The organism is Pseudomonas sp. PDM20 (assembly GCF_014852575.3).
GTDB lineage: Bacteria > Pseudomonadota > Gammaproteobacteria > Pseudomonadales > Pseudomonadaceae > Pseudomonas.
In genome coordinates this window covers 3,099,291-3,213,986 of record NZ_CM181224.1, presented here as the reverse complement: position 1 = coordinate 3,213,986, position 114,696 = coordinate 3,099,291, and the positions used below count along the sequence as shown (strand labels likewise).

Sequence of the window (114,696 nt, the reverse complement as noted above, 5' to 3'; positions counted from 1 at the left end):
CGCTTCACCCAGGAAGATTTTCTCAAAGGCTGGAACGGCATCATCTTCGCCGTCATCGGTCCGGGCTACGAACAGGCCAACGCCCTGATGAACCCGCCCGACCCACTGACGGCCAGGGACCGAATCAATGCGTTCAGCCCGGTCAAGGATGCAGAGCTCATGGAATTCGGTTTCATCCAGAGCGACTTCCTCTGAGACCGCACAAGAATGGAAGGCAGGAATCCTTCCGGGGAGAACCCTAATGAAAGTGATCCCGCTGCTTGCCGCCACCTGCATAGTGGCCTGCCTGCCGGTCCAGGCGGAAAGTGTCTTCAAGCCGATCGAACTGAAGGATCATGAACTGGCCCAGCTGCGCGGCAAATACGTGATGCCGGGCCGGGTCATCAGTTTCGGCATCGTCATGAGCAGTACCTGGAAGAACGCCGTGGGCGACAACATCGGCGCCAAGGTCAGCATGCAGATCCAGGAGTCCACCATCAAGCCGCAGTTCTACGTCACCACCATCGACGAGAAAGGCAGCGGCGCGGCACCGGCCGCAGGCACCGGTACCGTCACCGGTGGCGCCGGACTCAACCAGACCCAGGGCGTCACCCAGAGCGTTCGCGCCGCGGGTGATTACAACACCGCTTCCAATAACGTCAGCATCGACGTGAAGGAAGCCAACCAGGCCCCGCCGGTAGCAGCCCCACAGGGCACGCCACTGGACGCCACCCCTGTCACCGCCAGCAATGCGGCCGGCACCGTCAGCGTGTCACCGAGCAACGGCGGCGTGCAGATGGCGATCAATGCCAACGGCCAGGGCGCCGCCATGCAGCAACTCGCCGCCGGCGGCCTGCTCCAGGCCGCGCAGATGGTGGGTGGGAATAATGCCGTCAACAACCTGGCACAGCTCAGTGTGGTACTCAAAAACAACCTTCCGTCGTCTGGAGCGCTGGACTGCAATCTCGACCAACTCAAAGGGCTTCGCACCATGGGTATGTGATCTACGCTCCAGTGCGACTGTGAGGTCCAACCTATAAGAAGGACAGCGCGCCATGCACCGATCGCTAACGCTAGGAACTGCAATCTGTGTATCCGCATTACTCCCCTCGACCTTCGCCGCCGCCGCGACGGAAGCCGAGGTGGAGACGTTGAAGCAGGAGCTCCTCGAACTCAAGCAGCGCTACGAGGCCCAGCAGAAGGCCCTGATGGTGCTGGAGCAGCGGGTCAGGCAGGTCGAGGAGGCTCCGGCCACGCCCGCCCAGCCCAAGCGCCTGGTCACCTCCACCGGCAAGCCGACACCGCCCGGAACCGGCAACACCGTTGCCTCCAGCGGCAGTTCCTACGGCGAGTCGCTCAAGGACGACGCCAGTCCGCCCAAGAGCGTGGAGAACCTCTACGACGAAGCCAGCGGCTTCTTCGGCAACGGCGCGTTCAGCTTCGAGACGGGCATCACCTACACCCACTACGACGCCAAGCAGCTGATCCTCAACGGTTTCCTGGCGCTGGATACGATCTTCCTGGGCAACATCGGCGTGGACAACATCAACGCCGACAACTGGACCCTGGACCTCACCGGCCGCTACAACTGGAACAACCGCTGGCAGTTCGACATAAACGCCCCCGTGGTTTACCGCGAGAGCACCTTCGAATCGTCCGGCGCCGGCAACTCCACGGCGCAGTCCACTGACGAGAAGGTCACCCGCGACCCGACCCTGGGTGACGTCAACGTCGGCATCGCCTACAAGTTCATGGACGAAACCGAATCGCGCCCCGACGCGGTGGTCAGCCTGAGGATCAAGGCCCCCACCGGCAAGGAACCCTACGGCATCAAGCTCAAGCGCGCCTCGGACAACGACAACCTCAACGTGCCCGAGTCCCTGCCTACCGGCAACGGTGTCTGGTCGGTCACCCCCGGCATTTCGCTGGTCAAGACCGTCGACCCGGCCGTGCTGTTCGGCAGCTTCTCCTACACCTACAACTTCGAAGAGTCCTTCGATGACATCAGCCCCACCCAGGGCGTGAAGCAGAAGGGCAAGGTCGACCTCGGCGACTGGTTCCAGATCGGTGCGGGCGTTGCCTTCGCCCTCAACGAGAAGACCAGCATGTCGTTCTCCTTCTCCGACCTGATCGCCCAGAAGAGCAAGATCAAGGCCGACGGCGGCGACTGGACCACCGTCACCGGTAGCGACGCCAACGCGGCGTACTTCAACTGGGGCCTGACCTACGCGTGGAGCCCCAACCTGACCATCGTGCCGAACCTGTCCATCGGCATCTCGCCGGATGCGCCGGATTTCAGCTTCAGCGTGAAATTCCCGTATTACTTCTGACGGCTCGGCTGTCCAACCGCAAAGGCCCCTGTTCGGGGCCTTTGTCATTCCTGCCACCGCAGGCGTTGACCGCGCCTGCCTTCTGATGCCCGCGATCCGCCTGCGGGGCCGGCGCTTCTTTTGCTCCGCCGTTGCAGACCCCGTGGCTTGGGCTTGATCGATGGGTATCGCTGCGCTCCACGCCATCCTACGTTGATGCGCCATTGTGATATCGGTGTGAGCGGAAATGCCTACAGATGCCGGCACGAAGCCAACCTGAAGGAGCGCCCCTCGGAGCTCCTTCAGTACTACGGCCACCCCGCCCTAGCGCAACTGATGCTTGTGCAACAAGCGATAGAAAGTCGGCCGCGAGATGCCCAGCATCCGCGCCGCCACGCTGAGGTTGTCACCGTGCCGGGCCAGCGCATCGCACATGGCCTGACGCTCGGCGCCAAGCTTGTACTCCTCCAGGGTCACCAGCGGCAGATGCGCCGAGCGCCCCTTCTCCCGCTCCAGGCCCAGGTCGCGGGCCTCGATCTGTCGCCCTTCGGCCAGCACCAGGCCGCGCCGCACCCGGTTGGCCAGCTCGCGCACGTTGCCCGGCCAGCTGTGCTCGGCCATCGCCGCCAGCGCATCGTCCGAGAAGCGCCGCGGACGGCGACCAGTCTCGACGCTGTAAAGGTGGGCGAAGTGATTGGCCAGCAGCGCCAGGTCGCCATTGCGCTCGCGCAGCGGCGAAGTGGACACCTGCAGGACATTGAGCCGGTAGTAGAGATCCTCGCGGAACAACCCGGCGCGGATCGCCTGTTCCAGGTCGACGTGGGTCGCCGCCAGCACCCGCACATCGACATCGATCGGCTGGCTGCCGCCGACACGCTCGATCTGCTTCTCCTGCAGCACCCGCAGCAGGTTGGCCTGCAACTCCAGCGGCAGGTCGCCCACCTCGTCGAGGAACAGCGTGCCGCCGTTGGCCTGTTCGAAGCGCCCGATCTTGCGCTGGTGCGCCCCGGTGAACGCGCCCTTCTCGTGGCCGAACAGCTCGGACTGGATCAGCGCCTCGGGCATCGCCCCGCAGTTGATCGCCACGAACGGCCGGACTGCCCGCCGCGACTGGCGGTGCAACGTGCGCGCCACCAGCTCCTTGCCGGTGCCGCTCTCGCCGCGGATCAACACGGGAGACTCGGTCGGCGCGAACTTCGCCAGCAGCTTGCGCAACTCGCGCACATCGCGACTCTCACCCAGCAGCTCGTGCTCGTGCTCGTCGCTGTGTACGCTGCCGCGCCCGCGCAGACGGGCCATGCCGAAGGCGCGGCCGAGGGTGACCTGCACCCGCGCCACATCGAAGGGCAAGGTATGGAAATCGAAGAACCACTCACTGACGAAATCGCCGACTTCATTGAGCGGCAAAGTGTCCGGGCTGAGCACGGCTATCCACTCCGTGCCGCTGCGGCTGATGAGTTCCTTGACGGACTCCCGGCGTTCGAGATGCCGGGGTTGAAGGCGCAGCAGGCCGACGTCACAACCGCGATTGCCGGCATTATCCAGCTCGCAGCTGTCGACTTCCCACCCTGCTGCCCGGAGTCCGGGTAAAAGCCTGCGGCAGTCGTCGCACGGATCGACCACCAGCAGGCGACGAAGATTCGTGGCTGCCTCGAGCATGCTCCCTTCCTTGGCGCCATTATTTTGAAAAACTTTAAAAAACAGTCGGTTGGCGCTCCAATTTGTAACGCTAGCAATATCTTGACGCAGCCCATTGACCGTTTTCCTATAAGGTCAATGCCGAATCGATCTCACCACCCGCGACCGCGCCGCTTGACTTCCAGCCGCCGCACGAACTCCTCGAGCACCAGCTTGTAGAGATCGTCCCCCAGGTAGACGTCCTCTACCCCACAGTCGATGTTCGGGTTGTCGTTCACCTCGATGACCACCACCCGGTCCCCCGCCTGCTTCAAATCCACGCCGTAGAGCCCGTCGCCGATCAGGTTGGCGGTTTTCACCGCCAGTTCCACGACCTTGCGCGGCGCCTCATGGACCGCCATCGTGCGGAAATCACCGCTCACTTCCTGGGCGTCCGGGCTGTGGTCGTAGATCTGCCAGTGCCCCTTGGACATGAAGTACTGGCAGGCGAATATGGGTTTCTGGTTCAAGACGCCGATCCGCCAGTCATATTCGGTATAGAAAAACTCCTGGGCGAGCAGCAGCACCGAGCGCTCGAACAGTTCCGCACTGGCCTTGAGCAGCTCCTCCTGGTTGGCCACCTTGATCACGCCGCGGGAGAAGCTGCCGTCGGGAATCTTCAGCACCAGCGGGAAGCCCAGGCGTTCGCCGACCTTCTCCAGTTCCTGCGGGTTGTCCTTGTAGAGGATTTCGGTGGCCGGCATGCCCAGCTTGTGGCTGCGCAACAGGTCGGCGAGGTAAACCTTGTTGGTGCAGCGCAGGATCGACACCGGATCGTCCATCACCACCATGCCCTCGCTCTCGGCCTTCTTGGCGAAGCGGTAGGTGTGGTCGCTGACGCTGGTGGTCTCGCGGATCAGCAGGGCGTCGTACTCCGCCAGGCGCGAGTAGTCCTTCTTTTCGATCAGTTCGACGTCGATGCCCAGGCTGCGGCCGATGCGGATGAAGTTCTTCAGCGCCTTGCGGTCAGACGGGGGGAAGGCTTCTACCGGATCATGCAGGATCGCCAGGTCGTAGCGGTACTGCTTGCGCGAACGCGGCTTGCGCCAGATCTGCCGGCTGAAGCCGTCCAGCGCGTTGGCGAACTGTTCCTCCTGGTCCTCGCGCAGCTTGTGGATGTTCCCCGGCTTCACGCCCTCGATATGCCAGCCCCGGTTCTTGCGGAACTCCACCAGCAGCATCGGGCACGGCAGCGCCTCGAACAGCTGGCGCGCCAGGTCCTGCAGCGGCTCGATGTCGGTGCGACCGAAGTACAGCGTCAGGGTGAAGCCATCGGTGCTGCCGTAGGGGTGGTCGGCCAGCGCCTTGTCGAGGGTCTTCTCCAGGTCTTCCAGCGCCAGGCTGTAGAGCGATTTCTTCGCCAGCTCGCTGATGCTGCGCACCGACGGGATCACCTTGTGCCCGCGCGCTTCGGCCAGCAGCGAGCAGTAATAGCCGTGGCCCAGGTACTTGTAGTTGCGGCACAGGTTGATTACCTGCACGCGCTTGCCGTTGTCGTCGTCGATGGGCATCTCCAGGTACTCCTGGGCGCTGACCACGTCTTCGCTGGGATAGTAGGAGGCCCAGTCTTCCTTGCGTTCCACGATGATGAACAGCTTGCTCACGACACCTCCGAAGCTGGCTGGCGCGCTTGCCGCGCCCTGCCCCTGGGACAATACTGGTTGAGCTTCGACCGCACGACGCAACGCCCGTTCGCAGCCAGCACCGAACAAGGTGCGCCCTCACCGATTAACGAATGCTTACCCTATGAAACTCCAGTTCCGCGCCGCTTCAGCCGACGACCTGCAAGCCCTGGTCGAGATGGAAAACCGCTGTTTCGAACACGACCGCCTGTCCCGCCGCAACTTCCAGTGGATGATCACCCGCGCCCACGCCAGCCTGACCGTCGCCGAATCCGAAGGCCAGTTGCTGGGATACGCTCTGGTGCTGTTCCACCAGGGCACCTCGCTGGCGCGCCTGTATTCCATTGCCGTGGACGAACGCGCCCGCGGCATCGGCCTGGGCCAGAAGCTGCTGGACCGCGCCGAGGCCGAGGCGCTGGAGAACGACTGCGCCTACCTGCGCCTGGAAGTGCGCCCCGACAACCGTGGCGCCATCGCCCTCTACGAGCGCAACGGCTACCGCCCGTTCGCCACGGTGCGCGACTACTACGAAGACCATAGCGAAGCCCTGCGCTTCGAGAAGCGCATCCGCCACATCAACGAGCGCACCCACCGCCACGTGCCTTACTACCGGCAGACCACCGAGTTCACCTGCGGCCCCTCGGCGCTGCTGATGGCCATGGGCGCACTGGAGCCCAAGCGCCGCCTGGAGCGCCGCGAGGAGCTGCGCCTGTGGCGCGAGGCGACCACCATCTACATGACCGCCGGCCACGGCGGCTGCAGCCCGCAAGGGCTGGCGCTGGCGGCGCTGCGCCGGGGCTTCCGCGTGCGCCTGTTGCTGTCGGAAGACGGCCCGCTGTTCCTCGATGGCGTGCGCAGCGAAGAAAAGCGCGAGGTAATGCGCCTGGTCCATGAGGACTTCAGCGCCGAGCTGGCGCAAAGCGACGTCGAGCAACTGCTGGTCAGCCAGCTGGATATAGAGGGCGCGCTGGAGGCCGGCGGCCAGCCGCTGGTGCTGATCAGCAGCTACCGGCTGACCCGCTCCAAGGCGCCGCACTGGGTGGTGGTCACCGACTGTGACGAGGACTTCATCTACCTGCACGACCCCGATGTCGACCACAGCCAGCACCGCGAACCGCTGGACTGCCAGCACATCCCGGTGAGCCACGCGGAGTTCGAGCAGATGAGCCGCTTCGGCCGCAGCAAGCTACGCGCGGCGGTGATCCTCTACAAGCGCTGAAGGCGGAGACCTAGGGCGCGCCGCGACAGGTCGTGACGCAACCCACCGGGGCCATGGGCGCACGCAGTTCCGCCGCCGGCAGGTAGCCGTTGCGGGTGTAGAGGAAGTCGAAGCCGAACAGGCTGAGCATCAGCAGGATCGGCAGGACGAGAGTGACGGCGATACGCATGGCGACGCTCCTCTTCTGGTTCTTGTAGCGCCATCCTAGGACGCGGGCGCGGCGCGCAACCTACTACCTTGGTACTGCCCCAACCGGTACTTTCTGCATATTTTCTGCACCCCTGACGCTTCCTATGCTGGCCGCACAAGAACCAGAAAGGAGTCGTCCCATGCGCCAGTTCGTCCTGCACGGCGTGGCCTATCTGCTGGCTGTTGCGTGCGCCGCTGCCTTCGGTCTCGACGCCCGCGCCGAAGAAGCTCCCGCGCTGGAAGTCCGCATCGGCTACCTGGGCTACACACCCGACCCCGGCCCGCTGCTGTCCAACGTCATCCCGGAACCTACCGACGCAGGCCTGCGCGGCGCGGAGCTGGCAATCACCGACAGCAACAGCACCGGGCGCTTCCTCAAGCACCGCTACAGCCTGCAAGCCGCCAGCACCGACACCCCGGAAAAACTGCTCACCGAGGCCAAGCGTCTGCACGATGCCGGCTTGCGCCTGTTCGTGGTCAACGCTCCCGCCGACACCCTGCGCCAACTGGCCGCCGCGCTGCCGGACAGCCTGCTGTTCAACGCCGGCGCCGCCGATGACGAGCTGCGCGCCAGCCAGTGCGCGGTGAACGTGCTGCACACCCTGCCCAGCCGGTTGATGCTGACCGATGCCCTCACCCAGTTCCTGGTGCTGCGCAAGTGGACGCGCTGGCTGCTGATCGTCGGCCAACGTCCGGAAGACGCCTTGTACGCCACCGCCCTGCGCCGTTCGGCCAAGCGCTTCGGCGCGAAGATCGTCGAGGAAAAGCCCTTCACCTTCGACAACGACCAGCGTCGCAGCGCCCAGGCCGACATGGCCCTGTTCACTCAGTCCAGCGAGGACTACGACGCCGTGCTGGTGGCCGACGAGCACGGCGACTTCGGCGAATACGTGCCCTACAACACCTGGCTGCCGCGCCCGGTGGCAGGTACCCAGGGGCTGGTCGCCACCGGCTGGCACAAGACCGTGGAAACCTACGGCGCCGCGCAGTTGCAGAAGCGGTTCGAGGAACATGCCGGACGCTGGATGAACGATCGCGACTTCGCCGCCTGGATCGCCGTGCGCAGCATCGCCAGCGCCGTGACACGGCTGCGGGACGCCGACCCGATGGCGATCCGCAAGCTGTCGCTGTCCCCCGACCTGCCGCTGGACGGCTTCAAGGGCTACAAGCTCGGCTTCCGCCCCTGGGACGGCCAGCTGCGCCAGCCCATCCCGCTGGTGCAGCCGCGCGCGCTGGTCAGCACCTCGCCGCAGGAAGGCTTCCTGCACCCCGCCAGCGAACTCGACAGCCTCGGCCTCGATGCACCGGAAAGCCAGTGCCGCCTCGCCGAAGTCAATCCATAAGAAGAACTCCCATGAGGACCCTGCCCATGCCCCGCCTGCTTGCCCTCTCCTGCCTGAGCTTCGCCCTCGGACTGGTGCCGCCGGCCTTCGCCGTCACCGCCTACGTGTCCAACGAGAAGGACAACAACCTGAGCGTCATCGACCTGGACAGCATGAGCGTCACCGGCACCATCGACACCGGCAAGCGCCCACGCGGGTTGGCGCTGTCCCACGACAACAAGCTGCTGTACATCTGCGCGAGCGACTCGGACACCGTGCAGGTGCTCGATCTCGCCACCCGCAAGATCATCAGGCAGCTGCCCTCGGGCGCCGACCCCGAGCAGTTCGCCCTGCACCCCAATGACCGCTGGCTGTACGTCTCCAACGAGGACGATGCACTGGTCACGGTGGTCGACACCCAGACCGCCCAGGTGCTCGGGCAGATCGACGTCGGCGTCGAGCCCGAGGGCATGGCGGTGAGCCCGGACGGCCAGTGGGCGGTCAACACCAGCGAAACCACCAACATGCTGCACTGGATCGACACTTCGACCCAGAAGCTGGTGGACAGCACCCTGGTGGACCAGCGCCCGCGCCACGCCGAGTTCACCCACGACGGCTCGCAGGTCTGGGTCTCGGCGGAAATCGGTGGCACCGTCAGCGTGGTCGACACCGCCAGCCGCAAGATTCTCAAGACCCTGCGCTTCGCCATCCAGGGAGTACACCCCGACAAGGTGCAGCCGGTAGGCGTGCAACTGACCAGCGACGGCAAGCTGGCCTTCGTCGCCCTCGGCCCGGCCAACCATGTGGCGGTAGTGGATGCGAAGACTTTCGAGGTACTCGACTACCTGCTGGTGGGCCGCCGTGTCTGGCACCTCGCGTTCACCCCGGACGAGAAGACCCTGCTCGCCACCAATGGTGTCAGCGGCGACGTGTCGGTGATCGATGTCGCCTCGCGCAAGGTCACCAAATCGATCAAGGTCGGCCGCTACCCGTGGGGCGTGGTGGTGACGCCATGAACGCAGCCAGTATGAGTGCACCTGCCACGAATGCGCTGGCGGTCCGCGATCTCGGCTTCTCCTACGGTCCACGCCGTGCCCTCGACGGCCTGGAGTTCGAGCTGCCCGCAGGGCGCTTCACCGCCCTGCTCGGCCCCAACGGCGCCGGCAAGTCCACTCTGGTCGCCCTGCTCACCCGCCTCTACGACCTGCAGCAGGGCGAGATCGACGTGCTCGGCTGCAGCCTGCGCCGCCAGCCGCGCCTGGCCCTGCGGAAGCTGGGCGTGGTGTTCCAGCAGAGCACCCTGGACCTGGACCTGAGCGTGGAGCAGAACCTGCGCTACCACGCAGCCCTGCACGGCCTGCCACGCAGCGTGGCGAACGAGCGGATCGACGCCGAACTGGCCCGCCAGCAGTTGCTCGAGCGCCGCCGCGACAAGGTCCGTGCGCTCAATGGCGGGCACCGCCGCCGGGTGGAGATCGCCCGCGCCCTGCTGCATCGCCCGCGCCTGCTGCTGCTCGACGAAGCCAGCGTCGGCCTCGACCCGGCAGCACGCCAGGCGCTCAACAACCATGTGCGCCGGCTGTGCCGCGAGGACGGTCTGGCGGTGCTCTGGACCACCCACCTGCTGGATGAAGTGCGTGACGAGGATGCGCTGTTGGTGCTCGACCGCGGGCGCCTGGTCGCCCGTGGCGAGGCGCGGGACATCTGCGCACCGGACGCCGGCAACCTGGAGCGCACCTTCGACCGCCTGACCCGCCTGGAGGCCTGCGCATGAGCGCCCTGGAAAACCCGCGCTTCGGCCCCGCCGCCTACTGGCAGTGCCTGTGCGGCATCGTCATGCGCGAATGGCTGCGCTTCGTCCTGCAGCGCTCGCGCTTCCTCAGCGCGCTGGTGCGGCCGCTGCTCTGGCTGCTGGTGTTCGCCGCCGGTTTCCGCGCCGCGCTGGGCATCTCGATCATCGAGCCGTACGACACCTACGTCACCTACGAGACCTACATAGTGCCGGGGCTGTGCTGCATGATCCTGCTGTTCAACGGCATGCAGGGCTCGCTGTCGATGGTCTACGACCGCGAGATGGGCAGCATGCGCGTGCTGCTGACCAGCCCGCTGCCGCGCGCCTTCCTGCTCGCAAGCAAGCTGCTGGCCACCGCGCTGGTGTCATTGCTGCAGGTCTATGCCTTCCTGCTGATTGCCTGGCTGTATGGCGTACAGCCGCCGCCCATGGGGCTGGTGGCGGCGCTACCGTCGCTGCTGCTGGCAGCCCTGCTGCTGGGCGCGCTGGGCTTGCTGCTGTCCAACGGCATCCGCCAGCTGGAGAACTTCGCCGGGGTGATGAATTTCGTCATCTTCCCGCTGTTCTTCCTCTCTTCCGCGCTCTACCCGCTGTGGAAGATGCGCGAGGCCAGCCAGTGGCTGTACTGGCTGTGCGCGCTGAACCCGTTCAGCCACGCGGTGGAGCTGGTGCGCTTTGCCCTCTACGAGCGCTTCAACCTGCTGGCGGCGGGCGTCTGCCTGGGGCTGACGCTGCTCTTCGCCGGGCTTGCTGTGCTGACCTTCAACCCGCAGCACGCTGCCCTGCGCAAGGGGTGAAACCTACTACTTTGGTACCGGTTCGCCCCTCCGGACGTCGAATTTCCAAAGCTGCAGCGCCGGCATCTAATGGCCAGTACAAGAAGAACGAACAGAGATACCGCCATGCCTCGCCTTGCTCCTGCCCTGCCCGGCCACATGAGCGGCGGCCTCGCCGCGTGCCTGCTCAGCCTGACCCTCGCGCTGCCGACCGCGCAGGCCGAGGACGCGCCGCTGTTTTCCGCCGACGGCTACCGACAGGCCCAGTACCGCAGCCCGACTCCGCCCTCCGCCGACCACGCCACCACCCTCGACACCCCTGCCCTGCAGACGCTGCTCAAGCGCGAGCCGCAGACCCGGCTGGTGGACGTCTACCGCCGTACCTTCCTCAACGGCCAGTTCGTCGATGACGAAAAGCACCGCAACCTGCCCGGCAGCCTGTGGCTGGCCAACGTCGGCACCGGCACCCTGGAACCGCAGTGGCAAGCCTACCTGGAGCAGAATCTCGCCCGCCTCACCGACGGCGATGCCAGGCGCCCGCTGGTGTTCTACTGCCGTTCCGACTGCTGGATGAGCTGGAATGCCATCCGCCGCGCACATGCGCTGGGCTATGCCAGCCTCTACTGGTACCGTGATGGAATCGATGCCTGGGAACAGGCAGGACTGCCCCTGCAGGATGCGCAACCGCAACCCCTGAAGTAACTTGCGATCACCGCCCATAACGACAACAACGAGGTGCAGGCCATGTACAAGATCCTGATCGCCGACGATCACCCGCTGTTCCGCGAAGCCATCCACAACGTCATCGCCGACGGCTTCCCCGGCAGCGAAGTAATGGAAACCGCCGACCTCGACAGCGCCCTGGGCCTGACCCAGGAACACGACGATCTCGACCTGATCCTGCTCGACCTGAACATGCCCGGCATGCATGGCCTCAACGGCCTCATGAGCCTGCGCAACGAGGCGCCGACCATCCCGGTGGTGATCGTCTCCGCCGAGCAGGACAAGCAGGTCGTGCTGCAGGCCATCACCTACGGCGCCGTGGGCTTCATCACCAAGTCGTCGCCGCGCGTACAGATGACCGAGGCCATCGAGCAGATTCTCAACGGCAACGTCTACCTGCCGTCGGACATCATCCGCACGCAGAAATCCTCGCCGCGCCGCAGTGGCCAGGAAGACCACAGCATCCCGCCGGAACTGCTGCAGGCGCTGACCCGCAAGCAGCTGCTGGTGCTGGAGCGGATGACCAAGGGCGAATCCAACAAGCAGATCGCCTACAACCTGGAGATCGCCGAAACCACGGTGAAGGCCCACGTCTCCGCCATCCTGCGCAAGCTGAAGGTACACAACCGCGTGCAGGCCATCCTCTGCGCGGGCGATATCGACTTCGCCGCCTACCTGCGTCGCTGAAACGAGGCGCCGCTGATTCATAACGTGCCGTTGCGACCGCTACCGGGAACCACTCGATGCCCTCCACCCGCACCCTGAGCCTCACCGGCCTGGCGATGATCGCCTTCGCCGGCAACTCCATCCTCTGCCGACTGGCCCTCAAGGCCACCAGCATCGACGCGGTGAGCTTCACCGGCATCCGCATCTTCTCGGGCGCGCTGATGCTTGCTCTGCTGCTGAAACTGCGCCATCGCGCCGCCAGCGACGGCGGCAACTGGCGCGCGGCGGCGGCGCTGTTCGTCTACGCCGCGGCTTTCTCCTACGCCTATGTGCAACTGGATGCCGGCACCGGCGCGCTGCTGCTGTTCGGCGCGGTGCAGGTGACCATGATCCTGGTCGGCCTGTTGCGTGGTGAAAGCCTGCGCGGGCAGGCGCTGGCGGGTTTCCTGCTGGCCCTCGGCGGCCTGCTGGCCCAGTTTCTGCCCAGCGCCAGCGCGCCGCCGCTGGCGGGTGCGCTGCTGATGTTGCTGTCCGGCGTGGCCTGGGGGCTGTACTCGCTGCTCGGGCGCAAGGGCAGCGATCCGCTGGCGATCACGACGGGCAACTTCGTGCGCGCCATTAGCTTTGCGGCGGTGCTGGCGGTGTTCTTCCACGCCGATCTGCGGGTGGATACGCTGGGCGTCGTTTACGCCGTGCTGTCCGGCGCGGTGGCCTCGGGGATCGGCTATGCCATCTGGTACAGCGCGCTGCCGGGCCTGTCGGCCATCCAGGGCGCTTCGGTGCAACTGAGCGTGCCGATTCTCGCGGCACTCTCCGGCGCCGCGCTGCTGGGCGAGGCGATCAGCCTGCGGCTGGCGCTGGTGTCGCTGGCGGTGCTGGGCGGGATCGCCCTGATCCTGCTGGCCAAGGTACGAGCCCCCGTCGCCCAGCGCGCCTGATCCGCAGGGCGTACAACCGTTCGCGGTTGTACGCTGCTTCATCTCTGCTCGCCGCGCGCCCAGCTTGATACCGGAACACGATGAAACCACGGCCAAACGGCGGATAACGTCGAACGTTTTCCACCCTACGGAGGCATCCGGGAGCGCACCAGTAGGATGGTGTGGGGCGCAGCGATACCCATCCTGCGCAGAGTTCATCCTGAACGCGGGGTGATGGGCTCGATGCGAAACAACACGCGAGGCCTGTTCAGCGAGCGCTATCGATCAAATGGCACAGCGCCGTCTTCAGCTTCATCGGCCGCACCGGCTTGTGCATCAGCGTGTGCCCCAGCTCGCGGACCTGCTGTTTCAGCTCGTTGCTGTAGTTGGCGGTGATCATCAGCGCCGGTAGCGGCGTGCCGCGGCGTGCGTTGATCGAGGCCACCGCGTCGACCCCGTTCAACCCATCGTCGAGGTGGTAATCGACGATCAGCAGGTCCGACTCGGCGTGGAAGTTGTCCACCTGCCGCGCCAGGTCCTCCTCTGACAGCGCCGTCACCACCCGGCAGCCCCAGGTTTCCAGCAGCGTGCGCATGCCGGCGCAGATCGAGGCGTCGTTATCCAGCACCCACACGCGGGAGCCGCGCAAGCGCTCTACCAGGTCGTCAGCGGTGCGCTCCGGTTCCGGCGCGCTGCGGGCCACGCGGCGCGCCAGCGGGATTTCGATGGCGAAGCGCGAGCCCTTGCCGGGCACCGATTCCACGTAGATGCGATGGCCAAGCATGCGCGCGATCTTCTCGACGATGGCCAGGCCCAGACCCAGCCCGCGGTCCTGGTGGAAACGCTGCACATCGCCGCGCTTGAACTCCTGGAATATCTCGCCGAGCTTGTCGGCAGCGATGCCCACGCCGGTGTCCCAGACCTCGATCCACAGGCTGTGCCGGCGCCGCCGGCAGCCCAGCAGCACGCGACCCGAAGGCGTGTAGCGGATGGCATTGGTCAGCAGGTTGCGCAGGATTCGCGCCAGCAGCTGGATATCGCTGCGCACCTGCGCGCCACAGGGTACGAAGTCCAGCGCCAGGCCTTCGCTGGCGGCCACCTGGCGGTACTCGGCGGCGAGGTTGCCGAGCAGCTCGCTGACATCGAATGAGGCGATATCCGGCTTGATCACCCCGGCATCCAGCTTGGAGATGTCCACCAGGGTGCCGAGCAGCGTCTCCACGTCCTCCAGCGACTGGCTGATGTTGCGCACCAGCACTTCGCCGCTGCGCTCCTGCAGCGCACTGGTGAACAGCCGCGCGGCGTTCAGCGGTTGCAGCAGGTCGTGGCTGACGGCGGCGAGGAACTTGGTCTTCGACAGGTTCGCTTGCTCCGCCTCACGCTTGGCTTCTCGCAGGCGTCCTTCGACCTGGCTGCGCTCGTCGATCTCGCGCTTGAGCTGGTCATTCAGGCTGGTCAGCTCAGCCGTGCGTTCGCGTACCCGCTGCTCCAGGTTCTGGTAGGCCTGGTGCAGCGCCTCCGCGGTGCGGCGGCGCTCGGTGATGTCGCGGATCAGCACGAACAGGCCAGTCACGGTGCCGTCGGCCTGGCGGTTGGGCACGTAGGAGCGCTGCATGTAGCGTTCCTGCCCGGCGAGGTTGGTTTCGGCGATCTCGAAGGTGACGCTCTCGCCCGACAGCGCGCGCTCGAAGTACGGTTCCAGGCGCTGGCAGTGCTCGGCGCTGTGTACCTCGCGCAGGTTGCGCCCGAGCATCGAGCCGCTGGGCCAGCGGTACCATTCCTCGTAGACCTTGTTGGTGAAGTCGTAATCCAGATCGGCGGTGAGGTAGGCGATCAGCGCCGGGACCTGGTCGGTGATCAGGCGAATCCAGCGTTCGCTTTCACGCAGCGCCTCGGCGTGGCGGTAGCGCTCGGTGATGTCGGTGAAGGTGTTGACGAACCCCCCGGTGGGCAGCGCGTGGGTGCGGATTTCCAGCATGCGTCCGTCGAACAGGCGCTGCTCGATCACCCCTTCCACCTCGCCCTTGCGCGGCCGGCTGCGCGGCGTCAGCAGCGGCAGCTCGCTGTCGGCCATGACCTCGGCGAAGGGCCGGTGCGCCTCGATCGGCGCCAGCCCGCAAAGCTCCAGGAAGCGCCGGTTCCACAACTCCAGTGCGCCATCGGCGCCGACCATGGCCACGCCCTGGGACAGGTTGTCGACGGCGCGTTGCAGCAAATGCGACTTCTGCGCCACCGCCTGTTCGCGGCGGGCCATCTCGTTCTGCTTGATCTCGGTGATATCGCTGTAGAGCACCACCAGCCCGCCGTCGCGGGTCGGTCGCTCGGTGACCCGCACCCAGCGGTCGTTGCGCAGGCGATAAAGGGTGTGCTCGTCATCGCTGCTGCGTTGCTCCTCGACGATCAGCCCGCTGCTCTGCGCCAGCCGGCGCACCTCGGCGAGCCGCGTTCCCGCGCCAACGCGGGCGCGGGTCTGCGCCCAGAAGGCCCGGAACCTTTCGTTATAGAGGACGATGCGCTGCTGCGGGTCGAACAGCACGAAGGCATCGGAGATGCTCTCGATGGCATCGAGCAGGTACTGGTGCGCAGTCTCGGCGCGCAGGCGGGCGTCGCTGAGCAGCTGGTTGCTGGACTTCAGCTCGACCATCGCCTCGCTCAGCGCATCGGTGCGCTCGCGAACCTGCTCGGCCAGCACGACCGAGTGCTGGAAGGCGCCATAGGCGTTGTCGCCGCGCGAGGTGGCCGATTCGACGCGCTCGATCAGTGCCGCATTGATCCGCTGCAGCTTGTGGTTGTCGCGCTCCAGCTCGGCGATGCGCGCGCGCAGCTCAGCGTCCGGCGTTGCCCCGAGGACGGCCAATGGCGACACCGGTGAAGGTCTGGTTGATATGCATGCCATTGAATTGTTCCCCGTAGGTGTTGAAGCCGATCACCTGCTGGCTGCGCAGAAACTCGGCGGTGGGCTCGGTATCGCCAGCCACCTCCAGCTCGAGCCGGCGCAGGAAACAGTCGCAGCCGATGGTCAGCAGCGGCGGGCCGAGGCGCTCATGCAGACGCTGGAACTGCGCCTGCAGCCCGGGCAGCAGCGGGCCGGTGCTCATGGCGGTGAGGACGATGCCGTTCTCCACCGCGCAGTAGAAGGTCAGGCTGAGGTCGTCGTTGACCTGCTGGATCGAGCGCACGTAGTACTGCTCGCGTACCCGCACCGCCAGCGGATGCGCGGGGAACAGCGAGAAATCCAGCTGCTCCAGCGGCACCCCGACCAGCCGGGCGAATTCCAGCGCGGCCGGCTCGGCGTTGAGCTCCAGCACGCGGCGGCTGTCGCTGTCGGCGCGGGTGACCACCAGTTTCTCCTCGCTAGGCAGCACGTGGTGGGTGGTGAACACCTCGAAGTCCAGCCAGGTGTTGAACAGCACCACCACCGCCGCGCCGGTGTGGAACTGGCCCTGGTAATAGACGTGGGTGTGGGTCAGGTGGTTGTCGTCGCCGGCCGAGCCGCCGAAATGCGGAATGGCGCCCAGCGCAGCACTGAGCGCGGCCAGCACCACTTCCTCACGGCTGGACAGGCCGTCGAGCAGGGTCAGGGCGAAGCTGTGGTCCTTGATCGGCGCCAGCCCGGCGCTGCGGCAGTCCGCCACCAGCGACTCGACCATCTGCTGCGCGTCGATCAGGCTGAAGCGCTCCATCTCGTCCACCAGCGCGCAGGAGATGGCGAAGCTGCGCAAATCGAAGCCCACGGCGGTGACGCAGCCACGGCCATAGCCCTGCGGGGTGATCTCCCCGGCGGTGGTGCAGCCGGCCAGGTCGATGCCGCCGAAGTACTGCTCCAGCGCGGCGGCCAGCGCCGGCAGGTCGTATTCGGCGGAACAGAAGAACAGCACGAAGCCGAGGTTGGGGTGGATCAGTTGGCGCGCCAGGTCCTGGGCAACCGCCTCGACGTCGCGGGCGCTGGACATGCCGCGAACGACTCCTTGTGTTTCGTGCATGGCGTACGCCCAGTCAGGATATCGACGTTGGCATTCTACGAAGCAGCCGGAGCGCGCCCCATGCTACTTGGGTCGTGGCGGGGCTATCCGAAAGTAGCGGGATATTTGTAGGAGCGGGCCATGCCCGCGACCGCGCCCGTGGGGCGCCCCTACAGGTCGATGCCGTCAGTTCGTAGGGCGTCAGGCAGTCGGCCAGAACAGCAACGTCAACAACAGCATTCCGGCATAGAAGCCCGTCTCCAGCGTCTCCGTCCACGGCTGAATCCTGCGCAGCGCGCCATAGACGTGCACCACCAGCATTAACCCCGCCACCGCCGCCAGAACCTCGAAGGTAGTCACCAGCGCCTCCCCGGTCAGCGCGGCACGCAGCATCAGCCCTTCGACGATAAGAATGAACGCCCCCAGGCAACGCCCGAAATACACCGCCAGATCGGTGTGCTCCGGTAACTGCCACTGCATCACCCGCGCCCACAACAGCGGCACCAGGAAGATGGGCAAGGCGAACACCAGGGTCGTGGCGACGGACAGAACCAGCAAGTAACTCTGCGCGTGCGCGCTCCACATTCCGATCATCACGAACCTTCCTTGAGAGCAAGAAAAAAGGCGGGCGACACGCAGTGCCGACCCGCCGAAATGGAGCCAAAGGAGTTGGGGGATTACCAGTTGAGGACGGCGCCCACCGCGAAGGTGTCGGTGTCTTCGCTGACGGTGGAGCCCTTGCGGCCGTCGATCTCGTAGACGTTGTACTCGGCCACCAGCTTCAGGTTGTCATTGATGGTGCGGAAGTAGGCGATGCCCTGGGTGGAGTAATCCGCCGCGCTGCCCAGGCCGTTGCCGTCGTCGCGGGTCTCGCCGGTGGACAGCGCCACACGGTTCTTGCCCCAGCTGTAGGAGCCCTGCAACAGCACGCCGCGGCTGTCCACTTCACGCAGCGCGGCTTCACCCGCGTTGTTGGTGAAGAACGGGTTGATGCCCTTGGCGGTAAAGCCCGACCCCGTGAGCGAGAAGCCGCCCATCTTCGCCTGGATGCCATAGCCCAGGCCCTTCGAGGTCACGCTGTCGACTTCGTCATTGGTGTTCTTCGAGGTCTGGTAGGCGCCGTTGACCCAGCTGTAGATCTTCGCCCCGCCGACGTCGAACTGATAGCTGATCTCGCTCTCGTAGCGCGGATTGTCCTGGTAGGCCTTGTCGTCGAGGCCGTCGCTGGCGTCCTTGTCGATCTGGTTGGTGTCGATCGGGTCCATGATGCCCACCGCGATGTGCAGGCCTTCCACCAGGTTGTTGTTGCGGTAGGTGATCTGCGAGGTCGGGAACGGGTACGGGTAGCCGGTGCCGATGTTGCCGAAGGACACGCCCTTGCCATCCACCAGGCCGAGGGTATCGCTGGCGTTGCCGAAGCCGGCGAGCAGTTCGTCGAGGAAGATGTTGGAACGCGAGAACAGGCCGAAGTCCTTGCCGATCAGCACCTCGCCCCAGTCGCCGGCGACATTGCCGTAGAACTGGCGGACATCGATGGCAGTGTCGGTGCCGTCCTGCTCGCTGTCGTTGATGGTCACCCAGAACGAGGAGCGCCCGGTGAGGGTCAGGCCGTCGATCTTCTTGCCGAAGTTGAAGCCGATGTAGTTGGGCAGGAAGCCCATCTTCACCCGCGACTGGCGGCGGTCGTAGGTTTCGCCGTTGCGGTCGACGTCGCTGTTCACATAGAAGGCGTTGAAGTAGCCGTCGGTGGAAAAGGTCGTGTCGTCCTTGTCGTACAGCATGATGTCGGCGCTGGCCCCGCTCGACACTGAAGACAGGGCCAGGGTGGACAATGCCAGCGGCAGCAGCTGGCGGCGGACGGCGATCTTGTTCTTGTTCATGGCGCTCTCCGGGTGGGGGATCGACTGCGGCTCAGTCGTGTCGGAGGCGATTATCGAAACGCTCTCGGCCTTGCCATACGCTGCTTTGGCGCCGGTTCCACGGGCCTTGCAGGCGTCCTGCGGGAGCACTGCGCAAGGCTCTGCGACCACCGCTACCTCGGGCGCGCGGCGATGGTCGCGGGTAGTCGCGACCGCCGGCCAGCTACCTTGGACCAGCCCACCGGACGTAAGGCAAAAGTCGGGCGCGGCACCGCCTTGCGGACGGCACCCCGGATCGAAAGCAGGAGGATCAGGCGTGGCTGAGCAGCAGCCAGTGACCGCCCTGGGCGGAGCTGAGCGCTGAATGCGCGGCGCGCAGCTCGGTGGCGCAGAGGTTGCCGAGCGCCTGGACCATGGCCTCGCGGTGCGACGGCCCGACACCGGCCAACTGGTCGCTCCAGTCCTGCTGCAGGCGCTCGCTGAAGTCGCCCGGCGCGCGCGCCAGTTCGGCGGCCAGCGGAGCACGCAGGCTGTCGACACGCTGCGGATCGATCCGCAGCAGGGCTTCGCCCTGGCGGTAGAGGAAGCTGTCGACCTCGGCCTGCAGCTCAACTGCCGACAGCAGCGGCGACTGCACGGCAAAGAGGATGCCGCGGCGCATGCCCACCTGGCGGAAACCGCAGTACAGCGCATACGCCAGTTGCCGCTCACCGCGCAGCCAGTGGAAGAAGGCTGGCTCCAGCACCCGGGCCAGCAAGCGCCACGCGGCTTCGTCCGCCGCCGAGCGCGACGCCAACGGGCAGAACAGCAACAGCGCCGCCTCGCCCGGCAGCCCCAGCACCTGGCGATGCCGACCGGCCGGGCCGCTGCGCGGCGGCAGCGCGCTGGTGGTCGAGTAGCCGGCCAGGGTGTCCGGCAGCTCGATGCCGCGGGTCAGGTCATCCCAATGGGCGGCGGACCAGTCCGGCGAAGCTTCGCTGTCTCCGGCCAGGGTCTGTGGCAGCAGATCGAGCAACTGGCGGATCGGCATTTCCCCTTCGCGGCGACGGCGTTCGGCAGCGTGCAGGCGCGCACCCTGCCCCAGCACAGCCGCAGCGGGATGCTGAAGCGCGTGGATCGCGCACTCTGCCAGCTCGGCAAGGTGGTTCTTCGCCCCCGACAGCATCAGTGTCCAGTCACTTTCCATGGCCTCCAGGCGCAGGCTGGCGCCCTCGTGCCGCGCTGCGCCAGCCAGCGGACGCAGTGCCTGGCGGGCGCAAAGGAATGCCGGCCGGCTTGGCGGCTGCGGGAAGCGCCAGCGCAGGTAAAGGGCAGCGGGCTCGGCCTGCTTGGCCGCTTGCGTCGGCGTGAAGGACCACGGCTCGCCCCGCAGCGGTTCGACACTGCGCTGCGGACTGCGGGCGATATCGAGGGTGAAGCCGGCCGAGGTCAGCGATCCGCCGATCACCGACTCGCAGGTCAGCAGGCGGATCATCCGCGGTGTTACCAGTTGGCCGAGCCATGCCGAGGGATTGGCGCTCCCCGCGCGGCGCTGGAGCTGTTCCAGGGCGCCGGCGGGCTCATCGACAGGAGCGGCGGCGAGGATATCCGCCGGCAATTTGCGCAGCGCCTCCAGCCAGGAGAGGAAGGCCGATTCGACGAGATCGGCGGTGGCGGCGTCGGCGAGTTCGAAATCGAAACGCAACAACGCCTGGCCGCCGGCGAAACGACTCAGGCGCGCACGGGCGCTATCGGCCAGTCCGTTCTGCCCCAGGCAGGCCAGCAGCGATCCGGGCGCCTCGTCGGCCAGCCAGCCCTGCAACTGCTCCAGCAACGCACCATCCTCACCCGCCACGCTCTCCAGGGCAAACGTCAGCACCAGTCGTGGCGCACCGGGCAGGCGCAGCTTCAGCTCCTGACCGGCCAGTGGCAGGAGGGACTCGGCACTGGCGGATTCGACCAGCGCGCCGGACGGGAATACGGCGGCTTCGCGCTCGACCAATGCCGCCAGCTCCTCCAGCGATTGCGGGCCCTGCAGCCAGAGTTCCAGCGCCCCGCCCACCTGACAGGAGCGGATGAAGTCACGCAGCGCCTTCTGGAACTCGGCGTTTTCCACCTTGAGGCTGTCGCGGCGACCGGCCACGAAGCGCTCCAACGGGTGCTGCGGCGCCACCGCCAACGCCAGGGCGGCGTCGATCAGGGTATCGGGATCGCGGCCGCGGGCGAGAAATTCAGCTTCCAGCACTTCGCGTTCGGCGACCTGCACGGATTCGTCCAGCAGCGGCCGCGCCAGCATGTCCACCAGCCGCGCCAACCCGTCCCCCAGATCGGCGGCCGGTACCTCGAAGAAGTAGTCCGTCTGCCGGGCCCGGGTGCTGGCATTGAGCCGCCCGCCACGGGCCTGCACCCAGGGCATCAGGCGCTCGCCCTCGACGAAGCGCTCGCCACAGAGAAACAGCAGGTGCTCGATGAAGTGCGCGAGGCCGGGGAAGGCTTCCGGCTCGTCGTGGCTGCCACGGGCGATCCGCAACAGCGCGGCGGCGCGGCTGGCGCCGGGAGCCTGGATGACGGTGGCGCGCAGGCCGTTGGTGAGGGTCAGGGTCTTGGCGGGAAGGCTGTTCATCGGCATCCGGTCCGGTTGATGGCCGTCACCATCGCCGAAGGCGCGGCAAAGGGAAATACGGCTTTGGCAGCAAACGCTTGCCGGCATTGGCCCACGCCATCAGGCGGGCTACCATTCCCGACTCCACTCGACCTTCGCCATTCTCTTGAAAGGAATACGCTCGCCATGAGCACCGCCCTGCTGATCATCGACGTCCAGTCCGACCTGTGTACCGGCGACTGCGCCTGTTTCGACATCGACAATGTGCTGCAGCGCATCAATGGTCTGAGTCGAGCGGCGCGTGGGGCCGGCGTGCCGGTGGTGCTGGTGCAGCACGAGGACGATGACCTGCAGTATGGCAGCGCCGGCTGGCAGCTGGAATCGCGACTGCTCACCGCCCCTGCGGACCTCCAGGTGCGCAAGACCACCCCGGACTCCTTCCTGCGCACCGAGCTCGCCGACCTGCTGCAAGCGCGCGGCATCGATCACCTGGTGGTCTGCGGCCTGCAGAGCGACTACTGCGTCGACACCACCACCCGCCGCGCCCTGGCGCAGGGCTACGCCGTGACGCTGGTGGGCGATGCCCACTCCACCGTCGACAATGCCGTGCTCAGCGCCGCGCAGATCACTGCACACCACAACGCAGTGCTGGGCAGCATCAGCAGCTTCGGCAAGCGCGCACGGGTCCTCCCTGCCGCCGACGTGCAGTTCTGAGGCACATGAGGAGATCGCCATGAACTTCGACTGGAACGACATCCCGATCCTCCTCGCCCTCGCCCGCCACGGCAGCATGAGCGCCGCCGGCCGCGCGCTGGGCGTCGACCCCTCGACCATGAGCCGGCGCCTGGTGGCGGCGGAAAGCGCGCTGCAGACCCGCCTGTTCATCCGCGACAACGCGGGCTACAAGGCCACTGATGCCGGCACGGCCTTTCTCGGCTATGCCGAACGCATCCTCGGTGACGTGCAGAGCATGCTGCTGGAGACGCGCAACGAGGCCAGCGCCATCAGCGGTTCGGTGCGCATCACCGCGGTGGACTTCCTCTTCAGCCACTGGCTGGTGCAGCACATGCCGCAACTGGCGCGCACCTACCCCAACCTGCAACTGCAGCTGATCCCGGCGAACCGCGCACTCTCCTTCACCCGCCGCGAGGCCGACTTCGCCCTGCGCCTGGCGCGCCCGGCCGAGGACGCCGCGCTGGTGATGCGCAAGGTCGCCGACATCGGTTTCGCCATCTACGCCGCCACGCCCTTCGCCCAGGTGCCGCCTGAACAATGGCCGCAGCAGCCCTGGCTGGGCTACGGCGAAGACCTCGATGACACCCCGGAGATGTGCTGGCTGCGGCGCTTCGTCCCGGATGCCAACTTCGCCCTGCGCGCGAGCAGTGTGACCACGCTGATCCACGCCTGCGAAAGCGGCCTGGGCATGGCGTTGCTGCCGTGCTTCCTCGGCGAGCGCGAAGGCCTGGTACGCCTCTCCGGCGCGGTGGTCGTGCGGGAAATCTGGCTGCTCGCTCACCGCGACGCCGGCCGCATCGGTCGCTTCCAGGCGGTCAGCGACTGGCTGCGCGAAGTGTTCGACCAGGACGCCGCGCAGCTCAGCGGCGAGCACCTGGACGTGCGTGCGCTCGGCGCCGTGGAAGTCAGCCGGGGCTGATCGCTTCCCGAAGAAAAAAGCCCGGATGTCTCGCGACATCCGGGCTTTTTGCCATCGGGGCCGAATGCGTGGTTACGGCTGGACCGGCGGCAGGTACTGCAGGGTGGTGCCCAGTGCCCAGAGCAGGAACAGCACCAGGGGCACGTGGACGAGCAACTGGACGAAGCTGAAGCCGATCAGGTCGCGGGCTTTCAGGCCCAGCACGCCGAGCAGCGGCAGCATGTAGAACGGGTTGATCAGGTTCGGCAGCGCTTCGGCGGCGTTGTAGATCTGCACCGCCCAGCCCAGGTGGTACTGCAGCTCGTTGGCTACCTGCATCACATAAGGCGCCTCGATGATCCACTTGCCACCGCCGGACGGGATGAAGAAGCCCAGCACCGCCGAGTACACACCCATCAGCAGCGCATAGGTGTCGTGGGAAGCGATCTGCACGAAGAAGGTGGAGATGTGGTGGGCGATGGTGGAGCCGTCGCCGCCCTTCACAGTGGTCAGGATCGCCGCGATGGAACCGTACAGCGGGAACTGGATCAGTACCCCGGTAGTGGTCGGCACCGCGCGGGCCACGGCATCGAGGAAGTTGCGCGGACGCCAGTGCAGCAGCGCGCCAACCATGAGGAACAGCAGGTTGTAGGTGTTCAGCCCGGAGATCGCGGTGATCGCCGGCTTCGTGCTGAATTCATGGACCAGCCAGCCGGCGGCCAGGGTTACCAGCATCAGGATCAGCAGCGGGCTGTGCTCCAGCCATTCGCCCGGCCGGGTCGCCTTCGGCGCACTCGGCGGAGTGAAACTGACGTCCACGCCGCAGGCCTTGGCGTCACGGGCGCTGGCCGCGCCGGGTGCGGTCATGTAGGCGATGACCAGCGACACCAGCACCAGGGCCAGCAGCATCACGCCGGACTGCCAGAGGAAGATGGTCTCGGTGAACGGAATGACGCCGGTGATCGCCAGGATCGACGGCGGCAGGCTCGCCGGGTTGGCCTGCAGCTGCGCGGCGGAGGACGACAGACCCAGCGCCCACACGGCGCCCAGGCCCAGGTAGGCGGCAGCGCCGGCGGCGCGGTAGTCCATCTTCAAGTCTTCGCGACGCGCCAGGGCGCGCACCAGCAGGCCGCCGAACACCAGGGACAGGCCCCAGTTGAGCAGCGAAGCGACCATGGAAATGACCGCGACCCAGGCGACTGCCGAGCGGCCGTTCTTCGGCACGCGGGCGAACAGGTCGATGAGTTTGGACGCCGGGCCGGAGCTGGCGACCACGTAGCCGCCGATCACCACGAAGGCCATCTGCATGGTGAAGGGGATCAGGCTCCAGAAGCCGTCACCGAAGGCCTTGGCGGTTTCGGTGGCCGGTGCGCCGATGGCCAGTGCGGCCACGCTGACGATCAGCACCGCGAGCGCGGCGAAGACCCAGGAGTCGGGGAACCAGCGCTCGGCCCAGTTGGAACAGGCCATGGCGAAGCGCGCCGAGCGGCTGTCCTGAACGGCTGTGCCGGGGGTTTGGGCGTGGGAATTCATAATGGTCTACCTCGTTGTTCTTGTAATGGCTCATCGTCGAACGGGGCTTGTGGCAATACCCGTCCTGGAATGAAAAACCGCCCGGCCTGCGTGGGGCCGAGCGGTGACGCAAGGGTTTGCCGGCGCCGGGGGACGCCGAAAACCGCGGCAGGATGTTCGTCTGTCGGTGTGCCCACCCACCATCCTGCCTACCGGTACGACATGGATACATGCCGCCCGGCGCTCGCCAATCAATCGTTGGTCGGATGACCTCAGTCGCGCACGAGTGCCATGGCGACGCCCTGACCACCGCCGATGCACAGGGTCGCCAGACCCTTCTTCGCGTCGCGGCGGAGCATTTCGTGGAGCAGCGTCACCAGCACACGGGCGCCCGAGGCGCCGATGGGGTGGCCAAGGGCGACGGCGCCGCCATTGACGTTGACCTTCTCGGCGTTCCAACCCAGCTCCTTGCCGACCGACAGGGCCTGCGCGGCGAAGGCTTCGTTGGCCTCGATCAGCTCGACGTCATCGAGGCTCCAGCCGGCTTTTTCCAGGCAACTGCGGGTCGCGGTCACCGGGGCGATGCCCATGATCGACGGGTCGACGCCGCTGCTCGCATAGGCTTGGATGCGCGCCAGAACCGGGAGGTTCAGACTGCGTGCGCGCTCGGCGCTCATCAGCAGCACGGCGGCGGCGCCATCGTTGAGGGTGGAGGCGTTGCCGGCGGTGACGGTGCCGTCCTTCTTGAAGGCAGGCTTGAGCTTGCCCAGGGATTCGGCGGTAGTGCCCGCGCGCGGCTGCTCATCGGTGTCGAAGGACAGCGGCTCGCCCTTGCGCTGGGGAATCAGCACCGGGGTGATCTCGTCCTTGAAGCGGCCGGCCTCGATGGCCGAGGCGGCTTTGAGCTGGGACTGCGCGGCAAAGGCGTCCTGCGCCTCGCGGCTGATACCGAACTTTTCGGCCAGGTTCTCGGCGGTGATGCCCATGTGGTAGTCGTTGAAGGCGTCGATCAGGCCGTCGCGCAGCAGGGTGTCCTGCAGCTCGGCGTGGCCCATGCGCAGGCCGGTACGGGCCTTGGGCAGCACGTAGGGCGCGAGGCTCATGCTCTCCTGGCCGCCGGCAATGATGGCGTCGGCGTCGCCGCAACGGATCGCCTGGACGCCGAGGAACAGCGCCTTCAGGCCCGAGCCACAAAGTTTGTTGATGGTCATCGAGGGCACTTCAACCGGCAGGCCGGCGCCTATGGCGGCCTGCCGCGCGGGGTTCTGCCCGGCGCCGGCGGTGAGCACCTGGCCGAGGATGACTTCGTCGATCTGGTCAGGCTTCACGCCGCTGCGTTCGAGCAGCGAGCGGATGACCAGGCTGCCCAGTTCATGGGCGGGAATGTTCGCCAGGCTGCCCTGGAAGGCGCCGATGGCGGTGCGGGTGGCGGCGACAATAACTACGTCTTGCATCTGGGAACTCCGAAGCTGGCTTTACCTGTAGGAGCGCGCCATGCGCGCGAATCGCGGGCATGGCCCGCTCCTACACAGGGGATCAGAAGGTCATTTCCTTCACATCGTCCGGCACGATGAGGCGGCCGGCGGTCCTCTCGGCGATCTCTTCGACAGTCACTCCCGGCGCGGTCTCGCGCAGGATGAAGGCACCGTTCTCGATTTCCAGGTAGGCCAGGTCGGTCAGTACCTTGCGGATGCAGCCCGCGCCGGTCAGCGGCAGCGAGCAGCGCTCCAGCAGCTTGGACTCGCCGTCCTTGGAGGCGTGGGTCATGGTCACGATGATGTTGTCCGCGCCGGCCACCAGGTCCATGGCGCCGCCCATGCCCTTCACCAGCTTGCCGGGGATCATCCAGGAGGCGATGTTGCCCTGCACGTCCACCTCGAAGGCACCGAGCACGGTGAGGTCGACGTGACCGCCACGGATCATCGCGAAGGATTCGGCAGAGGAGAAAATCGACGCGCCCTTCACGGCGGTCACGGTCTGCTTGCCGGCGTTGATCATGTCGGCGTCGACCGTGTCTTCGGTGGGGAACGCGCCCATGCCGAGCAGGCCGTTCTCCGATTGCAGCATCACTTCCATGCCCTCGGGCACGTAGTTGGCGACCAGGGTGGGGATGCCGATGCCCAGGTTCACGTAGAAGCCGTCCTGCAGCTCGCGCGCCACGCGCTGAGCCATCTGTTCGCGGGTCAATGCCATCTTCTTGTCTCTCTTGTCCGGTGGGCTCAGGAACGAACGGTGCGCTTCTCGATGCGCTTCTCGAAGGTGCCTTGGATGATGCGGTCGACGTAGATGCCGGGGGTGTGTATCTGGGTCGGGTCCAGTTCACCCGGCTCGACGATCTCCTCCACCTCGACGACCGTGATGCGGCCTGCTGTGGCGACTACCGGATTGAAGTTCTGCGCGGTGTGGCGGTAGATGACGTTGCCATAGTGGTCGGCCTTCCAGCCCTTGACGATGGCGAAGTCGCCGGTAATGGCGCGCTCCATCACGTAGTGGCGGCCGTCGAACTCGCGCACTTCCTTGCCGTCGGCGACCGGGGTGCCGTAGCCGGTGGCGGTGAAGAAGGCCGGGATGCCGGCGCCGCCAGCACGAAGTTTTTCCGCCAGGGTGCCCTGCGGGGTCAGTTCGACCTCCAGTTCACCGGACAGCAGCTGCTGCTCGAACAGCGCGTTCTCGCCAACGTAGGACGCGATCATCTTGCGGATCTGGCGGTCCTCCAGCAGCACGCCGAGGCCGAAGCCGTCGATGCCGCAGTTGTTGGAGACCACGGTCAGGCCCTTCACGCCCAGCTTGCGGATGTGCGCGATGAGGTTTTCCGGGATGCCGCAGATGCCGAATCCGCCCGCCAGTACCGTCATGTCGTCGGTGAGCCCGGCGAGGGCTTCCTCGTAACTGCCTACACGCTTGTCGAGTCCTGCCATGTTGCTGCTGCCTCTTGTATTTGGAATGTCCGACTCAGTGGTCAGAGAGCGTCTGCAGCTTCACCGGCGGCGACTGATTTGTTAAGTTTGTTTTTCCAATCAATTAATCCGATTTGCTTATCAATATGACCGTCAAGCAACTGCGCGCCTTCCTCGCCGTCGCCCAGAGCCTGAGCTTCGCCCAGGCCTGTGAGCGCCTGCACCTGTCGCAGCCGGCACTGAGCCTGGCGATCAAGAGCCTGGAAGAGTCCCTGGGCGGCCAGTTGCTGGTGCGCACCACCCGCAGCGTGGCGCTGACGCCGGAGGGCGAAACACTGCTGCCCCTGGCACGCCGCCTGCTGGCGGACTGGGACAACGCCGAGGAAGTGATGCACCAGCACTTCACCCTGCAGCTGGGCAGGGTCTCCATCGCCGCCATGCCCTCCTTTGCCGGCAACCTGCTGCCCGCCGTGCTGCGCACCTTCCGCGACCGCCACCCGAAGGTGAACGTGGCGGTACACGACGTGATCAACGAGCAGGTGCTGGAGATGGTGCGCAACCACCGGGTGGAACTGGGCATCGCCCTGGAGCCGGACAGCCTCGACGGGCTGACCTTCACGCCTTTCTACACCGACCGTTTCGTCGCGGTGCTGCCAGCGGATTCAGCGCTGGCGAACGAATCCCGGATCACCTGGGAGCAGTTGCTGGAAGACCATTTCATTACCCTGCAACGCCCGTCAGCCGTGCGTCTGCTACTGGAAGACCGGTTGCAGGGGCGACTGCCGGTGGCGTTCGAAAGCCATCAGTTGGTGACCGTGGGCCGGATGGTGGCCGAAGGGCTGGGTGTGAGCGCCGTGCCGCGCCTGTGCCGGCAGCAGATGGAGGAGCTGGGCGCGCGTTGCGTGGCGCTCGACGAACCGCGCATCGAGCGCCGGGTGGGGCTGTTCTGCCTGACGGAGCACAAGCTCTCCAGTGCCGCGCAGGCGCTGGGCGATGTGCTGGTGAACGGGACGGATTGGGCGGGGATGGAGCGGGAGTGAGCGAACTCCGCGCGCACCTTGCAGGAGCGCGCCATGCGCGCGATCGCGGGCATGGCCCGCTCCTACAGTTCGACTCCCTGGCTGATCGACTTCAAACCTCCCCCCCCATCCGCAAACTCACCTCCCGCGCCAACTCCAGCAGGGTCCGCGCCGCGTCGCCGTGAGCTTCGGCGGCAAAGCTCGCCTGCGAACCGACCACGGTAATCACCCCGGCCAGTTCCCGGCCGGTCTTGAACAGCGGCACCGACAGCGCATTCACCCCCGGCATCAGCAGGCCGTGGATGGCATGCAGGCCTTCGCTGCGAATGCCTTCCAGCACCGCCAAATCAGCGCCCTCCTCCAGCCCATCCTTGAAGGCCGCGAACACCAGCCCGGTGGACGATCCGTGCAGCGGCAGCACCGAGCCGACCTGGGTCACCAGCGTGACCATGCCCTGGGCCGGCTCCACCTGCACCACGGTGGGCCCGTGGCTGCCCCAGATGGCGAGGAAGCAGGTCTGCCCCAGCACATCGCGCAACTCGGCCAGCACCGGGCTCGCAACCTTCACCACGTCCAGCCGGCGGATCGCCGCCAGCCCGACGTACAACGCCTCGCGTCCCAGGCCGTAATGGTTGGTCAGCGGGTCCTGCTCGGCGAAGCCGCTGGCGATCAACGCCTGCAGGTAGCGATGGACCTTGGCTGCCGGCATGTCCAGGTACTCGCCCAGGTGCTTGAGCGAGGTGCTCGGCGCAAGGTCCGCCAGGGCCTTGAGAATCTGCGTGCCCACCTCGGCGGATTGCACCTTGGCGCCCTTCGTCGGGACGGAGTCTTCTGCGTCGTTCATGGTCTTCAACTTAAAGGAACCCCCAGACGGACTTGACGGCCCGCCGTCACGAAATTACGTTAATCGTAATCCAATTACGATAACAAGAGTGAAACCACCATGACCGCCTCTCCTGCCTACCAATCCGGGTTCGGCAACGAATTCGCCAGCGAGGCCCTGCCGGGCGCCCTGCCCGTGGGCATGAATTCGCCGCAGCAGGTGCCGCTGGGGCTCTACGCCGAGCAGTTCTCCGGCACCGCCTTCACCGTCCCGCGCAGCGAGGCCCGGCGTACCTGGATGTACCGCATCCGGCCGTCCGCCGCGCACCCGCGCTTCGAGCGCTTGGAGCGGCAGATCACCGGCACCGCCCTCGGCCCGGTCACTCCCAACCGCCTGCGCTGGAACAGCTTCGCGACGCCCGAGGAGCCTACCGACTTCGTCGACGGCCTGCTATGCATGGCCGCCAACGCCGAAGCCGAGGCCTGCAGCGGCGTCAGCCTGTACGCCTATCGCGCCAACATCTCGATGCGCCGGGTGTTCTTCAACGCCGATGGCGAGCTGCTGATCGTGCCCCAGGCCGGCCGCCTGCGCCTGCTCACCGAGCTGGGCGTGCTGGAACTGGAGCCGCTGGAGATCGCCGTGATCCCCCGCGGCATGCGTCTGCGCGTCGAGCTGCTGGAAGCCGGGGCCGCCGGCTATGTAGCGGAAAACCACGGCGCCGCGCTGCGCCTGCCCGACCTCGGCCCCATCGGCAGCAATGGCCTGGCCAACGCCCGCGACTTCCTTGCCCCGGTGGCGCACTACGAGGACGTGGAAGGCCCGGTGCAACTGGTGCAGAAGTTCCTCGGCGAACTCTGGGCCACCCAGCTCGACCACTCGCCGCTGGACGTGGTCGCCTGGCACGGCAACAACGTGCCGTACAAGTTTGACCTGCGCCGCTTCAACACCATCGGCTCGATCAGTTACGACCACCCGGACCCGTCCATCTTCACCGTGCTGACCTCGCCCAGCGACACCCACGGCATGGCCAACATGGACTTCGTGATCTTCCCGCCGCGCTGGATGGTGGCCGAAAGCACCTTCCGTCCGCCGTGGTTCCACCGCAACCTGATGAACGAATTCATGGGCCTGATCCAGGGCGTGTACGACGCCAAGGCCGACGGTTTCGTCCCCGGCGGCGCCTCGCTGCACAACTGCATGAGCGCCCACGGCCCGGACAACGCCACCACCGTGCAGGCGATTGCCGCCGACCTCAAACCCCACAAGATCGACAAGACCATGGCCTTCATGTTCGAGACCGGCCGTGTGCTGCGCCCCAGCCGCTTCGCCCTCGACTGCCCGCAGCTGCAGCGTGACTACGACAGCTGCTGGAGCGGCATGCAGAAGACCTTCGACCCTTCCCAGGAGCAGTAACATGAGCGCCGCCCACAACGCACAAAGCTGGATCGAATCGGCCAACGGCCACCCGGACTTCCCCCTGCAGAACCTGCCGCTGGGCGTGTTCAGCCCGCCGGGCGACTCGCCCCGTGGCGGTGTCGCCATTGGCGACTACATCTTCGACCTGAAGACCGCCTGCGAGGCCGGCCTGTTCCATGGCGCCGCACACCAGGCCGCGCTAGTGGCCAGCGGCGACAGCCTGAACGCCTTCTTCGCCGCAGGCCCCACGGCGCGCCGCACCCTGCGCGACGCGCTGATCCACCTGCTCAGCGAAGGCAGCGGCGAACAGAAGCGCATGGAGCACCTGGGCGCCGCGCTGCTCAAGCCGCAGGCTGCGTGCCGCATGCACCTGCCGGCCAAGGTGGGCGACTACACCGACTTCTACGTCGGCATCCATCACGCGCAGAACGTCGGCAAGCTGTTCCGCCCGGACAACCCGCTGCTGCCCAACTACAAGTACGTGCCCATCGGCTACCACGGCCGTGCCTCGACCATCGTGCCGTCAGGCACCGAGGTGCGTCGCCCCAACGGCCAGACCCTGCCCGCCGGCCTCGACGTGCCGGTGTTCGGCCCCTGCGCGCGGATGGACCTGGAACTGGAGCTGGGCATCTGGATCGGCCAGGGCAATGACCAGGGCAAGGCCATCCCGATCAACGCCGCGTCCGGCCACATCGCCGGCTTCTGCCTGCTCAACGACTGGTCCGCGCGTGACGTGCAGGCCTGGGAATACCAGCCGCTGGGGCCGTTCCTGTCGAAAAGCTTCGCCACCACGGTGTCACCCTGGGTGGTCACCGCCGAGGCGCTGGAACCGTTCCGCGTCGCCCAGCCGGCCCGCCCGGAAGGCGACCCGCAGCCGCTGCCGTACCTTTACGACGAAGGCGACCAGCAGCGCGGCGCACTGGATATAGAGCTGGAAGTCCTGCTGCACACTGCGCGCATGCGCCGCGAACACCAGGCCCCGGAGCGCATCGCCCTGAGCAGCACGCTGAACATGTACTGGACCGTCGCGCAGATGGTGGCGCACCACAGCGTCAACGGCTGCCGTCTGCAGGCCGGCGACCTGTTCGGCTCCGGCACCCTCTCCGGGGAAACCCCGGACAGCTTCGGCAGCCTGCTGGAAATGACCTTTGGTGGAAAGCAGCCGGTAATGCTGGCCAACGGTGAGGAACGGCGTTTCCTCGAGGACGGCGACGAGATCATCCTGCGCGCCCGCTGCCGCCGCGAGGGCCATGCCTCCATCGGCTTCGGCGAATGCCGTGGGCGGATCCTGCCGGCCCACTAAGGCCGTCGCTCACTCCGTAGGGCGCATAACGCCCCAGCGTTATCCGCCGTGCAGCTGGCGGATAACCTGTTACAGGTTATGCGCCCTACCCTCCATGTCACTCCGAGTAGGATGGCGTGGAGCGCAGCGATACCCATCAATGCCCTGCGCCATCAGCATGGGTATCGCTGCGTTCCACCCATCCTACCGATCAACACGCCGCTCTCCGCTGCGGCTGGGCGGTTCGCGAGCAAGCTCGCTCCTACAGGTGTTCTCCTACCAAGTTCTGCGCAAAAAAAACGGGCCCGAAGGCCCGCTGCTAAACGAGGGTGTTGCTCTCACTATCAATCAGTGCGCGATGCACACCGACTTGATCTCGGTATAGGCCTCGACCACGGCGCGGCCGAACTCGCGGCCCATGCCCGACTGCTTGACGCCGCCGAAGGGCATGCTCGGGTCGAGCAGCACATGGGCGTTGACCCACACGGTGCCGGACTCGATGCGCGGGACCATGTTCATCGCCTTCGAAAGGTCGTTGGTCCACAGGCTCGCGCCCAGGCCGTATTCGCTGTCGTTGGCCATCGCGATGGCCTGTTCGTCCTCGTCGAACGGCAGGACCGCCAGCACCGGGCCGAACACTTCGTCGCGGGCCACGGCCATCTGCATGGTCACGTCGGCCAGCACGGTGGGCTGCACGTAGAAACCACTTCCACCAACCTGCTCGCCACCACAGACGATGCGCGCGCCCTGCTCGCCGGCACGGGCGATGTGGTCGAGCACGCTGCGCTGCTGCTTGGCGGAAACCAGCGGGTTGATCTGCGCAGTCGGGTCCATGCCCTCGCCCAGGCTCATGCCGGCGACCGCGGCGGCCAGCTTCTCGACGAACTCGTCGTAACGCGAGCGGTGCACGTAGAAACGCGACGCCGCGGCGCAGACCTGGCCGTTGTTCAGCAGGCCGCCCAGCAGCGCGCCTTGCACGGCGTTGTCGATGTTGGCGTCGGCGAGGACGATCATCGGGTTCTTGCCGCCCAGCTCCAGGGCGAAGCGGGTCATGTTCTGCACGGCGGCCAGGCCGACGCTGCGACCCACTGCGGTGGAACCGGTGAAGGAGACCTTGTTGACCAGCTTGTGGCTGGCCAGGCCGCCACCGATGCGCGGGCCGTCGCCGGTCACCAGGTTGAACACGCCAGCCGGCACACCGGCCTCGAAGGCCAGTTCGGCCAGGCGCAGAGCGGTCAGCGGAGTTTCCGAGGCGGGCTTGATCACCACGCTGTTGCCGGTGGCCAGCGCCGGGATCAGCTTCCACACGGCGATCATCAGCGGGAAGTTCCACGGCACGATGCCGGCGACCACGCCCAGCGGCTCGCGGCGGGTGTAGGCGGTGAACTTGGCGCCGGGCGGCAGCGGGATGGAGACGTTCAGCGACTGCCCTTCGATCTTGGTCGCCCAGCCGGCCATGTAGCGCATGAATTCGACGGTGGCGCCGACATCCAGCATGCGCGAGATGTTGATCGACTTGCCCTGGCTGAGGGTTTCCAGCTGGGCCAGTTCCTCGCCATTGGCTTCCACCAGGTCGGCGAAGCGCAGCAGGATGCGCTCGCGGTCGGCCGGGCGCAGGTCGGCCCAGACGCGGGATTTGTAGGCCGCCTGGGCAGATTTCACGGCGCGGTCAAGCAGGTCGGTATCGATGTCGGCGACGCTGGAGATCGCCTCGCCGGTGGCCGGGTTCAGCACGTCGGTGCGGGCGCCCTCGGGCACCACCCAGGCGCCGTCGATGAAGCAGCCATGCTTGCGTGCCAGGAAGGCAGTGACCTGAGGCAGGGTCTGTGTGACGTTCATGGTCTCTCCTGATTGATCAGTGCTGCTGGCTCAGCCAGCAGGTGAGCGCCCGCCGCTCGGCCGCGTCGGCCAGGCCTGCGAAGGGCATGTAGGTTCCGGGCACAGCGGCCTGGGGCTGGCTGACGAAGGCATCGAGGTTGTCGCGCGACCAGGCCGCACCCTTGCCTTTCATCGCCTGGGAATAGCTGAAGCCGGCGAGCGAACCGGCCATGCGGCCGACCACGCCATGCAGGTTGGGACCCATCATGCCGGGGCCGTCGGCCTTGGCGGTGTGGCAGATCGAGCAGTCGCGGGCGAAGACCGTTTCGCCCTGCTGGGCGTCGCTGGCCGGGCATTCACCGGCGAACGCCAGGACCGGTTGCAGCAGCGCGCCGGCCAGCAGCAGGCCGAGGGCGCGGAATCGGAGCTTGTTGCGGGACATCGGGAAATCACCTTCGAGTACAGCTTGCGGCCGGATGGCGCGCGTCATCGAAGGTGATTGTTGCCAGCGGCGTCGGGGAGGGTCTTTTCCTCTGTGCCAGACGTGTTGGCGGGAGTGCCAAGGTGGCGCTCAGGTGACGAGGGTCATGGGGCGAAACCGGCTAGCGTATGAGCCGGCGGCAGGCAGCATGGGTATCGCTGCGCTCCACCCATCCGACAAGGGGCAGTCGGGGGACGGTGGTGCAAGCGGGCGTTTACGTAGGATGGCGTGGAGCGCAGCGATACCCATCAATAGGCAGCACAAGGCCGCCGGGTATCGCCGTCCACCACCCGAGTCAATTCGCGTAACGCTTGCGGTACTCGCCCGGCGACACCCCGAAGCGGCCCTTGAAGGCCGTGGAGAAGTAGCTCGAATCGGAGAAGCCCCACGCGTAACCGAGCGCCGACAGCTTCTGCTCGAACTGGGCGTTGCGCAGAGTCTCGGCACAGAAGTCCAGGCGGCGGTTCTTGATGTACTGCGCCACCACCAGGCCCTTCTTGGCGAACATGCGGTACAGGCCGCGCACCGAGATGCCCACTTCACGGGCGATCAGCTCGGGGCAGAGCTCTTCGGCGCCGATGTGCTGGTCGATGAAGGCCGTGGCCTTGCGGAACATGCGTTCGTGGTTGTCCTGCTCGGCGTCCTGGCTGGCCAGCGCAGGGCGCAGCAGCGTCACCAGGGCGTCCAGGGTCGCCTCGCTTTCCAGCATGCCGAGGCTTTCCTGCTGGCTGGTCTCGACGATCAGGCGGTTGGCGAGCACGGCGATCGGCGAGCTGGCCGGGATCTTCGACGCGCAGGTCACTTCGGACATGCGCAGCCCGCGCTCGATCACCTGGCGCGGCAGGATCAGCGAGAGCTGCCGGGATTCCTCCAGGTAGGTCATGTCGCTGGGCCGGCTGGCGTCGATCAGGCTGATGTCGCCGCGCGACAGTTCCACGCGGTTGTCGCCCTGTTCCAGGCGCGAGCGCCCTTCGAGCTGGAACACCGCGTAATAGTGCCCGCCGGCGCTGGTGCCGACTTCCTTGCTGGTCCGGTACAGGTGCACCTGGGCCATGTCGACCACGGAAAGCTTGATCGCACCGCCCTGGTATTCGCGCAACCGTCCATGGAACTGGGGGCCGAGGGTGCGCGCATCGAAACGACCGCACGCCCGGTTGACCTGTCCCAGCCACGCCTCGAAAGCGTCATCCCTCAATGTCGATGAAGAATTCATGACCTGCAAAGCCTCACACGCATTGTTTGTTGTTATTCAGCGACGGCCTCCAGGGCCTGTCGTCATCGTTCGCGGCCGCCTTCTATAAGGAAGGTCGCACCGCGCTGTCCCCGCCCTGCAACCGCAGCGTTGCAAAGCGAGAGGCATTTTTCACGCCAACTCCTGTCAGTTCAATCCGCCGAAGCGCTTGTAGAAGCTCTCGCCGACGTCCGGTAGCGGGCCGTCGGCGGTCTCCAGGTTGCGGTTCAGCCAGTCCTCGGCCTTGGCGTGGATCAGTCGGTAGATGTTGCGGCACAGCTGCCGCGCCGCGCGCCCTTCCCAATCCCCCGGCAGCAGTTCGTCGGGCAGTTGTGGGTCACGCAGGAGCAGCCGGCGGTATTCGTGGATCAACAGGGTGCGCGCCAGGAAGCAGTCTTCCGGACGCAGCTGGTCCTGCTCGCGCAGCGCTTGCCAGAGCGGGCGGAACAGCTGGATGAATTCGCTGTAGTGCTCACCGAGTTCGTCGATCTTCCAGCTCTCGCGCACCTGCATGCGCATGGCGCGGGACGCCAGCACGTCCTGGGCACGGGTCTCGAAGACGATGCAGTCATCGGCCACGTCGAGGTCCTGCAGGGTCGCCATGACGTCGCTGCGGTCGGCCCGCGGACAGGCCATGACGGTCGGCGAGAGCGCGCCGAAGCCTTGCCATTCCAGCTCCTCGCGGACCTGCTTGCGCTTGTCGGCGGCGATCTGCGAGAGCATCACCAGGGTCCAGGAACCGTCCCAGGCCGGCAGGCTGGAGCTGTAGACGCGCTTGAAGGCCTTCTCGAAGCGCCGCCGGCCGGTGCCGGTCAGGCTGTAGTAGCTGCGCCGGCCGACCTTCTCGGCGGTCAGCCAGTCTTCCTTGGTCAGGCGGAAGATCGAGGTGCGGATCAGCCGCTCGTTGATGCCGAACGGCTCCAGCAGATTGATCAGGCTGCCCAGCCAGACGGTGCCGCCATGGGGTTCGATGGCATCGCCATAGAGGGTGATGATCAGCGAGCTGGCGCGGATCGGCGTCTGCTCCTGGAAGCGATTGATCAGCTGATTCAGCGGTGCTAGAGCGGTCATGGCATGTTGCGCAGTCGAAGGAGCGGCGACTATACCTGCCCGCCGCACCGCCTGGCCATTGGAGCGAACCCCAGTACTCATGCGCCCTTCCCTGCCCCTGCCCCTGTCTCGGCCTTGGGCCGGAAACCGGAATCACCCAGGCGCGGACGCGCTTCTTCTATTTCCGCCAGCGGCTGGCATTCCACCAGGCTTTCGATGCAGCGCCTGGCCAGCGCCTGGTATTCCTCGGTGCCGCGGCGCTTCCAGGCGATCTCTTCGTCGCTCAGGCTGCGCTTGACGCTGGCCGGCGCGCCCATCACCAGGCTTTGCGGCGGGCAATCGAACTTGGCCTTGACGAAGGCGGCGGCTGAAACGATGGAGCGTGAACCGATCTGCGCATAATCCATCACCACGGCATTCATCCCCACCAGGGCATCCTCGCCGATACGGCAGCCGTGCAACACCGCGCCATGACCGATGTGGCCGTTGCGCTCAACGACGGTGTCGCTGTCCGGGAACCCGTGCATGACGCAGGTGTCCTGAAGGTTCGCGCCTTCTTCGAGGACGATCCGTCCGAAGTCGCCGCGCAGCGCCGCCAATGGGCCGACATAACAGCCGGGGCCGACGATGACGTCGCCGATCAGCACGGCGGTGGGATGGACATAAGCGGTCGGATGAACGACCGGGCGCACGCCTTCGAGGCTGTAGCAGGGCATCGGGTTCTCCTGCGGCGCTGCCAGCGTTCGGCATCACCGCACAAAGCGATCTGTTCTTTTGAAAATCTTGTATCACATCAACGCAAGTACCTCCAATCTAAATCTGACGTATCACTTCCCATCGATATCGCAAGGACGGCAAAAATGCCCACAAAACCAGCAATTACGCTGCACTGAAGAGCGTTTTCAGCTTCTTCAACTACCTATCCGGTGGCATCGACAGAAATACTTTAGACACGCGATTCAACTTTTGTAGTTGTTTTTCCGTATCGCTTTAGGCCTATACTGCGGAAAGGCCGGAGACGGGCAACGCCTGCCTCCCATAATTCCAATACAGCCGGCCACGAAGCCGTGCGTGCAGCCTGAGGACGATGTCATGCCTCGCACCCTTGACGTTCAGATGCCTGAAGCGGGCGTTCGCCTGATCACCCTGCAGCGCCCCGAAGCGCTCAATGCCCTGAACACCGAACTGCTCGGCGAACTGGCCGCCGAACTCGACGCCGCCGAGCAGGACAGCGAAACCCGCGCCGTAGTCCTGACCGGCAGCCGCAAGGCCTTCGCCGCCGGCGCCGATATCAAGGAAATGGCCGAGCGCGACCTGGTCGGCATCCTCAATGACCCGCGCGTCGGCTACTGGCAGCGCATCGCCACCTTCTCCAAACCGCTGATCGCCGCCGTCAACGGCTTCGCCCTGGGCGGCGGCTGCGAGCTGGCGATGCACGCCGACATACTCGTGGCCGGCGAAGACGCGCGCTTCGGCCAGCCGGAAATCAACCTCGGCATCATGCCCGGCGCCGGCGGCACCCAACGCCTGCTGCGCGCCGTGGGCAAGCCTCTGGCGATGCAGATGGTGCTCACCGGTGAAGCCATCGACGCCCGCCACGCCCAGCGTGCCGGCCTGGTCAGCGAAGTCACCCAACCCGAATTCACCGTCGAGCGCGCCCTGCAGATCGCCCGCAGCATCGCCGCCAAGGCTCCGCTGGCCGTGCGCCTGGCCAGGGAAGCGCTGCTCAAGGCGCAGGACACTGACCTCGCCAGCGGCCTGCGCTTCGAACGCCACGCCTTCACCCTGCTGGCCGGCACTGCCGACCGCGACGAAGGCATCCGTGCCTTCCAGGAAAAGCGCAAGCCCACCTACCAGGGCTGCTGAATCCCCCCTTTTACCGGCCATAGCCTGCCCATTGCTGGAGCGAGTCCGCCCATGAACTTCGAGCACATCCTGTTTTCCATCGAGGACGGCGTCGCCCTCCTCAGCCTGAACCGCCCGGAGCAACTCAACAGCTTCAACGCCGCCATGCATGGCGAAGTGCGCGAGGCGCTCAAGCAGGTCCGGCAGAACCCGGAAGCCCGCGTCCTGCTGCTGACCGGCGAAGGCCGCGGCTTCTGCGCAGGGCAGGACCTGTCCGACCGCAACGTCGCTCCCGGCGCGGAAGCGCCTGACCTCGGCCAGTCCATCGAACAGTTCTACAACCCGCTGATCCGCACCCTGCGCGACCTGCCGCTGCCAGTCATCTGCGCGGTCAACGGCGTGGCCGCCGGTGCCGGCGCGAACATCCCGCTGGCCTGCGACCTGGTGCTGGCGGCGCGCTCGGCCAGCTTCATCCAGGCCTTCTGCAAGATCGGTCTGATTCCCGATTCCGGCGGCACCTGGACGTTGCCGCGCCTGGTCGGCATGGCCCGCGCCAAGGCGCTCGCGCTGCTGGGCAATCGCCTCTCCGCCGAGCAGGCCGAGCAATGGGGCCTGATCTACCAGGTGGTGGATGACGCCAGCCTGCGCGAGGAGGCCCTCAAGCTCGCCCGCCACCTGGCGACCCAGCCGACCTACGGCCTGGCGCTGATCAAGCGCAGCCTCAACGCCAGCCTGAACAACAGTTTCGACGAGCAACTGGAACTGGAGCGCGACCTGCAGCGCCTGGCCGGCCGCAGCGAAGACTACCGCGAGGGCGTTTCCGCCTTCATGGAAAAACGCACCCCCAGCTTCAAGGGTCGCTGATCGATGAGCGCACTTTCGAAAGACGCAAAAGTCGCAGTGATCGGTGCCGGCGCCATGGGCGCGGGCATCGCCCAGGTCGCCGCGCAGGCCGGGCACCCGGTGAAGCTCTACGACAACCGCCCAGGCGCCGCCGCCCAGGCCATCGACGGCATCGACCGCCAGCTCGGCCGCCTGGTGGAGAAAGGCAAAGTGACCGCCGAGGAACGCGCCGCCATCGTCGCCCGCCTGCAACCGGCGGAAGCCATCGAGGCGCTGGCCGACTCGAAGCTGGTGATCGAGGCCATCGTCGAGAACCTGGAGGTCAAGCGCGGCCTGTTCCAGCAGCTCGAAGCGCTGTGCGCCGAAGACTGCATCCTCGCCAGCAACACCTCGTCGCTGTCCATCACCAGCCTTGCCGCCGGCCTCAAGCGCCCGCAGCAGGTCGTCGGCATGCACTTCTTCAACCCGGCGCCGCTGATGGCGCTGGTGGAAGTCGTCTCCGGCCTCGCCACCGACCCGACGCTGGCCGACAGCCTGTATGCCACCTCGCTGGCCTGGGGCAAGAAGCCGGTCCACACCAAATCCACACCGGGCTTCATCGTCAATCGCGTGGCGCGCCCCTTCTATGCCGAAAGCCTGCGCCTGCTGCAGGAGGGCGCCGCCGACTGCGCCACGCTGGATGCGCTGATGCGTGACGCCGGCGGCTTCCGCATGGGCGCCTTCGAGCTGACCGACCTGATCGGCCATGACGTCAACTACGCCGTCACCTGCTCGGTGTTCGCTGCCTACTACGGCGACTTCCGCTTCCAGCCCTCGCTGATCCAGAAGGAACTGGTGGACGCCGGCCGCCTCGGCCGCAAGAGCGGCCGGGGCTTCTACGACTACGCCGAAGGCGCCGAGCGCCCGCAGCCGACGAGCCTGAGCAGCTGCGCCAGCGTCACCGCTTGTGCACTGGAAGGTGATCTGGGCGTCGCCCAACCGCTGGTGCAGCGCCTGAAAGACGCCGGTATCGAGATCACCCAACGCGCCGGTAGCGGCCTGCTTCGGGTCGGTGACGCGGTAATAGCCCTGTCCGACGGCCGCCTCGCCAGCCAGCGCGCCAGGGAAGACGGCCTGCGCAACCTGGTACTGATCGACCTCGCCCTGGACTACAGCAAGGCTTCGCGCCTGGGCCTTTCCGCCTCGACGGACACCACGCCCGCAGCGCTGGATCAGGTCGTCGCCCTGCTCGCCAAGGCCGGCATCGCCGCCAGCCGCCTGAGCGACACGCCCGGCCTCGCCGTGCTGCGCACCGTCGCCATGCTCGCCAACGAAGGCGCCGACGCGGTGCTGCAAGGCGTGGGCAGCGCTGGCGACATCGATCTCGCCATGCGTGCCGGGGTGAACTACCCGCAGGGCCCGCTGGCCTGGGCCGGGCAGATCGGCATTGGCAACGTGCTGCGCGTGCTGAACAACCTGCAGGCCGCCTACGGCGAGGACCGCTATCGCCCGTCCCTGCTGCTACGCCGCCTGCATGCCGAAGGAAGGAATTTCCATGACTGACGCCACCCAACTGGCCCGCGACTGCGCCGAGGCCATGTACGAGCGCGACCAGGCCACCCGCCGCATGGGCATCCAGCTGCTGGATGCCGGCCCGGGCAGCGCGAAGCTGTCGATGCGGGTGCGCGAGGACATGATCCAGGGCCATGGCACCTGCCACGGCGGCTACCTGTTCGCCCTCGCCGACTCGGCCTTCGCCTTCGCCTGCAACAGCTACAACGACGCCACCGTCGCCATCGGCTGCAGCATCGATTACGTGGCGCCGGCCCGCGAAGGCGACGAGCTGATCGCCAGCGCCTTCGAGCAGAGCCGCAGCGGCCGCACCGGCAACTACGACGTGCGCATCGAGAATTCCCAGGGCCAGCTGATCGCCCTGTTCCACGGCAAATCCTACAAAGTGCGCGGCACTGTGCTGGCGCAGGAGACCTCCGAATGAGCGATATGACCGACGCCCTGATCATCGACGCCGTGCGCACGCCCATCGGCCGCTACGCCGGCGCCCTGTCCGGCGTGCGCGCCGACGACCTCGCGGCGATCCCGATGAAGGCCCTGATGCAGCGCCACCCGGAGCTGGACTGGAGCGCCATCGACGACGTGATCTTCGGCTGCGCCAACCAGGCCGGCGAAGACAACCGCAACGTCGCCCACATGGCCTCGCTGCTGGCCGGCCTGCCGATGAGCGTGCCCGGCACCACACTGAACCGCCTGTGCGGCTCGGGCCTGGATGCCGTCGGCAGTGCCGCGCGCGCCCTGCGCTGCAACGAAGCCGGCCTGATGCTGGCCGGCGGCGTGGAATCCATGTCCCGCGCGCCGTTCGTGATGGGCAAGTCCGAGCAGGCCTTCGGCCGCAGCGCGGAAATCTTCGACACCACCATCGGCTGGCGCTTCGTCAACAAATTGATGAAGCAGCAATTCGGCATCGACTCCATGCCGGAAACGGCAGAGAACGTCGCCGAGCAGTTCAACATCAGCCGCGCCGACCAGGATGCCTTCGCCCTGCGCAGCCAGCACAAGGCCGCCGCCGCCCAGGTCAACGGTCGCCTGGCGAAGGAAATCGTCCCGGTGGAAATCCCCCAGCGCAAGGGGCCGGCCAAGATCGTCGAGCAGGATGAACACCCGCGTGGCGACACCACCCTGGAGCAACTGGCCAAGCTCGGCACGCCGTTCCGCGAAGGCGGTAGCATCACTGCAGGCAACGCCTCGGGCGTCAACGACGGCGCCTGCGCCCTGCTGATGGCAACCCCGGCCGCCGCCGCACGGCACGGCCTGAAGGCCCGCGCCCGCGTGGTGGCCATGGCCACCGCCGGCGTCGAGCCGCGGATCATGGGTATCGGCCCCGTACCGGCGACCCGCAAGGTGCTGGAGCTGGCCGGGCTGTCGCTGAACGACATGGACGTGATCGAGCTGAACGAAGCCTTCGCCGCCCAGGGCCTCGCCGTGCTGCGCGAGCTGGGCCTGGCGGACGACGACGCACGGGTGAACCCCAACGGCGGCGCCATCGCCCTCGGACATCCGCTGGGCATGAGCGGCGCGCGCCTGGTCACCACCGCCCTGCATGAGCTGGAGGAACGTGGTGGCCGCTACGCGCTGTGCACCATGTGCATCGGCGTCGGCCAGGGCATCGCCCTGATCATCGAACGAATCTGATCCATCGGCAGGATCGAACCCCGCACCGTCAGTCGCCTCCGTGCAGCGACTGGCAGGCAGAGCAAAGCCTCTGGCAGGGGTTCGAATCCTTCCGCGAACGGGGGCGCTATGCTGCTCCCATGACACTCGCAGCCCCCACCGGGGCTGGCGTACAAGAACAAATCGAGTGAACCCATGAACATGTACCATGATGCCGAACGTGCCCTGCTTGATCCGATGGAAACCGCCAGTGTCGACGAGCTGCGCGAGCACCAGCTGGAGCGCCTGCGCTGGAGCCTCAAGCATGCCCACGACAACGTCCCGCTGTACCAGAAGCGCTTCGCCGAAGCCGGTGTACACCCGGACGATCTGACCTCCCTCGACGATCTCGCCAGGTTCCCCTTCACCGGCAAGAACGACCTGCGCGACAACTACCCCTACGGCATGTTCGCCGTGCCGCAGAACGAGATCGTGCGCCTGCACGCCTCCAGCGGCACCACCGGCAAACCCACCGTGGTCGGCTATACGCAGAACGACATCGACACCTGGGCCAACGTGGTCGCCCGCTCCATCCGCGCTGCCGGCGGCCGCAAGGGGGACAAGGTGCATGTGTCCTACGGCTACGGCCTGTTCACCGGCGGCCTGGGCGCGCACTACGGCGCCGAGCGCCTGGGTTGCACCGTGATCCCGATGTCCGGCGGCCAGACCGAAAAGCAGGTCCAACTGATCCGCGACTTCCAGCCGGACATCATCATGGTCACCCCGTCCTACATGCTCAATATCGCCGACGAGATCGAGCGCCAGGGCGTCGACCCGCACAGCCTCAAGCTGCGCCTGGGCATCTTCGGTGCCGAACCCTGGACCGCCGAACTGCGCCGCGCCGTCGAGGAACGCATGGGCATCACCGCCCTGGACATCTACGGCCTCTCGGAAATCATGGGCCCGGGCGTGGCCATGGAGTGCGCCGAGACCAAGGACGGCCCGACCGTCTGGGAAGACCACTTCTACCCCGAGATCATCGACCCGGCGACCGGTGCCGTGCTGCCCGACGGCGAATACGGCGAGCTGGTGTTCACCTCGCTGTCCAAGGAAGCGCTGCCGATGATCCGCTATCGCACCCGCGACCTGACCCGCCTGCTGCCGGGCACCGCGCGGCCGATGCGGCGGATCGACAAGATCACCGGGCGCAGCGACGACATGCTGATCATCCGCGGCGTCAACGTCTTCCCGACCCAGGTCGAGGAACAGGTCCTGAAGATCAAGCAGCTCGCCGAGTGCTACGAGATCCACCTGCACCGCAACGGCAACCTCGACTGCATCGACATCCACGTCGAGCTGCGCCACGACCTGCAAGGCCTCTCGGCGGACGAGCAGAAAGCCATCGGCAGCGAGCTGGGCAAGCAGATCAAGACCCACATCGGCGTCAGCGCCCGCGTACTGGTGCAGCCTTCGCATAGCCTCAAGCGCTCGGAAGGCAAGGCCTGCCACGTGTATGACAATCGGCCCAAGGGCTGAGTCTTCGCGTGAACGAAAGCCCCGCCTCGGCGGGGCTTTTTCTTTTGCGCTCCTCGCAGGAGCGAAGGGACGCTCACTAGCGCGCCTGGCGCCGGCCTTGCCGGCGGATCGCGGGCATGGCCCGCTCCTACAGGTAAAGCGCGGGGCCGGCCTGTAGGAGCTGGCCATGCCTGCGACAGCCTGAGCGCTGGAGTATTCGGGTTGACGCCCGCTCGCGGGCAAGCTCGCCCCTTGCCCCTTCACGCCCAGCCGACCGCCCGTCGCCCCATCCCCCATCCCTGTCGATCCTCCACGCCGCCCTTCGACTATTCCTCAAAAGCAGGCGGCATCCGGCCGTCTGCACACCCGCAGGAGATGAACGATGAACTATGTCGATGGCTTCCTCGTACCGGTGCCCACCGCCAAGCGCGAGCGCTATATAGAGGTGGCGCGCAAGGCGGCGGCGATGTTCCGGGAGTACGGCGCGCTTGGCGTCGTGGAGTGCTGGGGCAACGACGTGCCCGAGGGCAAGGTGACCTCCTTCCCCATGGCGGTGAAGCTCAAGGAGGACGAAACCGTGGTGTTCTCCTGGATCACCTGGCCGAGCAAGGAGGTGCGCGATGCAGGCATGAAGCAGTTCATGGAAGACCCGCGCATGAAGACCGAATTCAGCGACATGCCCTTCGACGGGCAACGCATGATCTTCGGCGGCTTCGACGTCATCGTCCAGGCCTGACCCGCCGCGCCCCGCTCCTGCAGACGCCCCCTGTAGGAGCGGGCCACGCCCGCGATCCGCCGGCAAGGCCGGCGCCAGACCGTAACGCAGCCCCTAATTCCCACCCTAACACCGCACTTATTCACGCATTAAACAAAATTTACGTATCATTTCGTCGCCTTAAAACCCCATCACCGGCGTATCCTCGCACCGCGATGGAACACCGCAATCTCCCGAATCTTACCCGCACAATCATCACATTTATCAGATTTAACCCTGGTAGATGCGTCTTTTCACGCCTGCAGAAACCCCTCAGAACCGGCCAAAGCGATACTCAAACCAATTACGACACATCATTTAGTGTTAGACATTCATTTCTGTATCATTTAAAAATACAGCCATGGCCAAGGCCACCCTACGAACAAGACAAAAGGCTGGAGACACAGCATGTACGCACAACTGGTTGAGACCGGCGTGAAGCGCATCAAGGCGCTGGAGGAGATGTCCCCCGAGGAACGCGCCTTCCAGGAAAAGATCGATGCCGAGGTGAAGATCGAGGCAAAGAACTGGATGCCCGACGCCTACCGCCAGACGCTGATCCGGCAGATTTCCCAGCACGCCCACTCCGAGATCGTCGGCATGCTGCCCGAGGGCAACTGGGTGACCCGCGCGCCAACCTTGAAGCGCAAGCTGCAGCTGATGGCGAAGATCCAGGACGAAGCCGGCCACGGCCTCTACCTCTACAGCGCCATGGAAACCCTGGGCGCCGACCGTGATACCGAGATCGCCAAGCTGCACAGCGGCAAGGCGAAGTACTCCAGCATTTTCAATTACCCGACACTGAACTGGGCCGACATGGGCGCAGTGGGCTGGCTGGTGGACGGCGCCGCCATCGTCAACCAGGTGGTGCTACAGCGCACCTCCTACGGCCCCTACTCCCGCGCCATGATCCGCATCTGCAAGGAAGAGAGCTTCCACCAGCGCCAGGGCTACGAAATCCTCCTGACCATGATGCGCCACGGCAACCAGGCGCAGAAGGACATGGTCCAGGACGCCATAAACCGCCTCTGGTGGCCGGCCCTGATGATGTTCGGCCCGAGCGACGCCGACTCCCCCAACAGCGCCCAGTCCATGGCCTGGAAGATCAAGCGGCAGAGCAACGACGAGCTGCGCCAGCGCTTCGTCGACCAGACCGTGCCGCAGCTGGAACTGCTCGGCTGCACCGCCCCGGACCCGGACCTGAAATGGAACGAGGAACGCGGCCACTACGACTTCGGCGACATCCAGTGGGAAGAATTCTACGAAGTGCTCAAGGGCAACGGCCCGTGCAACACCGAGCGCGTCGCCACCCGCCGCAAGGCCATCGAAGACGGCGCCTGGGTCCGCGAAGCCGCGGTCGCCTACGCCCGCAAACAACAACAGAAGAAAGACGCAGCCTAATTCCGCCTCTGAGCTAGCGAGCTAGAGCAGAACTAGGCGGAAACAGGCGCGGGCGCGGAGTTTACGTTTGTAAATGAGCAAGCCCGGGACTGTTTCCAACGACGTTATGCCGACGCGCAGCAGCTCATGCCTGATGAGCAGGAGAACGCCATGAGTGAGTGGACCCTTTTTGAAGTTTTTGTACGCAGCAAGCACGGCCTGAACCACAAGCACGTTGGCAGCGTCCACGCCGCCGACGCCGCCATGGCCATCGAGAACGCCCGCGAGCTCTACACCCGCCGCAACGAAGGCGTCAGCCTGTGGGTCGTGCCCTCCGCGCTGATCACTGCCTCCTCCCCCGACGAGAAGGACCCACTGTTCGACCCGTCGCAGGACAAGGTGTACCGCCACGCCAGCTTCTACGAGCTGCCGCCCGAAGTCGGCCACATGTGAGACGCGTGCGATGAATCCGAATTCCGACAAGATCGAATACCTGCTGCGCCTCGCCGACAGCGCCCTGATCCAGGGCCAGCGCCTGTGCGAATGGTGCGGCCACGCCCCGGCGCTGGAAGAAGAACTGGCGCTGATGAACGTCGGCCTCGACCTCGTGGGCCAGGCGCGCAACTGGTACGAGTACGCCGTGGAGCTACTGGACGACGGCCGCGACGCCGACGCCCTGGCCTTCCGCCGCGACGAGCGCGCCTTCCGCAACCTGCTGCTGGTGGAGCAGCCCAACGGCGACTTCGCCGTGACCATCACCAAGCAGTTCCTCTATGACGCCTGGCACTTCCACGTGCTGCACGCCCTGAGCGCCTCCAGCGACGAGCGCATCGCCGCCATCGCCGCCAAGGGTCTGAAGGAAGTCACCTACCACCTGCGCCGCTCCGGCGAGTGGATGCAGCGTCTGGGCGACGGCACCGAGCAGAGCCATACGCGCATGCTCGCGGCGATCCCGCAGGTGTGGCGCTTCACCGTCGAACTCTGCAATGCCGACGAAATCGAGCAGCGCCTGTTCGCCGAAGGCGTAGCGCCGAACCCGGAAGAACTCGCCGCCGCCTGGAAAGCCAAGGTCGCCGACATCTTCGCCGCCGCGACCCTGCCGCTACCCCAGCCGGCGGTGAACTTCTACCTCAGCGGTCGTCGCGGTGTGCACACCGAGCACCTGGGCATCCTCCTGGCCGAGATGCAGTTCCTCCAGCGGGCCTACCCCGATGCGACCTGGTGAGCTGATTACCAGCGACCGCGGCGCGCGCGCAGGCTCCGCTGACGACCTCAGCCATGCCTGGAACGTGCTCGGCGCGGTGATGGACCCGGAAGTGCCGGTGGTCAGCGTGGTCGAGCTGGGCATCGTGCGCGGGCTCGACTGGCAGGACGGGCATCTGCACGTAGTGGTCACCCCGACCTACTCCGGCTGCCCGGCCACCGAGGTGATCGAGCAGGACATACAGCACGCCCTGGAACACGCCGGCTTCGCCGCGCCTCAACTGGAGCGCCGGCTGAACCCGGCCTGGACCACCGACTGGATCAGCGACAGCGGCCGCGAAGCGCTGCGCGCCTACGGCATCGCCCCGCCGGCCGGCAGCACCAGCAAGCGCAGCCTGCTCGGCGAAAGCCCGGAAGTCTGCTGCCCGCAGTGCGGTAGCGCGCACACCGAGCTGCTCAGCGAGTTCGGCTCGACCGCCTGCAAGGCGCTGTACCGCTGCGTCGACTGCCGCGAGCCATTCGATTACTTCAAGTGCATCTGAGCGGCGGCGCCGCCGGAGAAGAACAATGAGCAAGTTCCACAGCCTGAAAATCAAGGAAGTGCGCGCGGAAACCCGCGACGCCGTGTCCATCGCCTTCGACGTCCCGGCGGACCTGGCCGACAGCTTCCGCTTCGAGCACGGCCAGCACCTGGTCATGCGCACCCAGCTCGACGGCGAGGAAGTGCGCCGCTCCTATTCCATCTGCAGCGGCGTCAATGACGGCGAACTGCGCGTGGCGATCAAGCGCGTGCCGGGCGGGCGTTTCTCCGCCTACGCCAACGAAGCATTGAAGGTCGGCGCCAGCCTGGAAGTCATGCCGCCAGCCGGCCATTTCAACATCCAGCTCGACCCGGCGCGCCATGGCAACTACCTGGCGGTCGCCGCCGGCAGCGGCATCACGCCGATCCTGTCGATCGTCAAGACCACCCTGGAGACCGAGCCGAACAGCCGCGTCACCCTGCTCTACGGCAACCGTTCCAGCAACGCCGCGATGTTCCGCGAGCAGCTCGAAGACCTGAAGAACCGCCACCTGCAGCGCCTCAACCTGATCTTCGTGTTCAGCCGCGAACAACAGGACGTGGACCTCTACAACGGCCGCATCGACGCCGACAAGTGCGGCCAGCTGTTCAGCCGCTGGCTCGACGTGAAGAGCCTGGACGCCGCCTTCATCTGCGGCCCGCAGGCGATGACCGAGACCGTGCGCGACCAGCTCAAAGGCAACGGCATGCCGGCCGAGCGCATTCACTTCGAGCTGTTCGCCGCCGCCGGCAGCGAGAGCAAGCGCGAGGCCCGCCAGGCCGCCGCCGCGATCGACAGCGCGAAGAGCCAGATCACCGTGATCAGCGATGGCCGCGAGCTGTCCTTCGAGCTGGCCCGCAACACCGTCAGCGTGCTCGACGCCGGCAACGAACACGGCGCCGAGCTGCCCTACTCCTGCAAGGCCGGCGTGTGCTCGACCTGCAAGTGCAAGGTGGTATCCGGCGAGGTGGAGATGGACAGCAACTTTGCCCTGGAGGACTACGAAGTGGCGGCCGGCTACGTACTGAGCTGCCAGGCGTACCCGATCAGCGACAGCGTGGTGCTGGATTTCGACCAGCTCTGAGTCGTAGCTGCGGACTCAACCAGTAGGAGCGCCCCATGGGCGCGATCGCGGGCATAGCCCGCTCCTACAGGGAGCGCCGTGCTCCAAATGTTCCAGCGCCAGCGGCCCACAAGGCTCCTGGCGAACCTTATCCGGCGGCCCAGTCCCGCCACCTCACAAGCACCGCCGTCGCCCACCCGGCGCGGCGGTCACCGGCAGCAGCCGGCACCCTTGCGTAGCGATCCGGAGGAAGACAACCATGGCCCAAGAGCCAATCCTGCAAAGTTTCATCGGCGGCCGCTGGGTCGGCCAGCATGGCGCCCAGGCGCTGCGTAGCGCGCTCAACGGCCAGACCGTCGCGCGCACCCACGAAGAGGCGCTGGACTTCGGGCAAGCCGTCGCCCACGCCCGCGAGCAGGGCCTGAAAGAACTGATGTCCATGGACTTCCAGCAGCGCGCCCAGCGCCTGAAGGCCCTGGCGCTGTACCTGACCGAGCGCAAGGAACAGCTCTACGAGATTTCCCGCCACAGCGGCGCCACCCGCGCCGACAGCTGGATCGACATCGAAGGCGGCGCCGGCACCCTGTTCGCCTACGCGGGCGTCGGCGGTCGCGAGCTGCCCTCGGGCAACGTCGTCCACGAAGGCCCGGCGATCCCGCTGGGCAAGACCGGCAAGTTCGCCGGCAGCCACATCCTGGTGCCGCGCGGCGGCATCGCCGTGCACATCAACGCCTTCAACTTCCCCATCTGGGGGATGCTGGAAAAGTTCGCGCCGAGCTTCCTCGCCGGCATGCCGTGCATCGTCAAGCCGGCCACCGCCACCAGCTACATCACCGAGGCCGCCGTGCGCGTGATGCATGAGTCCGGCCTGCTGCCGGCCGGCAGCCTGCAGCTGATCATCGGCGGCACCGGCGACCTGCTGGACCGTCTGCAGGGCCAGGATGTGGTGACCTTCACCGGCTCCGCTGACACCGCCGCCAAGCTGCGCGTGAACCCCAACCTGATCCGCAATTCGGTGCCGTTCAATGCAGAGGCCGACTCGCTGAACTGCGCCATCCTCGCCCCGGACGTCACCCCGGACGACGAAGAGTTCGACCTCTTCGTCAAGGAAGTGGCCCGCGAGATGACCGCCAAGGCCGGGCAGAAATGCACCGCCATCCGCCGCGCAATCGTTCCCGCCAGGCACATCGACGCCGTGGCCGAGCGCCTGCGTGAGCGCCTGGCCAAGGTCGTGGTCGGTGACCCGTCGGTGGAAGGCGTGAAGATGGGCGCCCTGGCCTCCCACGCCCAGCAGTCCGACGTTGCCGAGCGCGTCGAAGCAATGCTGAAGTCCAGCGAGCTGGTCTTCGGCGCAAAAGATGGCTTCGCCCCGCGCGGCGACGGCGTCAGCGAAGGCGCGTTCTTCGCCCCGACCCTGCTGCGCAGCCGCGATCCGCATGCTGAAGGCGGCGCCCACGACATCGAGGCCTTCGGCCCGGTGAGCACCCTGATGGCCTACGACGACATCGACGAAGCCATCGCCCTTGCCGCCCGCGGCAAGGGCAGCCTGGTGGCGAGCCTGATCACCCGTGATCCGCAGGTAGCGGCGAAAGTCGTTCCGGCCATGGGCGCACTGCACGGCCGCCTGCACATCCTCGACCGCGAGTCCGCCGCCGAATCCACCGGGCACGGCTCCCCGCTGCCGGTGCTCAAGCACGGCGGCCCGGGTCGCGCCGGTGGCGGTGAAGAACTGGGCGGCCTGCGCGCGGTGAAGCACTACTTGCAGCGCACTGCCGTTCAGGGCTCGCCGACCATGCTGATGGCCGTCACCGGCGAATACGTGCGTGGCGCCAAGGTCTACGAGACCGAAGTGCACCCGTTCCGCCGCTACTTCGACGATCTGAAGATCGGCGAGTCGCTGCTGACCCACCGCCGCACCGTCACCGAGGCCGACCTGGTCAACTTCGGCTGCCTGTCCGGCGACCACTTCTACATGCACTTCGACGAACTGGCAGCGAAGGATTCGCAGTTCGGCAAGCGCATCGCCCACGGCTACTTCGTGCTCTCGGCGGCGGCCGGCCTGTTCGTCTCCCCCGGCGTCGGTCCGGTGCTGGCCAACTACGGCCTGGACACCCTGCGCTTCATCAACCCGGTGGGCATCGGCGACACCATCCAGGCCCGCCTGACCTGCAAGCGCAAGATCGACCAGGGCAAGAAGAGCCCCAAGGGCGAACCGCAGGGCGTGGTGGCCTGGGACGTGGAAGTCACCAACCAGCTCGGCGAACTGGTGGCCAGCTACGACATCCTTACCCTGGTGCTCAAGCGCGCGTGATGCGCTGAGCGTAGAGACTCCGGTGTCATCTTCGACCGGCCTTCTGGCCGGTTTTTTCATGCCTGTGAAAAATGAAATCCGGAAGCGGCCTGCGTGCAGTGCGAATCGCGAGCAAGGGCGCAGGGCGGATACCGCTGGCGCGTCATGGGCCCGACAGACCAACGATCCGCGCGGACGTCTTTGCGCATTTCTGATATCGCCCAACCCCGCGCCCTTCGTACCTTCTCCCTGCCCGCCGCACCTGACGGCGGGCGCGTGCAACCCACAAAACAACAAGAAGGGCCGCCCCATGACTCCACGCATCCAGCCGTCGGCAACCGCCGACGCCCTCCCTTGCCCGCTGCGCTCCGGCGCGCGCGGCTGACTGCCGTTCACTCCTCATCACTTACAGGCAAGGGACAACCACCATGCTCAAACAAGGCGTACTCCGCTGGCCCCAGATCGCCGGGCTCGGCATTTCACTGGTCATCGCCGGGCAGTTCTCCGGCTGGAACTACGGCCTGGCCAGCAGCGGCTGGGCCAACATGCTCGTCGCCACCCTGCTGATGGCCGTGCTCTGCGGCGGCCTGGCGCTGTGCGTGTGCGAACTGTCCACCGCGCGGCCCCATGCCGGCGGCGTGTTCGCCTACGCGCAGCTGGCCTTCGGGCCTTTCGTCGGCTACCTGGTTGGCGCGGCCTGTGCGCTGGCGCTGACCATCGGCACCGGCGCGGCCGCCAACTTCCTCGCCGCCTACATGGAGTCGGTGTTCGGCTTCGGCGGCTGGCCGGTGCGCATCGGCCTGTTCGCGGTAATCATCGGCATTCACATCGTCGGCGTCGGCGAGGCCCTCGGGCTGACCCTGCTGGCCGGCGCCGTGGCGGCCATCGCGCTGCTGGCCTTCGGCGGCGCCATGCTGCCCCACGTGCACTGGGAAAACCTGCTGGCCACTACCGGCAGCCCGCTGCCCAACGCCAGCAGCGCACTGCCGGGCGTGAGCGTCGCTGGCGTTTTCGCCTGCGTGCCCTTCGCCATCTGGATGTTCATCTGCCTGGAGCAGGTCGCCTCCGCCGCCGAGGAAGCCGCCGAGCCGGGCCGCAGCATGCCGCGCGGGATCATCGCCGCCGTCGCTACCCTGCTGCTGACCGCCCTGACCGTGGTGATCAGCGCGCCGGGCGCAGCCGGTGTGGAAGTGGTCGGCAATGCGGGCGACCCGCTGTACGCCGCCATGACCCACGGCGGGCTCTACGGCGAGCGTGACTGGCTGCCGCTGCTGGTCGGCTCCGGTGCCGTGTGCGGCCTGCTGGCGACCTTCTTCTCGGTGGTGTTCTCCGCCTCCCGCCAGCTGTTCGCCCTGGCCCGTGACGGTTTCTTCCCCGCCGCCCTGGCCCGCACCAACCGCCGTGGCGCGCCCTACGTCGCCCTGCTGGTGCTGACCGTGATCGGCCTGCCGCTCACCCTGGTGCCGCCGGAAAAACTCCTGCTGTGCATCGTCCTGCTGCTGGGCAGCTGCCACCTGGTGCTGTTCGCCGCCTACCTGCGCCTGCACCGCACCCAGCCCGGCCTGGTGCGCCCGTTCCGCCTGCGCGGCGGCCCGCTCGTAGCCAGCGTCGGCATGCTGCTGACGCTGGTGGTGATCGCCGCCTGCTTCCAGCTCGAAGTGGCGATGCTCAGCGCCCTGGCCCTGGTGGTCGCCGCCCTCATCCTCAACTACCTGCTGCGCGCCGCATCCCGCGCCGGCAAGCCCCTGGAGAATGCCGAGAATGTCTGAACCCACCCTGCTGCAACGCCGCCACCAGGTCATGGGCGATGCCTCGCCGCTGTTCTACGACGAGCCGCTGGAGCTGGTGAAAGGCGACGGCGTCTGGCTCATCGACGCCGCCGGCAAGCGCTACCTGGACTGTTACAACAACGTGCCCTGCGTCGGCCATTGCCACCCCAGGGTGGTGGCGGCCATGGCCGAACAGGCGGCGATGCTGAACATCCACACCCGTTACCTCAACGAGCGCGTGGTGCGCTACGCCGAGAGCCTCACCGCGACCTTCGCAGAGCCCCTCGACAGCCTGATGTTCACCTGCACCGGCAGCGAGGCCAACGAGCTGGCCCTGCGCATCGCGCGCTTCGCCACCGGCAACAAGGGCGTGATCGTCAGCGACTACAACTACCACGGCAACACCACCAGCCTGGCGGCAGTGACCACCGCGCTGCCCAGCTCCGAGCCGTTCTCCGCCCACGCGCGGGCGGTGCCGATCCCCTGCCTCTACCATGCCGACGGCACGCCCGAGCAAATCGCCGAGCGTTACGTGGCCAAGGTCGCCGAAGCCATCACCGAGCTGCAGGCAGCCGGCGTAGGCCTGGCGGCCATGCTGATCGACACCCTGTTCGCCAACGAAGGCATCCCCCGTCTCCCGGCCGGCTACCTGGAGCGCGTGGCGAAGCTGGTGCGCGATGCCGGCGGCCTGCTGATCACCGACGAGGTGCAATCGGGCTTCGCCCGCACTGGCGACCACATGTGGGGCCACCAGTCACACCCGCTGGTGCCAGACATCGTCACCCTCGGCAAACCCATGGGCAACGGCTTCCCCCTGGCGGGCGTGGTAACCACCCGCGAGCGCGTCGAGACCTTCGGCCGCAGCAATATGTACTTCAACACCTTCGGCGGCTCGCCGGTGGCGGCGGCCGTCGGCCAGGCGGTGCTGGACGTGATCGCCGAGCAGGACCTGCAAGGCAACGCCCGGCGCCAGGGTGCCAAGCTCAGCGCCGAACTGCACCGCCTCGCCGAGCGCCACTCGATCATCGGTGACGTTCGCGGCCAGGGCCTGTTCTTCGCCGTGGAACTGGTGCGCGACCGTGCCAGCCGCGAGCCGGCCGGCCTCGAAGCGCGGCGCATCGTCAACAGCATGCGCCAGCGCGGCGTGCTGATCAGCAAGATCGGCGGCGACGACAACATCCTCAAGATCCGCCCGCCACTGGTGTTCGAGGCCGAGCACGGCGAGCTGTTCATCGACACCCTGGACCAGGTCCTGAGCGAACTCTGAGGAGCCACCATGAACGACTTTTCCAAGGCTGGTTTCGCAGAGCTTGATCACGACCAGCAGATCGCCTGCCTGCGCGACCTGGCGCTGGACGCGCTGCGCCACTGGGACGGCGATTTCGTCGGCCTGGAGTTGCTCAAGTACCGCGAGAACGCAGTGTTCTGCGCCACCCGCAGCGACGGCACCCGCAGTGCCCTGCGCGTGCACCGCGGCGGCTACCACAGCGAAGCGGCGCTGCGCTCGGAGCTGACCTGGATGGAGCAACTGGCCGCCGGCGGCATCGGCGTGCCGAGCATCATCCGCACCCGCAGCGGCGAGCACCTGGCCGAGGTGCGCAGCACCGCGCTGGAAGAATCGCGCTTCGTCGACATGCTCGGCTGGCTGTCCGGCAGCACCCTGGGCTCCGCCGAGCAGGGCCTGAGCGCCGATGGCGATATCGAGGCGCTGTTCCACCAGGCCGGCGCCGTGGCCGCGCGTATCCACCTGAATTCGGCCCAGTGGCGCCAGCCCAACGAATTCACCCGGCACGCCTGGGACGAGGAAGGCCTTGTCGGTGCCAACCCGTTCTGGGGGCGTTTCTGGGATCTGGACCTGCTCAGCACCGAGCAGCGCGAACTGCTCCAGCGGGCACGCCAGGAAGCCCGCCTGGACCTGCGCCGCTACGGCCGCAGCCTGGGCAACTTCGGCATGATCCACGCGGACCTGGTGCCGGAGAACCTGCTGCTCGAAGGTGGCGAGCTGCAGCTGATCGACTTCGACGATGCCGGCTTCGGCTGGCACATGTTCGAGCTGGCCACCGCGCTGTACTTCTGCCTGGACGACCCGCGCCTGGCGCAGATCCAGGCGGCGCTGCTGGCCGGCTACGACTCGGTCAAGCCACTGTCCGAAGACGACCGCGCCGCGCTGCCGCTGTTCCTCGCCCTGCGCGGCACCACCTACCTGGGCTGGGTGCACACCCGACGCAACAGCGAAACCGCGCGGGAACTGGCGCCCATGCTGATCGAGCGCGCCTGTACACTGGCCGCCGCCTACCTCGCCGGCCGCTGAAACTGGCAGAGCGCCGCAACACCCTGGCGCGCAGGCACAAGCCTGCCCGCCAGCACTGACCGATACTCGGCGCACAACCGAGGTGACCCGCAATGACCGGCATCGCCCGCCACCAGGCAACCGACTCCGATGAACTGGCCTGCGCCCTCGCCGGCTGGAGCCAGGACTACACCCAGCTCGGCCACGGCCGCCTGCAGGCGGAGCTGCTGCATGTGCAGTTGCCCGACGCCTCGCTGATCTACGAACACTCCAACCTGCACCTGCACGAGAACATGGCGCCGCCCGCCGGCCACCTGGTGATCGGCATCCCGCTGCGCGCCAGTGCCGATTCGCGCTTCAACGGCCAGGCCCTGCACGACGATACCCTGCTGGTGCTCGAAGGCGGCCGCGAGCTGGAAATCTGCGCCGCCGGGGAAATCCACATGCTCGGCCTGACCTTCAGCCAGCCACAGCTGGAACGTCTGCTCGGCGCCGAGGAACGTGAGCTGTTCGAGCGCGCGCTGCAGCAGCGGCGCCTGGAGCTTTCCCCTACCGGCGCCGGCGACCTGCGCCGCAGCCTGTGCGACGCCCTCGCCGCCTTCGAAGGCGAGCCGTGGCGGGTGGACGACCCGCAACAGGCCGGGCACGCAGTCGCCCTGGTGCTCAGCCATGTGCTGCAGGCGCTGGAAGAAATCCTCCCCGGCAATGACCGCGAAGGCGCGCCGCGCTCACTGCAGCAGCATCGCCGCCTGGTGCTGGCGGCCATCGAACGTATGCAGGCCGACCTCTCCGAACCGCTGTCGCTGCTGGAACTGAGCCAGAGCCTGAACACCAGCCAGCGCACCCTGCAGTACTGCTTCCGGCAGATCTGCCAGAGCACACCGCAGCAGTTCTTCCTCAGCCTGCGCCTGGCCGAGGCGCGCCGCCGGCTCAAGCAGGAGCCGCAGCAGAGCATCACCCACCTGGCGCTGGACCTGGGGTTTGCCAGTTCCAGCCATTTCTCGGCTCTCTACAAACGCCTTTACGCCGAGCAACCGTCGGTAATTTCCCGCGCACGCTGAAGTCCGAGCCGCGTGTGGGAGCGGGCCATGCCCGCGATCGCGCGCATGGCGCGCTCCTACAGGGGACCGCGCGAGCCAAAAAAGCCCAGCGTCCATCTGGCAACCACACCCAATCACTTGGCAGACAGGAGCAACGGCACAGGGCCAGCCCTTACTTAGCATCGGCAGAAGTCACATCCCCTCAATCGACAATAACGAAACGGATGCCTTCACCATGACCCACGCCGCCGTGCTGCGCCCCACCCTGCTCGCCCTGCTCATCGCCGGGGCCAGTTCCGCCAGCGCCTACGAGCTGTACGCGACCGACGACACGCACCTGAACGCCGACCTCTCGGCGACCTTCGGGCTGTTCCACAGCCAGGAGCGCTACAACATGACCGGCACCCTGGACGAGGGCTCGTCGTCCTGGCAGGAAGGCTTCATCAAGTACGGCCTGAGCGGCGACCAGAAGCTGGGGGGCGCGGGCACCGCCTACGGCGCCTTCAACCTGCTCAGCTCCGGCACCTGGGGCGACGGCGACGCCGCCGGCTTCAGCGATGGCTCCGAGCGCACCACCAAGATCGAGGACGCCTACGCCGGCTGGCGCTCGGCCGGGCTGTTCCCGGTGCTGGGCGAGGATGGCATCGACCTGTCCTTCGGTCGCCAGAACATCGTGGTCGGCGATGGCTTCCTGATCGACGGCGACGCCCTGAACATGGGCAAGGGCCTGGCCGACGGCGAATACAACCGTGGCGGCGGCTACTACCTGGCGGCGCGCCGCGACTTCGACGAAACCGCCGTGCTGCGCATAGGCGGCAAGGAAGGCTGGCGCGGCGACCTGATGCGCCTGAAGTCGGACAACCGCGCCCAGGCCAACTCCGAGCTGTATGTCGCCACCCTCGAACACGTCGCCCCGGAAGCCACCTTCGGCCTGACCTACATCGACGTCACCGACGTGGACGAGCGCTACGCCTCGCCCATCCAGCTCGACCGCAAGGACATGAAGACCTACAGCCTGCGCGGCACCGGCAATGCCGGCGTGGAGAACCTGTTCCTCTCCGGTGAATACGCCTGGCAGGACAAGCGCGACGCCCAGTACACCGACGACACTGCGAACGCCTGGTACCTGGAGGCCGGCTGGACCTTCTCCGATGTCACCTGGAAGCCCTATGTCAGCTACCGCTTCAGCCGCTTCTCCGAAGGCTACGACACCCTCTTCTACGGCTTCAGCCGTGGCTTCGGCACCTGGTTCCAGGGCGAGGTGGCGGGCAACTACTCCGGCCCGTTCAACAACAACACGCGCGTACACAACGTCGGCGCCAGGGTCACCCCGCTGGAGAATCTCTCCATCGGCGCGCAGTACTTCGACTTCCACACCCTGGACACCGACCTGGGCAACACCGACGGTCGCGAACTGGACCTCTACGCCGAGTGGGCGATCAACGAGCACCTGGTGATCATCCCGCTGGTGGGCCTGTACCAGCCGAAGAAGAGCGCAGCCGAAGGCGGCACCCAGATCGGCAACGACAACAGCAACCTCTACAGCCAGTTGCTGTTCTCCACCACGTTCTGATCCAGGGATTCGAAGCATAAGGAAAGCCCGCCATGCCCAGCCTCCTGACGTCCATCCAGGGCCGCATCACCTGGCTGGCGGGCCTCTGCCTGATCCTCGTCGCCAGCGTCCTGATCGGCCTCTCGCTGTACCAGGCGCGGCAGGACAGCCGCACCATCCAGCACGACAGCGGCGAGCTGTTCGCCGTTGCCGCGCGGCACAACCTGGAAACCCAGGGCCAGGTGCAAGCCCTGCTGATCCGCGAGCGCCTGCAGAACAACCTGCTGCTCGGTGAAGGCCTGTTGCGCACCGTGCAGAGCCTGCGTGCGCAACAGCACCAGGGCGTCCTCGACCCCGCCGCGCTGCGCACCGCCCTCAATCATTCGATGGCCGATACCCTCGGCGCACACCCGGAGCTGCTCGGCCTGTTCCTGGTGTTCCAGCCCGATGCGCTGGACGCCGCCGACAGCCAGTTCGCCGCCCGCGAAGACCTGGGCAGCAACGAGACCGGCCGCTTCGCCCTCTACCTGCTGCAGAACGGCGGGCAAACCCAGCGGGTGATCGGCACCGAGCAGGTTCTTGGCGATACCACGCCCGGCCCCAGCGGCCAGCCCTACAACGCCTTCTTCACCTGCTCCACCGGGCACGCCCGCCCCTGCGTGCTCGACCCGTATTTCGACGATGCCTCCGGCCAGCGCCGGCTGGTCACCAGCGTCACCCTGCCACTGCTGGAGAACGGCAAGGCCATCGCTGCCGTGGGCTTCGACATCGACCTGGCGGCGCTGCAGCAAAGCAGCGCGGAAGGCAGCCGCAGCCTGTTCGACGGCCAGGGCCGCATTCGCATCCTCAGCCCCAACGGCCTGATCGCTGGCGACAGCGGCGACGCCTCGAAGCTGGGGCAGAAGTTCGCAGACAAAACCGTGCTCGCCGAAATCGTCGCCGGGCGCTCGCAGTCCTTTGATGACGGTGCATCCATCAGCGTGCTGCACAGCCTCGCGCCGGTGTCGGACGCCGCGCCCTGGGGCATCCTGCTCAGCGTGCCGCGCGCGGTGATGCTCGCCCCGGCGGAACGCCTCAAGGGCACGCTGGATGACCTGCGCTGGAAAAGCACCGCGCTGGAAACCGGCGTAGGCATCGCCGCCGGGCTGCTCGGCATGCTGCTGGTGGCGCTCACCGCGCTCGGCATCAGCCGGCCGATCCTGCGCCTGGCACGGATGCTGGAAGATATCGCCGACGGCGAAGGCGACCTCACCCGCCGCCTCGATTACCCGCGCCGCGACGAACTGGGCCGGCTGGCCACCGCCTTCAACCGCTTCCTCGACAAGTTGCAGCCGAGCATCGCCGCCGTGCAGTCGGCGACCCGCGAGGCGCACTCCACCGCCGACCGCTCGGCGCAGATCGCCCGGCAGACCAGCGACGGCATGCAGCAACAGTTCCGCGAGATCGACATGGTCGCCACGGCGCTCCAGGAAATGTCCGCCACCGCCCAGGATTCCGCCCGCAGCGCCGCCCGCGCCGCCGAAGCCGCGCGCACCGCGGAGCAGGCCTGCGACGATGGCTTCCGCACCCTGGACGCCACCAACTGCGGTATCGACCTGCTGGCCGCGGGGATGAACCAGGCGATGGCCGAGTTGCAGCAGCTGGCGGCGAGCAACGAGCAGATCGGCTCGATCCTCGAAGTCATCTGCGGCATCGCCGCGCAGACCAACCTGCTCGCCCTCAACGCCGCCATCGAAGCGGCGCGCGCGGGCGACGCCGGGCGCGGTTTTGCCGTGGTCGCGGACGAAGTACGCGGGCTGGCCCGGCGCACCCAGGAATCGGTGGAAGAGATTCGCGAAGTGATCGAGAACCTGCAGGCGCGCGGCCAGTCAGTGACCAGCGCCATGCAGGGCAGCTTTGCCCAGGCGCAGGGCAACGTCGATCAGGCGCGCCAGGCCATCGACGCCCTGCGCCGGATCGGCGAGGCGGTGAATCTGATCAGCGAAATGAACCTGCAGATCGCCAGCGCGGCGGAGGAACAGAGCAGCGTCGCCGAGGAGATCAACCGCAACATCGCCGGCATCCGGGACGTCACCCAGACCATTTCCGATCACGCGCAGCAGGCCGCCAGCGCCAGTCGCTCACTGAACGACCTGGCCAGCCGGCAGCAGGGACTGGTGGAGCAGTTCCGCGCCTGAGTCAGACCTTGCTGCACATCGGGGTCTGGCGCAGGTACTTGACGGTGTGCTGCTCGCCCTTGGAGTCCAGGTAGACCATGGTGGCCTGGCTGACTTCGCAGCGTTCGTTGGGTTGCGAGATGCTCAGTACCTTGGCCACGTCGAGCGGCATGCCGTAGTGGTACACGGCAGCATCGTCGGCGAAAGCGCTGAAGCACAGCAGCAAGGCGGGGATGGCGAAGAGTGCGCTAAGGGTGGATTTCATGGCAGGAACCTCAGGGATCACGCGGGTCGCGTCGATCGTGGCCCACAGCCATAAATCTAGCCGAGCGGGCGCTCGGGACACAGCGCGACTTCGACAATGAATTTCTGCAGATTGCGCAACAATGACGACTCCCGAGCCGGCCTGCCGTGTGATTGTCACGCTTGCTGTTGGCTGATTGGCAGCATTCGAACCCTCGAAGCGTTTGCGGCCAGCGCGTTCTCCCGCAAGAATGAACGCCATTGATCGGATCGGGAGGCGCCATGAGGCGCGTGGCCATGCTGCTGTTCCCCGGCGTGCAGGCGCTGGATGTTTCCGGCCCGCTGGACGTGTTCGCCGAGGCCAATGCCTTCGTCCCTGCCGGCCAGGGCTACCAGGTGCTGACCCTCGCCGCTCCGCCCTTCCCTTTGCGCGCTTCCAACGGCCAACTGCTGGGTGCCGACTTCAGTCTCGATCAAGGTCACGGCGCCGCCGACATCCTGCTGGTGCCAGGCGGGCCGCAATTGCCGGAAGAATCGCCTGCACCCGAGTTGCTCGACTGGCTGCGTGCCGCTTGCGCGCTGGCGCCGCGCTACGGTTCGATCTGCACCGGCGCATTTCTGCTCGGCCATGCCGGGCTGCTCGACGGCAAGCACGTGACGACCCACTGGAGCGATGCGCGGCGGCTGGCCGAGCTGTTCCCGCTGGCGTTGGTCGAGCCCGATCGGATTCACGTGCGCGATGGCGCACTGGTGACCTCGGCAGGCGTGACTGCCGGCATCGACCTGGCGCTGGCCCTGGTCGCCGAGGACCATGGCGCGGCGGTGGCGCTGTCGGTGGCCAAGCGGCTGCTGGTGGTGGCGCAGCGTCAGGGCGGGCAGTCGCAATTCAGCCCCTTCCTGCAGGCGCCGGCCGATGAAGGCTCGCCGGTGGCGCGCATCCAGCGCTACGTGCAGGAAAACCTCGACCAGCCGCTGGGTGTGCCGCAACTGGCCGCCGAGGTGACGATGAGCCCGCGCAGCTTCGCCCGCGTATTCGTCCGCGAGGCGGGCGTGACACCGGCCGAGTTCGTCCAGCGCGCCCGCATCGACGCCGCTCGCGGGTTGCTGGAAGGCAGCGATCTGGCGCTGAAAGTGATCGCCTGGCGCTGCGGCTTCGGCAGCGCGGCGCGCATGCGCCTGGTGTTCGCCCAGCGCCTGGGCGTCACGCCGACGCAGTATCGCGAGCAGTTCCGCCGCGAGGGTTGATCCTCCACGCCAAAGTGTCCGGCGTGCCTCGTCGTAGGATGGCGTGGAGCGCAGCGATACCCATCAATTCGACGCACGATCAGCATGGGTATCGCTGCGCTCCACCCATCCTACCCATGCGCTCACTGATCGCTCCTGCGCGGGCTCAGATCGGCGGCGCCGAGCGCAGCATCACCGACTTCAGCGCGAAGGCCGACTTGATCCCCGCCACGCCGGGAATCTGCGTCAGCGTATTGGTGAGGAACAGCTGATAGGCCGACAGGTCTTTCACTACTACCCGCAGCATGTAGTCGGCGTCGCCGGTCATCTGGAAGCAGCTCATCACCTGCGGCGCCTGGACGATGCGTTCTTCGAACCGGGCGAGGTAGTCGCCGGTCTGTTTTTCCAGGGACACCGAGACGAACACGCTCATGCCGCCGGACAGGCGCTCTTCGTCGAGGCGCGCGAAGTAGCCCTGGATGTAGTGCTCCTCCTCCAGGCGGCGCACCCGGCGCAGGGTCGGGGTCAGCGACAGGCCGATGTTCTGCGCCAGATCGCGCCAGGACAGGCGGCCATCGTCGGCCAGGGCGCGGAGGATTTTCAGGTCGGTGCGGTCCAGATCAGCCATTTTTCCTCAGTACTACAGAAGGTTGTTTTTATAGTTCAAACACACTAATACCGAAGCTTATAGCTAGTCAATTTGGAGCAAAAAACCAACCGGTCACACCTATACTGAAACCACAACTACAACAACCGAGGACCTCACCATGAGTGATGTCACCCCCCGCCACGCGACCCCGCGCGGCACCCGCACCGTAGCCCTACCCGGCCGGGTGCGCCCGCCAGGCATGGCCTCTTCCGTCTGCTGATCCACACCCACGATCACAACTGGAGACCGACCATGACCGACTACGCTCCGCTCCGCCTGCACGTCCCCGAGCCCACCGGACGCCCGGGCTGCAAGACCGACTTCTCCTACCTGCACCTGTCGCCCGCCGGCGAGGTGCGCAAGCCCGACATCGACGTGGAACCCGCGCAGACCACCGACCTGGCCTTCAGCCTGGTGCGCGTGCTCGACGAGAGCGGCAACGCCGTCGGCCCCTGGGCTCCGGACCTGAGCCACGAGCAACTGCTGCGCGGCATGCGCCTGATGCTCAAGACGCGCATCTTCGACGCGCGCATGCTCACCGCCCAGCGCCAGAAGAAGATGTCCTTCTACATGCAGTGCCTGGGTGAAGAGGCTATCGCCACCGCCCACACCATGGCCCTGCGCGACGGTGACATGACCTTCCCGACCTACCGTCAGCAAGGCATCCTGATCACCCGCGACTACCCGCTCAAGGACATGATCTGCCAGCTGCTCTCCAACGAGCAGGACCCGCTCAAGGGCCGCCAGCTGCCGATCATGTACTCCAGCCGCGAGAAGGGTTTCTTCTCCATCTCCGGCAACCTCGCCACCCAGTTCATCCAGGCCGTCGGCTGGGGCATGGCCTCGGCGATCAAGGGCGACACCAAGATCTCGTCCGCCTGGATCGGCGACGGCGCCACCGCCGAATCCGACTTCCACACCGCCCTCACCTTCGCCCACGTCTACCGCGCGCCGGTGATCCTCAACGTGGTCAACAACCAGTGGGCGATCTCCACCTTCCAGGCCATCGCCGGCGGTGAAGGCACCACCTTCGCCAACCGTGGCGTGGGCTGCGGCATCGCCTCGCTGCGGGTGGACGGCAACGACTTCCTCGCCGTCTACGCCGCCTCGCAATGGGCCGCCGAGCGCGCCCGCCGTGGCCATGGCCCGAGCCTGATCGAGTGGGTCACTTATCGCGCGGGCCCGCACTCCACGTCGGACGATCCATCCAAGTACCGCCCCGCCGACGACTGGACCAACTTCCCGCTGGGCGATCCCATCGCCCGCCTCAAGCAGCACCTGATCGGCCTCGGCATCTGGTCCGAGGAGCAGCAGGAAGCGCTGAAGAAGGAACTGGAAGCCGAAGTGATCGCCGCGCAGAAGGAAGCCGAACGCCACGGCTCGCTGGTGGACGGCCATGTGTTCAGCGCCGCCAACCTGTTCGACGACGTCTACAAGGACCTGCCGGAACACCTGCGCCGGCAGCGCCAGGAGCTCGGGGTATGAATGCCATGAACCAGCAACACGAGAACGCCCAGGCGGTCACCAGCATGACCATGATCCAGGCGCTGCGCTCGGCCATGGACGTGATGCTCGAACGCGACGACAACGTCGTGGTGTTCGGCCAGGACGTCGGCTACTTCGGCGGCGTGTTCCGTTGCACCGAAGGCCTGCAGAAGAAGTACGGCACCTCGCGGGTGTTCGACGCGCCGATCTCCGAGAGCGGCATCATCGGCGCCGCGGTCGGCATGGGCGCCTACGGCCTGCGCCCGGTGGTGGAAATCCAGTTCGCCGACTATGTCTACCCGGCCACCGACCAGTTGGTCTCGGAAGCCGCGCGCATCCGCTACCGCTCGGTCAACGACTTCACCGTCCCCATGGTGGTGCGCATGCCCTGCGGTGGCGGCATCTACGGCGGGCAGACCCACAGCCAGAGCCCGGAGGCGATGTTCACCCAGGTCTGCGGCCTGCGCACCGTCATGCCGTCCAACCCGTACGACGCCAAGGGCCTGCTGATCGCCTGCATCGAGAACGACGACCCGGTGATCTTCCTCGAACCCAAGCGCCTGTATAACGGCCCGTTCGACGGCCACCACGACCGCCCGGTGACGCCCTGGTCCAAGCACCCGGCCAGCCAGGTGCCGGAGGGTTACTACAGCGTGCCGCTGGACAAGGCGGCCATCGCCCGCCCCGGCTCCGAACTGACCGTGCTGACCTACGGCACCACCGTCTACGTGGCCCAGACCGCCGCCGAGGAAACCGGCATCGATGCCGAGATCATCGACCTGCGCAGCCTCTGGCCACTGGACCTGGACACCATCGTCGAGTCGGTGAAGAAGACCGGCCGCTGCGTCATCGTCCACGAGGCCACCCGCACCTGTGGCTACGGCGCCGAGTTGATGTCGCTGGTCCAGGAAAACTGCTTCCACCACCTCGAAGCCCCCATTGCGCGCGTGACCGGCTGGGACACTCCCTACCCGCACGCCCAGGAATGGGACTACTTCCCGGGGCCCGCGCGCGTCGGCGCGGCCTTCAAGCGCGCCATGGAGGTCTGAATGGGCACTCACGTCATCAAGATGCCGGACATCGGCGAAGGTATCGCCGAGGTCGAGCTGGTGGAGTGGCATGTCCAGGTCGGCGACGAGGTCCATGAGGACCAGCTGCTGGCGGAAGTCATGACCGACAAGGCCACCGTGGAAATCCCCTCGCCGGTGGCCGGCAAGATCATCGCCCTGGGCGGCGTGCCCGGCCAGGTGATGGCCGTGGGCGGCGAGCTGATCCGCCTGGAAGTGGAAGGCCACGGCAACCACCGTGAAGCCGCACAACCCAAGGCCCACGAAGAAGCGCCGGCCAAGCCGGAAGCCAAGCCGGCTCCCGCGGCCGAGGCACCCAAGCCGGCACCGCGCGTCGAGAGCAAGCCTGTCGCCCCGGCTGCGCGCCCTGCTCCATCGCCGGCCCCGCGCCGCGCACCGGGCGAGAAGCCGCTGGCCTCGCCGGCAGTGCGCCAGCGTGCCCGCGATCTGGGCGTGGAGCTGCAGTTCGTCCAGGGCAGCGGCCCGGCCGGGCGCATCCTGCGCGAAGACCTGGAGCACTTCCTGGAGCACGGCGGCGCGACCATCGCCTCCGGCTATGCCGCGCGCCACGACGAACACCAGATCCCGGTGATCGGCCTGCGCCGCAAGATCGCGCAGAAGATGGCCGAGGCCAAACGGCGCATCCCGCACTTCAGCTATGTCGAGGAAATCGACGTCACTGACCTCGAAGCGCTGCGCGTGCACCTCAATGCCAAGCACGCGGCGGCACGCGGCAAACTGACCCTGCTGCCGTTCATTGCCCGCGCCATGGTCGTCGCTCTGCGCGACTTCCCGCAACTCAACGCGCGCTATGACGACGAAGCCGACGTGATCACCCGCTACGGCGCGGTGCATCTGGGCGTCGCGACCCAGAGCGACAACGGGCTGATGGTGCCGGTGCTGCGCAACTCCGAATCCCGCGACCTGTGGGGCAATGCCGCGGAAGTGGCACGCCTGGCCGAAGCCGCGCGCCATGGCAAGGCCAGCCGCGAGGAGCTCTCCGGCTCGACCATCACCCTGAGCAGCCTCGGCGCACTGGGCGGCATCGTCAGCACGCCGGTGATCAACTACCCGGAAGTGGCCATCGTCGGCGTCAACCGCATGGTCGAGCGGCCCATGGTGGTCAACGGTCAGGTGGTCGTGCGCAAGATGATGAACCTGTCCTCGTCCTTCGATCACCGGGTGGTCGACGGCATGGACGCGGCGGCCTTCATCCAGGCCGTACGCGCCCTGCTCGAACATCCCGCCACCCTGTTCATCGATTGACGGAAGCCGCTGACATGAAACAGAACCAGACTCTCGAAACCACCCTGCTGGTGATCGGTGGCGGCCCCGGCGGCTACGTCGCGGCGATCCGCGCCGGCCAGCTGGGCATCCGCACCGTGCTGGTGGAAGGCGCCGCCCTGGGCGGCACTTGCCTGAACATCGGCTGCATCCCGTCCAAGGCGCTGATCCACGCCGCCGAGGAGTACCTCAAGGCCCGCGAGTTCGCCGGCAAGTCGCCGCTGGGCATCAGCGTGCAGGCGCCGAGCATCGATATCCAGCGCACCGTGGAATGGAAGGACGGCATCGTCGACCGCCTGACCACCGGCGTCGCCGCGCTGCTGAAGAAGCACGGCGTCACCGTGGTCAGCGGCTGGGCGAAGATCGTCGACGGCAAGACCGTCGAGGTCGACCTTGCCGAAGGCGGCACCCAGCACATCCACACCGAGCACCTGCTGCTGGCGGCCGGTTCGAAATCCGTGGAACTGCCCTTCCTGCCGGTGGGTGGCAATGTCATCTCCTCCACCGAAGCACTGGCGCCGAAGACACTGCCCAAGCGCCTGGCGGTGGTGGGCGGCGGCTACATCGGCCTGGAACTGGGCATCGCGTACCGCAAGCTCGGCGTGGAAGTCACGGTGGTGGAAGCGCAGCCGCGCATCCTGCCAACCTATGACGAGGAACTGACCAGGCCGGTGACCCATTCCCTGCGCAAGCTGGGCATCGAGCTGTACCTGGGCCACAGCGTGATGGGCCTGGAGCCGGACGGCAAAGGCCTGCGCGTGCAGGACGGCGCCGGTTCCCAGCGGGTGATCGAGACCGACCAGGTGCTGGTCGCCGTCGGCCGCCACCCCAACACCGCCGGCTGGAACCTCGACACCCTGCGCCTGGACATGAACGGCCGCGCCGTGCAGATCGACGAGCAGTGCCGCACCTCCATGCGCGATGTCTGGGCCATCGGCGACATCGCCGGCGAGCCCATGCTGGCGCACCGCGCCATGGCCCAGGGCGAAATGGTCGCGGAAATCATCGCCGGCAAGCGCCGCGCCTTCACCCCCACGGCGATCCCGGCGGTGTGCTTCACCGACCCGGAAGTGGTGGTGGTCGGGCTGTCGCCGGAACAGGCCCAGGCCGCCGGCTATGAGGTGTTGACCGCGAGCTTCCCGTTCGCCGCCAACGGCCGCGCCATGACCCTGGAATCCAGCGACGGCTTCGTCCGCGTCGTGGCCCGCAAAGACAACCACCTGATCCTCGGCTGGCAGGCCGTGGGCAAGGCGGTCTCGGAGCTGTCCACGGCCTTCGTGCAGTCGCTGGAAATGGCCGCCTGCCTGGAAGACATCGCCGGCACCATCCACGCCCACCCGACCCTCGGTGAAGCGGTGCAGGAAGCTGCGCTGCGCGCGCTGGGGCATGCCTTGCACGTCTGAAGCCGCCGCTCTCCAATTCTCCAGGCTTCCCCCTCCGACCCGCCGATTGGCGGGTCTTTTTTTGCCGGGAGGGCTTTTCTTTCGTAGGGCGCATAACCCGGAACGGCATATCCGCCGTTGACCAGGCGGCGGATAACGCTGCGCGTTATGCGCCCTACGTCGAACGCTCATGCAGGAACGGGCCATGCCCGCGAACGGCGGACAACTTCCGCCCCTACGCTCCGTGGTCGATCACCGCACAGATTGTCGTTCTGCTTCCGCCGCCACTCATGCGCATCTCACGAGAGATCGACGCCATTGAGGCCAATTAAACGGCTTCAACCCGTCAGATCGCTACAAAACCCCCCACTCTATCGCCACATTGACCAAATTAACTATTTGGTACATTTTGCTCCTACAGGCCATTCCCCACTCGGCCATACAAAAACAACGGAGCCACCCCTCATGCCCCATACCCTGCTCGTGCTCAACGGGCCGAACCTGAACCTGCTCGGCACTCGCGAGCCCGCCACCTACGGCCACAAGACCCTCGACGACATCGCTGCCCTCTGCCAGCGCACCGGCGCCGAGCACGGCCTGGAAATCGAGTTCCGCCAGACCAACCACGAAGGCCAGCTGATCGACTGGATCCACCAGGCGCGCGGCCGCTGCTCCGGGATCCTGATCAACCCCGCCGCCTGGACACACACCTCGGTAGCCATCCGCGATGCGCTCGCCGCCGTGGAGCTGCCGGTGGTCGAAGTGCACCTGTCCAACGTGCACAAGCGCGAGGAGTTCCGCCATCACTCGTTCGTCTCCGCCATCGCCGTGGGCGTCATCGCTGGCCTGGGCAGCGACGGCTACCGCGCCGGCATCCAGCACTTCGCCAAGTTGCTGAAGGGGTGAGCGCCATGACCGAATACCGCACCGTGCTGGCCGGCCTGATCGGCGCCGGCATCCAGGCGTCGCGCACACCCGCCCTGCACGAGCGCGAGGGCGACGCGCAGGGATTGCGCTACCTCTACCGGCTGATCGACCTGGACGCCCTCGGCGTCGATGCCGGCGCCCTGCCCGACCTGCTCGCCGCCGCCGAGCGCATGGGCTACACCGGGCTGAACATCACCTTCCCCTGCAAGCAGGCAGTGATCCCGCTGCTGCACGAGCTGTCCGACGAGGCGCGCGGCATCGGCGCGGTGAATACCGTGGTGCTCCGCGATGGCAGGCGCATCGGTCACAACACCGATTGCCTGGGCTTTGCCGAGGGATTCCGGCGCAACCTCAGCGACGCACCGCGCGAACGCGTGGTGCAACTGGGCGCTGGCGGCGCAGGCGCTGCAGTGGCCCATGCACTGCTCAGCGAAGGCGTGCAGCAACTGACGATCTTCGAAGTGGATTCGGCCCGCGCCCAGGCGCTGGTGGACAATCTCAACGCACATTTCGGCGGCCAGCGCGCGCGGGTCGGTCACGACCTGGCCGGCGCCGTCAGCGAGGCGGACGGGCTGGTCAACACCACGCCGGTGGGCATGGCCAAGCTGCCCGGCGCGCCGCTGCCGCTGGAGCTGCTGCACGCGGGCCTGTGGGTGGCGGAGATCATCTACTTCCCGCTGGAGACCGAGCTGCTCCGGCATGCCCGCAGCCTCGGCTGCCGCACGCTGGATGGCGGCAACATGGCGGTGTTCCAGGCAGTGAAGGCGTTCGAGCTGTTCAGTGGCGTCGAAGCGGACAGCGAGCGGATGCTGGCGCATTTCAGCGCGATGTAATCGGGCCATGGCGCGGTACCCGCGATGGGTATCGCTTCGCTCCACGCCATCCTACGCAGGTGTACGCCGGCAATAATGGGCAGTGCCCCAACCTGTAGGAGCGGGCCATGCCCGCGATCCGCCGGCAGGGCCGGCGCTGGATTGGCACAAAGTTACCGGGTGAATCGCCACGCGCCGGATGCAGTCGCGGGCATGGCCCGCTCTTACAGTTTCAGCCCTGCCTAGGGCCGCACGTAGCGCAACACCGCCTCGATGATCATGTCCTTGTGCCGCGCCTTGATCGCCGGGTCTTCCAGCTCGACCTGGAACAGCGACCCCACCGTATGACGGTTGGACACCCGATAGAAACAGAACCCACTGATCAGCATGTGCACGTCGATGGCCTGCAGGCCGGCGCGGAATGCACCACTGGCCGCGCCGCGCTGGAGGATGTCCTCGATGGTGCGCAGGATGTTGCTGTTCATCGAGCGGATCGCCTCGGAGCCGGAGGCGAACTGGCCGTAGTGGATGTTCTCGATGCTGACGATACGCACGAAATCGACGTTGCGGTCATGGTGGTCGAAGGTGAAATCCACCAGCCGGCGCATGGCCTCCAGCGGTTCCAGCTCGGCCAGGTGCAGCGACTGCTCGGTACCGCGGATGTCACCGTAGAGCTTCTCCAGCACCGCCTGGTAGAGCTGCTCCTTGCTGCCGAAGTAGTAATAGATCATCCGCTTCGAGGTGTTCATGCGCTCGGCGATGGCATCCACCCGCGCGCCGGAGAGCCCCTGCTGGACGAACTCGACGATGGCCGCCTGGAGGATGTCCTCGCGGGTCTTCTCCGGGTTGTTCTTGCGACCCCGGCGGGCGGTTTCGGCGGGAATCGGCTGGGTGGCGCTGTCGGTCATGGCTCTGCATCGTCAGGCAGGCGCCAGGGGCGCCTGCTGTGGTGAAGGGGTGCGCGGATTATGCGCGCCCCCGCACCCTTCAGGCAAAGCGCGGCGGCTCAGACCTTGGAGCGGCGCGTGGTGCCGTTGCGCGCCTGGGCCATGGCCGCCAGGCGCACGGCGACGTTGGCCGCGCCATAGCCGGCATAGCCGCCGCGACGCTGGATGATCTCGAAGAAGAAGCGCTCCTCGAAGGGTTCGGTGTACACGTGGAACAGCTCGCCGCCGCTGGCGTCGCGGTCGTAGAGGACGTTGAAGTAGGCCAGCTCGCTGAGGAACTCGTCGTCGAAGTCGAAGCGCGCGGCAAGATCGTCGTAGTAGTTGAGCGGGATTTCCAGCAGAGGTACTCCGGCGTCCTTCGCCCGAGCCACCTCGGCGAAGATGTCTTCGCAGGCGAAGGCGATGTGATGGACGCCGGAGCCGCGATAACTGGACAGCGCATGGGAGATCGCCGTGTTGCGGTTCTCCGAGATGTTCAGCGGCAACCGCACACTGCCGTTGGCGCTGCGCAGGGCGCGGCTCTTGACCAGGCCGTAGGGGTCGGGCAGCACCACTTCGTCGTCGGCCTCGAAGTCGAACAGGCCCTTGTAGAACAACACCCAGCTGTCCAGCCCGTCCGCCGGCAACGCCATGGCCATATGATCGATGCGCTGCAGCTTGCCGCTGGGCTGGGCGTCAGGATCGAGGCGGAAGTCGATGTCATAGATGGTCTGTCCGGCTGCGCGTTCTTCGACCAGATAGATCAGGCTGCCGTCCGGTGCCCGCACAGCGGGAATCTCGCGCTCATTGGGCCCGACCAGCCCGCGATACGGCTGGCCCTTGTAGTCTTGCGCACGCTCCAGTGCACTGGCGGCGTCACGCACGCGCAAGGCGGTGGCACACAGCGACGGGCCGTGGGCCTCGAAGAAGCTGTGCCCGAAGGAATAGGGCTCGGCATTGAGCACGATATGGATATCGCCCTGGCGCAGCAGGCTCACCGCCTTGGAACGGTGCTCGCCGGCGCGGGCGAAACCCAGACGCTCAAGCCAGTTGCCCAGGCGCGCACCGAGGGCTTCGTCGACGGCGAACTCGAGGAACTCCACGCCATCCAGTTGGCTGGCCGGCGGCGGCGCGAACAGGCAGTCGAGCTGCTCCTTCGGCGTACCCTCGGTCTCCAGTCGCGCGCGGGTCTTCTCTTCGAGATAGAGCAGCGAGCGCAGTCCGTCCGCGGCATTGGCGCGCGGCGGCGCGGCGCGGAAGCCGTCGTTGAAGATTTCCAGCGACAGCGGGCCGCGATAGCCACTCTTGAGGATCGGCGCGAGGAAGCCCGCCAGGTCGAACTCGCCCTGGCCGGGGAAGTTGCGGAAGTGCCGGCTCCACTCCAGCACGTCCATGGCCAGGACCGGCGCATCAGCCATCTGCACGAAGAAGATCTTCTCCCCCGGAATCTGCGCGATGCCCGCCGGGTCACCCTTCAGCGAGAGGGTGTGGAAGCTGTCGAGGATCACGCCCAGCGCTGGGTGATCGACCTCGCGCACCAGGTCCCAGACCTGCTGCCAGGTGTTCACATGGCGGCCCCAGGCCAGGGCTTCGTAGCCCACGCGCAGGCCACGGGCGCCGGCCCGCTCGGCGGCCAGGCCGAGGTCTTCGAGGAGGAATTCGCGCTCGCCCAAGGAGTCGGCGGCAACGTTGCTGCACATCAGCACCAGGTCGGTGCCCAGTTCCTGCATCAGGTCGAACTTGCGCTCCAGGCGGTCGAGGTTGCGCGGCAGCCTGTCGCGGCGGCAGCCCTCGAAGTCGCGGAACGGCTGGAACAGGGTGATCGCCAGCCCCAGATCGGCGCAGACCCGGCGCACGTCGCGCGGGCTGCCGCCGTAATACAGGAGATCGTTCTCGAAGATCTCCACGCCATCAAAACCGGCGGCGGCGATGGCTTCGAGTTTGTCCGGCAGGGTTCCGCTCAAGGAAACGGTGGCGATCGAACGTTGCATTTCTTTGACTCCTGCCGGATGTGCTGAGGGGCTTGTTGGAATCGGTCTCCGGCTGAGTCTGATTATTCTGGCGGTCCGGGTTGCCGGCAATTTAAAGTGTACTAACTGGTTAGTTTTGTGTTCGATTACCGAACCAAAGGCCGTTTATCGAATTGACGCTGTTCCGGCCGCTGCTCAAGATTTAGCCACGTCGACGCAATCCGGCTGCTCCCCGGCACTGCCTTAACCCGGGAACGCATTCCAGCCGCTGCGAGATGGCCTGCGTGTCATCCATAACAATTTCAAGAACGGGTAAATGCTCATGTACATCCCCCACCCTCGCCTCGCCGCCTCCATCCCCCATCCGCAAACCGTCCTGGCCCGCCTGATGCCAGGCCTGTGCTGTCTGCTCGGGCGCCACCGCGCGCATTGATTTTCGCCAGCCACCGCACGTCTTTCCTGATGCCCACGCCGATCAACGGTGGAGCACGCGGGACGCCTGCGGCACGACAATGATTCCCGAGGCTGCGCGTCAGCCCGATTACGGATGGCCCCGATCATGATCCATACGCAATCCGCTCCCCTTGCTGCGGTCGCCCCGCACGGTTCCTCCTTCTTCGGCAAGGTGCGTGGCGCCATGGCCGTCGGCAAGGTGCGCTGGGGCATGCTCGCCCTGGTGTTCTTCGCCACCACCCTGAACTACATCGACCGCGCCGCGCTGGGCGTGATGCAGCCGGTGCTCGCCGAGAAAATGGCCTGGACGGCCATGGACTACGCCAACATCAACTTCTGGTTCCAGGTCGGCTACGCCATCGGCTTCGTGCTGCAGGGCCGGCTGATCGACCGCATCGGCGTGAAACGCGCGTTCTTCTTCGCCGTGCTGCTGTGGAGCTTCGCCACCGGCGCCCACGGCCTGGCCAGCTCGGCGGCAGGCTTCATGGTCTGCCGCTTCATCCTCGGCCTGACCGAGGCGGCCAATTACCCCGCCTGCGTGAAGACCACGCGCCTGTGGTTCCCCGCTGGCGAGCGGGCCATGGCCACCGGCATCTTCAACGCCGGCACCAATGTCGGCGCCATGGTCACCCCCGCGCTGCTGCCGCTGATCCTCGCGGCCTGGGGCTGGCAGGCGGCGTTCCTGTGCATGAGCGCACTGGGCTTCGTCTGGGTGGTGCTGTGGAGCCTGAAGTACTTCAACCCCGAAGAACACCCGACGGTGAAGCAGAGCGAGCTGGACTACATCCAGGAAGCCGACGAGCCGCCAGCCGAGCGCGTGCCCTTCTCCGCCATCCTGCGCATGCGTGGCACCTGGGCCTTTGCCCTGGCCTACTCGCTGACTGCGCCGGTGTTCTGGTTCTACCTCTACTGGCTGCCGCCGTTCCTCAACCAGCAGTACGGCCTGGGCATCAGCGTCACCCAGATGGGCATCCCGCTGATGCTGATCTGGCTGACCGCGGATTTCGGCAGCATCGGTGGCGGCATCCTCTCGTCCTGGCTGATCGGTCGTGGCATGAACTCCATCCATGCGCGCCTGCTGTCGATGTTCATCTGCGCCTGCGCCATCATCGGCGTGATCTTCGCCGCCAAGGCCAGCGGCCTGTGGGTCGCGGTGGCCGCCATCGCCCTGGGCGTCGGCGCGCACCAGGCCTGGACGGCGAACATCTGGAGCCTGGTGATGGACTACACGCCCAAGCACCTGATGAGCACGGTATTCGGCTTTGGCGGCATGTTCGCGGCGATTGGCGGCATGTTCATGACCCAGATCGTCGGCTACATCCTCACCGCGACCCACAACAACTACGCGATCCTCTTCACCATCATCCCGACCATGTACTTCCTGGCCCTGGCCTGGATGTTCTTCATGGCCCCGCGCAAGGTGCCCGGCGCTGCGACCTGACCCTACGGGTCGAGGCTGCGACGAAGAACCCCGCCAATCGGCGGGGTTCTTCGTTATCGGCTCACTGCTTCAGCGGTGTCAGCACCGGGGCCTTCTCGTCCAGCAGCATCCACACCAGCAGCTTGGCCGGCTTCTCGTTGCTGGCGTTGCGCGAGACCAGGTGCGGCGCGTTCGGCGCCTCGTACCAGGACTGGCCAGCCTGGTAGGTCACCGGTTTCTGCCCCTCCAGCTGGGAGATCACCGCGCCTTCGAGCACGTAGGCGAACACCGAGCCGCTGTGCACATGGGCCCCGGAAGACTGCCCGGGCGCATAGGAGACCGTAATCATCAGCCCCTTCTTGCCCGCCGCGTCGGGGAGCTTGTGCTCCTGCTGGACTTCGATCTTTTCCTGGGTGGCGTCGTGGGCGAAGAGCGGCAGGCCCAGGGCCAGGCCGAGGCCGGCAAGGAGGCATTTCAGGGAAGTGGTGGCAGGCATGGCGGCATTCTCGGCAGCGGGAAGATGAGTCCACGCTACGCCCGCCGCTGGCGAGGGCCAACAGCCAATTTGGGAGAAGATCGGGGTGCCATTGGTGGTTCAGTACCACAACGGGTTCGCGGGCATGGCCCGCTCCTGCAACAGCACGCGCGCCCTGCAGGATCGGGCCATGCCCGCGATCTGACCGCGCACCGGCCACAAAAAAGCCCCGCACGCAGGCAGGGCTTTCGCGGCGCAGCAGCAGAGTCAGCCCAGCAGCGCACTCAGGTCGAGCAGCCCATCCTTGCGCGGCGGGCACCAGTAATAGCCGCCGGTGAGCGGCCGGCTGAAGCGGTACAGCGCGTCGGTGATACCGTCTTCCAGCCCGCTCATGCGCCGCAGTTGCACCTCGAAGGCATCCAGGGTGCAGCCGAAGGCCAGGAACATCAGCCCGGCGTCCTGACCCTGGGTCCAGGGCATGGAGCGGCGCACGATGAAGGCTTCCGGCTCGAAGCTCTCCTGGGCGGTGCGCTTGACGTGGGCGGACTCCGGCGCGTCGTCCAGTTCCTCGTTGTCGCTCAGGCGGCGACCCATGATGTCGTCGCGCTCGTGCTGCGGCAGCGCGGCGAAGTCCTGAAGCTGGTGGCGCCATTGCTGGATCGCGGCGAAGCTGCCGCCGGCGAGGCCCGCAGCGCCTTCAACGATGGCGGCGGCGATGGCATCGTCGTCCTGCGGATTTTCGGTGCCGTCCTCGTAGCCGGTCAGGTCGTGGCCGCTGCCATGGCGGAAGGCCTCGGTCAGGCTGCCCAGCTCCAGCGCCGGCGCCAGCAGGGACTGGACTTCCTGGGTGCGCAGAAGCAGTTCGCCACGCTCTTCACCGCGCAGCCAGACCCACAGGGCATGCGGGGTTGACGGGTTGTCGACGCCCACGCCGGAGATCGCCGGGAACTCCCGCAGCCCGTCGATGCGGCGGCCCAGCGCACGCACCAGCGACTCGCCGAAGCCGACCACCGCGCGCTCGCCATCGGCAAACTGCATCAAGCGATCCAGCGCGGCGGGCAGATCCTGCAGCGACTTCAGATCGAAGAACAGGTGGCGGGCGTGGGCGGGAACCGGGGTGGCGAGAATGCCGGGCTGGTAAAGGCTCATGACAGCGTCCTTGAACGAAAGAGCGGCGATTCTAATCGCGCCGCGCGCGAATCCAAACCGCTCTGTATCAAGGACTTGGCGATCAGTTCGCGGATGTGCCCTGCTTGCGCTTGTGCCGATGCCGCCCGTAGCGCCACAACGCCAGGCCGCCGAACACCAGCAGCACCGCGACGAACACCGGCAGGCGATAAGGCCGCAGGTTGCCCAGCCATTGCTCCAGCAGTTCCCCGGCCCAATACCCGGCGCTGGCGAACAGCAGCGCCCAGCACAAGGCGCCGAGCAGGTTGATCAGCAGGAAACGCAGCCACCCTACCCGGCTGGCGCCGATCAACAGCGGCCCGGCAAGGCGCATGCCGTAGAGAAAGCGCACCGCGAAGATCGACAGGTGCGGATAACGCTCGATCAACCCGGTGACCCGTTCGACGGCCAGCCCGCGCCGTTGCAGCCAGGGCACGGCACGGTCGCCCGCGCGGCGACCGCCCCAGAACAGCAACTGATCGCCCAGGGTGCCGGCCAGCGTCGCCCAGACCACTACCGGAGTGAAGCCGAGCAGCCCCTGGTGCGCCGCGATGCCCGCCAACAGCAGCATCGATTCGCCCTCCAGCAGGCAACCGAGGAAAAGCACCGGATAGCCGTAGCTGGAAAGCAGTTGGGCGAGGTCGAGATGCTCGAACATGAAGGTCCTTTGAATACGTGCCGTGCCAAGAGCCTAGCGGCTTGGCGAATGTTCTGCTTATCGAACATCGGATGTAAAAAATAAACGACTAACTGGTCAGTCAGGATCGTTAGCACCCAATCAAATCAATCCTTTAACTACGCCATTCGTCTTGAGATGTAATTTTTTTCGCTCATGAGCAATTCAAGTGTTTGACATATTTGACGGATTTGGCAGACTGCGGCCCGTTGTCGCAACTGGTTACGTTTTTCCGGCTCCCACTGCCTGGTGCACCGGATGACCTCGGCCGCGCAACCCAACAAAAACAACTTTGTCAGTCGTGGCCCACCTGCCCGAGCTTCGTCTCGGCAGTACGGTTCCCGGCGAGCCAACGGAACGAACAAATGCTGATCTGGTTTGTAGCGGTGTATCTGGTGATCACCGTAGCTGTCGGTTTCTACGCCACCACCCGCGTGCACAACTCCTCGGACTATGCCGCCGCTGGCCGGAGCATGTCCTTCCCCCTCGTCGTGACCATGGTGTTCGCCACCTGGTTCGGCTCCGAAGCCGTGCTGGGCATTCCCGCCACCTTCCTCGAAGAAGGCTTCGCCGGGATCATCGAAGACCCCTTCGGCTCCTTCGGCTGCCTGATGCTGGTCGGCGTCGTCTTCGCCCGCCCGCTGTACCGCCTGAACCTGCTCACCATCGGTGACTTCTTCCGCAAGCGCTTCGGCCAGCACGTGGAAATCTTCACCAGCCTGGTAATCATCATTTCCTACATGGGCTGGGTCGCCGCGCAGATCACCGCGCTGGGCGTGGTCTTCAGCGTGCTCTCCGACGGTGGCCTGACCACCACCCAGGGCATGATCATCGGCACCATCATCGTCCTGCTGCACACCCTGTTCGGCGGCATGTGGTCGGTGGCGCTGACCGACTTCCTGCAGATGATCATCATCGTCTGCGGCCTGTTCTACCTGGTGTGGCTCATCGGTGACATGGCCGGCGGCCCGGTCAACGTGATCAGCCACGCCGCCAGCGAAGGCAAGTTCACCTTCCTGCACGGCACCTCGGCCAAGGACATCGTCGCCTTCCTCGGCGCCGCGGTAACCATGATGTTCGGCTCCATCCCGCAGCAGGACGTGTATGCCCGCGTGATGTCGGCCAAGACCGAGAAGATCGCCCAGCGCGCCACCATGACCGGCGCCTGCTGCTACCTGGTCTTCTGCATGCTGCCGATCTTCCTGATCTATGCCGCCTCGATGATCGAGCCGGAGATGGTCAAGCACTGGCTGGCCGAAGACTCCCAGCAGATTCTGCCGCACCTGATCCTCGAGCGTACCCCGCTGTTCGCCCAGATCATGTTCTTCGGCGCCCTGCTCTCGGCCATCATGTCCTCCGCCTCGGGCGCCCTGCTGGCCCCGTCGGTGACCCTGACCGAGAACATCGTCAAGCACTTCCTGCCCAACATGAACGACCGCCAGGCCCTGCTGGCCATGCGTTGCAGCGTACTGGCGATGACCGTCGCCACCTGCCTGTTCGCCCTGCTGTCCAACGCCAGCATCTACGAGATGGTCGGCAACGCCTACAAGGTGACCCTGGTCGCCGCCGTGGTGCCGCTGTTCTTCGGCCTGTTCTGGAAGCGCGCCACCACCCAGGGCGCCCTGACCGCCATCGCCTGCGGCCTGATCGGCTGGGTGTCGCTGGAACTGGGTTACCAGGAAGGCGACTTCTGGCCGCCGCAACTGGTGGGCCTGATCTGCAGCGCCATCGGCATGATCGTCGGCTCCCTGGCTCCGCAGTTCAGCCAGCACCGTGGCGAGAGCGTGTCGGACATGGCCGCCGCTGCTGCCGCCAACTGATCGCGCTATAGACAAAGAAGAAGCCCCGCCCTGTGCGGGGCTTTTTTGTGGGCGCGACAGACACACTCCACGAGCAGGCCATCGCGCGCTGGTCGGCGAACTCCCGCCGCCGGCGATGTGACGGACGCCCCAAGCCTGCCTATCCTGAACCTCGCCCGTCGAGGATCGTCGGGTAGGCTGCACGTCCCTCACCCGCACCGGCGCTTACATGGATCAGACTTCGACATCGCAATCACGCAGTACCCGGCGGGCCAGCCCATGAAGCGCTGGAGCCGCAAACCGCTGACGTTGCGGATGCTGATACTGGTCTTCGTGCTGCTCGCCGCGCTGGCCACCCTCGGCAACAGCCTGGTGGTCGCCTACAACGTGCAGCGCAGCGCGCTGATCCACTCGACGCTGGAGGCCAATCGCGCCTACGCAGCCAAGGTGGCGTCGAGCATTCACGAGTTCCTCGGCTCCGCGCGGCGCAACCTGGCCTACAGCTCCGGGATACTCGCCAACCACTTCGACGAACCGCCGGTACTGCACGCCGAGGCGATGCGCCTGCAGGCCCAGGACGCCTTCTTCAACTCCATCATCATCGTCGACGCCAGTGGCAAGGTCCTGCAGGCCTATCCCGACTCGCTGCAGATCGTCGGCACCACGCTGCGCTCGGAGGCCGTAAAGGAAGCGCTGCGCCTGAAGCAGCCGAAGATCAGCCAGGCCTACGAGTCCATCGCCGGCAACCTCGTGGTACTGATCTCGCAGCCGATCACCAGCCCGAGCGGCGAGTACCTGGGCCTGGTCGGTGGCTCGGTGTACATCCTCAAGCCCAGCGTGCTGCATAGCATCATCGGCAGCCACTTCCAGCAGGAAGGCACCTTCGCCTTCGTTGCCGACGCCAACCACCGGCTGCTGCACCACCCGGTCCGCGAGCGCGTCGGCGAGGTGGTGAATCACAGCAGCACCATCGAGGCCGCCCTGCGCGGCGAGAGTGGCTCCATGGAGGTACTCAACTACCAGGGCGTGCCCATGCTCGCCGGTTACGCCCAGGTGCCGGAAGCCAACTGGGCAGTGGTAGCCCAGCAGCCGCGCGACCTCAGCCTGTCGCCGCTGAACCTGCTGATGAAGGACATGCTGCTGGGACTGATCCCGGCAAGCCTGCTCGGCGTGCTGGCGATCTGGGTCGGCACCCTGCTGATCACCCGACCGCTGCGCCAGCTGGCGCTGAGCGCCGAGCAGTTGTCGAACCCGGAAACGCCCCGCGAACTACAGGGCATCAAGACCTGGTACCGCGAAGCGGCGGCGATCCGCAAGGCGCTGCTCACCGGTGTCGGTCTGATGCAGCAGAAGCTCGGCCAGCTGAGCCAGGAGGCGCAAAGCGACGCCCTCACCGGCCTGGCCAACCGCCGCGCGCTGGGTGTAGCGCTGGATGCGCTGGAGCAATCCAGGGTGGCCTACTCGGTACTCGCGGTGGATATCGACCACTTCAAGCGGGTCAACGACACCTGGGGCCACGATGCCGGCGACGAAGCCCTGCGGCGGATCGCGGCGGTGCTGCGCGACTCGTCCCGCGCCGGCGACCTGGCCTGCCGCGCCGGTGGCGAGGAATTCGTCCTGCTGCTGCCGCAGACGTCCCTGGAAACCGCCACCGGCATTGCCGAACGCATCCGCGAGACCGTGGCACTCACGCAGATACCGCAGGTGGGGCTGGTCACGCTGTCCATCGGCGTCGCCGACCTGGGCGCACTGGCCGTGACCCCGGAAGCGGTGCTCAAGCTCGCCGACCAGCGCTTGTACAGCGCCAAGCAGAGCGGCCGCAACCGCGTCGTCAGCAGCGACGACACCTAGGCCAGTGTCGACAGGCGTGATGCCAGTGCGCGCGCCAGTCCGGCAATCCGCCCGCCATCGCCCAGGCCGGGGCGATATAGATGGACGCCCGGGCGCCCTGCTCCAGCCCCAGCGCCAGCAGCCCTGAGGCCAGGCGGCTGGTGCGGCGTTCGAGGTCGGCGAAGGTGATACGTTGGCGGGAGTCGACCATGGCTTCGCGGTCAGGCCAGTAAAGCGCGCTGCGGCGCAGGATTTTACCCAGGTCCACTTGCTGTTCTCGTTGTCAGGGGAAACGCACGAGAGGCCAAGATCCGCGTGCCGCGCCCGGCCAATACCTCAGGTCGATGCCGGCCATGCCGGAATGCGATGGCTGCCCGCTGCACGCGCCGTACCTGCAGCGGCTCAGCCGGCGGACCGTTCGTCCCTGGCACCGAACACCGGGCGCCCGGTACAGGTCATCCGCATAGGCGACGCGAAAGACGCCGCCCACTGCCAGTGCTCATGCCGAGCCACACACGCTTGACCACTCACGCTCACCCGATCCGGGAGGTGCAAACGATGGGCTGGAATGATCATCAGGATGTCGAACGCTCGGAAGGCCTTCGCCGGCTGCTCGAAGATGGCGCGCTGGAAGCCGACAGCCGCCAGGAAATCCTCGCCCGCTACATCCTCAACCACGGGTTTGCCGCACTGTCGGAAACCCAGCAGCAGGAGTTCCAGGAGCAGTTACTGCCACTGCTCGACCGCCGTGATCGCAGCGAGGGGCTGATGCCCCAGGGCGACCTCGATCCGGCCATCGACGATCAGGAGCTGGCCAGTTCGCAGATCAACGATCCGGGTAATGAAGACCCCGGTTCGCTGATCGAAATCGAGGTTGCCGAGGGCCTGCACTCCGCCAACCGCTCCAGGCGGCACTGAAAACCCTTTCAAGGCTTAGGAGAACGCCATGACCTTTCCCCTGACCCATTTCTTCGTGCACCCCGAGAAGGCCTGGCACGAACTGCGCGACAGCACCGACCAGCACCCGGCGGCCTACCTGCCGTTCTGGCTGCTGCTGCCGCTGATCCCGGCGGCGTGCCTGTTCATCGGCACCACCCAGGTGGGCTGGCGCCTGCCGGGCAACAGCGAAACCCAGTTCCTCAGCGCCGCCAGTGGCGCGCTGCTCGGCTTCTGGTGCTACGTCGGCCTGGTGGCCGGGATAGTGATCATCGCCTACCTCACGCGCTGGGTGCTGTTCCGCACCGAGGTGCGGCCCAATATCAACCACAGCATGGGCTTCTCCACCGCCGTCGCCTTGCCGCTGATGCTCGCCGGTATCGCCGCGCTGCTGCCCTCTCGCTGGCTGCTGATCCTCGCCGCCGGGGCCGCCACGGCCTATTCCGGCTGGCTGCTGTTCATCGGCCTGCCGATCTACATGCGTCTGACCCAGCGCAGCGCCGCGTTCTATGCGGGTTGCATCCTCGGCCTTGGCTTCCTGGCGCTGCTGACCACGGCGTTCGGCTTCCTGGAAATGTGGGGCCAGACAATGACGGGGGCTGGGGAATATCTGCAGGAGTAAGCGCCGAGATCCGTGGCCTGCAGCAGCCTTCCCGTCGCGCGATCGCGGCAATGGAAGACTGCTGCGCAGCGGGAAAGTCTGCGTAGCCGTTCATTGTTCCGGCTGCGGCACCGGTTCCTCCGGGGGCTGCTGCATTGGCAGCTCCTCGGGAAAGTCCTCGGGAATCTGGCTCTCGCGGTCCGGCGGGGCTTCCTGTGGGTCCGGTCGCTGTGCCTGGGGATGAGCGTACATGGCGAGTCCTCCGGGACATGGGCAGTCTCCATTGGGCGCGCCCTGTCCGCTGAGGTTCGGTTTATCTACCCGACGTGCTTCACCTGCAGCAGCAAGGCCAGCAACTGGTCGCGGTCGAAGGGTTTGGGCAGACGCACCACCGAGTCGGCCAGAGTATCCAGCCGTCCCGCGTAACCGGTGGTCAGCACACAGGTCAATGCGGGGTAGGACTGGCGCACCTGCTGGATCAGCAGCATGCCGTCCATGTCCGGCATGGCGAAATCGGTGATCATCAGGTCGAAGTCGGACTGCTCCAGCCATTGCAGCGCCGCCCGCGCCGAATCGGTTCGCGCGACCTGGCAACCCAGGTCCGCCAGCAGCGCGCTGGTGCCGGCCAGCACCAGCGCGTCATCGTCCACCACCAGCACCCGCAGGCCCAGCGGCTCCAGGGGTTCGCCCATCGCATCGGGCGGCAGTTCGGCGCTTTCTGCTACCAGCTCTGCCTTTGTCTTCACCGCCGGCAACCAGATTTCCGCGATGGTGCCCTGCCCTGGCGTACTGCGCAACAGCAGCGCGCCGCCCTGCTGCTGGGCCAGTCCATGGACGATGGACAATCCCAGCCCCGTGCCCTTGCCGGTCGGCTTGGTGGTGAAGAACGGCTCGGCGGCGCGGCGCAGGGTGTCCTCGTCCATGCCCAGCCCCGAGTCGGTCATGGCCAGGCACACGTAGTCCCCCGGCGCCAGCTTGCCGCTCTGGCGCGGTCCGACCTGGGCATTGCGTGCCGAGAAGGTGATGCTGCCGCCGCCAGGCATGGCGTCGCGGGCGTTGGTGGCGAGGTTGATGATCGCCAGCTCCAGCTGGTTCTGGTCGCTCATCACGCAGTCCAGCTGAAGCGGAAAGCGCATCTCCAGGCTGATGGTCGGGCCCAGGGAGCTGACCAGCAGCTCGCTCATGTCCTGCAGCAGTGCCGGCAGCTGGATCGGTTGCGGGAACAGCCGCTGCTTGCGGGCGAAGGCCAGCATCCGCTGGGTCAGCTGGGCGCCGCGGCGGGTCGCCTCCAGCGCGTTGCGCCAGATGCTCTGGACCTTCTCGTTGTCCCTGGGCAGTTGTCGTTCGAGCAACTGCAGCCCCCCAAGGATCACTGTCAGCAGGTTATTGAAGTCGTGGGCGACGCCGCCGGTCAGCTGGCCGAGGGACTCCATCTTCTGCGACTGGATCAGTTCGTCGCGGGCGCGCTCCAGCTCTTCCTGGACGCGGCGCTTGTCGGTGATGTCGCGGGTGATCTTGGCGAAACCCAGCAGCTTGCCGGTGTCGTCGAATACCGGATCAATGACGATATTGGCCCAGAACCGCGAGCCGTCCTTGCGCATCTGCAGGCGTTCTTCCTCGTAGCGCCCCTCGGCCAGCGCGGTGCTCAGGCTGGTCTCGGGAACGCCTCCCTGGCGATCCTCGTCGCAGTAGAAACACTCGAAACGACGACCGATGATTTCTTCAGGATGGTAGCCCTTGATCCGCTCCGCGCCGGAGTTCCAGCTGGTGACATTGCCCTCGGGGTCAAGCATGTACAGCGCGTAGTCGGTGACGCCATTGACCAGCAGGCGGAAATGCTGCTCGCTGCGGCGCAGGGCCTGTTCGGTCTCGTGCTGCTCGGTGCGGTCGCGGGTGATCTTGGCGAAGCCCAGCAGCTCCCCGGAAACATCGCGGATGGCGTCGATCACCACGTGGGCCCAGAACGAACTGCCATCGCGGTGCAGGCGCCAGCCCTCACTCTCGAAGCGCCCGACCCGCGCCGCCTCGCCCAGTGCCAGCTCCGGCAGCCCGGCTTCGCGGTCGGCGGGGGTATAGAATCGCGAGAAGTGCTCGCCGAGTATCTCATCGGCGGCGTAGCCCTTCAGGCGTTGCGCCCCGGAGCTCCAGCTGCTGACGCGGCCATCGGGGTCGAGCATGTAGATGGCGTAGTCGGTCACCGCCTCGACCAGCAGGCGGTAGCGCGCATCTTCGACGAGCTGGGCGGTGCTGGCGGTCGTATCGGGCATCAAGTCTGCTCTCTTGGCTCATTGGAGCAAAGCATAGGCGCAGCCACCTCACTTCGGGCGCCGCCAGACGGCACTCAGTCCAGCGGCAGGAAGACGCTGAACTCCGCACCGAACCCCGGCTCGCTGCGCAACTCGATGCGGCCGCCGTGGGCCTGGACGATCTGCTCGGAGATGAACAGCCCCAGACCCAGGCCGGCGACACGGGCCGCGCCGGTGCCACGTTCGAATTGCTGGAAGATGCGCCGCTGCTCGTCGGCGCTGATGCCATCGCCATGGTCGCGCACGCAGAGTTGCGCGCGGCCATCCGCCACCGCGACGGTCACTTCCACCGGCTGGCCGGGCCCATAGCGCAGGGCGTTGCTGACCAGGTTGCTGATCACCTGCTCCAGGCGGTAGGCGTCCCACACGCCTTCCACCACTTCAGGCGTCTCCAGGCTCAGTTCGCAACCGGCCGCCTGCGCTTGCACCGCGAAATTGCCCAGCACGCGGCGGGCGATATCGGCGAGGTTCGCCGGCTCCGGGCGGATCGACAGCTTGCCGGTGCGGATACGCGAGACGTCGAGCATGTCTTCGATCAGCCGGTTCAAGCCGGTGAGCTGGCGCTCGTCGCGCTCGAAGAGCACGCCCAGGCGGTCCTGCGCGAAGTGCTCCAGCTTGCCCTTGGACAGGTAAAGACGGCGCAACTGGGTATCCAGCATCAGGCCGTTGAGCGGCGTGCGCAGCTCGTGGGAGACGATGGACATGAAGTCGTCGCGCATTTTCACCGCCCGCTGCAGCTCCACCTGGGTCTCGCGCAGCTCGGCGAGCAGCGCGTCCTGCTCGCTGCGCGCCTGCTCCAGCGCTTCCAGCTGCCGTGCCAGCACCTTGCGCTGGCGATACAGATCGACGAAGACGTTCACCTTGCTGCGCACCGCGTGGTTGTCCAGCGGCTTGTAGAGGAAGTCCACCGCGCCGCTCTCGTAGCCCTTGAACGCGTAGTTCTGCTCGCGCCCGGCGGCGGTGACGAAGACGATGGGGATGCTCTTGGTGCGTTCGGTGCCGCGCATCAGCTCGGCCAGGGCGAAACCGTCCATGCCGGGCATCTGCACATCGAGCAGCGCCAGGGCGAATTCGTGCTCCAGCAGCAGCGACAGCGCCTCATCCGCCGAGGAGGCCTTGAACACCTCGCGCCCCTCGCCCTTGATCAACGCCTCCAGCGCCAGCAGGTTCTCCGGCAGGTCGTCGACGATCAGCAGTTTGCTTCCCTGGTTACGCAGCATGTCGGGTGCCCATTCGGGTCAGTAGCGCGTGAATTTCACGCAGCCGAAGTATGTGGTCCGGGGCGTGCAGTGCAATAGCCGCCTCCGGCATGGTGGACACGGCGGCTTCGGCCGGGTCCTGGACAATGCTCAGCCCGCCTTCGCGGCGGATACGCGCCAGCCCTTCGGCGCCGTCCTGGTTGGCTCCGGTCAACAGGATGCCGACGAGAGTCTCCCGGTAAGCGTCCGCCGCCGAGTCGAAAAGGATGTCGATGGACGGCCGGGAGAAATTCCGCGGTGCCTCGCGACTCAGCGCAAAACTGCGCTCCCGCTCGATGGACAGGTGATACCCGGCAGCGGCGAAGTACAGCGTGCCCGCCTCCACCGGCGCCTTGTCGCGAGCCTCCTCCACGGGGATCGCCAGGCGTCGGGCGAACAGGTCGACCAACTGGCTCTCGTGGTTTTCCGGCAGGTGCAGCACTGCCACCATGGGCAGCGCGAAGTCCGCCGGCAACCCGTCGAACAGCTGGAACAGCGCGTCCACGCCGCCCGCCGAGGCGCCGATAACAACGGCTTCGACCTTTCGCTGCGCGTTCATCGCTTGCGGAACACCCGTTCACGGCGATTCACCACCTCGAATTCCCCGGCGAAGTCGGTGAAGTCCAGGCTTTCCTTGCTGCCCAGGCCGAGGAAGCCCCGGTGGCACAGCGACTCATGGAACAGGCCGATGGCGCGGTTCTGCAACTGGCGGTTGAAGTAGATGAGCACGTTGCGGCAGGAGACCAGGTGCGTCTCGGAGAACACGCTGTCAGTAGCCAGGCTGTGATCGGCGAAGGTCACGTTGGCGCGCAGCATCTTGTCGAACAGCGCCCCGTCGTAGGCCGCCGTGTAGTAGTCCGAGAGCGAGCCCTTGCCGCCAGCGGCGCGGTAGTTCTCGCTGGCCTGGGCCAGGTCGTCCACCGCGTAGATGCCGCGCCGCGCCTGCTCCAGCGAGCGAGGGTTGATGTCGGTGGCGTAGATCAGCGTGCGCTCGAGCAGGCCTTCCTCGTGCAGCAGGATGGCCAGCGAATGCACCTCTTCGCCGGTGCTGCAGCCGGCCACCCACAGGCGCAGCGACGGATAGGTGCGCAGCACCGGCACCACTTCCTGGCGCAGCGCGAGGAAGTAACTGGGGTCGCGAAAGAGCTCGCTCACCGAGATGGTCAGGTACTGCAGCAGCTCATGGAAGGCATGCGGGTCGTGCAGGATGCGCTCCTGCAGGGCCGAGATGCTGCGGCACTCGAACAGCTTGGTAGCGTGCAGCACACGGCGCTTGAGCGAGGTGCCGGAGTAGTCGCGGAAGTCGTAGCTGTACTTCAGGTAGATCGCCTCGATCAGGAGGCGCAGCTCGATGTCCTGGCTGCGATCAGGCATGTCAGATGCGCTCCAGCTTGGGTAGCCATACCCGGATCAGGGAGAACAGTCGGTCGAGGTCGATGGGCTTGGCCAGGTAGTCGTTGGCGCCAGCGCGCAGGCACAGCTCGTGGTCGTCCTTCATCGCCTTGGCGGTCACCGCGAGGATCGGCAGCTTCTTGAAGCGCGCGTCCTGGCGGATCAGGCGGGTCGCCTCGTAGCCGTCCATCTCCGGCATCATCACGTCCATCAGCACCAGGTCGATGTCGCCGACCTCGGCGAGCTTCTCGATGGCCTCGCGGCCGTTGCGCGCCACTTCCACGCGGGCGCCCTTGTGCTCCAGGGCGCTGGTGAGGGCGAAGATGTTGCGCACGTCGTCGTCCACCAGCAGGATGCGCCGCTCCTCGAAGGCCCGGTCGCGGTTGCGCGAGGTGCGCAGCATGCGCTGGCGTTCACTGGAGAGCTGCGACTCGACCTTGTGCAGGAACAGCGTCACCTCGTCCAGCAGGCGCTCCGGCGAGCGCGCGCCCTTGATGATGATCGAGCGCGAATACTTGAGCAGCTCGGCTTCCTCGTCACGGGTCAGGTTGCGCCCGGTGTAGACGATCACCGGCGGGAACGAGCAGATGTCCTCCTCGCCCATGCGCCGCAGCAGCTCGTTGCCCTGCATGTCCGGCAGCTTGAGGTCGATGATCATGCAGTCGTAGATGTTGCGCCGCAGCAGTTCCAGGGCCTGTTCGCCCTGCTCCACCGCGGTGATCTCGATGTCGTCGTCGCCGATCAGCCGCGAGACGCTGTCGCGCTGCAGCGGGTCGTCCTCGACCAGCAGGATGCGCTTGACCTCCTGGGTCAGCTTGGCCTCCAGCTTGCCGAAGACCTCGCGCAGTTGCTCGCGGGTGGTGGGCTTGAGCGCGTAACCGATGGCGCCCAGGTGCAGGGCCGCTTCGCTGCGGTCCTCCACGGAGACCACATGTACCGGCACATGGCGGGTGCGCGGGTTGGCTTTCAGGCGTTGCAGCACGGCGAGGCCGGATTCGTCGGGCAGGTGCATGTCCAGCAGGATGGCGTCCGGGCCGTGCTCGTCGGCCAGGCGCAGGCCTTCCTCGGCGCCCATGGCCACCAGGCAGCGGTAACCCAGCTCGCGAGCCAGGTCATAGAGGATGCGGGCGAACTTCGGCTCGTCTTCCACCACCAGCACGCAGCGCTGGCCGACGCTGACCTGTTCGCGGTCGTCGGCGAATGCTGCGGCGGCCGGCGCACGCACCACCGGCGGCGCAATGGCAGTCGGGGCAACCGCGACAATCGGCGCAGGCGCGCTGACTACCTCGTCCTCGGCCGGCGCCTGGTAATTCAGCGGCAACAGCAGGCTGAACACGCTGCCCTTGCCCGGCTCGCTGCTGACGATGATGCTGCCGCCCAGCAGATGCGCCAGGTCGCGGGAAATCGACAGGCCAAGGCCGGTGCCGCCGTAGCGGCGATTGGTGGCGCCATCGGCCTGCTGGAAGGCTTCGAAGATGCGCGCGAGCTGGTCCTCGGCGATACCGATGCCGCTGTCACGCACATCGAAGCGCAGCCCCTCGGGCGCGGCGCTCACGCGCAGGGCAACTTCACCGCTGTCGGTGAACTTGAAGGCGTTGGACAGCAGGTTCTTGAGGATCTGCTCGACCCGCTGGCGGTCACTGAACAGCAGCGCCGGAGCGTCCTCCGCGACTTCGGCAATGAAGCGCAGGCCCTTGTTGTCGGCCTGCGGGCGGAACAGCCCTTCCAGCGCTTCCACCAGGCGACGCACGCTGGCGTTCTCCGGGCGCACTTCCAGCTTGCCGGCTTCGACCTTGGAGATATCGAGGATGTCGTTGATCAGGTTGAGCAGGTCGTTGCCGGCGCCGTAGATCGACTCGGCGAACTTCACCTGCTCATCGTCCAGGTTGCCCTGCTCGTTGTCGGCCAGCAGGCGCGCGAGGATCAGCGAGCTGTTGAGCGGCGTGCGCAGCTCGTGGGACATGTTGGCGAGGAACTCGGACTTGTAGCGGCTGGCGCGCTGCAACTCATCGGCGCGGCCCTGCAGGTCCAGGCGGGCCTGGTTCAGCTCGGTGTTCTTGCCGTCGAGATCATCGCGCTGGGCGGCCAGCTCCTGGGCCTGCTCGGCGAGGCGCTCGTTGGTCTGCTCCAGTTCCGCCTGCTGGGCCTCGAGGTGCGCCTGGGACTCCTTGAGCACCCGCGACTGTTCTTCCAGCTCCTCGTTGGCGGTCTTCAGCTCTTCCTGCTGCACCTGCAGCTCCTCATTGAGCTGCTGGGTCTCCGCCAGCAGGTCCTGCTGGCGCTGGCGATGCTGCGCCGAGGCGATGGCGCTGCCGAGCGTTTCGGCGACGTTCTGCAGGAAGGCCTGGTCGCGCTCTTCCAGCTGGCGCAGGAAGCCCAGCTCCAGCACGCCGACCACACCGCCGTCATTGAGCAGCGGGAGCAGCGCCACGCTCACCGGCTGGCCGTTGCCCAGCGCGGAATTCACCTTCAGGTAGTCCGGCGGCAGGCCGTCGACCACCCGCAGCTTGCGCTGGCGGGCAGCCTGGGCGATCAGGCTTTCATCCGGGGCGAAGTAATCCTCGCCCAGCACGCTGGTGGCGAAGCCGAAGGTGCCGGACAGGCGCAGACCGCCGCGATCATCGCGCACATAGAGCGCTCCCACCGGGGAGGCGACGAACTCGCCGAGGAAGTCCATCAGGCTGCGCCCCAGGGACGGCAACGACTGCTGACCGATCAACTGCTCGCCCAGGCGGCTCTGGCCATCACGCAACCAGGCCTGGCGCGCCAGCGTTTCGTTGTGCAGTACCTGGCGACGCAGGGACTCGGCATAGGACTCGGACAGGCTGACCAACTGCCGGCGACCGAAGTACGCCAGCAGCGTGCCGACCACGATGCTGAATACCAGGTAGAGGATGACCACGCCGGTGGAGAGGCTGGAAGCGAACTGGTTGCGGTCGTGGCGCAGCTGCTGCTCGGTGTTGATCAGCGAGGCGTACTGCGAGCGGATCGCATCCATCATGCTCTTGCCGCGCCCGGCCTTTATGGCGTCGGAGGTGTCCTGGCCCTGGCGGCGCTGCTCGATCATCTGCTGGGCGAAGCTCATCCACTCGTCCTGCATCGAGGTCAGGCGGCCCACGCGCTCGACCTGCGGCGGGTTGTCCGCCACCAGCTCCGAGAGGCTCTTCAGGCCGGAATTGATGCGCGGCCGCGCCTGCTCCAGGGGTTCCAGGAAGCCCGGATCGCCAGTGATCAGGAAGCCGCGCAGCCCGCTTTCCTGGTCCACGCTCAGGCGCTGCATCTCGTTGGCGCTGGAAATCACCCGGTCGGTGTGCTCGACCCAGCCCAGCACGTCGAGCATGTAGAGGATCAGGCCGATGAACAGCACCGCGCCCAGCAGGCAGATGCCCAGTGGCAGCGCCATGTTGCGCGCGAGTATGCGGCGGAAGGCGCTTTCGTCGGCGATGGCTTTCTGGTTCATCTGCGGGTTCCCTGATGGCCTATCTTCCCTGGATGCATCCCGCCGGCATGGCGGAGATTGCGACAGATGCCAGGTAAGTATTTGAAGTTATTGTAAGAACGTTCTTAAAACTGGAGAAATAATAACGCTAAGCGTTGTAGGCTACATACCAGCTGGCGAATTGACAGCCACTCCTGCGGGACGTTCGAACTTTTTACGGAATAAGCCTGGAGAAAAGTGGAATTATCTCCCGGTGCGCCTTTCCAACGTCCGACAAGGAACAGAAGATCAATCGGTCGCAGGGTTTGCTCGATGCCAAGCTCCCCGGGGGAAACCCCTATTTCACCAGTGCAGGGCCAGGGCGACTTCCTCAACAGCAGTAGCGCCATGGCACCGCTGATCCGCCAGTACGACTGGGCGACCACGCCGCTCGGTCCGATGGACCAGTGGCCGGCCACGCTCAAGGGCATCCTCGAAGTCGGCCTGAACTCGCGCCTGCCGGTGTGCATCTACTGGGGCCCGGAATTCATCCTGCTGTACAACGACGCCTGGAGCGCCATCCCCGGCGACAAGCATCCCGCCTGCCTGGGCCAGCCCGCGCACGTCGCCTGGTCGGACATCTGGTCGATCCTCGACCCCATGTACAACGGCATCCTGCAGACCGGCGTGGCCGCCCACGAGGAAGACCGCCTGCTGCCCATGGTGCGTTTCGGCTACGTCGAGGAAGCCTACTTCACCTACAACGTCAGCCCGATCTTCGGCCAGGATGGCAAGCCCATCGGGCTGTTCAATACCGCCGTGGAGACCACCGGCAACGTCATCGAGCAACGCCGCCAGCGGCTGCTGACGCGCCTCGCGGAGCGCCTCGGGCAGGCTGACGACAGCGCACAGATCTGCGCCCAGGCTTTCGCCCTGCTTGCCGAAGCCAGCCACGACGTGCCCTTCTGCCTGCTCTACCATGCCGGCACCCTGCTCGGCGCCTGCGGCACCGACACCAACGATCACTTCGCCCCCGCGCAACTGACGTTGGACGACGACCCTCTGCACCTGTTCGGCGGTATCAAGGAAGCCCACCAGTCCCCCCTGGGCAGCCAGCACATGCGCGCCTTTGCGCCCTGGCCGGAAGTGCTCGACAGCACCTACGCCACCCCGCTGGATGGCCACACCGACAGCCTGGCGGTATTCGGCATCAGCCCGCGTCGGCGCCTGGACGAGAACTACGCGACCTTCTTCAACGAGCTGGCCGCCCTGCTCGGCCATGCCCTGTCCGCCGCCAGCCAGCGTACGGAAGAGCGCAGACTGAAGGTCGCCGTACAGGAAGAAGCCCGCCAGCGCACCCGCGAGCGCGACCGCGTGTGGACAGTGAGCCAGGACCTGCTCTGCGTGCTCGATCACCAGGGCGTGCTGCTCAACGTCAACCCGGCCTGGGGCAGCCTGCTGGGCTGGAGCGAAGAGCAGCTCACCGGCCGCAACAGCGAAGAGCTGGTGCACCCGGACGACCTCGCGCCGAGCATCGACATCCGTTCCACCCTCGCCCGTGGCGAGCGCCTGCAGCACTTCGAAAACCGCCTGCGCCACGCCGATGGCAGCTATCGCTGGATTTCCTGGCACGCCACCGAGGAAAACGGCGTCATCTATGGTTGCGGCCGCGACATCACCGAGCAGAAGCGTGGCGCGCTACTGCTGGAGCAGGCGCAGACCGCCCTGCTCAACGCCCAGCGCATGGAAGCTGTCGGCCAGCTCACCGGTGGCATCGCCCATGACTTCAACAACCTGCTGGCGAGCATTCGCTTCAGCCTCGACCTGATCACCCGCCGCGCGCCAGCCAACGCCCAGCCGGAGCTCAGCCACATCCTCCATGCCGCCACCCAGGCCACCGAGCGCGCCGCCGAGCTGACCCACAACCTGCTGGCTTTTGCCCGCCGTCAGGCGCTGGCCATGCACCCGGTCGACCTCGGCCAGCAACTGCGCAACTGGCACGACGAACTGGTCGAACGCGCCGGCCCGGACGTCACACTGGCGCTAACCCTGGATGACACGCAGAGCGTCCTGACCGATCGCGACCAGTTGCACAAGGCCATGCTCCACCTGGTGGAGAACGCCCGCGACGCCATGCCCGGCGGTGGCAGCCTGGAGATCAGCCTGCGGCGCCAGGAGATCGTCAGCGGCGAGCATGACCTGCCGGCCGGCGACTACCTCGCCCTCTCCCTGCAGGACAACGGCCAGGGCATGAGCCAGGCGACCCTGCCCCACGTCTTCGACCCCTTCTTCACCACCAAGGGCATCGGCCCCAACAGCGGGCTGGGCCTGTCGATGGTCTACGGCTTCATCAAACAATCCGGCGGGCACATCCGCCTGCGCAGCGAGCCCGGCCAGGGCACCTGCGTCACACTCTATTTCCCGAGAGGCACCTCAGTGGTCAGCATTCCCGACGCCCCTACGCCCCCCAATGAACCGGCCAACGAGCAGCTGTGCGTCCTGGTCGTCGAGGACAACGACCTGGTGCGCATGCTCACCGTGGAAGTGCTGGAGGAGATTGGCTACCAGGTGCTGCAGGCCGAGGACGCCGAAGAGGCGCTGTCGATCCTGCAGGGAGATACCACCATCCACCTGCTGCTCACCGATGTCGGCCTGCCGGGCATGAACGGCGAGGAACTGGCCGTGGCTGCGCGCGAGGCGCGACCGGAGCTGCCGATCCTGTTCGCCACCGGCTACGCCGAGATCGTGCACATCGATGGCAGCGAGCTGGCCACGCGCATGTCGATGATCGCCAAGCCCTTCTCCATCGACGCGCTGCGCGACAAGGTCAACGGCATGCTCGGGCGCAAGGACGGCTGAACGGCCTTCAATGAGTCAGCAGCACGCTCAGCGTTGCGCGCAGCTTGCCCGGCTTCACCGGCTTGTTCAGCAACGGCATCCCCAGCCGCTGCAACGCACGGCGGCAATCGTCGCTGCGGTCGGCGGTGATCATCAGCGCCGGTAGCTCGCGACGGAAATACTCGCGCAGCCCACGCACCGCCTCGCAGCCAGTTCGGCCATGGTCGAGGTGGTAGTCGGCCAGGATCACCTCCGGCGCCTTGCCATCCAGCGCCTGCAGCGCTTCCTCGTAGCTGGTCGCCACCAGCACCTCGCAGCCCCACTGTCCGAGCAGCGCCGCCATGCTGGCGAGGATCGCCTCTTCGTTGTCGATCACCAGCAGGCGCCGGCCCGGCAGCGGGTCGCCGGTCACCGGGCGCGGGCCGCTCTCCACCAGCCCCGGTTGCGGCAGATCGCGCACCAGCGGCACTTCGAGGGAGAACACCGACCCACGCCCCGGCACCGAGCGCACCTGCACCCGGCAACCGAGGATACCGGCGATGCGGTCGACGATCGCCAGGCCCAGCCCGACACCGCGGCGGTTGGCCGTGCGCCCGGCGTCGAGCTGGTTGAATTCAAGGAAGATGGCTTGCAGCTGGTCCGCCGGAATCCCCCGTCCGGTGTCCCAGACTTCCAGCCTGACGCTATCCCCGCGCCGGCGCGCGGCGAGCATCACGCTGCCGCGCTCGGTGTAGCGGCAGGCGTTGCTGAGGAAGTTGCGCAGGATGCGCGACAGCAGACGATGATCGGTGCGCACCGCCAGCGCGGGAATCCGTGAGCGCAGGCGCAGCCCGGCGGCGCGCGCCACTTCGTCGAACTCCGAGACCAGCGGCCCGAGCAGTTCGTCCAGCGGATAGACATCCAGGTCCGGGCGGATAGCGCTCTGGTCCAGACGGGCGATTTCCAGCAGGTCGGTGAGCAGGTCCTCGGCGCCTTCCAGCGCCTGGTGCGTGCGCTCCACCAGCACCTGTTCGGCGTTCGGCAGCTTGCGCTCGCGCAGGGTGGAAACCAGCAGGCGCGCGGCATTCAGCGGTTGCAGCAGGTCGTGACTGGCGGCGGCCAGGTACTTGTCCTTGCTGTTGTTGGCGGCCTCGGCGGCGTCGCGAGCCTCGCGCAGTTGCTGGTTCAGCCCCTCCAGCTCGCGGGTGCGCTCGGCGACGCGTTGCTCCAGCTCTTCGTTCAGGCTCTGCAGGCGCTGCTGGGCCTGGACGCGCTCGGTGATGTCGGCGACGAAGCCTTCCACCAGGCCTTCTTCATCCGGCTTTATCAGCAGGTTCATCAGGACGATCACATGGCTGCCATCGCGGCGGCGCAGGCGCGTCTCGTAGCCGAACAGGCCGTCCCGCTCGCGCAGCAGCGCGCGGATGCGGCGCATCTCCGCCTCGCCGCCGACGAACAGCTGGCTGGCCATGTCCTGCAGGTTCCACAGCACCTGCTGCGGGTCGTCATAGCCGAGCATCCGCGCCAGCGCCGGGTTGGCGGCGCGCAAGCCCTGGCTCAGGCTGGCCTGGAAGATGCCGTGGACGGCGTGTTCGAACAGCCATTTGTAGCGGTTGCGCTCGGCTTCCAGCTCGTCCAGCCGCGCCACCAGCTCGGGGTAGTGGCTCTTGCGCGCGGAATGGCTGCCCAGGCCCAGCAGCCCGGCCAGGGCCTGTTGCTGCTGCTCGTCAGAGGGCCTCGCCATACACCACCTCGACATCGCGCTGGCTGGACTCGCGAGGGTTGGTGAGGATGCACGGGTCCTGCATCGCGTGGCGCGAGAGGAAGGGGATGTCGGAACTGCCCACGCCATGCAGGCCCAGGCTTTCGTGGAAGCCCACGGCGTTCTTCAGGGCGATCAGGTGTTCCACCAGGCGCTGGCGGATCTGCGCATGGTTCATGCCGCGGCAGTCGATGCCGAAGGTCTCGGCAATCACCTTGAAGCGCTCGGGCGCGGCACTGTAGTTGAAGGCCACCACGTGCTCCACCAGCACGGCATTGCACAGCCCGTGCGGCAGGTCGAGATAGCCGCCCAGGCTGTGGGACATGGCGTGCACCGCGCCGAGGATCGCGTTGGAGAACGCCAGCCCCGCCTGCATGCTGCCCAGCATGATCTTCTCGCGCAGGGCGATGTCCGCCGGATTGGCAATCATCTGCACCAGGTTGCCGTTGATCAGCCGCATGGCCTCCAGCGCGTGGGGGTCGGTGAGCGGGCCGTGGCCGGTCGAAACGAATGCCTCGATGGCGTGCACCAGCGCATCGATGCCGGTGCAGGCGGAGAGGAACGGGTCCATGGTCAGGGTGGTTTCCGGGTCGATCAGCGACACATCGGGCACCACCGCCTTGCTGACGATGGAGAACTTCATCCGCTCGTCCTGGTTGGAGATGATCACGAACTGCGAGACGTCGGCGGAGGTACCGGCGGTAGTGGGGATCAGGATCAGCGGCGGGCTGGGCACGCGCAGGGTGTCCACGCCCTCGAACTCGAGGATGTTGCGGTCGTGGGCGGCGACGATGCCGATGCCCTTGGCGCAGTCCATCGGGCTGCCGCCGCCGACCGCGACAATCACGTTGCAGCCTTCGCTGCGGTAGACCTCGGCGCCACGCATGACTTCTTCCACGCGCGGGTTGGGCGACACCTGGGTGTAACGGCAGAAGGGAATGTCCTGGGCGGCCAGGCTGGCCTCGATATCGGCGACCCAGCCGGCGGCGACTACACCGGGGTCCGACACGACCAGCACCTTGCGGGCGCCGAAGGTTTTCACGTAATTGGCGACATTGTGCCGGCATCCGGCACCGAAAATGATCTCTGGCGAGACGAACTTGCGCAGCTGGCTGAGCTCGTGGGACATCGGGGGCTCTGTCATTATTGTTATGGGATATTTCCGGCAGCCTACTGCATCCGTCAGGTATTGCAATGCGACCTTGGCAGACGGCTCTGACAGTCGGTTCCGACGGATATCAGCCCGCCAGCAGCGCCTGATAGAAACGCCACTCGGCCTCCAGCGCGTGGGCCAGGTTGGCGGCCTGGCGGAAGCCATGGCGCTCCCCGGCATAGCGGTGTACCTCCACCGGTACGCCGCGCTGGCGCAGGCTTTCGACCATGGCGTCGGTCTGCGCCGGCACCACCACCGCATCCAGCTCGCCCTGGAAGAAGATCATCGGCGCGTGGATGTGTTCGGCCTGCAGCACCGGCGTGCGCTCGCGGTAGCGCTCGGCATCCTGTTGCGGGTCGCCGATCAGCCAGTCCAGGTAGTCCGCCTCGAACTTGTGGGTGACCCGCGCCAGCGCCTGCGGATCGCTGACGCCATAGAGGCTGGCGCCGCCGCGCAAGCCCGGCAGCCGTGCCAGCGCCATCAGCGCGCTGTAGCCGCCGGCACTGGCGCCCCGCACGAACACCCGCTGGCGGTCGATGCGCCCGGCCTTGGCAAGCCCTTCCCCAGAGAGAAAATCCAGCGCCGCGCCGATGTCCTCCACTTCCACCTGCCCCCAGCCCAAATGCAGGCGCTCGCGGTAGGCGCGGCCATAGCCGCTGCTGCCGCGATAGTTGATATCGGCGACGGCAAAGCCCCGCCGCGTCCAGAACTGGATGCGCCCGTCGAACACCGGGTAGCTGGCCGAGGTCGGTCCGCCATGCAGGAACACCACCAGCGGCGGCGCCCCGTCCGTGGCGTAGGGCGGATAGAAGAATCCATGGCCGCATTCGTCCTCGCCCACCGGGTAGTGGAAGGCTTCGCCACGGGACAGCTCGGCCTCCGGCAACGGCCTCTCGCCACCGGCCAGCACCTGGGTGGAACCGTCCACCCGGCGGATCGCCAGCAGCGTCGGCAGGCGGTCCGGCGCAGCGGCGATGCAATAGAAGTGGCGCTCGTCCGCCGCCAGCGAACGGAAGCGGCTGTACTCCGGTGCCAGACGGCGCTCGCCGCCATGCCCGTCATACAGCACCAGCACGCCGCGCCCCTCTTCGTAGCGCGTTGCCAGCAGCTCGCCACGCGGCAACGGCAGGAAGGTACGCCCGCCAAGTTGCCAGGGCGCGCTGGCGTGGTCGGCGGCGATGCCGGACAAGGCGCCGAGCACTTCGTGGTACGGCTGCCAGTAGCCGGCGCAGTCGCTGAGCCAGTGCAACCGGCCGTCTTCGGCAAAGCGCGGCTGCTGGATGGATTCATGGCGGGCCTGCCCGGCCAGGCAGCGTTCTTCCCCGGCAAAGGATTCGCACAGCCGGGTGCGCGTCCAGGGCTGGTGCGGGCGGTCCCACTCCACCCAGACGATGCGCTCGGCCCTGCTGTCAGCCACCGGGGAAGAATAGAAATCCGCGCCCGACGCGATCACCCGGCGCCGTCCATCGGCGTCTAGGCGGACGATACGGTGGTTCACCCCGCCGCTGCCGTTCTCCTCTTCCACCGCCAGCAGCGCATTCCACGCCGGCACGTAGTGCAGGTCGCCGTAGCGGCAGTCGTCGCGGTGGGTAATCGGCCGGGGCGCACCACCCAGGCGCAGCCAGTACACCTGCTGGTCGCCCTCTTCCACCCAGGCCACGCCGTCGGCGGTGGCGCAGCAGGAACCGCCGCCGTATTCGTAGACGCGGCTGCGCACCGAGGCCCCAGGCGGCGTCAGCTCGACGCTCTGCCCTTCACGACGGAGGAACAGCCGGCAGCGCGCACTGATGGGGTCGAACGCAGCCCACAGCAATCCGCCATGGGCCACGTGCAGCTCGGCGAAATCCCCGGCGGCGGCCACCGCGCGTTCGGCGCTCCAGTCGCTGCGCTGCATCCTCAGGCCTTGCAGATCAGTTGCGAGGCCCGCTCGTTGCGCAGGGTCAGCGCGCTGAGCGGAGCGGCCGCGGTTTCCGCCTCGCGGCGGGCGTCAAGGATGATGCCGTGGTGGGCCGACTTGGCGCAGACAGGGTCAGTTGCCTCGGCATCGCCGGTGAGCATGAAGGCCTGGCAGCGGCAGCCACCGAAGTCGCGTTCCTTCTCGTCGCAGGAGCGGCACGGCTCCGGCATCCACGAATCGCCACGGAAGCGGTTGAAGCCGAACGACTCATACCAGATGTGCTGCAGGCTGTGCTCGCGCACGTTGGGGAACTTGACCGGCAGTTGCCGCGCACTGTGGCACGGCAGCGCGGTGCCGTCCGGGGTGACGTCGAGGAACACGCTGCCCCAGCCGCCCATGCAGGCCTTGGGGCGTTCCTCGTAGTAATCGGGCACCACGAAGATCAGCTTGCATGGGTTGCCCTCGGCGGCCAGGCGCTCGCGGTATTCGGCGGTGATGCGCTCGGCGCGCTGCAGCTGCTCGCGGGTCGGCAGCAGGCCGGCACGGTTCAGCTCGGCCCAGCCATAGAACTGGCAGGTGGCGAGTTCGACGAAGTCCGCCTCCAGCTCGATGCACAGCTCGATGATGCGGTCGATGCTGTCGATGTTGTGCCGGTGGGTGACGAAGTTCAGCACCATCGGGTAGCCGTGGGCCTTCACCGCGCGGGCCATGGCGAGCTTCTGGGCGAAGGCCTTGCGCGAGCCGGCGAGCAAGTTGTTCACTTCCTCGTCGGCGGCCTGGAAGCTGATCTGGATATGGTCGAGACCTGCGTCTGCGAACTCCTTCAGGCGCTTCTCGTTGAGGCCGATGCCGGAGGTGATCAGGTTGGTGTAGAAACCCAGCCCGCGCGCCGCGGCGATCAGTTCGGCAAGATCCTGGCGCACCAGCGGCTCGCCACCGGAGAAGCCCAGCTGCGCCGCGCCCATCTCGCGGGCCTGGCGGAACACTTCGATCCATTGCTGGGTGGAAAGCTCCTCGCCGCCCCTGGCGAAGTCCAACGGGTTGGAGCAATACGGGCACTGCAGCGGGCAGCGGTAGGTCAGCTCGGCCAGCAGCCAGAGCGGCGGGCCTACCGGCGCCTCAGCGCAGCTCGATCCAGAATTGCGCATGGGCCACCTCGAGGAATGCCAGGATGTCTTCGTCGATGCCCGGCACACCGGGGAAATCGGCACGCAGGCCATCGATGATGCCGGCGACGTCGGCTTGCCCGTCGACCCGGCCGAGAATCGCCCCGGCGCTGTCGTTGAGCTTCACCATCCCCTCGGGATAGAGCAGCACGTGGCAGCCCTGCGCCGGTTCGAATTGCAGGCGGAAGCCCCGGCGCAGTGCCGGTACGCTGTCCAGCGAAGGCAGACTCATCACAGCAACCCCCTGTGCCATACGCGCTCGCTCGTCACCGTGTGGTAGGGCGGGCGCTCCAGTTCATAGGCCATGCTCATCGCGTCAAGCATGCTCCAGAGCACGTCGAGCTTGAATTGCAGGATATCCAGCATGCGCTCCTGGGCCTCGCGGGTGCGGTAGTGCTCCAGGGTGATGCGCAGGCCGTGCTCGACATCGCGGCGCGCCTGGGACAGGCGCTTGCGGAAGTAGTCGTAGCCGGCGGCGTCGATCCACGGGTAGTGCTGCGGCCAGCTGTCCAGGCGCGACTGGTGGATCTGCGGAGCGAACAGCTCGGTGAGCGAACTACTGGCGGCTTCCTGCCAGCTGGCGCGGCGGGCGAAGTTGACGTAGGCGTCCACGGCGAAGCGCACGCCGGGCAGCACCAGCTCCTGGGACAGCACCTGTTCGCGGTCCAGCCCGACCGATTCGGCCAGGCGCAGCCAGGCTTCGATGCCGCCCTCCTCGCCGGGTGCGCCGTCATGGTCGAGGATGCGCTGCAGCCATTCGCGGCGTACGTCGCGGTCCGGGCAGTTGGCGAGGATCGCCGCATCCTTGAGCGGGATGTTCACCTGGTAGTAGAAGCGGTTGGCCACCCAGCCCTGAATCTGCTCGCGGCTGGCGCGGCCTTCGTACATGGCCACGTGGTACGGGTGGAAGATGTGGTAGCAGGCGCCCTTGGCGCGCAGTGCCTGCTCGAATTCGGCGGGGCTCATGGCTTCGCGGGTCATCGCGACGCTCCTTCTGGGAAAAGCGCCATTAAAGGAAAATCCCCATGCCATCGAACGCCACCTCGATACCGCGCGCGTCCAGTTCGGCGCGTTCGGGCGAGGCGATGTCGAGGATGGGATTGGTGTTGTTGATGTGGATGAGCACCTTGCGCGGGCCGTCGATGCCGTCGAGCACCTCGATCATGCCGCCGGGACCGCTCTGCGCCAGGTGGCCCATCTCGCTGCCGAGCTTGTCGCCGACCTCGCAGACGCGCATTTCGTCGTCGCGCCAGAGCGTGCCGTCCACCAGCAGGCAGTCGGCGCGGCGCATCCAGGCCAGCAGCTCGTCGTCCACCTGGCCCAGGCCCGGTGCGTAGAACAGCTTGCCGCCGGTGGACAGGTCCTCGATGAACAGGCCGATGTTGTCGCCCGGATGCGGGTTGCCCCGGTGCGGCGAATACGGCGGCGCACTGCTGCGCAGGGCGATGGCGGTGAGGCGCAGGCCCGGGCAGGCCGGGATGCTGAAAGGCTCGGCATCCAGCGCGATGAGTCGGTGCTTCAGCCCGCCATTCCAGTGCGACAGCATGGGGAACAGCGGGAAGCCGGTGGACAGGTCCTGGTGGACCATTTCCGTGCACCAGACCTCGTGTGGGCAGCCTTCACGCAGGCTCAGCAGGCCGGTGGTGTGGTCGATCTGGCTGTCCAGCAGGACGATGGCGGCAATCGCCGAATCCCGCAGGCGCCGCGCCGGCTGCAGCGCCGGGAAGGACGCCAGCTGGGCGCGGATGTCGGGTGAGGCGTTGCAGAGAATCCAGTTGGCGCCGTCGTCGGACAGCGCGATGGACGATTGGGTGCGTGGCTGCGCGATCACGCTGCCGTCGCGGACGCCACGACAGTTGCGGCAATTGCAGTTCCACTGGGGAAAGCCGCCACCGGCGGCCGACCCGAGAATTCGGATGTGCATGACAGTGCCCCGTGGGCAGGGGCCCCGGCGGACCGGGGCCGAGTGGATCAGCGGTTGGCGAAGTACAGGGTCACTTCGAAGCCAAGGCGCAGGTCGGTGAAGCTAGGCTTGGTCCACATGGGTCTGTCCTCTTTCTTGTTGGAAGGCGCCGGCAAGCCCGGCAAGTCGAGTTAAACACCAGGGTCAGGCACTCCGAATGATACTTTCGAAGGAGATTCCCCCCTGATTTGGTAGCGGGCCCGCGACAGCTGTCGCACCCCGCCGCTACAACTGTCCCATCGCTGCGACAGCCGTTGCCCGGTTGCGCCCGCACCTTTTGGCGGCGAGCACTCTGGCGCAGGGCTCGGCGCCCCGCGCGACGTATTTCGGCACAGGCCTTGCTCGGGCTCTCGTCGCCCGTGACCCACCGGTCTAGACTAGCCAATCCTCGGAACGGTCCTACACGGAGCCGGTCCCATACAAAAACAATGCGCCGCAGTCCGACTGACGGCCGCCGGGAGTGACCATGCACCCGCAATCCCTGGAAAACTGCCCGAACGACCTTGCCGCCTTCATCGCCGATCACTTCGGCGAGCGTGACATCCAGCCCGAGGGCGCCATCGCGCGCTCCTGGTACCGCAGCGTGATGGAGCACCATCTCGACCCGCGCGCGCGGGCGGAAAAACACATCCTCACCGCCGGGGAAATCCGCGAGCACCAGGGCCTGCACCAGGACTACCTGGCGATTGCCAGCCAGGGCGTCACCGGCCTTGCCCGGCGCGTGCTGCCGGCCGGTTTCGCGGTGCTGCTCAGCGACGAGCGCGGCATCACCCTCGATGCGCGCCTGCCCAGCGAGCGCGACCGTTACACCCAGGCCGGGCTGATCGTCGGCGCGCGCTGGGACGAATCCATCGCCGGCACCAACGGCATCGGCACCGCGCTGGCCGCTGGCGAGGCGCTGACCATCCACCGCCAGGAGCACTTCCTGGTGAGCAACTTCCGCCTGAGCTGCTCGGTGGCGCCGATCTTCGACGCCCAGCACCGCCTGCGCGGCTGCCTGAACGCCACCTGCCTGTACAACGACGGGCCCAAGGACGCGCAGTACCTGACCCTGCAACTGGTGATCCTGTACGCCCGGCTGATCGAGAACGCCAGCTTCCGCCAGCGCTACCGCGACCGTCTGACCCTGTCGGTGAAGGCCCGCGACGAGGTGTCGGACCTGGCCAACGAACAGTTGATCGCCCTCGACGAACAGGGCCGGGTGATCGGCGGCAACCATGCCGCTTTCACCGCCTGCCGCGGCGAGCTGCTGGGCAGCCGCATCGAGCAACTGCTGGAGGCGGACGTCGACCAGTTGCTCGACCTGAGCAAGGGCGGCGCGCGGGGCATCCGCCTGCGCACCCTGGCCGATCACGCGCTGGTCGATGTCGGCCTGCGCACGCCGGCCAGCCTGCCAGGCCGCAGTGCGCCAGCCGCTGCTGCCGCGAAAAGCCCGGAGCATCCCGACCTCACCCGCCTCGCCGGCGCCGACCCACGCCTGCAGGACGGCGTGCGCAAGCTGCGCAAGGTGCTCGACAAGGGCATTTCCATCCTGGTGACCGGCGAGACCGGCACCGGCAAGGAAGCCTTCGCCCGCGCCATCCACCAGGCCAGCGCGCGCCATGCCGGGCCCTTCGTCGCGCTGAACTGCGCGGCGATCCCGGAAAGCCTGATCGAGAGCGAACTCTTCGGCTACCGCGGCGGCAGCTTTACCGGCGCCAGCAAGAAAGGCATGAAGGGCAAACTGGAACTGGCCAACGGCGGCACGCTGTTCCTCGACGAGATCGGCGACATGCCGGCGCACCTGCAGACGCGCCTGCTGCGCGTGCTGGCCGAGCGCGAAATCCTCCCGCTGGGCGCCGAAGCGCCGGTGGCGCTGGACGTGCAGGTGGTCTCCGCGACCCACCAGAACCTCGCCGAGATGATCCGCGCCAAGGGCTTCCGCGAGGACCTGTTCTACCGCCTTGCCGGCATGACCCTGCAACTGCCGGCGCTGCGCGAGCGCACTGACCGCGAAGCGCTGATCGACAGCCTGCTGGCGGGCCTGGGCGGCACGCTGCATCTCGATAGCGCGGTGCGCGAGCGGCTGCGCGGCCATCCGTGGCCGGGCAACATCCGCCAGTTGCTGAACTGCTTGCGCTACGCCGCCGCCCTCGCCGAGGACGGCCGCATAGACCTGGACTGCCTGCCGATGGAGTTGCATCAGGCTGCTCCTGCCGTCACTGCCGAAGCGCTGCCGACAGCCACCACGACCGCCCTCGCCGCCCGCCTGGACGACGACGAAGCCCGCCACCTGCTGGCGGTGCTGCGTGAGCAGCAGTGGAACATCAGTGCGGTGGCGCAGCAGTTCGGCATTGCCCGGTCGACCCTGTATCGGAAGATGAAGAAGCACGGCATCGTGCAGCCCAACGCGCTGTATTGATCCTTTCCCTTTTCCCTGCGTCCGCGATTCACTCGCTTCGGGCGCAGGGAAAAAGGAGCGAGCCTCACCTGGCAAGGAAGGCCCGCCCAAGCAAAACGGTGGTGCATATCCAGGCACAGTGATCCGCTTTCGCAGGACAGTCCGTACCAGGCCTTTCCCCTCACCCCAGCCCTCTCCCAGAGGGAGAGGGAGCCGTCCGTGCCGGCTGACGCAGCGATTTCAATCTGCACCAGACCAGTCCCCTCTCCCTCCGGGAGAGGGTTAGGGTGAGGGGCTCTTGCACGTCACTCCTGCGCATAAACCACATGCGTATGCGTGTACTCGTACAACCCATGCTTGCCATCCGCGCCGCCGATGCCGGACTTGCGGGTACCGGCGTGGAAGCCCTGCATCGCCTCGAAGTTCTCGCGGTTGATGTAGGTTTCGCCGAAGTCCAGCTCACGGCTGGCCTTGAGCGCGGCGCTGAGGTTGCGGGTGTAGATCGACGAGGTCAGGCCGTAGTCGCTGTCGTTGGCCAGGGCGATGGCCTCGTCGAGGTCGTCCACCACCTGGATCGGCAGCACCGGGCCGAAGATTTCCTTGCGCATGATCTCCATGTCGCCCTTGCAGCCGGCGAGCACGGTGGGCTGGTAGTGGAAGCCCTTGCCGAGGTCGGCCACGGCGCCGCCGGTGATGATCTGGGCGCCCTGCCCGGTCGCCGTGCGGACCATCTGCGCGACCTTGTCCAGGCCGATGCGGTTGACCAGCGGGCCCATGTCGAGGTCCGCCTGCACGTTCGGGTCGCCGAAGCGGGTGGCGGCCATGGCGGCGGCGATCTTCTCGATGAACTGGTCGGCCACCTGGCGCTGCACATAGACGCGCTCGGCGCAGTTGCACACCTGCCCGGTATTGATCACCCGCGAGGCCTTGATGGCGTTCACCGCCAGCTCCAGGTCGGCGTCGGCGAGGACGATGGCCGGCGCCTTGCCACCCAGCTCCAGGTTCAGCTTGGTGATGTTCGGCGCGGCCGCCGCCATGATCCGTGAGCCGGTGGCGACGCTGCCGGTGAAGCTGATCAGGTCCACCCCGGCGTGGCTGGTCAGCGCACTGCCGGCGCTGGCCCCGGTGCCGCCGACGACGTTGAAGACGCCGGTCGGCAGGTCGGTCTCCGCCACCAGACGGGCGAACTCGAAGCAGTTGATCGGGGTTTCTTCGCTGGGCTTGACGACGATGGTATTGCCGGTCAGCAGCGCCGGCGCCATCTTCCGGGCGATGAGGAAGAACGGGAAGTTCCACGGCAGGATGCCCGCCACCACGCCCAGCGGCTTGCGCAGCAGGAAGATGTGCTCGCCGGCGCGGTCGCTGGTCAGCACTTCGCCTTCCAGGCGGCGCGCCCACTCGGCCATGTAGTCGAGGTAGTCGGCGGTGAAGTTCACTTCCACTTCCGCCAGCGCCGGCACCTTGCCCTGCTCGGCGGTGATGATCTTCGCCAGGCGCGGGGCATTGGCACGGACCTTCTCGGCGATCTTGCGCAGGTAACCGGCGCGCTCGATGGCGGGCCTGGCCGCCCAGCCCTTCTGCGCCGCGCGGGCGGCGCCGATGGCGCTGTCCACCTGGGCCGCGCTGGCCTCGGGGATGCGCGCCAGCAGCTCGCCGTTGGCCGGGTTGCGTACCTCGATCAACGGCTCGCCAGCGACGAAACGGTTGTCGATGTAGTGCTGGTAGGTTGTCACGTCAGTCATGGGGTTGGTCTCCTTCTAGACGGTCACTTGGCGGCGGTCTTCTGCGCGCCGGCCAGTTGTTCCTTGAGGTCGTAGGCGCGCTTGATCAGGTACTGGTGCACGGCCTCGGCCTGCTGCAGGTCGAGGTGGCCCTGGAACGAGGGCATGCCGTCGGGGATGCGGCCGCCGTAGATGATGCCGAGGAAGCGCTGGTGGTTTTCCGCGCTGAGGGTGCGCAGGTCGGGCACCACGCCGCCGCTGATGGCGTTGATGCCGTGGCACTGCGAGCAGCTGCCGTTGAACAGCTCGCGGCCCTGGTCGATCTGCGCGGTGGTGCCGGTCAGCGCCGGCGGCTCGGGCTTGCGGTCGGCCCACTTGTAGTTGATGTCCGGAAGCTTCGCGGTGCCGCCCAGCTTGTAGGTCAGCACCTGGGCGTTGGGCTTGACCCCGGCGCGCAGCGACAGGGCGCCGGCGAAGGTGGAGAAGGCGCCGCCCCAGCCGGCCATGAAGGTCACGTACTGCTCGCCATCCACCTCATAGGTGATCGGCGCGGCCATCACGCCGGTGTTGGCCGGGGATTCCCAGAGCTTCTTGCCGGTCTCGGCGGCGTAGGCCACCACGCGGCCGTCGGCGGTGCCTTCGAAGACCAGGTTGCCGGCGGTACTCAGGGTGCCGCCGTTGAAGATGGTGCTGTAGGGAACTTCCCAGCGTTTTTCCTGCTTCACCGGGTCCCAGGCGATCAGCTTGCCGGTCCAGGTGTCGGCGATCTTGCGCAGGCCTTCGGGGTCCTCGGGCATCATCCCGGTGTTGACGTCGAGCTGGTAGATGCTCTTGAACTTGGAGCGCGGTGGCGCGCCTTCGACGTCCTGGTACATCGCCGACATGATGTGCGCGGGGATGTACACCAGCCCCGTGTTGGGGTTGTAAGACATCGGCTGCCAGTCGTGGGCGCCCCAGAAGGCCGGCTGGATCAGGCGCGCCTTCTTCTCCGGGTCCTTCCAGTAGTCGGAGACCTTCTCGTTGCGGATCGGCCGGCCGGTCTTCATGTCGATGCCGGTGGCCCAGTTGATCGGGATGAAGTTCTTCGCCGAGAGCAACTCGCCGGTCGCGCGGTCGATGACGTAGAAGAAGCCGTTCTTCGGCGCCTGCATCAGCACCTTGCGCTGTTTGCCGTCGATCTCCAGGTCCACCAGCATGATGTGCTGGGTCGCGGTGTAGTCCCAGGCGTCGCCGGGTGTGGTCTGGTAGTGCCAGACGTACTCGCCGTTGTCGGGGTTGATCGCGACGATGGACGAGAGGAACAGGTTGTCACCCTTGCCTTCGCTGCGGATGCGCGGGTTCCACGAGGAGCCGTTGCCGACGCCGATGTACAGCAGGTTCAGCTCGGGGTCGTAGGACATGGAGTCCCACACGGTGCCGCCACCGCCCTGCTTGTGGTAGTTGTCGCCGAACCAGGTCTTGGCGGCGATTTCCATGCCCTTGCCCTTGGGCATTTCCTTGGGGTCACCGGGCACGGTGAAGAAGCGCCAGTCCTGCTTGCCGGTCTCGGCGTCGTAGGCGGTGATGTAGCCGCGCACGCCGAACTCGGCGCCGCCGTTGCCGATGATGACCTTGCCCTTCACGATGCGCGGCGCGCCGGTGATGGTGATGCTGCGCGTCGGGTCGCTGCGGGTATCGACGCTCCACACGCGCTTGCCGGTCTTGGCGTCGATGGCCTCCAGACGGCCATCGAGCACGCCGACGTAGACCTTGCCCTTCCACACCGCCACGCCACGGTTCACCGCGTCGCAGCAGGCTTCGCCGGCGCGGCTGCGGTCGGACTGCGGGTCGTACTTCCACAGTTGCTCGCCGGTGCGAGCATCCAGCGCGTAGACGATGGAGAACGGCCCGGTGGTGTACATCACGCCATCGACCACGATGGGCGTGGCTTCCACGCCACGGTCGATGTCCAGCTTGTGGCTCCAGGCCAGGCCCAGGTTGCCGACGTTGCTCTGGTCGATCTTCTTCAGCGGGCTGAAGCGCTGCTCGTCGTAGGTACGGCCGGTGGACATCCAGTTGCCCGGCTCGCTGTTGGCGGCGGCGATGCGCTTGCCATCGACGTTGGCCGGGACTTCAGAAGCCTGGAGATTGGGGGACAGACCGGCCATCAGCAGCGAAGCGGTCAGCAGGGAATGACGCAGGGTGGGTTGCAGGCGAACGGAAGGCACGTGCAGGCCAATCGATCTCATGGCGGTTCTCCGATTCTTGTTGGTGCCGCGGATCGTTCGCCGCGGCTTGGAAGGCTCAGAGCAACCGCTGTGCCAGGCTTGCAGGAGTACGCTGAAGGCCCCGTGCTTCCTGGCCTCTGGCATTCCTCACGGGATGTGATGCGGCTGTTGCGGGCGCTACAGGTGTTGCGCGGGACAGCGGCAGGTGTTGCGCGAACGGGACGTTGCGAACGCACTTGTAGGATGGGTGGAGCGCAGCGATACCCATGCTGTCGGCTCACGAAAGACGATGGGTATCGCTGCGCTCCACGCCATCCTACGCAGAGTTGGCCGGCGAGTTTGGCGCGGGTGGATGCAGCGGACCTTGCTCGCGAACCGGAACCACTTGGGAAAAAGAAAACGCGGCAGAAGCCGCGTTCGACGAAGGCCGTCGCCCATGGAAGTGGGCACGGAAGCGGACGGCCGCCCGAACGGGCGCGTCGACACAAGGGATACCCGGTGGAGTGCCGGGCGGTACACCAGAGAAGGGAGCCGGCGAACCTGATGGGGTAAGGTCCGCCGGCTTGCAGCAACGCCTTAGAAGAAGCCCAGCGGGTTGATGTCGTAGCTCACCAGCAGGTTCTTGGTCTGCTGGTAGTGGTCGAGCATCATCTTGTGGGTCTCGCGGCCGACGCCGGATTTCTTGTAACCGCCGAAGGCAGCGTGCGCCGGGTACAGGTGGTAGCAGTTGGTCCACACGCGGCCGGACTGGATGCCCCGGCCCATGCGCCAGGCACGGTTGATGTCGCGGGTCCAGACACCAGCGCCGAGGCCGAACTCGGTGTCGTTGGCGATCGCCAGGGCTTCGGCTTCGTCCTTGAAGGTGGTCACGCCCACCACCGGGCCGAAGATTTCCTCCTGGAACACACGCATGCCGTTGTGCCCTTTGAGCAGGGTCGGCTGGATGTAGTAACCGCTGGCCAGGTCGCCCTCCAGGCGCTCGCTGGAGCCGCCGGTGAGCAGCTCGGCGCCTTCGCCCTGGGCGATGTCGAGGTAGGAGAGGATCTTCTCGTACTGCTGTTGCGAGGCCTGGGCGCCGACCATGGTGTCGGTGTCCAGCGGGTTGCCGCGCTTGATCGCCTTGATCTTCTTCATCACCTCGACCATGAACGGCTCGAAGATCGACTCCTGCACCAGCGCCCGCGACGGACAGGTGCACACTTCGCCCTGGTTGAAGAAGGCCAGCACCAGGCCCTCGGCGGCCTTCTCGATGAAGGCCGGTTCGGCCTGCATGATGTCTTCGAAGAAGATGTTCGGGCTCTTGCCGCCCAACTCCACGGTGGACGGGATGATGTTCTCCGCCGCGCAATGGAGGATATGCGAACCGACCGGGGTGGAGCCGGTGAAGGCGATCTTGGCGATGCGCTTGCTGGTGGCCAGCGCCTGGCCCGCTTCCTTGCCGAAGCCCTGGACGATGTTCAGCACGCCCGGCGGCAGCAGGTCGCCGATGATCTCGGCCAGCAGCATGATCGACAGCGGCGTCTGCTCCGCCGGCTTGAGCACCACGCAGTTGCCGGCGGCCAGTGCCGGGGCGAGTTTCCACGCGGCCATCAGCAGCGGGAAGTTCCACGGGATGATCTGTCCGACCACGCCCAGGGGTTCGTGGATGTGGTAGGCGACGGTGTTCTCGTTGATCTCCGCGGCGCCGCCTTCCTGGGCACGGATGCAGCCGGCGTAGTAGCGGAAGTGATCGGCGGCCAGCGGCACGTCGGCGTTGAGGGTCTCGCGCACGGCCTTGCCGTTGTCCCAGGTCTCGGCGACGGCGAGCTGCTCCAGGTTCTGTTCGATACGGTCGGCGATCTTCAGCAGGATCAGCGCGCGGTCCTGCACCGAGGTGCGGCCCCAGCTGCCGGCCACGGCGTGGGCAGCGTCGAGGGCACGTTCGATGTCTTCGGCGGTGGAGCGCGGAAACTCGGCGATGACTTCGCCGTTCACCGGCGAGGTGTTGCTGAAGTACTGGCCCAGCACCGGCGCGACGAACTCGCCGCCGATGTAGTTGCCGTAGCGCGGCTTGAGGGTGACGACGGCGCCTGGGGTTCCGGGTGCGGCGTAGATCATGGGGTGCTCTCCTGTCGGTTCCCGGCCTCCATCGGCCAGGTCATGGAGCGATCTTAGGCAGCGCCCTTCCCCGCCCGGAATGCACCCATGGGAGTGGTGGGTTACTCATTTGGTAGTAGATGCGGAGGGCGTGGCTGTTTGTAGGGCGGATAACCCGGAACGGGTTATCCGCCGATACCACGCTGGCGGATCGCGGGCATGGCTCGCTCCTACAGGTTGAGTTTCGCGCCAGCGCAAAAGCAAAGGGCCGGCTCAATGGCCGGCCCTTTGCCTAGATCAAACGAACCTCACTTCTTCGCCACCAGATCCTTGGGCAGCTTGAAGGTCCAGATCATCCCGCCCTGGTCCAGGTCCTTGATGCGCTTGGCCACCTCGCCACCCCAAAGCGGCACCGCGCCGCCCCAGCCGGAGAGGACGGTGACGTACTGCTCGCCGTCCATTTCCCAGGTGATCGGCGAAGCGATCACGCCCGAGCCGGTGTTGAACTGGTAGAGCTTCTTGCCGGTCTTGGCGTCGAAGGCCATCAGGTAGCCCTCCGGGTTGCCGGTGAACACCAGGTTGCCGTGGGTCGCCAGCACGCCGCCCCACAGCGGCGCGTAGTTCTCGTAGCGCCAGACCTGCTTGCCGGTCTTCGGATCGATGGCGCGCAGCACGCCGATGTACTTCTCGTTCAGCGGCTTGATGGTGAAGCCCGCGCCGAGGTACGCCGCGCCTTTCTTGTAGGCGATGTTCTCGTTCCACATGTCCATGCCCCACTCGTTGGACGGGACGTAGAACAGACCGGTGTCCTGGCTGTAGGCCATGGGCATCCAGTTCTTGCCACCCAGGAAGGACGGCGCGACGAACACCGAAGTGCCCTTCTCACCACCCTCGCTCGGAGCACCCGGACGGTGGGCGTCGTCGTAGATCGGCCGGCCGTTCTCATCCAGGCCCTTGGCCCAGGTAACCTTGTCGACGAAGGGGAAGCCACGGATGAACTTGCCGTTGGTGCGGTCGAGAACGTAGAAGAAGCCGTTGCGGTCGGCGGTGGCCGCGGCCTGCACGGTCTTGCCGCCGTCCTTGTAGTCGAAGGACACCAACTCGTTGACGCCGTCGAAGTCCCAACCGTCGTGCGGGGTGGTCTGGAAGTGCCACTTGATCGAGCCGTCTTCCGGGTTCAGCGCCAGGCGCGAGGAAGAGAACAGGTTGTCGCCCGGACGCAGGTGCGAGTTCCACGGCGACGGGTTGCCGGTGCCGATGAACAGCGAGTCGGTGCTCGGGTCGTAGTAGCCGCCCAGCCACGGCGCGGCGCCGCCGGTCTTCCACAGGTCGCCCGGCCAGGTCTTGCCCGCCTCGCCGCCGGAGATGCCGTTCTCCACCGCCTTGCCTTCCTTGTAGACGTAGCCCATGTGGCCTTCCACGGTCGGACGGCTCCACAGCAGCTCGCCGTTGGTGGGGTTGTAGGCCTCGATCTTGCCGACCACGCCGAACTCGCCACCGGCCACGCCGGTGATCAGCTTGCCCTTGGCGATCAGCGGCGCGGCGGAGATGGAGTAGCCGGCCTTGTAGTCCGCCACGGTCTTCTTCCACACCACCTTGCCGGTGTCCTTGTTCAGCGCGACCAGCTTGGCGTCGAGGGTGCCGAAGATCACCAGGTCGCCGTACAGGGCCACGCCACGGTTGATCACGTCGCAGCAGGGCATGATGCCGTCGGGCAGGCGCGCGTCGTACTGCCAGAGCTTGCGACCGGTGCGCGCGTCGGCGGCGAACACCCGCGAGTAGGAGGCGGTGACGTACATCACGCCGTCCTTGATTAGCGGTTGTGCCTGCTGGCCGCGCTGCTTCTCACCACCGAAGGACAGCGCCCAGACCGGCCGCAGTTCTTTCACGTTATCGCTGTTCAGGGTATTGAGCGGGCTGAAGCGCTGGCCCTGCTGGTTGATCCCGTTGACCACGACCTGGTCGGTACGCTTGGCGGAATCGCTGATGTCCTGGTCGGTCACCCCGGCGTGGGCGCCCAGGGAGGCCAGGCTGATGGCGGTGAACAGCACGGTGCGGGCGAAAGGTTGAAGCTGTCTCATGGCGGTGCGCCTCTGCGATTGTTGTTGTACCCGGGGAATTTCCCCGGTCTGTCGCAGATTCTTGGTTTGGTGGGCCGCACCAACAATTGAACGCAGTGCCGAATTTCCTAGTTCCTTGGTAGCAATACCGGGCCGCGAAGGCGCGGAAATAGCGGCGTGCGTAGGAGCGGACTTTGTCCACGATGGCATCCGGCGCGATGCGGACCTTTCGCGGAAGGAGTCCGCTCCTACGTTTCCGGAAAGCTGGGCATTTCCTGTAGGAACGGGCGGCCCCGCAGCGGAGTTGTCAGCAAGCGTATGGGTACGAAAGCGCCGTCACTGCTCGTCGACGCGCGGCAATGCCTTCTGTTCATAGCGCGGATAGAGATGGCTGACGCTGCGGATCAGCTCGTAGCGCGTCAGGCTGACACCGGCGAAGCGCTCGGGGATGGGCGTGCGCAGGAGGTCGTTCATGTCGGCGCCCTGGGCGATGCCGTCGCGCATCACGCCATCGAGCCAGCCGAGGTAATCGCGCATCTGCACAAAGGGCGCCGCATCGGTGGCGACGGGGCCGTGACCGGGAACGATGAGCTTCCAGGGCAGTTCCTGCAGCGTGTCGATATCGCCCAGCCACACATCCAGCCCCGGACTGTTCGGCGTGGTCAGCGCGCGCTGGTAGAAAACGATATCGCCGGCGAACAGCACGCCAGTGGTCTCATCGAGTATCACCAGGTCCGCGCCGGTATGCCCGCGCAGGCCGACCAGCCGAAACCGGTGACTGCCCATCTGCACGATACCCGGCTCCACGGCCTCGGTGGGCAGCACCACCTCCGTGCCGCGCATCCAGTCGCCGACCAGGCGGTACATGTTCTCCGCCATGGCGTTGCCCTGCTCTTTCAGCAGCTTGCCGGTGCCGGCCAGCGCACCGATGGGCACATCGGTGAAGGCCTGGTTGCCCAGCACGTGGTCGGGGTGGTGATGGGTGAGCAGCACGCGCCTCACCGGCTTGCCGGTGGTTTGCTGGATCAGCGCACGCAGGGCTTCGCCGTAGCGTTTCGACGGGCCGGTATCGATCACCAGTACGCCGTCGCCAGTGTCGATGAAGGCGACGTTGACAATGGCACCACCGTTGTCCTTGGCGAAGTTGTCGGTACTGCCTTCCACCAGCCAGGTGCCTTCGGCGATCCGCCGGGGTTCGAGGTGGTACTGCAGGTCGGCGAGTGCCGGCAGGCACAGGCAGGCCAGGGCGATCAGGAGGAAACGCATGGGCACCTCGTCAGCACAGGGCGGCGGCAACTCGGTGCGGCGTCAGCGCAGAGCGGCCTGGAATTCGTTGCCGTTGTTGTCGTGCAGCCAGAGCTGCGTGTGCGGATGACCGCGCACCTCGAAGGTGAAGGTGGGGTTCTCGCTCACCGCCGGGAACAGGTCCAGGCGGGCGAAGATTTCCCCGTCCGGCCCACGCAGCTCGGCGTGATCCAGGTAGAACTCGGGAATGCCGCCGACCAGCCCGTTGTCCATCGGGTGCGAGACCGACAGGCGCACCCGGCTGTATTCGCCCCTGGCGAAGGACTCACCGTGCACCTGGCCGAGGCGGTCTTCCCAGCCCGGCTGCGCACGCACCACGCTGGGCGCGGTGCAGCCGCCACCGGCGGCATCGATCCAGGCCGAGCCGACATGCCAGACGCCCTTCTCGTCCCGCAGCGCGGCGCGGATCGGCGTGGCCTGCTCGATGCGGATGCGCACCGCCAGCAACGGCTCCAGATGCTCGCCCGGATAGAGCGTCAGCACATGGGGAATCGGGTTCAGCTCGGCCCACAGCAGCAGCCGATCGAAGCGCCCCGGCAAGGCGCGGGCGTCCACTTCCACCGGGACCTGGCGGGCGTCCTCGGCGAACGGCGGCACGCCCAGTTTCACCCGCTCATCGAAGACGTAGGGTTCGCCATCGAGCAGACGCTTGTGGTGGTACTCCCACATCACCGAGGGCATCGGGTCGCCCTCCACCGCCGCCGCCAGCAGCGGCAGCGCGCAGATCCCGAGCAGCAGTTCGCGCCTGTGCATCATCTCTCCCTCACTGCACGTCCTGGTAGAGCCCCGGCAGTTCGTAACGCACGCCGTAGGCCGCGTAGAGCTTTTCCATCTCGCCGCTGCGCACCAGCTCCTCCAGCTCGCCGTCCAGGGCGTTGGAGAGCTGGCGGTTGCTTTCATGCACGGCCATGCCGATGTCCCACTCGGGCTGACCGAGGTTGGGATAGGTGTTTTCGGCGTTCTTCAGGTGCTCGTCGGCGGCCTGCGCGCGCATCCAGTCCAGTTCGCCACGCAGAGCCATGACTGCATCCACCTTGCCTGCGCGCATGCCGTCGAAAGCTGCCTGGGTACTGGGGAAGTGCACGGTCATGCGGCTGAGCTGGCCGCCCAGCACCGAGGTCAGGTAGAAGGACGGCACGCTGTCCAGTTCGACGCCGATGGGGTGCTCGCGGAACGCGGCGATGGTATCCACCGCGGGCAGCCGGCGGTCGTCGCTGACCACCTGCCAGCGCTCGCGCTGGTAAGGGCCGAACATCACCACCTGTTCGTTGGCGAACTCGCCGACATCGTTGCGCCGGTTGGCGTACTGGCGGTCGTAGGGCACACGCAACATCACGTCGGCGACCACGCCGGGGCGCAGGTAGTGGCCCTTCCAGATGAAGTTGCGCAGGTCGTCATCCAGGCGCTCGCCAGGCGTGACCCAGAGGAACTCCGCGCGCAGGCCCAGGCCGCTGGCCAGGTGTTTTGCCAGGTCGATGTCGACCCCGCGCGGCTGCCCGCCCTGCATGAAGCTGTAGGGCGGGAAGTTCTCGTACACGGCCACCCGCAGCACGCCGCTGGTGACCATGTCCTCGTAGGGGCGAACCCCGGCCTGCGCCTGCCCCAGCAGCAGGCACAGGGCCAGGCTCAGGAGTGCGTCGATCAGCAGAGTGGGCAGGCGCATGGCAGTCACTCTTCCACGTGCACGCTGTCCAGGTAGGTGCGGATCGCCCAGAGGCCTTCCTGGCTGATGTAGTCGGCCATCTTCGGCATGTACACGGCGCCGTCGCGCACCGCGCCGTTGATCACCCGCTCCTTGAACCACTCATCCCCTTCGGCGCCGACGTCGAGCATGCGCAGGTCGGGGGCGATGCCGCCGGACTTGGCCTCCAGGCCGTGGCAGCGCGCACAGTTCTGGTTGTAGGCCGAGGCGCCGATCTCCACCGCCTTGGCGTGGTTGGCGTAGGGCTCGCGGTAGGGGTTGGTGTCGCGCCATTCCTTGCCCAGCGGTTCCAGCCCCGAGGTATCCACTGCCTGGGGCGTCACATTGCCGTGGGACAGGGCCAGACCCGAAACACCCAGGCCGGCCACTAACAGCAGGCCACACAGCACGTTCTTGTTGTTCATCACTTCATCCTCTCATCGAGATGCTTGGCAAGGCACGGCGCCCGGAACGACGCCTGTGATGAGATGGTAAGAACGCGCGGCCGGCGGCCGAATCCTGCTTTGGATGCTCCCGCCTACTCCCTTGGTACTAGAACGGCGGTCGGCCATGACCGTTGAATGGCCGCCATTGGTCTGCCGCTATTGCCGGGAATTGGCTATTCGAAGGTAGCGGCGCGAGGGGTAACTTAGCTCCATTCCCGCACTA

General features: G+C 66.6%; 97 protein-coding genes and 1 pseudogene (1 of these 98 cut by a window edge). 50 read left to right on the top strand and 48 right to left on the bottom strand.

The features are described from left to right. The 3 genes in view from fapD to fapF are tightly spaced (at most 52 nt apart) and all read left to right on the top strand, a layout consistent with a single transcriptional unit that may run on beyond the window. On the top strand, positions 1-195 hold the final stretch of the coding sequence (fapD, locus tag IB261_RS14660) for a fibril amyloid maturation endopeptidase FapD (protein WP_192382406.1). 486 nt of this gene lie to the left of the window's left edge; 195 of the gene's 681 nt are visible here — the last part of the coding sequence; the start codon falls outside the window, past its left edge; it ends in the stop codon at positions 193-195. Positions 196-241: 46 nt separating this feature from the next. Continuing rightward, positions 242-982, top strand: a complete 741-nt coding sequence (fapE, locus tag IB261_RS14655; RefSeq protein ID WP_081519829.1) for a fibril amyloid subunit FapE — start codon at positions 242-244, stop codon at positions 980-982. A gap of 52 nt (positions 983-1,034) precedes the next feature. Next, entirely contained in the window at positions 1,035-2,309 is a 1,275-nt protein-coding gene (gene fapF / locus IB261_RS14650; protein ID WP_081519828.1) for a fibril amyloid transporter FapF, read from the top strand. Positions 2,310-2,612: 303 nt separating this feature from the next. On the opposite strand, the gene IB261_RS14645 is transcribed toward fapF, so the two are convergent. Both IB261_RS14645 and IB261_RS14640 read right to left on the bottom strand, forming a co-directional pair. Then, positions 2,613-3,947 (bottom strand): sigma-54 dependent transcriptional regulator, encoded by a 1,335-nt coding sequence (locus IB261_RS14645; protein ID WP_081519827.1) that lies wholly within the window; start codon positions 3,945-3,947, stop codon positions 2,613-2,615. 131 nt (positions 3,948-4,078) lie between these two features. Beyond that, entirely contained in the window at positions 4,079-5,569 is a 1,491-nt protein-coding gene (locus IB261_RS14640; protein WP_192223388.1) for a RimK family ATP-grasp domain-containing protein, read from the bottom strand. A gap of 142 nt (positions 5,570-5,711) precedes the next feature. On the opposite strand from IB261_RS14640, the gene IB261_RS14635 reads away from it, so the two are divergent. Further along, positions 5,712-6,806, top strand: a complete 1,095-nt coding sequence (locus IB261_RS14635) for a GNAT family N-acetyltransferase/peptidase C39 family protein (protein ID WP_151187037.1) — start codon at positions 5,712-5,714, stop codon at positions 6,804-6,806. Positions 6,807-6,816: 10 nt separating this feature from the next. Here the strand turns inward: IB261_RS14635 and IB261_RS14630 are convergent, their stop codons facing one another. After that, positions 6,817-6,975, bottom strand: a complete 159-nt coding sequence (locus tag IB261_RS14630) for a hypothetical protein (protein ID WP_192210671.1) — start codon at positions 6,973-6,975, stop codon at positions 6,817-6,819. Positions 6,976-7,135: 160 nt separating this feature from the next. Between IB261_RS14630 and pedA1 the strand changes: the two genes are divergently transcribed. From pedA1 to IB261_RS14595, 7 genes are all read left to right on the top strand, one after another. Then, complete coding sequence (gene pedA1 / locus IB261_RS14625; RefSeq protein WP_192223386.1) at positions 7,136-8,338, top strand: lanthanide ABC transporter ABC transporter substrate-binding protein PedA1; 1,203 nt, start codon at positions 7,136-7,138, stop codon at positions 8,336-8,338. Positions 8,339-8,364: 26 nt separating this feature from the next. Further along, on the top strand, positions 8,365-9,333 hold the full coding sequence (locus tag IB261_RS14620) for a YVTN family beta-propeller repeat protein (protein ID WP_192382404.1): 969 nt from the start codon (positions 8,365-8,367) through the stop codon (positions 9,331-9,333). After that, complete coding sequence (gene pedB / locus IB261_RS14615) at positions 9,330-10,091, top strand: lanthanide ABC transporter ATP-binding protein PedB/LutE (protein ID WP_192382402.1); 762 nt, start codon at positions 9,330-9,332, stop codon at positions 10,089-10,091. Before IB261_RS14620 ends, pedB begins: the two co-directional genes overlap by 4 nt. Then, on the top strand, positions 10,088-10,906 hold the full coding sequence (gene pedC, locus IB261_RS14610; protein WP_192382400.1) for a lanthanide ABC transporter permease protein PedC: 819 nt from the start codon (positions 10,088-10,090) through the stop codon (positions 10,904-10,906). Before pedB ends, pedC begins: the two co-directional genes overlap by 4 nt. A 105-nt stretch (positions 10,907-11,011) precedes the next feature. Next, positions 11,012-11,587 (top strand): PQQ-dependent catabolism-associated CXXCW motif protein, encoded by a 576-nt coding sequence (locus IB261_RS14605; protein WP_192382399.1) that lies wholly within the window; start codon positions 11,012-11,014, stop codon positions 11,585-11,587. 42 nt (positions 11,588-11,629) lie between these two features. After that, on the top strand, positions 11,630-12,295 hold the full coding sequence (gene agmR / locus IB261_RS14600) for a response regulator AgmR (protein WP_024764454.1): 666 nt from the start codon (positions 11,630-11,632) through the stop codon (positions 12,293-12,295). Between the two features lie 56 nt (positions 12,296-12,351). After that, the gene (locus IB261_RS14595; protein ID WP_192382397.1) at positions 12,352-13,212 is read left to right on the top strand and encodes an EamA family transporter; all 861 of its coding nucleotides are present in this window, start codon (positions 12,352-12,354) and stop codon (positions 13,210-13,212) included. 247 nt (positions 13,213-13,459) lie between these two features. On the opposite strand, the gene nahK is transcribed toward IB261_RS14595, so the two are convergent. The 5 genes from nahK to pqqF form a co-directional block, all read right to left on the bottom strand. Further along, a complete protein-coding gene (nahK, locus tag IB261_RS14590; protein ID WP_192382395.1) occupies positions 13,460-16,087 on the bottom strand; it encodes a hybrid sensor histidine kinase/response regulator NahK/ErcS' in 2,628 nt (875 codons plus the stop codon). Further along, complete coding sequence (gene nosP / locus IB261_RS14585; RefSeq protein WP_081519817.1) at positions 16,017-17,174, bottom strand: nitric oxide-sensing protein NosP; 1,158 nt, start codon at positions 17,172-17,174, stop codon at positions 16,017-16,019. The genes nahK and nosP overlap by 71 nt, the downstream gene beginning before the upstream one ends. Positions 17,175-17,354: 180 nt before the next feature. Continuing rightward, positions 17,355-17,747 carry a hypothetical protein gene (locus IB261_RS14580; protein WP_192223382.1) on the bottom strand — a complete coding sequence of 131 codons (393 nt, stop codon included), beginning with the start codon at positions 17,745-17,747 and terminating at the stop codon, positions 17,355-17,357. An 83-nt stretch (positions 17,748-17,830) separates the two neighbouring features. After that, a complete protein-coding gene (locus IB261_RS14575) occupies positions 17,831-19,033 on the bottom strand; it encodes a porin (RefSeq protein ID WP_081519815.1) in 1,203 nt (400 codons plus the stop codon). Positions 19,034-19,322: 289 nt separating this feature from the next. Continuing rightward, positions 19,323-21,614 carry a pyrroloquinoline quinone biosynthesis protein PqqF gene (gene pqqF / locus IB261_RS14570; protein WP_192382393.1) on the bottom strand — a complete coding sequence of 764 codons (2,292 nt, stop codon included), beginning with the start codon at positions 21,612-21,614 and terminating at the stop codon, positions 19,323-19,325. A 165-nt stretch (positions 21,615-21,779) separates the two neighbouring features. Between pqqF and IB261_RS14565 the strand changes: the two genes are divergently transcribed. Next, positions 21,780-22,307 carry a cysteine hydrolase family protein gene (locus IB261_RS14565; protein ID WP_192382391.1) on the top strand — a complete coding sequence of 176 codons (528 nt, stop codon included), beginning with the start codon at positions 21,780-21,782 and terminating at the stop codon, positions 22,305-22,307. A gap of 19 nt (positions 22,308-22,326) precedes the next feature. After that, positions 22,327-23,247, top strand: coding sequence for a LysR family transcriptional regulator (locus IB261_RS14560; protein ID WP_151187027.1), 921 nt, complete (start codon positions 22,327-22,329; stop codon positions 23,245-23,247). Between the two features lie 72 nt (positions 23,248-23,319). On the opposite strand, the gene IB261_RS14555 is transcribed toward IB261_RS14560, so the two are convergent. From IB261_RS14555 to IB261_RS14540, 4 genes are all read right to left on the bottom strand, one after another. Beyond that, complete coding sequence (locus IB261_RS14555) at positions 23,320-24,759, bottom strand: short-chain fatty acid transporter (RefSeq protein WP_192382389.1); 1,440 nt, start codon at positions 24,757-24,759, stop codon at positions 23,320-23,322. Positions 24,760-25,010: 251 nt separating this feature from the next. Next, positions 25,011-26,192, bottom strand: coding sequence for an acetyl-CoA C-acetyltransferase (locus tag IB261_RS14550; RefSeq protein ID WP_081519811.1), 1,182 nt, complete (start codon positions 26,190-26,192; stop codon positions 25,011-25,013). 82 nt (positions 26,193-26,274) lie between these two features. Continuing rightward, entirely contained in the window at positions 26,275-26,931 is a 657-nt protein-coding gene (locus IB261_RS14545) for a CoA transferase subunit B (protein ID WP_192382387.1), read from the bottom strand. A 26-nt stretch (positions 26,932-26,957) separates the two neighbouring features. Continuing rightward, on the bottom strand, positions 26,958-27,656 hold the full coding sequence (locus tag IB261_RS14540) for a CoA transferase subunit A (RefSeq protein WP_081519809.1): 699 nt from the start codon (positions 27,654-27,656) through the stop codon (positions 26,958-26,960). Between the two features lie 125 nt (positions 27,657-27,781). Between IB261_RS14540 and IB261_RS14535 the strand changes: the two genes are divergently transcribed. Further along, complete coding sequence (locus IB261_RS14535; protein WP_081519808.1) at positions 27,782-28,675, top strand: LysR family transcriptional regulator; 894 nt, start codon at positions 27,782-27,784, stop codon at positions 28,673-28,675. A 91-nt stretch (positions 28,676-28,766) separates the two neighbouring features. On the opposite strand, the gene IB261_RS14530 is transcribed toward IB261_RS14535, so the two are convergent. After that, on the bottom strand, positions 28,767-29,498 hold the full coding sequence (locus IB261_RS14530; protein WP_192382385.1) for an IclR family transcriptional regulator: 732 nt from the start codon (positions 29,496-29,498) through the stop codon (positions 28,767-28,769). A gap of 99 nt (positions 29,499-29,597) precedes the next feature. Here IB261_RS14530 and hmgA point away from each other — a divergent pair, with 99 nt between their 5' ends. Next, positions 29,598-30,890, top strand: a complete 1,293-nt coding sequence (hmgA, locus tag IB261_RS14525; RefSeq protein ID WP_192382382.1) for a homogentisate 1,2-dioxygenase — start codon at positions 29,598-29,600, stop codon at positions 30,888-30,890. Position 30,891: 1 nt separating this feature from the next. Further along, entirely contained in the window at positions 30,892-32,196 is a 1,305-nt protein-coding gene (gene fahA / locus IB261_RS14520) for a fumarylacetoacetase (protein ID WP_151187022.1), read from the top strand. A 327-nt stretch (positions 32,197-32,523) separates the two neighbouring features. Here the strand turns inward: fahA and IB261_RS14515 are convergent, their stop codons facing one another. From IB261_RS14515 to paaY, 5 genes are all read right to left on the bottom strand, one after another. Continuing rightward, entirely contained in the window at positions 32,524-34,014 is a 1,491-nt protein-coding gene (locus IB261_RS14515; protein WP_192296143.1) for an aldehyde dehydrogenase family protein, read from the bottom strand. 16 nt (positions 34,015-34,030) lie between these two features. After that, entirely contained in the window at positions 34,031-34,435 is a 405-nt protein-coding gene (locus IB261_RS14510; protein ID WP_192382380.1) for a c-type cytochrome, read from the bottom strand. A 334-nt stretch (positions 34,436-34,769) separates the two neighbouring features. Continuing rightward, the gene (feaR, locus tag IB261_RS14505) at positions 34,770-35,687 is read right to left on the bottom strand and encodes a transcriptional regulator FeaR (RefSeq protein WP_081519802.1); all 918 of its coding nucleotides are present in this window, start codon (positions 35,685-35,687) and stop codon (positions 34,770-34,772) included. 165 nt (positions 35,688-35,852) lie between these two features. Then, complete coding sequence (gene paaX, locus IB261_RS14500; RefSeq protein WP_192210683.1) at positions 35,853-36,776, bottom strand: phenylacetic acid degradation operon negative regulatory protein PaaX; 924 nt, start codon at positions 36,774-36,776, stop codon at positions 35,853-35,855. Positions 36,777-36,853: 77 nt separating this feature from the next. Then, entirely contained in the window at positions 36,854-37,471 is a 618-nt protein-coding gene (paaY, locus tag IB261_RS14495; protein ID WP_192382378.1) for a phenylacetic acid degradation protein PaaY, read from the bottom strand. Positions 37,472-37,847: 376 nt separating this feature from the next. Between paaY and paaF the strand changes: the two genes are divergently transcribed. From paaF to IB261_RS14395, 20 genes and pseudogenes are all read left to right on the top strand, one after another. Continuing rightward, complete coding sequence (gene paaF, locus IB261_RS14490) at positions 37,848-38,621, top strand: 2,3-dehydroadipyl-CoA hydratase PaaF (RefSeq protein WP_192382376.1); 774 nt, start codon at positions 37,848-37,850, stop codon at positions 38,619-38,621. 51 nt (positions 38,622-38,672) lie between these two features. After that, positions 38,673-39,464 carry a 2-(1,2-epoxy-1,2-dihydrophenyl)acetyl-CoA isomerase PaaG gene (gene paaG / locus IB261_RS14485; RefSeq protein WP_192210686.1) on the top strand — a complete coding sequence of 264 codons (792 nt, stop codon included), beginning with the start codon at positions 38,673-38,675 and terminating at the stop codon, positions 39,462-39,464. A 3-nt stretch (positions 39,465-39,467) separates the two neighbouring features. Further along, complete coding sequence (gene paaH / locus IB261_RS14480) at positions 39,468-40,985, top strand: 3-hydroxyacyl-CoA dehydrogenase PaaH (RefSeq protein WP_192382375.1); 1,518 nt, start codon at positions 39,468-39,470, stop codon at positions 40,983-40,985. After that, on the top strand, positions 40,978-41,418 hold the full coding sequence (gene paaI, locus IB261_RS14475) for a hydroxyphenylacetyl-CoA thioesterase PaaI (RefSeq protein WP_225606059.1): 441 nt from the start codon (positions 40,978-40,980) through the stop codon (positions 41,416-41,418). Before paaH ends, paaI begins: the two co-directional genes overlap by 8 nt. A gap of 5 nt (positions 41,419-41,423) precedes the next feature. After that, on the top strand, positions 41,424-42,629 hold the full coding sequence (gene pcaF / locus IB261_RS14470; RefSeq protein WP_192382796.1) for a 3-oxoadipyl-CoA thiolase: 1,206 nt from the start codon (positions 41,424-41,426) through the stop codon (positions 42,627-42,629). A gap of 174 nt (positions 42,630-42,803) precedes the next feature. Then, positions 42,804-44,123, top strand: a complete 1,320-nt coding sequence (gene paaK, locus IB261_RS14465; protein WP_192382373.1) for a phenylacetate--CoA ligase PaaK — start codon at positions 42,804-42,806, stop codon at positions 44,121-44,123. Positions 44,124-44,484: 361 nt separating this feature from the next. Beyond that, complete coding sequence (locus tag IB261_RS14460) at positions 44,485-44,838, top strand: DUF1428 domain-containing protein (protein WP_081519794.1); 354 nt, start codon at positions 44,485-44,487, stop codon at positions 44,836-44,838. 426 nt (positions 44,839-45,264) lie between these two features. Further along, positions 45,265-46,257: a 1,2-phenylacetyl-CoA epoxidase subunit PaaA gene (paaA, locus tag IB261_RS14455; RefSeq protein WP_081519793.1), complete on the top strand. Its 993-nt coding sequence runs from the start codon at positions 45,265-45,267 to the stop codon at positions 46,255-46,257. A 150-nt stretch (positions 46,258-46,407) separates the two neighbouring features. Continuing rightward, positions 46,408-46,689, top strand: a complete 282-nt coding sequence (gene paaB, locus IB261_RS14450) for a 1,2-phenylacetyl-CoA epoxidase subunit PaaB (RefSeq protein WP_017520939.1) — start codon at positions 46,408-46,410, stop codon at positions 46,687-46,689. Between the two features lie 10 nt (positions 46,690-46,699). Next, the gene (gene paaC / locus IB261_RS14445) at positions 46,700-47,461 is read left to right on the top strand and encodes a 1,2-phenylacetyl-CoA epoxidase subunit PaaC (protein ID WP_192382371.1); all 762 of its coding nucleotides are present in this window, start codon (positions 46,700-46,702) and stop codon (positions 47,459-47,461) included. After that, entirely contained in the window at positions 47,448-47,981 is a 534-nt protein-coding gene (gene paaD, locus IB261_RS14440) for a 1,2-phenylacetyl-CoA epoxidase subunit PaaD (protein ID WP_081519791.1), read from the top strand. Before paaC ends, paaD begins: the two co-directional genes overlap by 14 nt. A 25-nt stretch (positions 47,982-48,006) precedes the next feature. After that, positions 48,007-49,083: a 1,2-phenylacetyl-CoA epoxidase subunit PaaE gene (gene paaE, locus IB261_RS14435; RefSeq protein WP_192382369.1), complete on the top strand. Its 1,077-nt coding sequence runs from the start codon at positions 48,007-48,009 to the stop codon at positions 49,081-49,083. A 238-nt stretch (positions 49,084-49,321) separates the two neighbouring features. Next, on the top strand, positions 49,322-51,373 hold the full coding sequence (gene paaZ, locus IB261_RS14430) for a phenylacetic acid degradation bifunctional protein PaaZ (protein WP_192382368.1): 2,052 nt from the start codon (positions 49,322-49,324) through the stop codon (positions 51,371-51,373). Between the two features lie 407 nt (positions 51,374-51,780). Then, positions 51,781-53,121 carry an amino acid permease gene (locus IB261_RS14425; protein ID WP_192382366.1) on the top strand — a complete coding sequence of 447 codons (1,341 nt, stop codon included), beginning with the start codon at positions 51,781-51,783 and terminating at the stop codon, positions 53,119-53,121. Then, entirely contained in the window at positions 53,114-54,388 is a 1,275-nt protein-coding gene (locus IB261_RS14420) for an aspartate aminotransferase family protein (protein ID WP_192382364.1), read from the top strand. Before IB261_RS14425 ends, IB261_RS14420 begins: the two co-directional genes overlap by 8 nt. A 9-nt stretch (positions 54,389-54,397) precedes the next feature. Next, the gene (locus IB261_RS14415; protein ID WP_192382362.1) at positions 54,398-55,432 is read left to right on the top strand and encodes a phosphotransferase enzyme family protein; all 1,035 of its coding nucleotides are present in this window, start codon (positions 54,398-54,400) and stop codon (positions 55,430-55,432) included. Between the two features lie 92 nt (positions 55,433-55,524). Next, positions 55,525-56,472 carry a helix-turn-helix domain-containing protein gene (locus IB261_RS14410; protein ID WP_192382360.1) on the top strand — a complete coding sequence of 316 codons (948 nt, stop codon included), beginning with the start codon at positions 55,525-55,527 and terminating at the stop codon, positions 56,470-56,472. 214 nt (positions 56,473-56,686) lie between these two features. After that, positions 56,687-58,024, top strand: a complete 1,338-nt coding sequence (locus IB261_RS14405; RefSeq protein ID WP_192382359.1) for an alginate export family protein — start codon at positions 56,687-56,689, stop codon at positions 58,022-58,024. Positions 58,025-58,056: 32 nt separating this feature from the next. Further along, a pseudogene (locus IB261_RS14400) lies at positions 58,057-59,274 on the top strand (cache domain-containing protein); the annotation flags it as partial. A 150-nt stretch (positions 59,275-59,424) separates the two neighbouring features. Then, positions 59,425-60,180: a methyl-accepting chemotaxis protein gene (locus IB261_RS14395; RefSeq protein WP_412548392.1), complete on the top strand. Its 756-nt coding sequence runs from the start codon at positions 59,425-59,427 to the stop codon at positions 60,178-60,180. 1 nt (position 60,181) lies between these two features. Here IB261_RS14395 and IB261_RS14390 read toward each other — a convergent pair whose 3' ends face one another. Continuing rightward, positions 60,182-60,424, bottom strand: coding sequence for a DUF2790 domain-containing protein (locus IB261_RS14390; protein WP_192382355.1), 243 nt, complete (start codon positions 60,422-60,424; stop codon positions 60,182-60,184). A 260-nt stretch (positions 60,425-60,684) separates the two neighbouring features. On the opposite strand from IB261_RS14390, the gene IB261_RS14385 reads away from it, so the two are divergent. Continuing rightward, the gene (locus tag IB261_RS14385) at positions 60,685-61,647 is read left to right on the top strand and encodes a GlxA family transcriptional regulator (RefSeq protein ID WP_192382353.1); all 963 of its coding nucleotides are present in this window, start codon (positions 60,685-60,687) and stop codon (positions 61,645-61,647) included. Between the two features lie 145 nt (positions 61,648-61,792). Here IB261_RS14385 and IB261_RS14380 read toward each other — a convergent pair whose 3' ends face one another. Then, positions 61,793-62,254, bottom strand: a complete 462-nt coding sequence (locus IB261_RS14380; protein ID WP_024762520.1) for an Lrp/AsnC family transcriptional regulator — start codon at positions 62,252-62,254, stop codon at positions 61,793-61,795. Positions 62,255-62,527: 273 nt separating this feature from the next. On the opposite strand from IB261_RS14380, the gene IB261_RS14375 reads away from it, so the two are divergent. From IB261_RS14375 to IB261_RS14350, 6 genes are all read left to right on the top strand, one after another. Next, a complete protein-coding gene (locus tag IB261_RS14375) occupies positions 62,528-63,760 on the top strand; it encodes a 3-methyl-2-oxobutanoate dehydrogenase (2-methylpropanoyl-transferring) subunit alpha (protein WP_081519780.1) in 1,233 nt (410 codons plus the stop codon). Continuing rightward, the gene (locus IB261_RS14370) at positions 63,757-64,809 is read left to right on the top strand and encodes an alpha-ketoacid dehydrogenase subunit beta (protein WP_081519779.1); all 1,053 of its coding nucleotides are present in this window, start codon (positions 63,757-63,759) and stop codon (positions 64,807-64,809) included. The genes IB261_RS14375 and IB261_RS14370 overlap by 4 nt, the downstream gene beginning before the upstream one ends. Next, complete coding sequence (locus IB261_RS14365; protein ID WP_081519778.1) at positions 64,810-66,093, top strand: dihydrolipoamide acetyltransferase family protein; 1,284 nt, start codon at positions 64,810-64,812, stop codon at positions 66,091-66,093. It abuts the gene before it with no gap. 14 nt (positions 66,094-66,107) lie between these two features. Next, positions 66,108-67,514 (top strand): dihydrolipoyl dehydrogenase, encoded by a 1,407-nt coding sequence (gene lpdA / locus IB261_RS14360; RefSeq protein ID WP_192223360.1) that lies wholly within the window; start codon positions 66,108-66,110, stop codon positions 67,512-67,514. Between the two features lie 444 nt (positions 67,515-67,958). Next, positions 67,959-68,399, top strand: a complete 441-nt coding sequence (aroQ, locus tag IB261_RS14355) for a type II 3-dehydroquinate dehydratase (protein ID WP_192382351.1) — start codon at positions 67,959-67,961, stop codon at positions 68,397-68,399. A 5-nt stretch (positions 68,400-68,404) separates the two neighbouring features. Then, on the top strand, positions 68,405-69,253 hold the full coding sequence (locus tag IB261_RS14350) for a shikimate dehydrogenase (protein ID WP_151187000.1): 849 nt from the start codon (positions 68,405-68,407) through the stop codon (positions 69,251-69,253). Positions 69,254-69,474: 221 nt separating this feature from the next. Here the strand turns inward: IB261_RS14350 and IB261_RS14345 are convergent, their stop codons facing one another. After that, positions 69,475-70,140 (bottom strand): TetR/AcrR family transcriptional regulator, encoded by a 666-nt coding sequence (locus tag IB261_RS14345; protein WP_081519774.1) that lies wholly within the window; start codon positions 70,138-70,140, stop codon positions 69,475-69,477. 98 nt (positions 70,141-70,238) lie between these two features. Beyond that, positions 70,239-72,149, bottom strand: a complete 1,911-nt coding sequence (gene quiC / locus IB261_RS14340; RefSeq protein WP_192382349.1) for a 3-dehydroshikimate dehydratase QuiC — start codon at positions 72,147-72,149, stop codon at positions 70,239-70,241. 538 nt (positions 72,150-72,687) lie between these two features. On the opposite strand from quiC, the gene IB261_RS14335 reads away from it, so the two are divergent. Beyond that, a complete protein-coding gene (locus IB261_RS14335; RefSeq protein ID WP_151186998.1) occupies positions 72,688-74,022 on the top strand; it encodes an MFS transporter in 1,335 nt (444 codons plus the stop codon). Between the two features lie 61 nt (positions 74,023-74,083). Here the strand turns inward: IB261_RS14335 and IB261_RS14330 are convergent, their stop codons facing one another. From IB261_RS14330 to IB261_RS14320, 3 genes are all read right to left on the bottom strand, one after another. Further along, the gene (locus IB261_RS14330; protein ID WP_192382347.1) at positions 74,084-74,497 is read right to left on the bottom strand and encodes a cupin domain-containing protein; all 414 of its coding nucleotides are present in this window, start codon (positions 74,495-74,497) and stop codon (positions 74,084-74,086) included. Between the two features lie 246 nt (positions 74,498-74,743). After that, positions 74,744-75,625 carry a Dyp-type peroxidase gene (locus IB261_RS14325; RefSeq protein WP_151186996.1) on the bottom strand — a complete coding sequence of 294 codons (882 nt, stop codon included), beginning with the start codon at positions 75,623-75,625 and terminating at the stop codon, positions 74,744-74,746. Between the two features lie 82 nt (positions 75,626-75,707). Further along, positions 75,708-76,301, bottom strand: coding sequence for a DedA family protein (locus IB261_RS14320; protein ID WP_192382345.1), 594 nt, complete (start codon positions 76,299-76,301; stop codon positions 75,708-75,710). Between the two features lie 383 nt (positions 76,302-76,684). On the opposite strand from IB261_RS14320, the gene IB261_RS14315 reads away from it, so the two are divergent. Together IB261_RS14315 and IB261_RS14310 are read left to right on the top strand one after the other, a co-directional pair. Beyond that, positions 76,685-78,139 carry a high affinity choline transporter 1 gene (locus IB261_RS14315; protein WP_192210699.1) on the top strand — a complete coding sequence of 485 codons (1,455 nt, stop codon included), beginning with the start codon at positions 76,685-76,687 and terminating at the stop codon, positions 78,137-78,139. Between the two features lie 258 nt (positions 78,140-78,397). Next, positions 78,398-79,969: a sensor domain-containing diguanylate cyclase gene (locus tag IB261_RS14310; protein ID WP_192382343.1), complete on the top strand. Its 1,572-nt coding sequence runs from the start codon at positions 78,398-78,400 to the stop codon at positions 79,967-79,969. Here the strand turns inward: IB261_RS14310 and IB261_RS14305 are convergent. Beyond that, a complete protein-coding gene (locus tag IB261_RS14305) occupies positions 79,950-80,216 on the bottom strand; it encodes an AMP-binding protein (RefSeq protein ID WP_318653063.1) in 267 nt (88 codons plus the stop codon). The two genes, IB261_RS14310 and IB261_RS14305, sit on opposite strands and share 20 nt — an antisense overlap. Before the next feature lie 290 nt (positions 80,217-80,506). Here IB261_RS14305 and IB261_RS14300 point away from each other — a divergent pair, with 290 nt between their 5' ends. Further along, on the top strand, positions 80,507-80,866 hold the full coding sequence (locus IB261_RS14300) for a hypothetical protein (protein WP_192382341.1): 360 nt from the start codon (positions 80,507-80,509) through the stop codon (positions 80,864-80,866). Positions 80,867-80,894: 28 nt separating this feature from the next. Continuing rightward, a complete protein-coding gene (locus IB261_RS14295; RefSeq protein ID WP_192210702.1) occupies positions 80,895-81,506 on the top strand; it encodes a Yip1 family protein in 612 nt (203 codons plus the stop codon). A 90-nt stretch (positions 81,507-81,596) separates the two neighbouring features. Here IB261_RS14295 and IB261_RS14290 read toward each other — a convergent pair whose 3' ends face one another. The 6 genes from IB261_RS14290 to IB261_RS14265 form a co-directional block, all read right to left on the bottom strand. Next, positions 81,597-81,737, bottom strand: a complete 141-nt coding sequence (locus tag IB261_RS14290) for a hypothetical protein (RefSeq protein ID WP_167523184.1) — start codon at positions 81,735-81,737, stop codon at positions 81,597-81,599. 65 nt (positions 81,738-81,802) lie between these two features. Further along, a complete protein-coding gene (locus tag IB261_RS14285) occupies positions 81,803-83,752 on the bottom strand; it encodes a hybrid sensor histidine kinase/response regulator (RefSeq protein WP_192382339.1) in 1,950 nt (649 codons plus the stop codon). Between the two features lie 74 nt (positions 83,753-83,826). Then, complete coding sequence (locus IB261_RS14280) at positions 83,827-85,011, bottom strand: hybrid sensor histidine kinase/response regulator (protein ID WP_192382337.1); 1,185 nt, start codon at positions 85,009-85,011, stop codon at positions 83,827-83,829. Further along, a complete protein-coding gene (locus IB261_RS14275; RefSeq protein WP_192382334.1) occupies positions 85,001-85,588 on the bottom strand; it encodes a chemotaxis protein CheB in 588 nt (195 codons plus the stop codon). Before IB261_RS14275 ends, IB261_RS14280 begins: the two co-directional genes overlap by 11 nt. Beyond that, positions 85,585-86,403 carry a CheR family methyltransferase gene (locus IB261_RS14270; RefSeq protein WP_151186989.1) on the bottom strand — a complete coding sequence of 273 codons (819 nt, stop codon included), beginning with the start codon at positions 86,401-86,403 and terminating at the stop codon, positions 85,585-85,587. Before IB261_RS14270 ends, IB261_RS14275 begins: the two co-directional genes overlap by 4 nt. Before the next feature lies 1 nt (position 86,404). Next, a complete protein-coding gene (locus tag IB261_RS14265) occupies positions 86,405-89,881 on the bottom strand; it encodes a response regulator (protein WP_151186988.1) in 3,477 nt (1,158 codons plus the stop codon). Positions 89,882-90,172: 291 nt separating this feature from the next. Between IB261_RS14265 and IB261_RS14260 the strand changes: the two genes are divergently transcribed. Next, a complete protein-coding gene (locus tag IB261_RS14260; protein WP_192382332.1) occupies positions 90,173-92,698 on the top strand; it encodes an ATP-binding protein in 2,526 nt (841 codons plus the stop codon). Positions 92,699-92,705: 7 nt separating this feature from the next. On the opposite strand, the gene IB261_RS14255 is transcribed toward IB261_RS14260, so the two are convergent. The 8 genes from IB261_RS14255 to pqqA all read right to left on the bottom strand — a co-directional run bounded on the left by IB261_RS14255 (position 92,706) and on the right by pqqA (position 100,677). Then, complete coding sequence (locus tag IB261_RS14255) at positions 92,706-94,400, bottom strand: PAS domain-containing hybrid sensor histidine kinase/response regulator (protein WP_192382330.1); 1,695 nt, start codon at positions 94,398-94,400, stop codon at positions 92,706-92,708. Further along, complete coding sequence (ercA, locus tag IB261_RS14250; protein WP_081519758.1) at positions 94,384-95,547, bottom strand: alcohol dehydrogenase-like regulatory protein ErcA; 1,164 nt, start codon at positions 95,545-95,547, stop codon at positions 94,384-94,386. The genes IB261_RS14255 and ercA overlap by 17 nt, the downstream gene beginning before the upstream one ends. Positions 95,548-95,656: 109 nt before the next feature. After that, on the bottom strand, positions 95,657-97,465 hold the full coding sequence (locus IB261_RS14245) for a S9 family peptidase (protein WP_192382328.1): 1,809 nt from the start codon (positions 97,463-97,465) through the stop codon (positions 95,657-95,659). Positions 97,466-97,467: 2 nt separating this feature from the next. Next, on the bottom strand, positions 97,468-98,616 hold the full coding sequence (gene pqqE, locus IB261_RS14240) for a pyrroloquinoline quinone biosynthesis protein PqqE (protein ID WP_192382326.1): 1,149 nt from the start codon (positions 98,614-98,616) through the stop codon (positions 97,468-97,470). Next, on the bottom strand, positions 98,588-98,866 hold the full coding sequence (pqqD, locus tag IB261_RS14235) for a pyrroloquinoline quinone biosynthesis peptide chaperone PqqD (protein WP_017518379.1): 279 nt from the start codon (positions 98,864-98,866) through the stop codon (positions 98,588-98,590). The genes pqqE and pqqD overlap by 29 nt, the downstream gene beginning before the upstream one ends. Continuing rightward, the gene (pqqC, locus tag IB261_RS14230; RefSeq protein WP_081519755.1) at positions 98,866-99,615 is read right to left on the bottom strand and encodes a pyrroloquinoline-quinone synthase PqqC; all 750 of its coding nucleotides are present in this window, start codon (positions 99,613-99,615) and stop codon (positions 98,866-98,868) included. The genes pqqD and pqqC overlap by 1 nt, the downstream gene beginning before the upstream one ends. A gap of 28 nt (positions 99,616-99,643) precedes the next feature. Further along, on the bottom strand, positions 99,644-100,558 hold the full coding sequence (gene pqqB, locus IB261_RS14225) for a pyrroloquinoline quinone biosynthesis protein PqqB (protein ID WP_192382324.1): 915 nt from the start codon (positions 100,556-100,558) through the stop codon (positions 99,644-99,646). Positions 100,559-100,605: 47 nt separating this feature from the next. Next, on the bottom strand, positions 100,606-100,677 hold the full coding sequence (gene pqqA / locus IB261_RS14220) for a pyrroloquinoline quinone precursor peptide PqqA (RefSeq protein WP_003106462.1): 72 nt from the start codon (positions 100,675-100,677) through the stop codon (positions 100,606-100,608). A gap of 386 nt (positions 100,678-101,063) precedes the next feature. On the opposite strand from pqqA, the gene IB261_RS14215 reads away from it, so the two are divergent. Then, positions 101,064-102,998, top strand: coding sequence for a sigma-54-dependent Fis family transcriptional regulator (locus tag IB261_RS14215; RefSeq protein ID WP_192382322.1), 1,935 nt, complete (start codon positions 101,064-101,066; stop codon positions 102,996-102,998). Between the two features lie 284 nt (positions 102,999-103,282). Here IB261_RS14215 and aldA read toward each other — a convergent pair whose 3' ends face one another. From aldA to pedF, 8 genes are all read right to left on the bottom strand, one after another. After that, positions 103,283-104,719, bottom strand: a complete 1,437-nt coding sequence (gene aldA / locus IB261_RS14210; RefSeq protein WP_192382320.1) for an aldehyde dehydrogenase — start codon at positions 104,717-104,719, stop codon at positions 103,283-103,285. Between the two features lie 23 nt (positions 104,720-104,742). After that, a complete protein-coding gene (locus tag IB261_RS14205) occupies positions 104,743-106,926 on the bottom strand; it encodes a PQQ-dependent dehydrogenase, methanol/ethanol family (protein ID WP_192382318.1) in 2,184 nt (727 codons plus the stop codon). Between the two features lie 555 nt (positions 106,927-107,481). After that, positions 107,482-109,002, bottom strand: coding sequence for an acetaldehyde dehydrogenase ExaC (exaC, locus tag IB261_RS14200; protein ID WP_081519750.1), 1,521 nt, complete (start codon positions 109,000-109,002; stop codon positions 107,482-107,484). A 287-nt stretch (positions 109,003-109,289) separates the two neighbouring features. Then, positions 109,290-111,062, bottom strand: a complete 1,773-nt coding sequence (locus tag IB261_RS14195) for a methanol/ethanol family PQQ-dependent dehydrogenase (protein ID WP_192382316.1) — start codon at positions 111,060-111,062, stop codon at positions 109,290-109,292. Positions 111,063-111,377: 315 nt separating this feature from the next. Next, a complete protein-coding gene (locus IB261_RS14190) occupies positions 111,378-112,307 on the bottom strand; it encodes a quinoprotein relay system zinc metallohydrolase 1 (protein ID WP_192382314.1) in 930 nt (309 codons plus the stop codon). Between the two features lie 42 nt (positions 112,308-112,349). Beyond that, positions 112,350-113,102, bottom strand: a complete 753-nt coding sequence (locus tag IB261_RS14185) for a quinoprotein dehydrogenase-associated SoxYZ-like carrier (protein WP_081519747.1) — start codon at positions 113,100-113,102, stop codon at positions 112,350-112,352. A gap of 7 nt (positions 113,103-113,109) precedes the next feature. After that, entirely contained in the window at positions 113,110-114,009 is a 900-nt protein-coding gene (locus IB261_RS14180) for a substrate-binding periplasmic protein (RefSeq protein ID WP_192382312.1), read from the bottom strand. A 5-nt stretch (positions 114,010-114,014) separates the two neighbouring features. Further along, on the bottom strand, positions 114,015-114,452 hold the full coding sequence (pedF, locus tag IB261_RS14175) for a cytochrome c-550 PedF (protein WP_081519745.1): 438 nt from the start codon (positions 114,450-114,452) through the stop codon (positions 114,015-114,017). Positions 114,453-114,696 lie beyond the last annotated feature (244 nt).

Coding starts and splice junctions, on each gene's coding strand:
- IB261_RS14315 (WP_192210699.1), top strand. CDS start 76,685: ATGCTGATCTGGTTTGTAGCGGTGTATCTGGTGATCACCGTAGCTGTC.
- paaG (WP_192210686.1), top strand. CDS start 38,673: ATGAACTTCGAGCACATCCTGTTTTCCATCGAGGACGGCGTCGCCCTC.
- pedC (WP_192382400.1), top strand. CDS start 10,088: ATGAGCGCCCTGGAAAACCCGCGCTTCGGCCCCGCCGCCTACTGGCAG.
- pcaF (WP_192382796.1), top strand. CDS start 41,424: ATGACCGACGCCCTGATCATCGACGCCGTGCGCACGCCCATCGGCCGC.
- IB261_RS14510 (WP_192382380.1), bottom strand. CDS start 34,435: ATGTCCCGCAACAAGCTCCGATTCCGCGCCCTCGGCCTGCTGCTGGCC.
- pedF (WP_081519745.1), bottom strand. CDS start 114,452: ATGAACAACAAGAACGTGCTGTGTGGCCTGCTGTTAGTGGCCGGCCTG.
- IB261_RS14415 (WP_192382362.1), top strand. CDS start 54,398: ATGAACGACTTTTCCAAGGCTGGTTTCGCAGAGCTTGATCACGACCAG.
- ercA (WP_081519758.1), bottom strand. CDS start 95,547: ATGTCCCACGAGCTCAGCCAGCTGCGCAAGTTCGTCTCGCCAGAGATC.
- fapE (WP_081519829.1), top strand. CDS start 242: ATGAAAGTGATCCCGCTGCTTGCCGCCACCTGCATAGTGGCCTGCCTG.
- IB261_RS14335 (WP_151186998.1), top strand. CDS start 72,688: ATGATCCATACGCAATCCGCTCCCCTTGCTGCGGTCGCCCCGCACGGT.
- paaF (WP_192382376.1), top strand. CDS start 37,848: ATGCCTCGCACCCTTGACGTTCAGATGCCTGAAGCGGGCGTTCGCCTG.
- IB261_RS14620 (WP_192382404.1), top strand. CDS start 8,365: ATGCCCCGCCTGCTTGCCCTCTCCTGCCTGAGCTTCGCCCTCGGACTG.
- IB261_RS14205 (WP_192382318.1), bottom strand. CDS start 106,926: ATGAGATCGATTGGCCTGCACGTGCCTTCCGTTCGCCTGCAACCCACC.
- IB261_RS14290 (WP_167523184.1), bottom strand. CDS start 81,737: ATGTACGCTCATCCCCAGGCACAGCGACCGGACCCACAGGAAGCCCCG.
- IB261_RS14215 (WP_192382322.1), top strand. CDS start 101,064: ATGCACCCGCAATCCCTGGAAAACTGCCCGAACGACCTTGCCGCCTTC.
- lpdA (WP_192223360.1), top strand. CDS start 66,108: ATGAAACAGAACCAGACTCTCGAAACCACCCTGCTGGTGATCGGTGGC.
- pqqD (WP_017518379.1), bottom strand. CDS start 98,866: ATGAGTCTGCCTTCGCTGGACAGCGTACCGGCACTGCGCCGGGGCTTC.
- paaX (WP_192210683.1), bottom strand. CDS start 36,776: ATGACCGCTCTAGCACCGCTGAATCAGCTGATCAATCGCTTCCAGGAG.
- aldA (WP_192382320.1), bottom strand. CDS start 104,719: ATGACTGACGTGACAACCTACCAGCACTACATCGACAACCGTTTCGTC.
- IB261_RS14295 (WP_192210702.1), top strand. CDS start 80,895: ATGACCTTTCCCCTGACCCATTTCTTCGTGCACCCCGAGAAGGCCTGG.
- IB261_RS14265 (WP_151186988.1), bottom strand. CDS start 89,881: ATGAACCAGAAAGCCATCGCCGACGAAAGCGCCTTCCGCCGCATACTC.
- IB261_RS14370 (WP_081519779.1), top strand. CDS start 63,757: ATGAATGCCATGAACCAGCAACACGAGAACGCCCAGGCGGTCACCAGC.
- IB261_RS14280 (WP_192382337.1), bottom strand. CDS start 85,011: ATGCTGCGTAACCAGGGAAGCAAACTGCTGATCGTCGACGACCTGCCG.
- IB261_RS14330 (WP_192382347.1), bottom strand. CDS start 74,497: ATGCCTGCCACCACTTCCCTGAAATGCCTCCTTGCCGGCCTCGGCCTG.
- exaC (WP_081519750.1), bottom strand. CDS start 109,002: ATGATCTACGCCGCACCCGGAACCCCAGGCGCCGTCGTCACCCTCAAG.
- paaK (WP_192382373.1), top strand. CDS start 42,804: ATGAACATGTACCATGATGCCGAACGTGCCCTGCTTGATCCGATGGAA.
- IB261_RS14645 (WP_081519827.1), bottom strand. CDS start 3,947: ATGCTCGAGGCAGCCACGAATCTTCGTCGCCTGCTGGTGGTCGATCCG.
- IB261_RS14285 (WP_192382339.1), bottom strand. CDS start 83,752: ATGCCCGATACGACCGCCAGCACCGCCCAGCTCGTCGAAGATGCGCGC.
- IB261_RS14390 (WP_192382355.1), bottom strand. CDS start 60,424: ATGAAATCCACCCTTAGCGCACTCTTCGCCATCCCCGCCTTGCTGCTG.
- IB261_RS14385 (WP_192382353.1), top strand. CDS start 60,685: ATGAGGCGCGTGGCCATGCTGCTGTTCCCCGGCGTGCAGGCGCTGGAT.
- paaH (WP_192382375.1), top strand. CDS start 39,468: ATGAGCGCACTTTCGAAAGACGCAAAAGTCGCAGTGATCGGTGCCGGC.
- IB261_RS14395 (WP_412548392.1), top strand. CDS start 59,425: ATGCAGCAACAGTTCCGCGAGATCGACATGGTCGCCACGGCGCTCCAG.
- hmgA (WP_192382382.1), top strand. CDS start 29,598: ATGACCGCCTCTCCTGCCTACCAATCCGGGTTCGGCAACGAATTCGCC.
- pqqC (WP_081519755.1), bottom strand. CDS start 99,615: ATGACCCGCGAAGCCATGAGCCCCGCCGAATTCGAGCAGGCACTGCGC.
- IB261_RS14310 (WP_192382343.1), top strand. CDS start 78,398: ATGAAGCGCTGGAGCCGCAAACCGCTGACGTTGCGGATGCTGATACTG.
- IB261_RS14375 (WP_081519780.1), top strand. CDS start 62,528: ATGACCGACTACGCTCCGCTCCGCCTGCACGTCCCCGAGCCCACCGGA.
- IB261_RS14275 (WP_192382334.1), bottom strand. CDS start 85,588: ATGAACGCGCAGCGAAAGGTCGAAGCCGTTGTTATCGGCGCCTCGGCG.
- IB261_RS14300 (WP_192382341.1), top strand. CDS start 80,507: ATGGGCTGGAATGATCATCAGGATGTCGAACGCTCGGAAGGCCTTCGC.
- paaD (WP_081519791.1), top strand. CDS start 47,448: ATGCGACCTGGTGAGCTGATTACCAGCGACCGCGGCGCGCGCGCAGGC.
- IB261_RS14515 (WP_192296143.1), bottom strand. CDS start 34,014: ATGAACGTCACACAGACCCTGCCTCAGGTCACTGCCTTCCTGGCACGC.
- IB261_RS14405 (WP_192382359.1), top strand. CDS start 56,687: ATGACCCACGCCGCCGTGCTGCGCCCCACCCTGCTCGCCCTGCTCATC.
- paaA (WP_081519793.1), top strand. CDS start 45,265: ATGTACGCACAACTGGTTGAGACCGGCGTGAAGCGCATCAAGGCGCTG.
- IB261_RS14565 (WP_192382391.1), top strand. CDS start 21,780: ATGAGCACCGCCCTGCTGATCATCGACGTCCAGTCCGACCTGTGTACC.
- IB261_RS14460 (WP_081519794.1), top strand. CDS start 44,485: ATGAACTATGTCGATGGCTTCCTCGTACCGGTGCCCACCGCCAAGCGC.
- IB261_RS14635 (WP_151187037.1), top strand. CDS start 5,712: ATGAAACTCCAGTTCCGCGCCGCTTCAGCCGACGACCTGCAAGCCCTG.
- fahA (WP_151187022.1), top strand. CDS start 30,892: ATGAGCGCCGCCCACAACGCACAAAGCTGGATCGAATCGGCCAACGGC.
- paaB (WP_017520939.1), top strand. CDS start 46,408: ATGAGTGAGTGGACCCTTTTTGAAGTTTTTGTACGCAGCAAGCACGGC.
- IB261_RS14350 (WP_151187000.1), top strand. CDS start 68,405: ATGACCGAATACCGCACCGTGCTGGCCGGCCTGATCGGCGCCGGCATC.
- quiC (WP_192382349.1), bottom strand. CDS start 72,149: ATGCAACGTTCGATCGCCACCGTTTCCTTGAGCGGAACCCTGCCGGAC.
- IB261_RS14380 (WP_024762520.1), bottom strand. CDS start 62,254: ATGGCTGATCTGGACCGCACCGACCTGAAAATCCTCCGCGCCCTGGCC.
- paaZ (WP_192382368.1), top strand. CDS start 49,322: ATGGCCCAAGAGCCAATCCTGCAAAGTTTCATCGGCGGCCGCTGGGTC.
- IB261_RS14420 (WP_192382364.1), top strand. CDS start 53,114: ATGTCTGAACCCACCCTGCTGCAACGCCGCCACCAGGTCATGGGCGAT.
- paaE (WP_192382369.1), top strand. CDS start 48,007: ATGAGCAAGTTCCACAGCCTGAAAATCAAGGAAGTGCGCGCGGAAACC.
- IB261_RS14530 (WP_192382385.1), bottom strand. CDS start 29,498: ATGAACGACGCAGAAGACTCCGTCCCGACGAAGGGCGCCAAGGTGCAA.
- IB261_RS14345 (WP_081519774.1), bottom strand. CDS start 70,140: ATGACCGACAGCGCCACCCAGCCGATTCCCGCCGAAACCGCCCGCCGG.
- IB261_RS14255 (WP_192382330.1), bottom strand. CDS start 94,400: ATGGCGAGGCCCTCTGACGAGCAGCAGCAACAGGCCCTGGCCGGGCTG.
- IB261_RS14575 (WP_081519815.1), bottom strand. CDS start 19,033: ATGAACAAGAACAAGATCGCCGTCCGCCGCCAGCTGCTGCCGCTGGCA.
- IB261_RS14320 (WP_192382345.1), bottom strand. CDS start 76,301: ATGTTCGAGCATCTCGACCTCGCCCAACTGCTTTCCAGCTACGGCTAT.
- paaC (WP_192382371.1), top strand. CDS start 46,700: ATGAATCCGAATTCCGACAAGATCGAATACCTGCTGCGCCTCGCCGAC.
- IB261_RS14630 (WP_192210671.1), bottom strand. CDS start 6,975: ATGCGTATCGCCGTCACTCTCGTCCTGCCGATCCTGCTGATGCTCAGC.
- IB261_RS14540 (WP_081519809.1), bottom strand. CDS start 27,656: ATGGCAGGACTCGACAAGCGTGTAGGCAGTTACGAGGAAGCCCTCGCC.
- IB261_RS14410 (WP_192382360.1), top strand. CDS start 55,525: ATGACCGGCATCGCCCGCCACCAGGCAACCGACTCCGATGAACTGGCC.
- IB261_RS14605 (WP_192382399.1), top strand. CDS start 11,012: ATGCCTCGCCTTGCTCCTGCCCTGCCCGGCCACATGAGCGGCGGCCTC.
- IB261_RS14365 (WP_081519778.1), top strand. CDS start 64,810: ATGGGCACTCACGTCATCAAGATGCCGGACATCGGCGAAGGTATCGCC.
- pqqB (WP_192382324.1), bottom strand. CDS start 100,558: ATGCACATCCGAATTCTCGGGTCGGCCGCCGGTGGCGGCTTTCCCCAG.
- fapF (WP_081519828.1), top strand. CDS start 1,035: ATGCACCGATCGCTAACGCTAGGAACTGCAATCTGTGTATCCGCATTA.
- IB261_RS14550 (WP_081519811.1), bottom strand. CDS start 26,192: ATGCAAGACGTAGTTATTGTCGCCGCCACCCGCACCGCCATCGGCGCC.
- IB261_RS14185 (WP_081519747.1), bottom strand. CDS start 113,102: ATGATGCACAGGCGCGAACTGCTGCTCGGGATCTGCGCGCTGCCGCTG.
- aroQ (WP_192382351.1), top strand. CDS start 67,959: ATGCCCCATACCCTGCTCGTGCTCAACGGGCCGAACCTGAACCTGCTC.
- IB261_RS14195 (WP_192382316.1), bottom strand. CDS start 111,062: ATGAGACAGCTTCAACCTTTCGCCCGCACCGTGCTGTTCACCGCCATC.
- IB261_RS14535 (WP_081519808.1), top strand. CDS start 27,782: ATGACCGTCAAGCAACTGCGCGCCTTCCTCGCCGTCGCCCAGAGCCTG.
- paaI (WP_225606059.1), top strand. CDS start 40,978: ATGACTGACGCCACCCAACTGGCCCGCGACTGCGCCGAGGCCATGTAC.
- paaY (WP_192382378.1), bottom strand. CDS start 37,471: ATGCCCTGCTACAGCCTCGAAGGCGTGCGCCCGGTCGTTCATCCGACC.
- IB261_RS14270 (WP_151186989.1), bottom strand. CDS start 86,403: ATGCCTGATCGCAGCCAGGACATCGAGCTGCGCCTCCTGATCGAGGCG.
- pqqF (WP_192382393.1), bottom strand. CDS start 21,614: ATGAACAGCCTTCCCGCCAAGACCCTGACCCTCACCAACGGCCTGCGC.
- IB261_RS14555 (WP_192382389.1), bottom strand. CDS start 24,759: ATGAATTCCCACGCCCAAACCCCCGGCACAGCCGTTCAGGACAGCCGC.
- IB261_RS14545 (WP_192382387.1), bottom strand. CDS start 26,931: ATGGCATTGACCCGCGAACAGATGGCTCAGCGCGTGGCGCGCGAGCTG.
- IB261_RS14180 (WP_192382312.1), bottom strand. CDS start 114,009: ATGCGCCTGCCCACTCTGCTGATCGACGCACTCCTGAGCCTGGCCCTG.
- agmR (WP_024764454.1), top strand. CDS start 11,630: ATGTACAAGATCCTGATCGCCGACGATCACCCGCTGTTCCGCGAAGCC.
- IB261_RS14260 (WP_192382332.1), top strand. CDS start 90,173: ATGCCAAGCTCCCCGGGGGAAACCCCTATTTCACCAGTGCAGGGCCAG.
- IB261_RS14580 (WP_192223382.1), bottom strand. CDS start 17,747: ATGATCGGAATGTGGAGCGCGCACGCGCAGAGTTACTTGCTGGTTCTG.
- nosP (WP_081519817.1), bottom strand. CDS start 17,174: ATGCACGAAACACAAGGAGTCGTTCGCGGCATGTCCAGCGCCCGCGAC.
- IB261_RS14595 (WP_192382397.1), top strand. CDS start 12,352: ATGCCCTCCACCCGCACCCTGAGCCTCACCGGCCTGGCGATGATCGCC.
- pedA1 (WP_192223386.1), top strand. CDS start 7,136: ATGCGCCAGTTCGTCCTGCACGGCGTGGCCTATCTGCTGGCTGTTGCG.
- IB261_RS14425 (WP_192382366.1), top strand. CDS start 51,781: ATGCTCAAACAAGGCGTACTCCGCTGGCCCCAGATCGCCGGGCTCGGC.
- IB261_RS14325 (WP_151186996.1), bottom strand. CDS start 75,625: ATGAGCCTTTACCAGCCCGGCATTCTCGCCACCCCGGTTCCCGCCCAC.
- IB261_RS14560 (WP_151187027.1), top strand. CDS start 22,327: ATGAACTTCGACTGGAACGACATCCCGATCCTCCTCGCCCTCGCCCGC.
- pedB (WP_192382402.1), top strand. CDS start 9,330: ATGAACGCAGCCAGTATGAGTGCACCTGCCACGAATGCGCTGGCGGTC.
- IB261_RS14245 (WP_192382328.1), bottom strand. CDS start 97,465: ATGCAGCGCAGCGACTGGAGCGCCGAACGCGCGGTGGCCGCCGCCGGG.
- IB261_RS14190 (WP_192382314.1), bottom strand. CDS start 112,307: ATGCGTTTCCTCCTGATCGCCCTGGCCTGCCTGTGCCTGCCGGCACTC.
- feaR (WP_081519802.1), bottom strand. CDS start 35,687: ATGAATTCTTCATCGACATTGAGGGATGACGCTTTCGAGGCGTGGCTG.
- pqqE (WP_192382326.1), bottom strand. CDS start 98,616: ATGCGCAATTCTGGATCGAGCTGCGCTGAGGCGCCGGTAGGCCCGCCG.
- nahK (WP_192382395.1), bottom strand. CDS start 16,087: ATGGCATGCATATCAACCAGACCTTCACCGGTGTCGCCATTGGCCGTC.